This is a genomic window from Paenibacillus sp. RC73 (genome assembly GCF_044908085.1).
Classification (GTDB): domain Bacteria; phylum Bacillota; class Bacilli; order Paenibacillales; family Paenibacillaceae; genus Paenibacillus; species Paenibacillus terrae_A.
Map to the genome: position 1 here is coordinate 57,672 of NZ_JBIYCV010000009.1, position 115,343 is coordinate 173,014.

Here is a 115,343-nt window from a genome sequence, read left to right on the forward strand (position 1 = left end):
AACATATAAAAGCCCGACCGTGTGAGGTGGTGCTTTTGTCTATGCGATTGTATAACTCTATTTTGCATGCTCATCTGGCTGATGAATACCAAAAATATTCCCTTCTGTGTCCATGTAATACCCTTGCCATGCCATTCCAGGCAGTGCATGCTTGGGCAGTGCAAGTTTGCCTCCAAGATTAAGAATTTTTGCTTCAGTAGAATCGTAATCTTCCACTCCCATAGTACATGCATAACCATTCATAGCCTGGCCGGGTTGGGGGGAAGCACCTTGACGTTGCATCAAGGCTCCGTTGATTCCGGGTTCATTTGCATCGCCTGTCACAGCTCCAAAATAAGGCGTTCCAGCATAATCACTCCAATCCTCAAATGTCCATCCAAATACCTCGCCATAAAACTTCTTAGCACGTTTCATGTCATCTACATGAATTTCGAAATGAACTAGTCGGCCCATGATTTCCTCCTATGTTTTGACTTCCTACATTTTTCTATTATTATACTTTCCTATTTCGCTAAATATATAAAATTCAATTGAAAATTTTTCGTGACTCAGGTGAGATGAAAAGTGTGACTACTTGTAGCTTAAAGATGACTTCTACGTTTTCCATGTAGACGATCACCTTTTCTACATAGCTGTCGATGAACTTCTTGATCTCAGGAAGGTTGCGGCTGGGGATGTGGCCCTGAAAGCCAGAAAGCAGTTGTCGCAGAGCATCCTCTGTGATGGCTGGCTTTTCTTTTTCTCTGTAAGCAGCCCAAGGGATGATCTTCTATTCTTTTGAATAAGTATTGACACGAATAAAAAAATGTTATATCTTTATATCAAGATAAATAAATTAAAGATATAACTGATCAAAACAATTAAATATGGAGGTATAGATATGATTACAATTTTAAAAAGAATTAATCAGCTTGCAAAAAAAGAAAAAGAAGTCGGGTTAACTGAAATTGAAAAAATTGAACAAACTGATCTTCGCAAAGAATACCTTCAAATATTTCGGGGTTCTATAAAAAGCATTCTCCTGAATGCTACTATTTATGATCCGCATGGAGACGATATTACTCCTGAAAAACTAAAAAAAGAACAGGCTCAAATAGTGCAGCAATGAACTTAATTTTATCCAATATCTTTAATTAAATAATCTTAAAATAAATATGATATGGAGAGTGATTTTTATGTTGGCAAGTGGATTGTTACTGGTACGTTTGGTAGTTGGATTGTTGTTGGTCGGGCACGGAGCTCAGAAACTTTTTGGCTGGTTTGGCGGCTATGGTCCAAAAGGGACCGGCGCTTGGATGGAATCGGTCGGAATTAAGCCGGGAGTATTCATGGCAGTGTTTGCTGGGGGGATGGAATTGCTGGGAGGAGCTCTATTTGCTTTGGGACTACTCACTCCATTGGCTGCATTGTTCATTACGGTGACTATGCTCGGGGCGATTTTCAAAGTACACGGCCAAAACGGGATTTGGGCAACAGCTAATGGCTATGAGTATCCGTTGGTTCTGATTGCAGTCGTCATCGGTATCGCATTGACAGGGGCAGGCTCATATTCCATCGATGCAATACTTAAATAAAAGATTATGAACCTTTATAACACAACATCCCCTATTCGTCATGTGTATCTTTAACTACTTAGACGAATAGGGGGTAACTTTTTGTTGTATGGTTATTCTGTCGAAGTTTTTTTTCGTGCGTCTCCATTCGTTTCTTTCTCAGTGAAAAAGTAAAGCAAAGCTAACAGCGGCAGGGCAACTCCAATGAGAGAACTCAAATTCCAACCTCCTTGCGCATAAGACCAACCGCCTAACGATGATCCAATGGCACCACCTACGAAAAAAATAGACATGAAGAGTCCGTTCAGACGCCCCCTCGCTTCACTTCCCAAGGAGTAAATCACACGCTGCCCAAGTACAAGATTTCCTGATACAGCCATATCCAGTGTAATCGCTGAAAGAAAGAGCAGTATAAGAGCAACTGTCGAATGGTTTTGAAAAAGATAGATTAGCAAAAAAGACAAGGCGGCAATGATCATGGCTAGCCCGGTTAAGAATTTGCTCCAGCCTTTATCGGCCAATCTTCCGGCTATCGGAGCTGCTACTGCACCGCCCACGCCTACTAAAGCAAACAATGCAATACCTTGCTGGGACATTCCGAAATCATCCGCTAATCGTAGAGGAACGACAGTCCAGAATAGGCTGAAGGCTCCAAATAGACAGGCTTGATATAGGGCACGGCGGCGCAATACGGGTGTTTGTTTTAAAAGAGTGCCCAGAGAGAAAATTAATTTGCTGTAAGCTACCGTAGGCGCAGGCTTGCGTTCAGGAAGAGCTCGCGAGAGCAGAATCGTCAACAGTGTCACGACAATCGCTGACAAAATAAATATGGCTTGCCATCCCCAGACGCTGGTTATAAAGCTTGCCACTGGTCGTGCGAACATAATGCCTAGCAACAGTCCACTCATTACATTCCCGACAACGCGGCCACGCTGCTCTTCAGATGCTAAGTACGTGGCATATGGCACCAGTATTTGGGCTACCACCGATCCAATTCCAATGAACAGAGATGCGGTCAGGAACAACGGCGCATTGGGGGCGAATGCGGCTGCGAGCAATGCACCGACTGTAATCACTAACGATACGACCATGAGGCGTCGATTTTCAATAATGTCACTGAGCGGTACGATAAACAGCAATCCCACAACATAACCGACTTGAGTTAAAGTGACAATGAAGCCCGCTGCTGTGGAAGAAAGGCCCATAGCAACATGGATAGGCCCTACAAGGGTCTGAGCATAATAAAGATTGGCGACGATAAGGCCGCATGCGGCCGCCAACAGAAACATCATCCAATTTGAAATACGGTTACTTTCTATGGCTTGTTGTTCTCTTTGCATGATAATCCTCCTCGTAATTGTTTAGGGAAAAATAAATACTGAACGTATAGTTCATTAATTCGATAATCAAATAATATACTGAACGTTTGGTTTTGTAAATAGGTAAATTCGTTTTATTTTTACTTGATATTTGATATACTGAACGTACAGTTTATTTTTTTGTATTTACTTACATCTAAGAGGAAGGGGGGGTTCCAGTGCAGAGTAAACGAGGACGTCCGCGTAATGTCGAGACGCAGAATTCTATCCTTACCGCTTCCTATGATCTACTGTTGGAGCATGGCTTTGGAGCGGTTACGGTGGAAAAAATTGCTGAACGAGCCAAAGTTAGCAAAGCGACCATTTATAAATGGTGGCCTAACAAGGCTGCCGTGGTGATGGATGGTTTTCTGTCAGCTTCCATAGCAAGATTGCCCGTACCCGACACGGGTTCTGTATTAGATGATATTCTCATTCATGCTACGAATTTAGTTCGGTTCTTGACAAGTCGGGAGGGTAAAATCATTACGGAGTTAATAGGTGAAGGGCAGCTTGATTCAGGATTATCGGAGGCATACCGGACGCGGTATTTCCATCCTCGGCGGCTCGAGGCCAGGCTTCTTATGGAGCGGGGGATTGAGCGTGGGGAATTGAAGAAAAATCTCGATATTGAATTAAGCACAGATCTCATTTATGGACCGATTTTTTATCGATTGTTGGTAACTGGTGATCCATTAGACGATTCCTATGTGCAGCAATTAGTAATGAATGCGTTCGAAGGAATTCGCTTGGACTGAATCAAGACTAGAGAAACAAAGAGGATATTCTAATCAAGTGCCCTTCTAAATGTTTCAGGTAGAAAAGTGACGGTACCGACTTTGGCGCAGGGTGACGCTTTCGTCGGTGTCGTCGCTCTTTGGGGTTGAAAGGGGATGACTATCTGCCCTTAAAGAGAGAAAGGATCATACTCTGCATGAACATGATGCATTGCAGTGGTATGATGTATGTGCAATCATGGTATTATGCATAGAGATGTATAGTAAAAGCAAGCTATCAGATGAAGGCTCACTCTACATACGTAAACAAACATGAGATGGAAAGAACAAGTTATGGTAAACTATATGAAGTTATAGAAGACCTGGAAGAGGAGTACGATATGACACAATTTGTCTATAAGCAAATTATTGACGATCTTAAGATGAAAATCTTTGCTGGTAAGTTTGCAGATATGAGATTACCAGATGAACGTAGTCTTAGCGAGACGTACCAGGTGAGTCGTAGTTCCATTAAACGTGCTCTGACTAAAATGGAGAATGTAGGAATTATTTTCAAGAAGCGCGGTTCTGGGACATTTATTAATCCATTATACATAAGGAATGAATCTATCTTTAACTACGAAGGCTCTAATCTAGGGGTCACTGATAATTTTCAAATGCATGGTAAAAAGCCTAAAATCAAAGTATTGAGTTTTGAGGTCATTCCACCAACAGAAGAATTACAACGCGATTTATTCTTGGAGACTCATGATTTTGTTTACAAAATTGTTCGCTTACGTTTGTTTGATGATGATCCTTTTATGATTGAAACGGGCTATATCCCTATTAAAATTGTCCAAAATTTAAATCAGACGATTATCGAGGGGTCGATTTTTAATTATTTGGAAGACTCGCGGAACCTGGCCGTCACTAAATCTTTTTTATCCATTTTTGCAGAGCCGTCCCAAGCAGACGATCAAGAACTACTGCATTTGAAGGAAAATGAGCCCGTAGGCATCATGGAAGGTGTTTTCTTTTTAGATAATGGCACGCCATTTGAATTTTCTCATATGCGATTCCATTACAAATATTTGAAATTCAACACCTTCGTATCGGTTCATTAACGATGAGACTGGAAAAATTTCCAGTCTTTTTTTTATGCTTTTGAAAAAAAATCTGATCATACTATGGATAGATTGTAATAAAAAAACGCGGTTAAAATTTCCATTTATTTTAATGTAAGAGCTTTTTTACTGTCTTTTTAATTATATTTCATACTATGTTCAAAATTTCACAAAATTGGACCGTATCATTTGTTGAAAAGGTTGAATTTAATCGACGCAGCGTTATGATGTACATGTGGATGAAATTTCCGGAATAAATTACAAACAAAATTGTTTAGGGAGTGGACATCATGTCATTATCACCTGTAATAGTAGATTACTCATCTAAAGCATATTTGGAAAAACTTGATGCATATTGGCGTGCAACGAACTACATTTCGGTAGGCCAACTTTATTTAAAAGATAATCCTTTGTTAAAAGAACCATTAAAAGATTCGGACGTAAAGATTAAGCCTATTGGACACTGGGGCACCATTCCTGGCCAAAACTTTATTTATGCACATCTAAATCGTGTTATTAATAAATATGATTTGAGCATGCTTTACATTGAAGGCCCTGGTCACGGCGGCCAGGTTATGGTTTCAAATTCATATCTCGATGGAAGCTACACTGAAATCTATCCGCAAATTACACAAGATATCCCGGGTATGAAGAAATTATTCAAACAATTCTCGTTCCCTGGCGGTATTGCTTCACATGCCGCTCCTGAAACACCTGGATCTATCCATGAGGGTGGAGAATTAGGTTACTCCCTTTCTCATGGGGTGGGTGCCATTTTAGATCATCCCGATTTGATTTCTGCTGTTGTTATTGGTGATGGCGAAGCTGAAACTGGCCCATTAGCCGCTTCGTGGTTCTCTAACAGATTTATCAACCCCATTACTGACGGTGCAGTGCTGCCAATCTTACACTTGAATGGCTTCAAGATTAGTAACCCAACGATTATGTCTCGTCAATCGAAAGAAGAATTGACCTCATATTTCAAAGGCTTGGGTTGGGAACCATTTTTTGTTGAAGGTGAGCATCCTGATCAAATGCATCCAGAAATGGCAAAAGTATTGGATACCGTAATCGAAAAAATTGAAGCTATTCAAAAGAATGCGCGTGAAAACAATGACCTTACTCGCCCAGCATGGCCGATGCTTGTCTTCCGTACACCTAAGGGCTGGACGGGTCCAAAAGAATGGGATAACGTACCTAATGAAAATTCATTCCGTGCCCATCAAGTTCCAATTCCTGTTGACCAAAAAAATATGCAGCACGCACCTGCTTTATTAGAATGGCTGAATAGCTATAGACCAGAGGAATTGTTCGACGAAAATGGCCGTTTAAAACCTGAGATTGCCGAAATTCTACCTACAGGCGATAAACGAATGGGGATGAACCCTGTTACGAATGCGGGTAACCTTATTAAAGACTTGCATTTACCAGATTTCCGTAACTATACACTGGATAACTCTGTTCCTGGTAAAGTCATTGCACAGGATATGTCGGTTTTAGGGAAATACGTTAAAGATGTGGTTCTTTTAAATGAAGAAAATCGTAATTTCAGAATCTTCGGACCTGATGAAACGATGTCTAACCGCTTAGCTCCTGTTTTTGAAGTAACCAAACGCCAATGGATGGACCAAATTATTGAACCTAATGACGAATTTTTGTCTTCTTATGGTCGTGTTATTGATTCCCAATTATCCGAACATCAAGCAGAGGGCTTGCTGGAAGGTTATGTGTTGACTGGTCGTCATGGTTTCTTTGCAAGTTATGAAGCCTTCCTGCGTGTGGTTGATTCAATGATTACTCAACACTTCAAGTGGTTACGTAAAGCAACGGATCAAGGATGGCGTGCAGATATCCCATCATTGAATGTCGTAGCAACTTCAACGGTGTTCCAACAGGATCATAATGGGTATACACACCAAGATCCAGGTTTGTTAGGTCACTTGGCTGATAAAAAACCGGAATTTATTCGGGAGTATCTGCCAGCTGATGCCAACTCCTTACTGGCTGTCTTTGATACCATTTTAAACGACCGTCAAAAGATCAATTTGATCGTTTCGTCTAAACACCCACGTCCACAATGGTTTACTGCTGATGAAGCGAAAGAATTGGTGGATAAAGGGTTGAAGATCATTGACTGGGCAAGTACAGATCAAGGTGGAGAACCTGATCTTGTCATTGCTTCTGCCGGTACAGAACCAACGATTGAAAGCTTAGCTGCGATCTCCATTTTGCATGAGAAATTGCCTGAGCTGAAGATTCGATTTATCAACGTGGTAGATTTATTGAGATTGAGAAGTCAAAAAATAGATCCTCGTGGATTATCTGACGCAGAGTTTGATCATTATTTCACAAAGGAAAAGCCAGTTGTTTTCGCTTTCCATGGCTATGAAGGTCTAATCAAAGATCTGTTCTTTGATCGTCACAATCATAACTTGTATGTGCATGGTTACCGTGAAAATGGTGATATTACGACCCCATTTGATATGCGTGTATTGAATCAAATGGACCGTTTTGACTTAGTGAAGGAAGCTGTTCTAAACTTACCTGACGCCGGGAAGTACACAAGCATTGTGGCTGAAATGGATGCTATGGTTAAGAAACATAATCAATACATTCGTGAAGAAGGCATCGACTTACCAGAAGTAGAAAACTGGGTATGGAAAAGCTTGAAATAAAAAATAAAGTCCACTTTAACATTATACAGGACAAGCAAGTGTGAAGTGGAATATATGATTAGTTACTGCGGTGCAAGTGCCTGCCCCCCGTGTCTTAAAGTATGATTTCCACGGGGATCAGGTACTTTTTTTGATTTGGTTAGCTGTACTTTTGCCTATGCAGCGGCGAGGTGTTATCTTATATGAAAATAGTAAAGGAGGCTGTTCATATGAACTGGAAAATTTAGGAAAAGGTATTGAATGATGGCGTTAAAGTGCCTGTTATTGGATTTGGAAAGGGAAATGAACCCTTTTTTCCGAATTTGATGTATTATATGGTAGGAATGCAGTCTTTTCGAAGGGAGACCATGATGGGGATTCTGTCGAGATTTAGGGATATTATGAAAATGAATGTTAACGCCTTATTAGACAAGGTGGAAGATCCGGAGAAGACAATTGAGGATTACATGCAGAACCTGAACATCGACCTGGGCAGAGTGAAAGCGGAAACCGCTTCGGTGTTGGCGGATGAGAGAAGAGCGAAAAGAGCTTTGGATGAATGCAGAGCGGAGATCAAAAAGCTTCAGAATTATGCTATGAAGGCAGTGGAGGCTGGCAAGGATGAGAACGCTCGAAAGTTTCTGGAGAGAAAGGCAACGCAGGTGGAGAAACGGGGACAATTCGAAACCGCTTATGACTTGGCTTCATCAAACGCCGCAAGTATGAAACAAATGCAGGATAAACTGGTGTCTGATATGGGCCAGTTGGAAGCACGGCGCATCAAGCTAAAAGGGAAAATGGCGGTTGCCAAAGTACAGCAATCATTGAACGCCATGGGCGGCCAGGATTCCGTATTCGAAGCTATGGAAGAGAAGGTTAATCGGGCATATGATGAAGCAATGGCTATAGCCGAGCTTAGAGCAGGGACGCAGGACGATCTGGATGATTTATTCGCACAAGTTGAGAAAAGCACGAACGCAGAAGATGAATTGGCTGCGATCAAAGAAAAAATGAAAGATCAGAAATAACAGTTCTTTATGATAGAGGTGAGCAGATGCCGGTTATCGAATACAAATGCCCAAACTGCGGCAGTGGCATGGTCTTTGACAGTGAAACAGGAATGTTATCCTGTCATAGTTGCGGAAGAAAGGACAATATCGAGTATTTTCCAGATCCTCTGACGAATCACATTTTTTCAGAAGACGAGGCTCAGGAGTATCATTGCACCAGCTGCGGAGCAGTCATTATGACTGAAGTGGAGACAAGCGCGACGGTTTGCAGCTTTTGCGGATCAGCGGTTGTGCTTGGCGAACGACTGACAGGGGAGCTGGCCCCGGCGCAGGTCATTCCTTTTTCGATCAGTAAGGAAGAAGCTATGCAAGCTTTCCGAAAATGGTGCAAGAATGGCCGTCTGACGCCGAATCGGTTCATGACAGCAGATCGAATCAAGGGAATCACCGGGATGTATGTGCCTTTCTGGTTATATGAATTACATAATAAAATTGAGGTTCAGGGTCAGGGCAAAAAAGTGAGAACCTATACAAGCGGGGACTACGAGTATACGGAAACGCAGCATTTTGATGTATACCGGAAAATTCGTCTGAATTACGTGAAGGTTCCGATTGATGCCGCGGAGAAAATGAACGACGAGCTGATGGATAAATTGGAGCCTTTTCCTTACGATCAGCTAAAAAGCTTTAAAACCCCGTATCTCGCCGGCTACATTGCGGAGAAATACAGTTATAACGACGAGGAGCTCTTCCCGCGAGTAAAAGAAAAAGTGAAGGAATATATTGATGCTTATATTCAGTCTTCGGTGTCGGAATATACTGCTGTGGACTATACGGATAAGCAAATAGACACAACACGAAAAAATGCCGACTATGTCCTGCTCCCGGTATGGGTAATACACTATGACTATAATAGGTTGGAGCATACGTTTGCCATGAACGGTCAGACAGGCAAGGTAGTCGGCAAGCCTCCGATTAGCAAGGTCAAAGTGACTGCCTGGTTTGCAGGCATTTTCGGTGTCTCTTTCCTTTCATTGAAGCTAATCACTTGGGTGATCATGGGGGGGATGTTTTAATGAAAAGGGTTGGACTGATCCTGGCAATCTTGTTTTTCTTCACTGCTTTTCTAGTCGTTCCTGTGGAAATGAAGGCCGAGGCGGCTACAACGGAATGGAAGTCCTTGATTTATGATGAAGCGGGTCTGCTTAATCAGGAAGAGTATGATGAATTGAACACGATGGCTAATCAATACGGGGCCGAAAGAGAAACGGACATTATTATTTTTACCTCCAGCAATTCCGACAATATGGATGTTATGAAAATGACGCAGGACTTTTATGATGATCAGGGACCTGGATATGACAGGACTCATGGAAATGCGGTTATTTTAACGCTGGATATGAGAAATAGAGAGATTTATTTGGCCGGATTTTACAAAGCGGAGCGGTATCTGGATGACGACAGACTGGATAAAATACGTGACGAGATTAGCCCGTACCTGACGAGCGGTAACTATGAGCTTGCATTCCAAAAATATATTTTAAGTGCGCACAGGTATTTGGGAATCCGACCAGGGGTGAACCCGGACAGTATATTTTATAGTATTGCGTTTCAATTGGTGGTTTCACTGGTATTGGCGGGGATTATCGTGGGTAAGATGGTTTCCAATTCTGGCGGCCGCGTTACGGTAAATCGGCAGACCTACGAGGATGCAAGCACTTCAGGGATTTTGGCTCATCGGGATCAATACCTCCACACAACAACAACGAAACGGAAGATCGAAAAGAGTAGCAGTAGCAGCGGTTCAGGCGGAGGCGGAACCACCAGTGGCGGTCATTCGCATAGCGGCAGCAGAGGTTCATTTTAACTGAGGGGATGGGAACAGAATGTCGTTCTTTAGAAACCAATTTGCGAACGTTGTAGAGTGGGAAGAATTTAGAGATGATATGATTTTTTGGAAATGGAGCAATCGGGAGATTAAAAAAGGAAGCAAGTTAATGATCCGCTCTGGTCAAGACGCGATTTTCGTAAATAACGGCAAGATTGAAGGGATTTTCGAGAATGAAGGATCTTACAATATAGATTCTGAGATTATCCCGTTTCTGTCCACGTTAAAAGGATTTAAATTTGGCTTTAACAGTGGCATGAGGGTGGAAGTTTTATTCGTCAATACGAAGGAGTTTACCGTGAAATGGGGGACGCAGAATCCGGTATTGATCCCGACTCCCCAGCTTCCAGGCGGTATGCCTATCCGTGCCAACGGCACGTTTAATTTTAAGGTGGACGATTATGTTACGCTCATAGATAAGGTTGCCGGGATGAAAGACAGCTATCTGGTGGAGGATGTTAAAATCCGGATTACTTCTGTGCTGGATCAGTTGTTAATGAAGTGGATCAGCAGAGAAGGGAAAGACATGTTCAATCTGCAAGCGAATGCTTCCGATATTTCCAAAGGCATTCAAGAAGATCTGGATATGCAAGTGATGGACAACGGGATGACGATTACAGGCTTTCACGTGATGAGCTTCAATTATCCTCAAGAAATTCAGGATATGATTACGAAGACGGCTTCTCATGAAATGATCGGTAATTTGCAAAAGTATCAACAGGTCACGATGACGGACGGTATTGCATCTGGCAACGTAAAAGGCGGCGGCGCTGCTTCGGATATGGCGAGTATGATGATGGGGATGAATATAGCAAACGAAATGATGAAAAATTTGAATCCCAACCAAAATCCTCCGGCCGAGCCTCAACCTGAATCTGCCGCTCCTTCTCCTTCTGGAGACCATAAAAAGCCCAATTTCTGTCCTAACTGCGGTGTGAAAAACGAAGGAGCTAACTTCTGTCCGAATTGTGGTCAGAAACTCTGAACGTGTAACCCATGAGGTCGGTTTATTTACGAGTTGAAAATAAATTTGTTTGATATTGAATAAGTGGTTAGTCCCAAGGAGTGAATATTGACTAAATCTTTGGGGCAAAAAGTTGTTTCCAATAGAGAATTAAAGCAGTTCATCAATGGAGTGAGAAATTTACCCTAACAAGGATGGTATATCTGAAAAACCGCTCATTGAGCGGTTTTTTTGTCACTATAAAGGATTGAAAAATGTGGGCAGGATAAGGTACTATAGCTATATAGTATATATTTATATTAATTAATTAGTTTTTACATTAACAAAATATATGTATAGGAGCAACGAAGATGACCAAATTCCAAGATCAAATCATTGCGCGGTACAAGTTTGAGGATGCTGGGAACGTAGGCAAAGATAGCTCAGGGCAAGGTAATGACGGGGTTGCTTCTGGCACAGTAGCACCGACAATCTCCAATGCCAGCGGCAGAATGGCTTTAACGCTTGAGGGAGGTCCTAATGGTACATCGTATATACAGCTTCCTTCCGATCTGCTTAAAGATGTAAGCGATAACACGGGTGCCACGGTGACTGCTTGGGTCAACTTCGGTAGATTCACGGATATGTGGGAACGTGTTTTTGACTTTGGCAAAGCCCATACAGGGCCTTATATGTTCATGACACGGAATCTGCGCGGGACTCTTTTCGCCGAGGCAGATCTGGCTGTAGATCCGGGGAGAGGTTTTGTCCGGGATGAGTGGATGCACATAGCCATGTCCGTGATCGGCACAAAAGGCGGCACATTAAGCAGTGCGGGTCCGGTTGTGTATGTGAACGGCGAAGTCGTAGCGGACGGCTCCATCAGCCAAACCTCCAGCGGCAACTATGCCAAGCTGCGCAAATGGTTTGAAACGTTTACAGACTCGTCCAACTACAGCAACAATTTTATCGGTCGTTCCCAGCATGCAGCGGATGTGGATTTTTCCGGTTCCCTATCGGACTTCCGAGTTTATAAAGCAGGCTTGTCAGCGGATGAAGTCATTGAAGTCATGTGCGATTCGTTGACAGACGAAGAGGTTGTGAAGCTCGCTCGTGATAAGTATTTGTCCTTCCCAACGACGATTGTAACCAAGGACTTGTCCCTGCCAACGGTCCTCATGGGCGGTAGAGTAGAAGTGACCTGGAAATCCAGCCACCCTGAGATACTCTCTGACAACGGTCAGGTCCAGACAATTACCTCCTCACAGGGGGTAACTGTGACAGCCTTCTTGACGAAGGGCCAAAGCTGTATTGAAAAAAGTTTTGAAGTATCCGTACTTCCAGAACAGCTACCTCCTTACACTTTGACCATTCATGGAAATAGGGAAGTCATGGATATCAGCGAAGTGATGTACGGCTTGTTCTACGAAGATATCAATAACGCAGCGGATGGCGGAATTTATGCGGAGCTTGTTCAGAATCGTTCCTTCGAGTCCTTCGTGTTCGATACCTATTCCCATGCTTCCGGCGAATGCGGCTGCTCTACGGGGCGTAACCGTAATCCTTTGTTTGCCTGGTCTGGTGATACGGACAAGATGAATCCGCAAAATAGCGGCGGATTAAATGAATTTCTAGGCGCTAAAGACAAAGATGTGAACTCATATTATGTGACGGTAGCGGATGGTGCAACTATTCGGAATAAGGGCTTTTCGGATTCTAACCAGAATTGCGCCATGTCTATCCAAGCGGGTGACAAGTATGATTTCACCATCTGGGCGAAGGCTGAGTCGGCGGGCACAATCACGCTACAACTGCAAGACGCAAATGAGAAGGGGATTAGTGAGTCGTTAACCGTACAGGTGGAGGGCGGCAACACGTGGAAGAAGTACGGTATAGATTCCAAACTGGTGCTGACAGGATCGGCTACGGTTCTGGGGCAACTGGCGCTGACGTTTGACGGTGAGATTTCGATAGATATGGTTTCCTTGTTTCCACAGGATGTGTGGGGTGCAGGGGAGGAAGCCCGATCCCCATCGGCACACGCCAACTTCCAAGGGAATCCCAACTATAGACTGAGAAAAGATCTGGTGAACGCGCTGTTCGATATGCATCCGAAGTTCCTGCGTTTTCCGGGCGGTTGTATCTCTGAGGGTTCGTTTATATGGGAAAATGTATACGACTGGAAGGAATCTATTGGCGATATTGAGCTGCGCAAGGAAAATTTTAATGTATGGGGCTATATGATGACCATGGGCCTTGGTTATATGGAGTATTTCCAGTTGGCCGAAGATCTGAATGCGGCTCCGCTTCCGGTTATGGCCTGCGGCGTTCTCTGCCAAGCTCGTTCCGATTACGCTCATCCGGCTGGTGGCGCATTAAGAGAGTATTATATCAAGAACTTTACGGATCTGATCGACTTTGCGATTAATGTGGATTTCGAGAACAATGAATGGGCCGCCATGCGTAAAAAAATGGGCCATGCAGCTCCGTTCGATCTGCACTATCTGGGTGTAGGGAACGAAAATTGGGGCGTCGAGTTCTTTGCCAACTTTGAAGTGTTCAAAACGTCTATTGATGCGTACATGGAGGAAAACTATCCAGGCTATGAGCTGCATATCATCTCCACGGTTGGCGCTCAAGCAGACGACGATGCATATCAGCAGGGCTGGAAGTTCCTGAGTGGAAATATCACCGGTTCGGCTAAGGTCGCTTTTGCAGATGGTGCCCAAGTGACCGAAGAAACCGTGACCTGGTATGAGAAGCAAAAAAATTACATGGACACCATTGCAGATGAGCACTACTACCGTTCCAACGAGTACCTGCTTCATAACGCGGACCGATATAATTATTACTATAGAGCGTATAACGCAGACGGCAGCATAGACTGGAAGGAAACGTCCAAGGTGTTCGTGGGTGAGTATGCGTCTACGGATAAAAATACATTGGCAGGCGCAGTAGCAGAGGCAGCGGTGATGACGGGCTTCGAAAATAATGCCGATGTCGTTCTGTTGGCTGCCTATGCGCCGCTGTTCAACAAGGTGCTGACGGACGGAACCTATAGATGGACCCCGGACTGCATCTGGTTCGATGACGAAACGGTGTGGTTTACGCCAAACTACTATGTACAGCAAATGTATGCTAAATATTTAGGCAATAAAGTATTGGCGACCTCTTTTTCCACTTACAAAAACGGCAAGCCGATAGACCTCATTCCTCAGGGTGGAATTGAGATCGCGACAGGCAACGCCGAAGTGATTGTCAAGCGTGTGACTGTCACTTCCAACAAGGACGGCTGCGTGCTGCTGGATCAGGATTTTACCCAGGAATGGAATCCGGCTTGGCAGGTCATTCCGGGCTCCGTGGGATCTACGGTGGAGGCAGGCAAGGGGCTTGTCCTCAAAGCTCAAGCCAGCGGTCTGAACGGCCTGTACATTTTGGACGACCAATGGACGAATTATAAGGTGGAGGTTGTGGCTTCCCGTATTTCTGGCACGGACGGTTTTTATGTGGGCGCAGGTCTTACGGATATTTCCGCAGAGAAAAAGGACGTGGTCGAATATGCCGTTGGCTATGGCGGCAAGGCAACGGGCGTGAAGGTTTACAAGCAAGGGGTGGAAGGCTATACCTTAGGTGACTACTCTTCCAGTACTGCGGCAGGCAACCTGAGAGCGGCCAGCTATGAAGAGCTTGCTGACAACACGGATTACACCATCACGGTGAATTACGGCGGTGAAACGGGCAACAGCCTGATCTGCTCTTACACCGACGGAGTGACAAGCAGCAAAGTGCTGGACTACAAGCTGGAAGCTTACAACAGAGACGTGTTCAACTCGGTGACCAAAGATGCTGAGCATGTATATGTGAAGCTTGTGAATGCCGACAACGTGGATAAGGCAATGCAGTTGAACCTTCAGGAATTGAGTGTGGAGTCCAGTGCCAAGCTGATTACATTAACTGGCGATGCTTCTCTGGTTCATGTACCTAATGTGAATAAAAAGAATGATGAGAAGGTTCTACCTACCGAGCAGCAGGTTTCGCTCAGTAATAACGCGATCCTTCTGCAATTACCCGCTAACTCGGTGAATGTACTGATGTTGGATCTTAAAGCATAGGCAAACTGAGGCACGCAATCATGGTAGAAAATTTGAAAAACCCGCTCACTGAGCGGGTTTTCTTTGGATGAAACTAGTGTTAAAAAAGTCCTAGACTCCCGTAGTTTTAACGATGTAATCGAACGAGTTCATTATTCTAACAGACGCTATATCCAAATATCATTGGCTGCTGTTAATTCGGACTCAGTCCCGCCAGTGTTAACTAAACCTCTAGGCTCCACCAGCATGATATGGCATTCCTTTTCGGCGAAAGGTTTGTGCTCGACTCCCCTTGGGACAATAAACATCTCGCCCTGGGAGATTTTCACCTGACCATCGCGGAAATCAATGAACATCTCCCCTTCGAGCACGATAAACACCTCGTCAGTATCTTGATGATCGTGCCATACAAAATCCCTAACAATCTTGACGAGCTTAAATTGATAGTCATTCATTTCGCCAATAACTTTCGGAGACCAATGATCGTTGAACTTAGATAATTTCTCATTCAGGTTAATAGCTTGGTAATGGATACTAATCCCTCCGATTCCTTTACCTCCATTATACCATTAACGAGGTTTAGGTATTATGAAGATAATACAGTCAGAATGTTGTCAGAAGAAAATAAAGTATTAGACTGTCGCTGTTTTATTGAACTAACGTTCCCCGTTAATTTAATAACTCTATCTGCAATTTCCCTTACTGTCCATCATGTATTATGATTCTATAAAAAGGGAAGGGACTCTTCTGCCCATGGAATTATCGAGGTCTCAGCAATTAGCTCAAGAGTATATAACAAATTACGCAAGAAGCCGCAAAAATGAGGTGGAGCAAACAATTAGGGAAATCCTTCAAATGTCCAGCATCGAGCTGAAGACATTTGAAGATGCTATCACTAAACTAAAATCTCATGCAAGTATTGCGCTACACTTTCACCCAGATAGATTAGATCCGACCATGAAAAGCGTTGCTGAAGCACTACTTGAGCAGGGAATTTATAAAAGCCAGTTTGAGACTTTCCTATCGAATGGAAGTGTATCAGCATTTTCAGGTGGTGAACGTGACGTTTGGGAGAATAAAATGTTTGGCGGAGCGTACCAAATAAATGGCTCAACCAATAGCGAACGGCCCAAGTATGGGGCACTCAATGTCATGTTACATCCCGATGGACCTGCTCCACGTTTTGGATCATGCTATTTCCTTTTATCCACTGAGGTCTCTCATCGTTGCACTTATACTTATTTGGATTCTCACCAAGACCCCAAGGAAAAGGGGACGTATGAGGAATTTGACCTCATTTTGGCTGCTCTCATGAGGGATGCGTTCTATAGTGATTTTGCCATTGGTGAAAGAAATCTGACGGTTCGAAAGTTAATCGACCATATGCTCGTCAATCTTGAGAAACCATTCCAAAATCCATCAAACAAAGAGCCCAACCGAAATCTTAACCACTATATCGAAGCTCAGGTTCATGGTGACATTTTTCTTAAAGAAGACGTAAAGATGCTTGTTGCCGATCCATCATTTAAGGGCACCCATACAGGACGAATCTTAGAACAGATATGTTTAAAGTATTCAGTTGATCTTTACTGGCATATGGGCTTTACACTTTTGGTTGATGAGGTTCCTATGAATTTTAGAGGTCCTTCGATGCCTTCACTAGCCAAAAGAATTGCGCAAAGTGATTTTATTGATGTAAATATGATTGGCTCTGCAGCTATGGACTTGAAACGAAATCCAAGTAATTGGAGCGATAGAGGAACCTACAAAGAAGTTCTGCAAGAATTAAAATTACTCTGGCATGTTTTAGTGAGATATGGAAAGCCAATGGAAAAGTGAACAATTTTCCGTGAAGATGGAGCAATTCTGTACCCTTCTCCTTCAGTCACTAACCTGCCAGTTAGCGTAATAGGAGGTTACCAGTCTAATACTTTATTTTCTTTTAACAGATGTTGAACGTAACTTTCTGACAGGCATTACTTCGTGCTTCTGTTCACCAATTCACGCGGGTTGATGCCATCGTCTATCATTAGCGGGATGCGTGCGCCCTTGGCGATCTGCTCCCAAGGCACCATTTTAAAATTCTGATTCAGCTTTTTGCCGTTTTGAAGATTTTCATCATCTTGTACAACGAAGATACCGTGCGGGAAGTTCTTGCCTAATCCATAGCCAAGAACATCAATACCGTCTGTAACAGAGGTACCGTCGACTGTAGGGCTGGCACTAATCGTAAAGTTGCTTATATAAGCATTGTCGCTTTGTCGTTCATAGATCGCATAGCTGCTGTTTCCTTGGCTGGAGGCGATAAGATACCCCTTGCCATCTTTGCCGTAATACAATGTAAGTCCCTCTATATCATCCTGAAGTCTGCGCCCGTCTGCAACATCAACACGTCGTAGCGGCTCGGAGGAACCGTCTGGCTCGGCATCATATTTCCAAATGGCGTGATCCTCTTCAGCGATGTAGACCGTGCCATATTCATCATCAGCCACCATGCCCTCGGATTGCGTAGCGAGCTTGAACTGGCGGACCAGATTACCAGCTATTTTGCCATTTCCGTTGTCCGTCAGCTCATATTGTTCAAATTCACCCTCTTTGCCCAAAACGAGTGCGTAAAACTTATCTGTCTTGAGGCTATGGTACAAGCTGAATCCGTACACTTCTTTCATAGATGATTTAATAGGCTGGTCAACCACGTTTGTTAACGTTCCTGATATCCCGTCAATGGCAAAGATATCAACGGTGTTGTTGGTGCGATTGGTTGCTCCTGCAATATCAATCTTTTTACCGCCCAGTGTAAAACCGTACCGGATATCCACATTGTTCATTTTGCCGACCTTATAGTTTTGTAATTGCTTGCCTTGCAGATCATAGACCAGAATTCCGCCGCCTTTATTGGTCGCTACAAGTCTGCTTTTCTCCGGGTCCGCCGGATTGAGCCAGATAGCAGGGTCGTCGGCCGCGTCATCTCCATCCTCCACTGCTTCTGTCTCAGCAGTAGGGGTAACCTTGTAGGTAGGAACTGCGTCTTTGGGATCAGCATATTTGCTGTTTTCTGTCTCAAGCGTGGCAAGCAGCTTTGCCGGAAGATATAAATTCCCGCCGATCATCTTGATTTCACGATCTGCTTCTCCGGTTTGGCCTGCCAGACGATAGGTCTTCTCACCGACGGTAAAGGTGCCGACAATGCCGTTTTTCAGCTTGACCGCAGCAGACTTGTCGTCACTGTCCCATGTAATGACTGCTCCCATTTTTTCCGCCTGTGTTCGCAGCGGTGCATACCCGGATGACTGAACGTCTGCCGCCTTGGTTATTTCAGCAGGTGATACCAAAGCCCCGGCCAAGACTGTCAACAGGGCTAGTTTAGTTGTCTTCATATGTATACCCCTTTTCACGATGTAAAATCTATAGCTGACTCAGTATAAAGGGGCAATATAACGGGAGTATGTTAAAAATGTAAAGGAGATGTAGTGCCTGTACATTTTTCGATTCAATGAGCCGGCTTCCAGTATTGTTGTCTATAGTTTTTCGGGGACATCCCGAATTTTTGTTTAAAGCATTTGGAGAAATAGCTGGCTTGGGAGAACCCCGTTTCCTCTGTAATTTGTTGCACAGACCAGTCGGTTTGCAGCAAAAGACTGCGCCCCTGATCCAATCGGTAATCCATTAAATATTCAAGCGGCGTACGCTGAAAATCGACCTTCATGCATCTGGCGAGATAGTTTTGATGTACGTGAAAATGAGCCTCCAGGTCTTTATTGGTGATCGTATTTTTGTAATTCTGTTTTAAGTATATTTCGATTTGTTCTGCTAACTTGGAGGAACTGCTTTTATAATTCTCATCATATTCCAAACTCTGAAAAATATTCACAAACGTCTGTTGGGCCTCCCATAGGGCCAGCTTTCTAGGTTTTAAGGTAGAGGCTAGTAAGTAGTCTAATTTAGAAAACAGCTCATGGGGATTGATTAGTTTTTGAAATTTGGGTAAATGGATTGTTGTGTGTTCGGAATGAAAATGCAACTCGGGTATGGGTGAGCTTGGTGTGATCAGATTGGGTGAAGCTTGCGCGCACCATGTGCTATTGGTCTGAAAATGGAACCAGTAAAAGGAGGTTTGTTCTGTACATGCCTCAATGGGAAAATGGTGTTTATCCGGTTCGAGAATTAAAGCGGAATTTTGGGTAACCTTCCATGCTTCATCTTCCTCGCCTATGTGCAGCAGTCCTTCTTTGATGATAATAACGTCAAAATAGCCCAAGTTATAACGATTCGGGTGCCAGTCCCCTTTTTGGTATGTAGTAAAATTCCCCTCAATGAAATAAGGCAATGGAGGGACAAGGAAAGATAGAAAGTTTGTTTTGCTCATGGAAGTCAGCTCCTTTATGTGTGTGAAATCGTATAACTTTTAGTTAAAGATCGCGATTTTTTTTATAAGTTCAGGTTGATAAAATAAGGACTGTAGCAAGGGAACCCCAGGTTAGCTTGGCCGGGTATTTATCATTACTTTATCCTTATTTTTTCAAAAATGAAAGCGTTCTATTTTCGGGAAGGGATGTTTATCCAATGAAAACAGCTAAGCCAGTAAAACATGTCGTCGTTGAGGATTCATTTTGGAAAAAGTATAAGCAGGTTGTGGCAGAAGAGGTCATTCCTTATCAGTGGAAAGCATTAAATGATGAGTTACCAGATACAGAACCCAGTCATGCGATTGAAAACTTTAAAATTGCGGCTGGTGAATCCAGCGGGGAGTATTATGGAACCGTTTTCCAAGATAGTGATATTGCAAAATGGCTGGAAACGGTGGCGTTTAGTTTAAGGGATCATCCGAACCCTGCGCTTGAAGAACGGGCGGATGAAGTGATTGCGTTGTTGGGAAGAGCTCAAGCTGAAGATGGCTATTTGAATACGTATTATTTGCTGAAAGAGCCCAACAATCGTTGGACCAACTTACGCGATAACCATGAGCTATATTGTGCGGGACATTTTATAGAAGCGGCGGTTGCTTATTACGAAACGACAGGCAAAACGAAGTTCCTTCACATTATGGAGAAATACGTGGACCTGATTCAGCAGGTTTTTGGTACGGAAGCGGGGAAACGAAAAGGCTATCCTGGGCATGAAGAAATCGAGCTGGCTTTGATCAAATTATACGACGTAACTGCAAAGAATCAATATCTCAAATTAGCGCAATATTTTATTGAACAGCGGGGGCAGCACCCGATTTACTTTGAAGAGGAACGAGAAAACAGAAAACAAATTCAAACAGAGCCCACCTGGAATGATGATAACAACATTAATTTTGGCTTAGGCTTCGAATACCAGCAGGCACACAAGCCTGTCCGGAAACAAACGGAGGCTGTTGGTCATGCCGTAAGAGCGGTGTACTTGTATATTGCAATGGCAGACTTGGCTGCGAAGACAGGAGATGCCTCCCTTTTAAAAGCCTGTGAAGCCCTGTGGGACGATGTTACGAACCGAAAAATGTATATTACCGCTGGCATCGGATCTTCTGTAAATGCAGAAGCGTTCACTTGCAATCATGATCTCCCGAATGACAGCATGTACTGCGAAACCTGTGCCTCTGTAGGGCTGGCCTTTTGGGCCAATCGTATGCTGCGCTTAGCACCAGACCGGAAATATGCCGATGTGCTGGAACGTGCGCTGTACAATGGAACAATTAGTGGGATGGATCTGGATGGAAAACGATTTTTCTACGTCAATCCACTGGAAGTTAATCCTTTTCAAAAATCCAGAAAAGATCAGGAGCACGTAAAAACAGAACGGCAAAAATGGTTCTTCTGTGCGTGCTGTCCGCCCAATTTGGCCCGCATGATCGCATCGGTCGAAGACAATATGTACACCCAAACCGAGGATACGTTGTATACACATCTGTATATTGCAAGCAAGGTAAACATGGTTTTATCCGGTCAAGAGGTGGAAATTACACAGACTCATCATTATCCATGGGATGCGGATCTGACCTTTTCGATTCATGTAGCAGAGCCGACTTCGTTTACATGGGCTTTGCGGATTCCGGGGTGGTGCAAGCAGGCAGAGGTGAAGGTGAATGGCGAAACCATTTCATTACATCATCTGAAAAAAGGCTATGCAGAGATTCAGCGCACCTGGAATGATGGTGATGTGGTAACCCTGCATTTGGCTATGCCGGTGGAACGGATTCGGAGCAATACTCTTGTCTCCATGAATCAGCAGCAGGTCGCTCTCCAACGTGGTCCAATCGTGTTTTGTCTGGAAGAAGTGGATAACGGGGAGAACCTGGCGGGATTAAGATTGCCGAAGGACAGTCTCATTACCGAAGAGTTTAGCGAAAACCTGCTTGGTGGCATTGTAAAGCTGACCACGGAGGGGTATCGGGTGAAAGGTTCACCGACATTATATAGCTCGGAGCCCCCTGAATTGGTTTCTCAACAAATCACAGCTATTCCTTACTACGCCTGGTGCAACCGGGATAAAGGAGAAATGCGTGTGTGGGTTTATGAATCATAATTCATTCTTATGGGGAGAGAAGAGATCATGAGCACGAGAATTGTGAGTACGGAACCACCCGAGAAAGCAGACAGTACTGTTCCTTTTCATCGTAAAATCAGCTATTCATTAACGGATACAGCAGGCAATCTTTTATACTGTGTCATTTCCAGCTATTTATTATATTTTTATACAGATGTGTTCGGTCTTTCTATTGGAATTGCCGGGACCTTACTATTTATCACCCGCTTCATTGATGCCATTGATGCCCCGATTTGGGGCATCCTGATTGACCGGACCAAGTCAAAATACGGGCAGAGTAGACCTTATTTTCTATGGTTATGTATCCCGTTTGCGGTGTTCATGGTTCTTACGTTCACAACACCCAACTGGAGTGAGTCTGGAAAGATTGCGTACGCGGCGATCACTTATATCATAGCCGGTATCCTGTATACAGGAATCAGTACGCCAATTACGTCCATTCTGCCTAACCTGAGCACGAACTCTAACGAGCGCGTCGTATTGAACTCCTTCCGTATGGTCGGGGGGAATGTGGGCTTCTTCATAGCTACGACGTTTACATTGCCTCTGGTTGCCTTCTTTGGACAGGGGAATGATCAAAAAGGTTTTTCCTTAACGCTCGTTTTATTTGGAATCATGGCCGTTATTATGTTTTTGATAGCGTTTGCCGATTTGCGAGAAAATGCAGCGGTTAAAACGAAATCCGTTCCGATTGCTAAAAGTTTTACAGCCATCAAACGAAACTGGCCCTGGATGCTCGTCGTAGCTGCTAATTTGTGCTACTGGATTGGCTTGAATATCCGTTCAGCGACGCTTATCTTTTATCTGCAATACAATCTGGATAGCAAGGACTTGGTACCTTTAATCAACGGACTGACCTCTTTACAATTGATCTCGATGGTCCTGATTCCGTTTTTCGCCAGAAAATTAAGTAAAAATTCGATCATGATTATTGGATTGATCCTGGCTGCATTGGGTCAGGTTGTGATTTTAATGGGAAGTACGGACTTAACCCTCATTATAATTGGTTGGATTATTGGTGCGTTAGGATCAGGCTTTGCATGTTCTATGCCGTTTGCGATGTTATCAGATACAGTTGATTACGGGGAATGGAAAAATGGTATTCGGGCAAGTGGATTCCTGACCTCCATTGGAAGCGCATTCTGTATTAAAGCGGGTAGCGGAATCGGCGGATTATTGCCGGCATGGATCATGGGCAGCACCGGTTACATCGCCGGGAAGGTCCAAACGCCTACTGCGTTGTCTGGAATTCAGTTCAGCTTTATCTGGCTACCGTTTATCGTCTTCCTGATCGGTATCATTCCTATGTTCTTGTATAAAAAATTCGAAAAGAACGAAGCTTCCATTCAACAGGATTTAATTGCGAGAAGATAATTTTAATTCGTCTAACAAGGATTTAATCATATCGTAAAAACATTAATGCCACTTCAAAACCTGTTCACTGAACTGAGCAGGTTTTTGTGTTTTTTTCTATTTTTAAATGTGAGCAAAACCATTGACAGGATTTTCTTTTGGAGTGATACTTCTATGTAGAGAAAAGTGTACGAAATCAAGAACTAGGTACATCTAGCCTTGCAACTCTATACATTTTCCCGCCATGGAAGCTCTTCTGTTGAAGGGTTTTTTTCAATTTGATAAAAAGAATGTGATGATATGAGTCAACTGAGTGTAAGAATAAGAACACATGGCTTTCTGAATAGGCATTTTTCGGGAGCGTCTATTGATTATCGACAGATTATTGCTCTGTTTATCCCGCTTCTAATTGATCAGGCTTTTATTGTGGGTCTTAATTTGGTGAATACGGCAATGATCAGCTCATCGGGTATGGCGGCGGTCAGCGCGGTGAATATGATTGATTCCCTGAATATTTTCTTGATTAATGTGTTTGTTGCTGTATCCACCGGGGGTACGGTTGTCGTTGCGCAGTATAAGGGTAGCGGTAACGACCTGATGGTCTCCAAAGCCGCATCGGGTACCATTTCCTCCGTTTCTTTGCTGGCCTTAGCTATCAGTCTGTTTATGATCTTGCTGTACAATCCGATCTTAAGTGTTCTGTTTGGCTCCGCCTCGGCTGATGTATTAGCTAACGGTAAGGTGTATCTGCTGGGAAGCTGTATGTCTTTCGTGGGGATTGCGATCGTTGAGGCGGTGTGTGGAGCGCTGAGGGGGATCGGGAAGACGAGGGCATCGCTGGCTCTTTCTCTCATCATGAACCTCTCGTACGTGCTTCTAAATGTAGTATTCATTAATGTATTGGATATGGGTGTGCTGGGCATGACGATTGCCGTAAACGTGTCCAGATATGCAGGGGCAGTCTGCGCGTTGATCTATTTGGTCAGGGTAGATGACGATTTGCGTGTTCAGCTTAGAGATATGCTTTATTTTAATCTAGCCATGCTTAAAAAGATTCTGTTCATCGGACTTCCTTTTGCAGCAGAGCAGATGTTTTTCAATGGGGGTAAAATTTTAACCCAAATTTTCATTGTGAGCCTGGGAACAAATGCGTTGGCGACGAATGCCATATGCTCATCACTGGCTAACGTGTTCCAAATTCCTGCGAATGCCTTGGCTCTTACGATTGTGACTGTAGTTGGTCAATGTATGGGTCGTCGAAATGTCGAGGATGCCCGCAAGTTTACCAAATCATTTATTTGGCTATCGTCTTTTTCTTTTATTGTAATGGGATTAATCCTGATGCCTTTGTTCAAGCCGATGGTGGGGCTATTTCATCCGCCTGCTGAAATCGTAGATGACATTTTCATTGTCATACTGATTAATACGTTGGCCCAGATCCCGCTCTGGTCCATCGCCTTTATTACACCCTCTGCGCTTAGAGCAGCAGGTGATTCGAAATTTACATCCCTCACCTCGATGCTGTCCATGTGGTTGTGCCGGGTGGTGCTGGGGTATATTTTGGGCATTGTGTTCAATCTGGGGATTGTTGGTGTCTGGCTGGCTATGGATATTGAATGGGGCGTGCGGGGGATTGTTTTCCTTTGGCGCTTCCGCGGCAACAAATGGGTCCAGCATCGTTTGATCGACTGAGTAGGTCCACTACCATAAAATTGACTTCTGGATGAAGGCATTTTATAGTAGTAGATTTTTTTCTTCCTGTACTTCGTTCAGGCTCTTACTTCATCCTGATCCCTATATTACCTAACTGTGCTCCCTGCTGCATACGGTGGAAGGCTTGTGCCGTGTCTTGTAAAGGGAATACGCTATCTATAATTGGATGGAGTGCATGGCGCTCCATGAATTGAAGCATATCTGCGAATTCCTCGCTGCTGCCCATGGAGGTGCCGATGATGCTGATTTGAGGGAAAAATATAGACCGCAGCGGAATCTCTATTCGATCTCCTGAGCTTGCGCCAAATGTAACGATTCGACCATTCGGTTTGAGGATTTCCAGGTATTTGTCGAACGTAGCAGGGCCGATACTGTCAAGGATCAGATCCACGGAGTCTCCGTTCATACTTTCTTTCCAATCGTCATGGCTGTCAAATGCTTGATTAGCGCCATGGGCGAGGGCAGCTTGTCTTTTCGCTTCGCTACGTGATGTGACGCTGACCCGTGCGCCCGCCGCTAAAGCCATAAGCATGGCATACGTGGCTACGCCGCCGCCAATGCCGGGAATGAGGACGTGCTCACCCTGCTGTAATTGGCCTCTGGTAAAGAGAGCGCGGTAAGCGGTTAAAGCAGACAAAGGTAGCACCCCTGCTTCGTCCCAAGATAGGTAAGTTGGCTTGCTGACGGCATTTTGGACGGGGATGATAACCGATTCAGCGAATGTCCCGTCTGAAGGTCCGCCCAGAATGGCTGGGACCAAAGGGACGTGGTGCGTATTCTCCCATCCGATACATGGATTGATGATTACATCAGTACCTACGAGCGAGGTTGGGACGCCATCGCCCACAGCCTCGATCACACCTGCGCCATCCGACCCGAGAATGAGTGGAGTATCGTTGGCTGTTCGATCCGCTATGAGGAACAGATCCCGATGGTTCAAGCCTGCGGCTTGGAGTCTTACCTTCACTTCGTCGTGCCCGGGTTGTCTATCGGTAACGTCTTTATACATTAGGCCTTCAAGGCCGTTTTTGCTGGCATGTATCATAGCTTTCATTGTAAAACCTCCCGTGGTTCGAATTGAGATGCATTTGCATGTATATTGAATTGTACAGAGCGATAAGCATCCGGTAAAATGAACAAAATCGAACGTGAGTATCATAAATGATCATACCAAGCAGGTGACGTATATATGGAAAGCAGTGATTTGAAAATATTTCAGGCTGTTGCTCGCGAGGGCAGTATCACGAAGGCTGCGCAGGTTTTGAACTATGTACAGTCCAATGTGACCTCCCGGATTCAGCAGCTTGAGGCACAATTGAACGTACCGCTTTTTCGTCGATCTAATCGCGGAATGACGCTAACGCCGGCAGGAGAGAATCTGTTGGGGTATGCGGATACAATCCTGACCTTGCTGGACGAGGCTGTAAAGTCCACTCAATATTCGGACCATCCTACGGGACCTTTGCGATTGGGCTCGATTGAGACAGCGGCGGTCACGCATTTGACTTCATTATTGGCGGAATACCACTCACAATACCCGGATGTCCAACTATCCCTTTTGACAGGCGGCACGCATGATCTCGTACAAAAGGTATTGAATTATGAATTAGATGGAGCCTTCGTCTATGGGCCTGTCGATGATCCGCATATAGAGCATGTTGCGGCCTATGAAGAGGAATTGGTGCTTATCTCGGAACCTGGGAACAAGAACATGGGCGAGCTGCTTGCCAAGCCTATGCTGTTTTTCGACGTGGGCTGCACACATCGGGCAAGAGCGGAAAGGTTTTTGAGCGAAACAGGTATTAATGCCTATCAGATTATGGAATTTGGAACATTGGAAGTTATTCTGGGTGGTGTAGCTTCTGGTCTGGGAGTGTCCATGCTGCCACAATCCTCGATTGCGAAGGCGGAGGAAACGGGAAGTATTGCTTCACATCGTCTGCCTGAAAAATATCGGAAATTGGAGGTGTGGTTTGTTCATCGGCGGGATTCCGTTTGCTCCAGTGCGCTGTCAGGCTTGCTTCACTGGATGAAAAGGAATGCTATACTGAATGAGGATTTAATTTGACATTAGAGGTGTATGATTTGGAAGAACAAGATTTAATGAAACATCCATCCACCGTAGTATCGGGTGAGCATGTAGTCAATGGGAGCTATATTCGACCCAAGCCGGACAGGATGGCTGTGTTATCAGCAACATACGGAGCCTCTATTTTTTTCAGAAGATGGGCTGCCTGGATGATTGACTTCATCCTTATCGTTTTTGGATATGGAGGACTGGTTTATTTTGCAGCGAAAAAGTTAGCTGCTGCCGAAAGTCCCAATATCGTTATGGTTGTGGGTATCTTCCTGATCGGCTCCTTCTGCTATTATCTCTTACTGGAAGGACTTACAGGCTACACGCTGGGCAAATATCTTCTTCGTATCCAAGTTGTGAATGGGGAAGGAAGCTCGCCGGGCATGGTTAAATCGTTGATCCGCACCGCCATACATCTGGTGGATACGAATCCGCTGCTTTTCTGGGGGTTACCTGCAGGTATATGTGTGCTGGCGACACCCAAAAAACAACGGCTGGGTGATATGGCTGCGGGTACATATGTTGTAAAGGTACGGGATCTGAGAGCTGTGGGAAGAAAGAAAACCGGGATTTTTGCAGGGGCAATCATCCTGATGACGATCATTTCGGCCATCTTTGCTGTATCCCTTATTTCTTCTCTCATCACACAAGTAACCAAGCCCGACGTTTTTGTCAGTAAGGACGATCAGTTTGAAGTTACGGCTCCGTGGAGCTGGTCACGGGATTATACGATTAATGAGGATGCGGATATCTCCATTAAAAATGAATTTACAGAAAGATACTTGATTGTATTATCTGAACCGAAAAGCGATTTCGACAGCAGTATGACTCTTCAAGAGTATAAACAGATCATTCAGGGCCATATAGAATCAGGGCTTACAACCCCTGAATCGGGAAAGGTTTCCAACATCGTTGTAAACGGCTATCCTGCTATTGAATTTACCCTAAAAGGAGAAGTGGAGGAAGTTCCGATCATGTATAACGTGACTACGATTGAAACTCCTTCGCATTATCATCAAGTGCTTGCCTGGACGTACGCCTCCCGATATGGTCGATCACAGCAAGAATTGCGCGAGATTAGAAACAGCTTCCGTGAAGTTAAACATTAGGCTTTACCTATGATGTTAAGCAATACAGCGCGCAGTAAGCAGAAAAAGCAGACGGCTCACAGGAGCGTCTGCTTTTCTTGTATATAAGTCATTTTATCCCGCATTAGAATGTCGAATTACCCGCAATCCCGCGACCTTCGCAACCTTGCCTAGTGGATGGGCTTTGAACTGGATCGTAACTTCATCCTTTTGAGCCGTCACGGACAGAGGAAGCTCATAGACGAAGGTCTCGAATTTGTTCATTTCCTCCGACTCCAGCTTGCCTTCTTCTAAAATCTGTCCATCTGCGATGATATCAAAGTCACGATGAGAGCGGTCAGCATCCTTGAGATAAGTCACCGCTAAGTGGACCGGCTCATCCGGAAGAATCTTCATGACAAAAGAAAACCAGCCCCCAGGCCAGGTATCACGATATTTACGGTTATAGATAGAGCCCAGACTCACATGTTCGCCTGCAAAGGCATGATCCCGTTCAGGCTGCATTTCGGCAGGCTGCACAACATCCACCGTAAGTTGTTCGAGCTGCAACTGATAGGCTAACGCAGTACGGTATTCCGCCTCTGTGGACGTCCATTCTTCCTTGGAAAAGAGGTCCCAGTAAACAGTATAAGAACGATCATACATCTGATAAAATGGGCGAAGCTCCAAGTCTCTGACATACCCTAAATCGTTCATCCGGAACACATTTGGCTTGTTCCCGTCAGGAACCAGCTTCGAGGTCAACGAATCAGTTGCTCCGACCAGAACAGACGCAAGCAGATGCTCTTCATTGGACTCCTGTTCTACGGGTCCAAGGTCTCCAGCCAGCACAAGCGGCCCATACATAAAAGCAATCCGGCGCGGATTATCCGGCATTCCCTCGACTCTCACCGTCATGGGAATGTCATACTCGACCGTATCCCCATCGTTCCATTCCCGTTCGATTACAACATAGCTGGTAGGGCAAGCCTCCGCGGCAAACTCTTCCCTGTTGATTTTGATGATCATACCTTGTTCCGCCCAATGCGGGCATCTCAGCTTGATTGTGAAGAATTTTGACTCCTTGCTGATGACGCGCAGCGTTCCCCGACCATTTTGCGGAAAGAGAGTCTCTTGTTTGAGCTGTACGCCCATCTCATCCCAAGTCACGGTAGAAGGGACATACTGATTGACATAGATCGTTTTTGGTGTGTGAAAGTAGATTGCAGTACCGTACATGGAGTGGCTTTCCATACCGGAACCGACACAGCATGTAAAATCCTCATATTGAGAATTGAAGGACTTGTGCCCGCCCATTTCCAGCGATACAAAGTAGCATACACGTCCATCGACGGGCTGCTGTGAAGCCAGAATATGATTGAACATTGCCCGTTCATAGTAGTCTGCGTACGCTGCATATGCGTCCCATTCGAACATATGCCTCGTTAATTTCAGCATGTTATAGGTGTTACAGGTCTCACAGGTGCCTTCGCCCAGGCGGTCATTCAGCTTCCCCGGCTCCCCAAAATGCTCATTATAGCTATTGCCGCCAATGACATAGGAATGCTTGTGAACAACCCGATCCCAGAAAAAGCGGGATAGATCCGCATATTGCGGTTTCCCGGTCATTTCATATTGCCGTGCAGCGCCAATGATTTTGGGAATTTGGGTATTGGCATGCCGTCCTGCCAGCGTATCGAGGTTTTCTGCCAGATCGTTCAGCACTTCCCCATGATAAAAGCGTTCTGCCAGCTTCAAGAAGCGCTCTTCCCCGGAATGTTCGGCCAGATCCGTCAGCACCTCGTTCATGCCGCCAAACTCGCAATGCAGCACCTGCTGCACCTGATCATCGTTCAGTTCTTGGAATACGTCCTCCAGCCAGTTGCCAAGTTTGATTTCCATCGCCAGAGCCTTGGGATGATGCGCGAGCAGATAGGCATCCCGTAAACCAGCGAAGAGCTTATGCATGGTGTATAGCGGCACCCAGCCTCCGTTCAGATCAAAGCCCTGCGAGCGTATATCGCCAGCCTTCACTTCCTCGAAAAGCTCTTTCCCACGCGGAATACCGGAAATGTATCCGTTTCCATGATTATTTTGACATATTTCCAGCTCGTCGATGACATAATGTACTCGTTCAAGCAGCTTTTCGTCACCCGTTGAGGCAAACATCAGCGAGCAGCCGGACAGATAGTGACCGAGGGTATGCCCGCTGATGTCGCGGGATTCCCAGCCTTCATAGTGAGCCGCTTTGGGCTCCAGTCCTGCATATTCACGAAAGCGCGATAATAAACGGTCGGGTTCCAAACTCAGCAGATAAGCTGCGTTCAGTTCCATAGCATGGTAAAGTGGGCCGGAATCAATGCTTACGTTATGCAAGTCAAAAGCTTCTGCTTTCAAAATCATCGCTCCTTAGCTAAGATGAAAGTGTATATTTCTCCACTACATTAGCATTGCCATCGCGGTATGTCAGTAGCTTAACCATACAATGGGTGGACAAATCCGAACATGAAGCTAAAGAGGCGATAACATGACCTATCTGAAAGTCAATGTAGATGCTCCCATTCAACTAATCTCGGCAGGCGAGTTTGTTTCCGAGGTGCCCTGGAAGCATATGAGCCGTTCCATTGAGAACTTTGAGTTGATCCTTGGTGTGCGGGAGACGGTATATATACGGGAGGAACAGGAGCATTTTGAGGTAGGAGAAGGGGATATTCTATTGCTTTATCCCGGTTGTACGCATGGAGGATACCAGGAATCGGTGCCGGGAGTTACATTTTACTGGTTTCACTTCGATGTTCCTACGACCCCAAATGTATTATCCCATGAAGAAATGAAGCAGGAGACCCGCGTTATGGATGCTCATTTGCAGCGCCATGGTTTTGTACGGGATATCTATCTACCGCAATGCGTGCGCGCGGACAATGGAGACCGGATTCATATTATCGTCAATCAGATTCTGCACGTAGCCAATTCGCACTATCTTACGTATCACAGTGTAAATTATCTGTTCACCTCGCTGCTGATCGAGATATCTGAGCTGGCCCTCAGCCGCTTGACCTCCAGTCCCGCCAGCCCACAGGGGAATGTGAGCTTTAACAAAATTATCGAGTGGACCCGTATTCATGCCGAAGAACCGATGACAGTGACGGATTTAGCCCGAAAATTCAATTACAACAAGGATTATATATCCCGTTTGTTCAAGCAAAATACAGGTATGCGCCCCTTGGAGTTCATTCACAGCATCCGTATCAATAAAGCCAAGGAGCTGATTTCCCGTACCGATATGAGCATTAGGCAGGTTGCGGAAGAAGCGGGATATACGGATGAGAAGTACTTTATGCGTATGTTTAAAAAAATAGTGAATATGACCCCTTCGCAGTACCGGAATGCCTATCATAAAACATTTATGAACAAAGTCTAATGAGAAGCTAAAGCGCCTTGTGCGCTTTTTTTATTGTCTAGGAAATTATACAGTCTTAAAAAATTTGGTTATGAAGGACCACTTTTATAGATTCAAGGAGATGCACAGTCATCATCTACCTGAGGCTCTTCACACTTCGATTACGGAGACGGTGAATAAAGCGATTCGGTGTGGAACTTATTCACCAGTTAGGGTGATTTCGTTCTTCTAACCCAAAAGGGTAAAAGAAAAATCGAAGACATTATATATGTCTATTCATTCTTAAAAAATTAACATTTGATGTTTTAAATAGATTTTTATGTTTACAAATAGGGAAAAAGTAGTAGGATTATCTCGTGTAATATTTTCAAAAATTTTCTATTTTGGAGGGTACAAATGGGAGGGGAATTGTAATACATAAACCGGATGATGTATCTAGTGCCCGAATTAATGAACTTGTAAACCGTTTTAAGAAGGGAATCGAAGAGGACAGAGCTAGTAACCAAAAGATAAGCTTGAATCAAAATGTGTCGGAAAGTGTCTATGATAATGCCATTTATGATTACACTAATGATAGTCTCAGCATTAATAGCGTCGATCAATGGAAGCTTCTATCAACTGTTGTTTCGACTGGAGACAGAGGGAGAAATAAAGCTATCTATTCAAGTATTAAAGTAGACGGTGCATCAGTTCCAAGCAGTGCCTTTAATGCGCCGCTTACTGATTATGCTAGTATCACACGCGATGGTAATAACACTGTTACCATTACTGCGTCAGGAAAAAATTAATAAAGGGTGATTATTAATGAAAAGAAATCTTGTCATATTTTTTTTGATGCTATTCATAACAGCAAGTTTCTCTGGAGTGATTTATGCTGATATTGCCCAACCTACAGTTTATATTGATAACGAAAAAATTGACTTTGAAGCTTTTATTTCCTATGGTGGGACAGCAATGGTTCCGTTTCGTGAAATCTTCGCCAGATATGGGATGGAAGTTAAATGGGATAACGCTCAAAAAACAGTAACCGCCTCAAGTAAGGACGGTTCCACTGTAATAAAATTGACTAATGGTAGTAACGATGGTTATGTGAATAATATAAAGTATAACCTGACGCAATCCCCGGCTTTAGTTAATGGAGTTTTTTACGTGAACCTTAGGTTCATTAGTGAATCCATAGGTGCGAAAGTGAATTATGATAAACCATCACTTTCTATACACATAACTCTCCCTAAAGCTGCAAAAGAATAGAAACTTAACCCCGGAAATATTCCGGGGTTATTTTTTTGGTCGAAATGTTTGTATTTCGAGAGATCAACAGTTACAAACAAATAGCTGGACATTGAGTGTTTGAGATTGGACGCGATGTTGGTCTGTGAACAAGTTTCTTTGCCGCATGATGATACCCTTAATCAAGAAATTTTTATAAACAATCCAAAAAGGTATCTTAAGTAAATATCTGAGAAGTATATGATTTTGTACCAAAAGATGGTACAATCAAGAGCGATAAAAACAAATCTATTATACTACTTGTTTCTTAATTACATAATTTATTTAACTATGCATCATATGACGATTTTATGCTGAAAGGGTGGCTTATCCATGAAAATCACACCCACGATACGCGCAGAAATTCAAACCTATCTGAGACGGAAAGGATTGAGTATGACCAAGTTTGGACACATCGCTGGCATGAATCCGGGTACAGTGAGCGGTATTGTAACGGGCAATCGTACCATTTCGATGCATCAATTAGATAGAATTACGATGGGCATGAATTTATCACCGGATTATTTTTATGAAAGATACGTTGAAGAAAATGTGATAGATGCACCGCTGAACTGGAAAAGAATCAGCCCGTTCTTGTATCGCTGTGTGCAGTTTCGGCGCGTAGACTGTTTGCAAAAAGTAGTAAGTGTCCTGCTGGATAAACCGAATTATCTCCATTATCTCTTTGAATTAGCCGAGGATTGTTATGAACAAGGTTATAATGAAGCAGCGGCTTACCTATACGAGAACATCGCTGAGGGTGAGAAGCAGCAGCATTCAGAGCGATTGGCAGTTTGCCAGTATCGTTTGTTCACAATTCAGGTTGGTGATGATCAGAATCGTAATCTTAGGGCAGCTACGATATTTGAAGCCTTTGTTGAGAGACTAGATGAAATAGACCAGCTTGACGCATTGAAGGATTTGGCTAATGTGTATAGGTCTTTGCGTATATGGGACAAGGTTGATGAAACAGCTAAAAAAATGAAGATGAAGGCGGAAATCCAATATACTTTAAAACATAAACAGGACAGCCGAGAACACACCGACTCTACTGATAAGCTAAGTCGTCCCTTGTTTGTGTACATCACCTATGCTGACCTATTGTGTGCAGGTGTTAGTGAAGCCCAAGGCGATTATCAACAAGCTCTACAATATACATACGCCTATGCTGATTTAAGTTGGGTCAAAGAGACGGACGAAGATGCACTATATTGGATAAAACTGTATCAACATTGGGCGCAAGCTAATGTACTTGCAAATAAGCTTTTATCTGGAGATGTAAGTGTGCTACATGAATATCTAAACTATATTGATGCATCGTCAGATACAATTCAAGAAGATAGGGTCACTCAACTACTTAACATTATGATAGCAGCTAACCTTTATAAGTTAGATGTAAATGATGTACTCAAACGATTTGAAACGGAGATTGCGTCTTTTTCACAGCAACCATCATCAGATGATATGTATACCCAGCAAGTGATACCAGACTACTCGGCGTGGTGTGGTTACGAATTGGCTTACTATTATTTAAATCAGGGGATGTACAGTGATGGTTTTAATCAATTGCTATGTGCGATGGTAAAAGCACATATACTAAACAATGAGACATATTTTATAAATTGTATAGGTTTGTTTGTGCGTTTCAAAGCCCATGCGGTTCCTGAAACCAAAACAGAGTTTTTCACTCTTATTGAAAAGGTGTGGTGGTTAAATAATGTTGAAAAAAGTGGTAATGCTGATCGTAGCGAGTAGTTTTTTGTTTACCTTAATTATGCCCATTCATCTGGACAGTCATAATGAGGTATTTCAAACTTTTGCACAGCATGGAGGTTCTTAAACGTGTAACAAATTGAATTTCAAAAATACACTCCCTAAAAAGAATCTAGTTACGAACCAGCAGGTCACCACGGGGGAATTTAATCATTCTTAATATGGATCAATGGGGAACAAGGCAGAACACTAAATCACATAAAATTTAAGAGAAGGTTAGATGGGATTATCCGTCTAGCCATTTTTTTATTCCCAAAAATTAACTCTAATGCATTTCCGCTTGGATAGGGAAATTTTATAGGTAAAACATTAGAGGAGAGTCGGCTAGAATGAACTTGTAAGCGTTTCACTTATAGATAGAAGGGAGGAGAGACATCCACCATGATTACTAGAGAACAGATTTATCTGGATGAGAAGCTGGAGACAAAATCGGCTGTATTTGAATTTATTGCCCAAGAGGCTGAGAAGCTGGGTGTCACCGTCCATAGAGAACAGCTGGTGCAGGATTTGTGGGAAAGGGAGAAGGTATATTCGACGGGCCTTCAGGATCAGTTTGCCATACCTCATACGCAGAGCGAAGCAGTCACAAGACCAGCAGTTCTGGTTATCCGATTGCAAGATAGTATTGATTGGGCATCTCATGACGGTAAGCCTGTCCAGTATATTTTCAGTATTTTGGTGCCAAAAGGTTCCGTGGATGTATCCCATTTGCAAATTATATCCTCACTCGCAACCCTTCTATTGGAGGATTCCTTCAAAGAGGCAGTAGCGGGTGCCAAGAGCGGCGACGATGTGTATCATTTGCTCGAACAATATACAGAAGGGTTGGTGTCATAATGAAAATCGTAAGCGTTACATCGTGTATAGCAGGTTTGGCTCATACCCCCATGGCGGCAAAAGCACTGGAAAAAGCAGCAGCACAGCTCGGTCACAACATTAAAGTGGAACAGCAGGGTGCGCTAGGCCAGGTGAACAAGCTTACGGAGGAAGAGATTGCAGCAGCGGACTTTGTACTGATTGCCTCGGACCAGACAGTAAAGGAAGCGGAGCGTTTTGAGGATAAACGAATCGTTCGTGTCAAAATCGGTCATGCGGTCAACAATGCGGAAGCGGTTCTCACCAAAGCGGTAGAAGCCATCTCGGCTCAAAAATAAGGCTAAGACTGGGGAACAGCAACATGTAGTAAAAAAGAAAAGCAGCAGCGTAGCTGCCTTGAATAACAACCGATTAGCCTTTGGATAACAGTAGTATTCAAGATAGGAGAGAACATGATGAAAAAATGGCTGAGTGAAGCTAGAAAGCATCTAATGACAGGCATTTCCTACCTCCTGCCAGTTATTATTGCAGGTTCCCTGATTGTTGCGGTGTGTAAGATTATTGGACTGACGATGGGGGTCACGGACTTCGGCCCCTATGCCGATAAAAGCGGATTTCTTCATATTTTATACTTGATCGAAAATGTAGGCTGGCGCGGAATTGGGCTACTGAACATGGTGCTGGCCGGATATATCGCCTACTCGATTGCCGACAAGCCTGCGCTTGCTGCGGGGCTGATCGGCGGTGTACTGGCACAGGAAACGAACGCCGGATTTCTGGGTGCCCTCGTTGCCGGGTTCTTTGCCGGATACATCACCTTATGGGTGAAAAACAAAGTGAAAATCACTGGCCCGGCCGCAGGTTCTGTTCCACTGATTATTCTGCCGCTTATTACGGTGGGCTTAACGGGGATTCTCATGTCCGTCATTCTGGGTGGACCGCTCAGTGCGATTAACGAAGGACTGGTTAACTGGATCAAGCATATGAGTGAAAGCGGAACCAGTACTCTGGTGCTTGCCCTGATTTTGGGAGCCATGATTGGATTCGACCTTGGCGGACCTGTCAATAAAGCAGCCTGGATGGCGGGAAATGCGTTATTCCTGTCAGGTGTATATTTGCCTAATATTTTCGTAAACATTGCCATCTGTATTCCACCATTGGGCTATGGACTTGCGACTCTGATTCTGAAGCATCGTTTTTCCAAAACGTATCGGGAAGCTGGAAAAGGCTCCGTGATCATGGGTGTTATCGGAATCACCGAAGGGGCTATTCCCTTTACGCTGCGCAACCCTGCCAAGCTGATTCCACTGAACATGATTGCCTGTGCAGCAGGTGCGGCATTGACAGCTTTGCTGGGCGCACATGTCATCATGCCTCCAATCGGCGGCCTGTATGGTGCGATATCCGTAGGTGCTCCATTTGCTTATCTCGCAGGAGGGATTACGGGAGCTTTAATCATTGTAGCGGGTACCCTGCTCGTCAACTTCCGTGAGGAAGAAAAGCTGCAGGCAGATACGAAGGAAGCATCCGTCAAGAAAAATGGAGAAGACATTGAACTGGTATTTGACTAAATTATTCCTGAACTTCACTAGATAAGTTGAATTCAAAAAATGCACATTAAAACGAAGTAGACGGAATGGTGCTGTACAAGCGAAGCGGTCGCTTTTGTCCCCGGATTTCTACTCTGATTATAGGCTTTATTCCAGAAATCCGGGGGCGGTGGCGATGGGAAGCATCATCCGACTGCGCAGTGGCACAATATGAAACTTTTAAGTTCAGCTTATATAAATAGAAGATAGACAACACAGAGGGAGATAGAGATATGAACCGTACGAAAGTGCATGTCATTCCACATACTCACTGGGATCGGGAGTGGTACTTTACCACTTCCAGATCCAAAGTTTACTTGGTAAAGCATGTGAAAGAAGTGCTGGATGCGTTAGAAAATAGGGATGGTTTTAAATATTATCTTTTGGATGCCCAAGGGTCCCTGTTGGATGATTACATCAAATGGTGCCCCGAAGATGAGGAACGCATTCGCCGTCTTGTGACGGACAAGCGCCTGATGACCGGGCCGTGGTATACGCAGACGGATCAGCTAGTCATTTCCGGTGAATCCATGGTCCGCAATCTGTACTACGGTATGGAGACGGCGCAGAAATATGGTCATGCGATGAAGGTTGGTTATGTGCCAGATGCTTTCGGTCAATCGGCGCAGATGCCGCAAATTTATCAGGAGTTCGGCATTCGCCATTTTCTGTTCTGGCGCGGTGTAGCAGACAATACGAACCCGAAAACTGAATTTTTGTGGAAGGGCTCGGATGGGAGTCAGGTGTTTGCAGTTCAAATACCGTTCGGGTACTACTATGGCGGTAATATTCCGGAGGAACCCGGAGAACTTGAAGCATATCTGGACAGCCAAATCGGTGCACTGGAGGAAAAAGCGTCCACTCGCCATATTTATTTTCCGAACGGCTTCGACCAAGCGCCTGTCCGCTTGAACCTGCCGGAGCTGATCCGCAAGTTCAACGAGCTTGACCCGGAACGGGAATATGTGATGAATGAGCCGGAGCGTTTCCTTGAAGAAATTGAAAAGGACAGCAGCGATCTTCCTGTGCTGGAAGGAGAGCTAATGGAAGCGAAGCATATGCGTATCCATAAGTCGATCTTTTCTACGCGGGCTGACCTCAAGCAGCAAAATAACTATATTGAAAATTTAATTGTAAATACGCTGGAGCCTGTACTGTCGATCAGTCATGCACTGGGACATGACTACCCGCATTACATCGTGAAGGATATCTGGAAGCTGATGTTTGAAAATGCTGCCCATGACAGCATCGGTGGCTGCAACAGTGACACGACGAACCGGGATGTGGCTTTTCGCTACAAGCAAGCGCGGGATATCGCAGAAAATCTACTGGATCTGCATAAGCGCCTGATTGCTTCAAAGATTAAACAGGAGGAGACCTTTGCCTTCACCATCTTTAACACATTGCCTTATCCCCGTAAGGGCGTTACAGAGATTGATGCTTATTTACCGGAAGGAAGCTTTGTAATTCGGGATACGAACGGACAGCAGCTTCCGTATACGATTACCGAAAAAGTGGAACAGACAGACTATGTGCTTGGTCAGCATATTTACCTGAATCCGAGCAAAAAAGTGTATCTGCCTGAACGTGTATTCCGTGCGAAGCTGCTGGTAGAGCTTCAGGAAGTACCTGCTATGGGATATACGCAGATTGTATTTGATTTCAGTTCGACCGGGGATGCCACGGAAGAACGCAGTAACGGAAACTGTATTGAAAACGAATTTTATAGCGTAGCTGTACAAGAGAACGGGGCATTAAGCATTACGGATAAAATCTCGGGACGTGTGTACGCGGATCAGATGGTGTTTGAGGAAAATGGGGATGATGGAGATTCCTATAACTATTCTCCGCCGGAACGTGACCTCACGGTTTCTTCGCTCGGTGCTGATGTGGAGACTGTGACATCTAAAAGTCCGGTAGCCGAGGAGCTGTCCCTCCGTATGAAGCTAAAGGTTCCGTACGATTTGAATGAACGCGCCGCTGCTTTGCCTTCTGCCGTGTTACCACTACAGGCATCGGTTTCCCTGCGGAAAGGTGAACGCCTGATACGCTTCTCGGTGGATGTGGACAATCAGGTGCTGAGTCACCGTTTGCGGGTGCTATTTGACACCGGGATTGCTTCCAGGCTTTCTATTGCGGATCAACCGTTCGGGGTCATTGCCCGTCCAACAACGCTGGAAGAAGTAGAGGTGTGGGAACGGGAGCAGTGGACGGAAAAACCGATCACAATTGAGGCTCTGCAAAGCTATGCTGCGCTGAACGATGGTTCCCGTGGAGTAGCGGTGCTGACCGGAGGAGTACGAGAATATGAGGTCATTGGCAAAGAACATGATACAATAGCGCTGACGTTATTCCGTACTTTTGGGTTTATGGGCAAGGAAAATCTGTTGTATCGCCCGGGACGCGCTTCGGGAGAAAAGATCGTAGAAACGCCGGATGCACAGCTCATTGGCGAGCTTTCATTCACTTTTGCCCTGCATGTGCATGAGTCCGGTTTTGATGAAGCAGATGTAGCTAAAGCGGCCAAGGAATATTTAACACCATTGACCAGCTACCAGTTGTCTGACTTCCTGAATGGTCGTTTAATTTTCGCCTTCCGTGACGAAGAAAGAATATTCGAGCAAAGCTACAGCCTGCTATCCTTTAGCGAGGATTCGAATGTGATCCTGAGTGCATTCAAGAAAGCAGAGCATAATGATGGATATATTGTGCGTGTATTTAATCCTTATTTGGAGAAGAATGCAGTCGGACGCATCGCATTCGGTGAATCGGCCCACTATGAGCTGGCTTCCCTGGATGAGCGCTCCAAGGGAGAAACGTTGGCCTCATCGGATGCCCAAGGCGCACCATTGCCGGAGTTGGGGCATTGCAAGCTGTTAACGGTACTGGTTACACCTGAATCGAAGTAACACGGAAACAAAACATGGTTTATCGGAAAGGAGGTCTTGAATCTACATGAATTTTCCCTACAAACGCTTGAAAAAGCTGTACCAGCTCGTCAGTGGAAACGATCAGGGCTGGTCTTGGACCACCAAAGCACTGTCTGAGCGGCTGGAGGTCACAGAGCGGACGATCCGCGATGATCTCAAAAAACTGGGCGGTATTCTGAATGAATATGGAGCACGTCTGGAATCCAAGAGGGGCAGCGGCTATACAATCATGGTCGTTGATCCCGAAAGATACCGTTTTTTCGCTGAGGAAGGTCAGGAAGAAACGGAGGTAAGCGGGCGGTTACCGGGAGCACCGGAAGAACGCATAAGGTATGAGCTGTTCAAGCTGCTGAATACGGGAGAATACGTGAAGATGGAAGACCTCGCCGACGAGCTGTATATTAGCCGGGCGACCATGAATAATGATTTTAAAATCATTCGGCGGATTCTGGATGATTATGCTCTCACCCTGCGCACTAAGCCGGGATATGGCGTGAAGGTGGTTGGGGAAGAGAAAAGTATCCGTTACTGTCTCGCTGAGTATGCCGATGTACGCGATGAAGAAGGACAACGCAGCGGTATGCCTTTGGAACAGCAACAGCTGTTTCAGGGGCTGGATTTACCGCGAATCCGTGCAATTATTTTGAATCATCTGCGGCCCAACGGCATCAAGATAGCGGATTTGGCACTGAAGGATCTGATCACTCATCTGGCGGTTATGGTACTGCGAGTGAAGGAAGGGCATGGATTGGAGCGCTTTGAAAAGGTGGCAGGCGGTCAGCGGGATATTGAACTGGCTACTACCATTCTGAGTGAGATGGAAGAGGCTTTTGGCATCACCTGTCCTTTAGGGGAGCTGGATTATGTCCTGCTGCATATCGTCAGCAAAAAGATGGCCGAAACCGAGTGGGAGCGTCTCCAGTCTGACCGTCTCTTTCTGGCTGTGCGCGAGATGCTGACATTTGTCTACGAGCGCTTCACCTATGATTTGCGTGACGATGAACGGCTGTCCCGGGATTTGTTTGTGCATCTGAAACCGATGCTGACCCGGCTGGAGCATGGCATGAACATGCGTAATCCGTTGCTTGGGCATATCCGCAAGTATTACCCGCTCGCCTATGAAATCACGGTCGGTGCAGTAAAAGAACTGCAAAAAGCATTTCCGTATGACATCAACGATAACGAAATCGGTTATTTGGCGCTTCATATCGGAGCCGCCTTGGAACGCAAATACAATATCCCACATCGGCGTCGTAAAACTGTGTTGCTGGTGTGCGGCTCCGGCTACGGAACCGCCCGGATTTTGGAATCCAGGTTGCGTTCGCTGTTCGCTGAGCTGGATGTATCCCGAGTGGTTTCACTTCGGGAATACGAGGAAATGCTCACTGTGGACGAGGACCTAATTGTATCCACGATCCACTTACAGCAGCGTAAGGATAAACCATCGGCGGTAATTAGTCCGATTCCTTCGGAACGGGATATGGAGACGATCACACGGATGGTGCGTGCCAGCGATGAGGAGCAGGAAATTTCACTGCTGCGGTATTTTGACCAGGACTTGTTTATGACCCGATCCGATCGGCCGAATAAAGATGCTCTGATTGAAGAAATGAGCGGTATTTTGAGGCAAAAAGGAGTTGTGACTGACAAGTTCCTGCCAGCAGTCATGGAGAGAGAGAAGCTGGGATCTACGGCTCTGGATCGAGGTATGGCGATTCCCCATCCTTTGGAGCTTAGCTCTAACCGGACGGTCGTAAGCGTGTGTCTGCTGGAAAAGCCGATTCAATGGGATGCCAACCATGAGGTCCATGTTGTATTCCTGCTTTCGATCTGTAAAGAGGATTACGAGCAGGCGATGGGGATTTACGATCTGTTCGTAGAACTGATCCGTCAGGAAGAAACGCTAGAACGATTAAAGCATTGCCATTCCTTTGATGCCTTTATGCTAATAGCCCGTCAGGTGCTTGCAGTCAAGAGCAATGATTTTCATTGAGGGCTGACCAGCCTATATTGCCAATATATCCAGCAGAAAAGGGACTCTTTAGGGTCTCTTTTCTGCTTTTTTAATGAACATTAGATGAGTGGGATTGGCGAATATTACCCAGCATTCTTAATAAACTTAATTTGAAGAATTTTTTTGATATTTGACCGGCTACCGATTAATACACCACAAAAACAAAAGTGGTCAACCAGTAAAAACTGGCTGACCTCATAATATGATTGAGAACACCATCCAAGGCCATCGTCTCCGAAGCTACGGTTATGGTCTATTTGCGTGAATCCATTTTTCTCCTGTTCGCTCGCAATCCTCAACTATCCATAACGAAAATAATCCAATCCAAGCAGGAAATGTCTGTTTTCAATCTACATACCATCTTTTTTCATAGCATATACAATTCTGCAATGATTTATATAATCTGCATCTGATTTAACTTCACTAGCTTGATTGAGACCGTATGGCCAAAAATGATTTCTGTCTCCATGTATTTCGTCAGTATTCTTCCCTGTAATCGATCTTAGCTCGGCAGTTGCATTGGCGCCTTGCCAAATTCTAGTCGACATTAACGAAGCATAAACGCTGTTCTGTCCCACTCCCATTGTGTGACCCGTTTCATGCATAGCTGTGGCGGGAACCATAAACCCTCTGTTCGTGCCAAAGCTAATTGTGCCGTTGAAGCTTCCTTCAGCTGTAGGTACTCCTGGTCTATAGTATATAGTAAGATGCTTAGAAAAATCAGTGAAATTATTATAGTATTTTACTGTAGTATCCATAGCTCGGGTGATTCTTTCGTATGCATCCAATTGATCGGCTGTAGGGTTAGCTGACTTCACGAGGGTGTATGTTACATTCCCTTTAATCTCTCGCGCGATGTACCACTGTTGGTTAGAGGCATTGGTATCGTTATACGCTATGATTTTAGCACCATCGGCAGTACTATTTTGAAGTACATCCAAGACCTTGCCGCTATCACGGTTGACTATTTTGAAATAACCTCCAACAGCATTAACTAAACCCCAATTCTGGCTATTGCTTCCTGAATCATCTGCCAGTATAATTCCATCAGCAGATACATCCATAACCTTGTTGCTGCTACTGTTAACAATTTTATAATACCCATCGCTTACAGCAACAAAATTCCACTTTTCGCTTGTTACCTTATTAAGGCCCATTTGTACAACAGTTGAACTAGTTGATGGATCAAGAAGCTTTCCGCTCGTTCGGCCTACAATCCTATAATTTACACCTTCTACAACAGCACTGCCTTGCACTTCATTATCAGCAGCGGAGACAACAGATGCCAGACTGGAAAGAGAGCCTAATAAAGCAAACACACCTAAAAGAACGATAAACCTCTTAAAATTTTTTAGTTTCAATATAAACTCCTCCTCATAATGATTTCACATACTGTTTTTATGGTGGATGCACAAAATTTATGGAACAATTTGTAAAGTGGTGAAAATTGTATTCTACTTTGGTTCTCTTGAGCCTCCTTAAGGAAACTGGTGAGTTTTACATCATTAATCCAAATATTTTTGGTTCAACAAGTTTTTCATATTTCGCCCTCCTTTTGTTAATGGTCGATTCATTTTTCTTGCCTTCTGTTTTTAGATTAAGATCGATTTTTGATATATTTAGGAAGCTCTGATATATTATCGGAAGAAATTTGTCGAAAATTAATAGACTTTGTCAAAATAGTATTTCGTATGATCAAATAGCATTTAATTATTCCTACCTTGTTTGGAACCGCTGAAAATGCTGTGTATGTAACTACATTGAAAAGGGGCGAGCGAGATGCCTTTTTCGCCATATGAGGGAATTCCTAATCAGGGAATGCTTTAAATCTTGATTTCAGGAAGACGTATGTCAATCTTGCGACTAGCTAATAGATAGGCGGTCATATTTGAACTTTAAAAGCCCTTCCAGCTTCTTATAAAGGAAGCAACGGAAGGGCTTAGCTTTTGTTTAATAATACTTATCTATGCGGTGAACTTATTTATACCCTTTGCACGGTAAACTCAAATTCCAACTTCTGATCGGCTGCAATTTGGTATTCCTCGTGTACGGGAGCGCCCCAGCTATCGTCGCCGCCGACACCCATTTGCTTGCCAGCCACCGTGACGACAGTGTAGTAGACGTTGGGCAGCTCATACTGATGGTATGCACTTTCCAGCTCAAACGCTGTGTATGGTGAAATGTTGCATTCCACAGGCGCGGTTGCAGGTGCAGTAATGCGAATACCTCGCTGAGAATCGTCGGTAATATCGACACGACGTACGCCTGTACGGTTACCGGATTCCTGTGGCACGGCATAACCGGATACGTTGTCCGCTGCTTCGTTGTGGAATACGCCGAGTCTTGCTCCGAAGGCCCGGTCGATATAGTTTTCCTCTGGTCCCATGGCGTACCAGTCCAAATGGCGGTAGTCTGCTGGAACCTTGAAAGAAAGAGCAAAGATCGGCAGGTTAGGCAACCCGGATACGCCTTCATAAGTGGATTTCACTTTCAGGCTGCCATCGGCAAAGACGGTATATGTCACTGCTACCTGTACGTCTGCATGAATGCTTAGTGTATAACGGAACGTAACCGTTACGTGATCAGTTTGCTCCTCCGTGACTTCAATCCCCACGCATCTGCGTGTTAGACTCGCAGCAAACCAACCGCCCGCTTCAAACCCAAGCGCTACACCTCTGTCATTGTCCGTGGTTGCACGCCAGAACAATGGGGCAGGAGGAATGGCGATCATCTCGCGTCCAGCGTAGCGCAGCGAAGTCAGGCTGCCTGCTCCTTTGGAGAACATGATACTAAAATCTGCACCGTGAACGCCGATGTTTACATCGCCATGCACGACTCGAATGCTGCCAGCAGGAACAGTCTGTGGACGTGTATCTTCCACGATGAAAATATGCTGTCCAAAGGCTACTTCATATCCAGCCTCCGCCCAGAGCGCAGCTTCTTTCAAGACCAGAGACGTGTGAATAATATATTCACCAGGCGCGTCTACTCCGACCGTATTTACCAGCGTCAACGGAATATGAGCTTCTGTTTGTGCCGCTACATCCACATGAATCACGTTCCGTGCGATTTCGTGGCCTTCATGAAGCAGGCTGTATACCAGCTCGTAGTCATCCGTTCCCTCGAACAGATTTTCATTGCGAATCGTCACACCGCCCCGATCCGGGGTCAGCTTCAGATTTTGGTACAGGAATTTGACCTCCTGCATCTTCGGTGAAACCTTCCGGTCAGCATAGACAATTCCGTCCGTACAGAATCCATAGTCTGTGGCCCGGTCGTCAAAGTCGCCGCCGATAGCGAGGTACTCGCGTCCATAGCGATCTTTTTTCATGACCGCCTGATCAATGTAATCCCAAATAAAGCCGCCCTGATAGAGCTCGTATTTGTTCTCCAGCTCTGTATACTTGTGCATACCGCCTACGGAATTACCCATCGCATGCATGTATTCGCAACTGATATACGGCTTTTGCGGATTGTCGTTCAAATACTGCTCGATATCTGCGGGCTTGGCGTACATCCGGCTCTCCATATCGCTGGCATCATCGTACGTGCGGTTGTGGAATACACCTTCGTAATGTACCAGACGGCTCGGGTCGGTGGCTCGGAAATAGTTGGCTACATTCCGCAGCACTTCACCCGCATAGGACTCATTACCGCAGGACCAGATCAGGATGGACGCATGGTTTTTGTCTCGTTCCAGCATGGAAATGGCGCGGTCCATAACGATATCCTGCCACTCAGGCAGATTGCCGGGAATGTTCCACGAAGGCTCGACTGCGCCAAGCTTTTGCCAGGAGCCGTGTGTTTCCAGGTTCATTTCGTCGATCACATACACCCCGTACTCATCACACAGCTCATACCACAGGGTCTGATTCGGATAGTGAGAGGTGCGAACCGCGTTCATATTGTTTTGCTTGAGCGTACGAATATCCCATAGCATATCTTCACGAGAAATCGCACGTCCAGTGCGGGCGTTGAATTCATGGCGGTTCACGCCTTTGAAGACGATCCGCTTGCCGTTCAGATGCATCACCTTGTTGATCAGCTCAAACTTGCGGAAGCCAATCTTCTGCGCAATGACCTCCACCAGTGTCCCGTCCGGCTCGTGAATTTGGATGAACAACGTATACAAGTAGGGCTTTTCGGCGCTCCAGCGCTGGACTTGATCCAGTGTTGCCGACAGCGAAGCCTTGCCATCTGTAAAATCCGCCTTCAAAGAAGCTACAATCTGGCCCGCAGCATCTTTGACATCGACGGCTGCATAGGCTGCTACTGCTTTTTCCAAGGTCAGCTCAAGCCCCAGAAGACCCTGCGTGTACGTGGCATCCAGATCGGCCTTGGCATGCAGATCACGTACGTGAACAGACGGGATGGTGTACAGATATACGTCTCTGAAAATACCGGAAAAACGCCAGAAATCCTGATCCTCCAGCCATGCTCCCGTACTTCTTTGATATACCTCAACCGCCAGCTTGTTTTCGCCAGCTTGCAGGAACGGTGTCAGTTCAAAATCGGACGGTGTAAAGCTGTCCTCGCTGTACCCGACAAATTGCCCATTCAACCACACATAGAAAGCCGACTCGACGCCCTGAAAAGAAATGAACACAGGCTGACCGTCAGAAGCCATATGTTTCGGCAAAACAAAGCTTTTGATATAGCTCCCGACCGGGTTGTGATCTTCTGGAATATGTGGCGGGCGAACGTCCGAATGTCCGTCCCACGGATACATCGTATTCACGTACTGCATTTGGCCGAAGCCTTGCGTCTGAATATGACCCGGTACCTGAATGTCGCTCCAGCCGCCATATTCGAAATCAGGGGCATGGAACTCAACCGGACGGCTGGCCGGGTTCGTAGCATAGTTGAACTTCCAGCTACCGTTCAGACTATGACGCCAAGCCATATCGGCATGACGCTCCGCTTCCTGAAGTGTAGCGTAATATTTATGATCGGAATAGGCAGGCAGCCGATGTACTGCAAACTTGGTTACGTCGGTTAGCCAATCCAGGCTGGGGGTGTGGATGGTCAAGGCGAACACTCCTTATTTTTAAAATGAAATGAAGGGATTTCACAACAGCGAATCCGTTATTTTACCGAGCCTACCATACCCGCTACAAAATGCTTCTGCATCAGGAAAAATACCAGTGCAGTCGGCAACGTGGACAGGACGATAGCGATCATAATCACACCATAATCTGGTGCATAGCCGGAGCCGAGGTTCGAAATCAACAACGGAATCGTTTGATTTTCAGGCGTTTGCAACACGATCAGAGGCCAGAGATAGTTATTCCAACTCGACATGAACGTGATGATAGCGGCAGCGGCATAGGTTGTTTTCATCGTAGGCATATACACCCGGAAGAACAGACCCAGCTCGGACAATCCGTCCATACGACCAGCTTCCAGCAAGTCCTTCGGAAACATCTTGGTGCTTTGACGGAAAAAGAAGATCAGAAACGCCGTAGTCACCGTCGGAATGACGACAGACGAAAGTGTATCAATACCGATCCAAGGCAGTGTATTGGAGATACTGCCGAACATCCGATAGAGCGGGATCATGATCGCCGCAAACGGAATCATCATAGACATCAGCAGGATATTGAAGACAATATCCTTGGCTTTACTTCTGTAAATTTCAAAGCCATAGCCTGCCAGAGAGGCAATCAGCATCGCCAGCAGTGTCGTGGAAATCGAGATTTTCGCCGAATTGCTCAGCGCAGTGACGATGTCCACCTTATCCATCAGATTGTGGATGTTATCCATCAGATGGGAGCCGGGCAGGAGTCTGCCCTTCGTAACATCGACCGACAGGTTCGTGGAGCTGGATAGCATCCACAGGAACGGGAAAATCGAAACGAACGACACAATGATCAGAAAGGCATACGTAAATATTCTTTTCGTTTTCATCATTTTTTCTCACCTGCCACTTTGAACTGGATGATCGACAAGATAATGATCATAATGACGATGGAGTAGGATACGGTCGCCGCATAACCAAAGTCGGATGAATACTTGAAGGACAGGTTGTAGATATATTGCGAAATAGAAGATGTCGCGTTCCCCGGTCCACCTTTGGTAATATTCATGATTTCATCAAAGAGCTGGAGTGTACCAATCGTCGATGTAATCGAGGTGAATAGGATAATCGGCTTAAGCAGTGGAACTGTAATGTTGAAAAACTGTCGAATAGGGGAAGCACCGTCAATACGGGCCGCTTCATAGATGGAGCTGTCAATATTCTGGAGACCGGACAAGTAAAAGATCATATTGTAGCCGGTCCAGCGCCATGTGATCGCAATAATAATCGTAACCTTGGCCCAGAAAGGGTCTGTAATCCATTGGATCGGCGTGCCAATCACATGTAGATTCAGCAATAAGGAGTTTACCAGACCGTCAGCCGAGAACAAATACTTGAACACAACGGAATAGGCTACCAGCGATGTAATACAAGGCAAGAAGATGGCTGTGCGGAAAAAGCCCTTGAATTTAAGATTTTTATCATTTAGCAATACCGAAATGAACAGAGCCAGAATCACCATCAATGGCACCTGGAAAATCAAATAGATAAACGTGTTCTTCACGGCGGTTATAAACATGCTATCTGTGAACAGACGCTTGTAGTTATCAATGCCGTTGAAGGTCAGATTAGACCCCGTGCCTGTCTTGAAGGACAAGATAAGCGCCTGGATCATCGGGTAGAAATAAAAGGCTGCAATCATGATCACTGCGATGGATATGAACAACCATCCTGTCATACCTGCCTTGAAACGCGATGTCGTCATTTTGGGTGTGGCTGTCTTCATAACCATATCAACTCCCTATGCAGCATTAAAACCTTGAACTCGCAAGCCCAAGGTTTTAAGTGCTTATCGTTTTATTGTTTAGCCTTGGCTAGATGGACTGTCTTATTTAAGCTGTGCTTCTGCTTGTCCTTGAGCATCTTTCAGAACTGTGTCTACATCTTTGCCGTTCAGGTAGTTTTGAATTTCAACGGTCATGATGTCCTCAATGGCATAAGTGTGCATGCCATAATTGACTTTTGGAACTTGTTTGGTCCATTCTGCGAATTTCTTGTAGACTTTGTCGCCACCGAAGTACGGATCTGTCTCGTCATAAGCTTTACCGCTGGAAGCTGCGTTTAATGAACCGACAATTCCAATTTTGCTCAGCATATCTTGATATAGATCTTGATCTGAACCGAATGTTTCTCTCAGGAAATCAGCAGCGGTATCTTGACCGTCTGTGTTCAGGACATACCAGGAGCTGCCGCCGAGGCTGGAAGCATTCACGGATTCAGGTACATTTTTCAATTTAGGGAAAGGAACAACGGCCCATTTACCCGATTGCGAAGCTTCTGCTTTGATTGAAGGCGTAATCCAGTTACCTGTTGGTACGGAAGCAACTGCACCGCTATTAAAGGCTGCCAGGAATTGACTCCAGTCGGCATTCATTTTAACAATGTTCGCATCGAACAAGGATTTGTACGTCAAGAGCGCTTCTTTCAGAGCTGTATTACCTGCCAGGTTTGGTGTTTTACCGTCTTCTTTCAGGTACCATGAACCTGCGGATTGGATCATACCACGGATCAGACCGAGGTCGTTTGGATCTTGAGTCAGCATATCTTTACCTGTTTTTTGTTTTACGGCTTTACCGATTTCAATGAATTTGTCCCAATCAATGTTGGTCAGGTCAGCTACTTTGTAGCCAGCTTGTTCCAAATAATCCGTTCTTACATACAGACCCATAACACCGGAGTCGAATGGAACACCGTATTGCTTGCCGTTGTAGCTGGTCGGTCCAATTTTATAATCGGCGAAGTCGGATGCTTTGATCGAGTTGCTCATATCATGGAAGGAATCAGGATAGGCTTGCAGGAAGTTTTGTGCCCGGTAATCCTCAATCAGAACCACGTTAGGCAATCCTTTGGTAGAACCGGAGTTAAGACCGGCATTCATTTTTTGCACGATATCATTTTGAGCATATTCAACAATGTTTACGTTTACATCAGGATGTTTGGCGACGTAACGATCTTTCGCCAGCTTTAGGGCCGCGATATTGAAGTTCGGGTCCCAAGCCCAGACCGTGATTTCTTTCTTACCGGAATCCGTCGTGGTCGCGGCTTTCTCGGAATTGCTGGAACATGCAGATAGCAGGATCAAGCTTGCGATCAGCAGAAGGAAAGTCATTTTTTTCATTTCGTTCAACCCCTACTCTTTTTTTATAATCATTTAAAACTTATTGAAAGCGGTTACCTTGTTTATGAATCTAGTTTATCATCCTTGCTTTGCTGGCAGTTAGGAATATCTTTATACGGATTTGTCTTATTATTATGATTTGTCAAAAAAGGTACCGCTTACATTTGTGCTTTTTTTAGATTTAGGTAATTTTTTTAGATTGAACTAAATTTGTACACGAAGCGCCACTGCGCGGTCGGATGGTGCTTCCCATCGCTGTTGTATCCAGATTTCTTTATTCAAATTATATAAGGTTGATATCCGGATACAAAGGCGACCGCTACGCTTGTACAGCACCATTCCGCCCACTCCGTTCTTGTTCCACCTTCTTTGTCTTTAGTTCAGCCTATATTTTTATTAGATAGGAGAGGCGGGTTTTACGATCAATGGCAGTGTCATTTTCACTTTGGTGCCTTCGCCTTTTTTGCTGGAGATGGTCACGCCATACTCTTCTCCATAAAGAAGGGTAATGCGGTTGTGTACATTCTGGATGCCGATACCAGTGAACAGTTGGCGCTTGCTTTTAGGATTGGGCAGTCCGTCCTTTGCCGTATGCCCGTCCAAATCCATACCGTCTCCGTCATCGACCACCTCGCAGATTAATGTATCGTCCGTTTTGGACACCAGTATATAGATGTGACCCGCGGTTTTCTCATTAAATGCATGGAAAAACGAGTTCTCGATAAAAGGCTGAATAATCAGCTTGGGCACATGGTACTCCAGACAATCCGGCGATACAAAATAATTCACCTGTACTCGCTGACCGTAGCGAACATGGTTAATGAACACATAATTTTGCATGTTGGCCATTTCCTGCTCGATGGTGATCGTTTCGCTCACATTGCTGATTGTATTTTGCAGTAGGGAAATGAGCGCATTGATCGTCTCAGCGGCGGTCTCCTTGTTTCCTTTGAGCACCAGCATTTTGATCGAAGCCAGTGTATTGTACAGAAAATGCGGATTGATCTGCCGTTGCAGTGCAGCCAGCTCTGCATTCCGTTGTCCTTTTTGCGTCTCCAGCAGCTTACGAATATAGTCATTCAGTTCATCCAGCATGTAATTGTAGGCATGACTCAACTGCCTGACCTCATAGCTGCCCGTTACCGGGAGATAGTTATCAAAATTTTTCTCGCGGACAGTCGACATTTGCTTAACCAGCCGAGTCAAAGAACGAATCAAACGCCGGGAAATCAGAAAAACGATCAACAAAGCAATCAGCACGATGCCAATGCAGATCAATACAACAGATTTAACGTCAATAATTTGTCCGATTGCGGTTTGCCTGTCAATCATGTTAACCAGGTAAAAATCATACGAAGGAATATAGTTGGAAAGGAGGATACTTTCCTTGTTCATCACGTTCGCATTAATGTAATTTAGTCCTTGCTCATTGATTTTTGTCGCATAGCCCAGCAGCTCACGGGAGTGTTGTCCGATCAAGTCCTGACGGTTGCTCGACACAATGAGTCCCGATTTGTCCAAAATAAGTACATCATTGCCGTTGCTTGTGAAGTTGTTATAGAAGCGGCGGAATTCGGGCTCGCGAATGGCAATGTAGATCATGCCATACAACGTACCGCTAGTTCGCTCCATGAATGCCCTGGAGGCGATAATATAGGGTGTGGGTTTCTGTCCGGTATTATTCATTTGCTGACGAAGTAGATCCGTATCCAGCTGATACATGAGCCGTGTCGGCTGTGCCGCGCTTCGGGCTGTAATCAAATTGTTCCTGAGCTCCTCTGCAGTTACCGGCCAGTAGGACGAGTCGGAATAGAAGCTTCGGCCGTTCATGCCCGTGATGGCGACACTGACATCATAGGCGTCGACATTTGATTTAATCTGCTTCATCTGCTGTGCCATACCGAAGTAGATGCGTGCCGAGTTAATGGAATCGGATTGGCCGCCTGTCAGATAGTTTTTGACCGTCCCGTTTTCCGAGGCATGGGTTACGGCATTCACAATTGAGTCATTGAAGGACTCAAAGCTGGACTGAATTTGGCTGAGTACCTTGGCATTCGTAATACTGAATGTCTCGGCAAAGAGTCGTTCAGACATTCGAATCGTCACCAAAGAGGTCAGCAAGGACACCGCGGTGATGCTGACCACCATAACGACAAATATTTTAAAGAACAGACCTTGATATTTGATTTTATGCATATACCTTTTCATATTCAATCTCTTTTCTGCTGGCAGATATGCGTTTGCTCTCTAATGGAGATGCTCCCGGCGGTATTGACTGGGGGAGTAACCCGTCACCTTTTTGAACACTTTGGTAAAATAGCTGGGGTCCGAATAGCCGACGGTGCTGCTAATATCCGAAATGGACATCGTACCCGACCGCAGCAGCTCCGCAGCTTTTTCAACCCGAATTTTGTTCAAATACTCGCTGAAGCCCTCTGTATGATGTGCTGTAAAATAGCTCGACAAATAGGAGGGATTAAAATGAAAATATTGACCGAGTGTCGTCAAATTGAGCGTCTCAGCGTGATGCTCCTCGATATATTCCAGCAGCTTCTTCATGCTCGCACTGCTTCCTTGCTGCGTTTTAGCCAAAATCTGCATGTTCGCTTCATCTAAAAAGGTCTCCAGCAATCGCACAGCTTCATGTACATGAGGTGCATCATTTATGGCTTTGAAATAGGAGTATTTTGCCGCATCCAGCTCTTTCATATCATACCCCTGATTCCCGAGCAAAGTCGTAATGTTAAACACGATGTTTCCGAGAAGAGATTTGAATTCAAAAGCGGTGGAGGTATAGTTGCGGGACATGGCAGCTACATAAGACCTTAAGTCCTGAAAGGCTGTATCAAAATGCTCGCGCTTCATCTCTTCTGTGAACTGCTTTAAGTTAAACGAGCTGTTTACCTGAACAGGCTTGGGAAGTTCGTCTTCCATCAGGAGCGCAGTTCCCGGGAAGTAAAAGCGATAGCTGAGCAGTTTTGGCAGTTCATCCTGATAGACCTCGCTAATCTGATTAAAATCATCAAATAGACGGCTAACCGCCCAGCCCGTCTGTGGCTCGACTTGCTTCGTCTCCTGAGCTACTTCCCTGATTGCAGGCATCCAGGAGTGTAATTCACGCGGCTCAAGATTGGCTAAAAAAACAGCCGCATTTGCATCAGACGGCAGTCGCCGCAACACGATTTGTTCACAGGCAGATGTCACTCGATCAGTGAGCCTGGAAAATAGGTCCGAGGCAGGGTGGGACTGGCCTTTCCCCTGTGGTTCCGCCTGTTCCACGCCTATGAGTGCAAAACGGGCATACGGAAAATCCTGTTTCAGCAGTTCCATATCGTAGTCGATGCTATAGCCGGAAATGAGCTTTTCTATCACATGATCCATCGTAATTTGATTATCCCCGGCATCTGCTTGATACTGAATAGACGGAATTTTGCGGGCCGTTCTCTGGAGCACTTGCAGCAGCTCATCCGTGTCCAGCTTGGGCTTCAAAATATAGTCAGCAACACCTTGCTGGAAGGTGGATCGCACGTAATTAAACTCGCCGTAGCTACTGAGCACAATGACCTCAATATCAGGATAGTTCTGTCTGACAATGCGCGTCAGTTCCTCGCCATCCATGATAGGCATCACGATATCCGTAATGACAATATGCGGGCGCAAAGTTTCAATCAGCTCTAACGCTTCTTTTCCATTAGAAGCCTCGCCTACAATGCGAAATCCATACTGTTCCCACGATAAATGATGCTTGATCCCTTGCCGTACCAATATCTCATCATCTACAATCAAAATATTGCATAGCTCTTTCATGGCAGCACTCTCCGTAATTATACCTATTCAAAAAAAGACCTCCATTAAAGCGGACGTCACATCATTTGAGGCACATAATTGATAACGCTTCCAAATTGGCTCGAATATAAAGTATCCAATCTTTACATGCTAACATAAATCGGATGGGAATCCAAAAATAAATTAGTTCAAATGGCATATAAAACGACAAAAAAGGCCATCGAGAAGATCTCGACAGCCTGAACAAACCGGGATTACCCTAAACCGTACCCCATGTCCGATCTCCTGCCAAATATTTTTCAGTCAAAATAGACAGCAGTTGAATGCCAACCTCATTGTGGCCTCCCTCAGGAAGGATCAGGTCCGCGTATTTCTTGGAGGGCTCAATAAATGCTTCGTGCATAGGCTTGACCGTACTCAAATAGTGATCGTGGATCGACTGAATGGTGCGGCCGCGCTCCTCAATATCCCGAAGTACCCGGCGAAGAATACGCACATCCGGATCCGTGTCGACAAATACCTTGATGTCGAGCAGTTGACGAAGCTTTTCGTCAGACAGCACGTGCAGACCCTCCAACATAACAATATGATTCGGCAGAAGCTCTACCGTCTCGTCTGTAGAACGCGCATGAACCGTGAAGTCATACACTGGCGCGTGGGTCGCTTGTCCTTCTTTCAGACAATGAAGATGCTCAATAAGCAATTCATTGTCAAAGGCAAACGGATGATCATAATTGACCAAAGCACGATCATCATAACTCAGATGTGAATGGTCTTTATAGTAGTTATCCTGAGATATGAAAGTCACTTTGTTTGATCCCAGACGTTCAACGACAGCGCGTGCTACCGTTGATTTACCGGAACCCGTACCGCCGGCAATACCAATAATAAGCATGGCGTTTCACTTACCCTTCCCTGAATATATCCCGATACAACTCAAGTATTGTAGCACAACATGCACTTTTTTTCATCAATGCAGAGCATTGTATTTCTTCCATTTTCGTATCTTGGCTCTGAATGTTTTAAACGGTGCCACTGAGTTGATGTGAATCCATCTAGCCATGGGCCACTTCGGATTACTGCCTGTCCACTTGTGAACGCCCTGCGTAAAGAGTTCTTCATGACTTAGCGTGTCAATCCAATCCAGCCACTTTTGCTCTGTCAGCTTGAATAGTTGGCGTAATTCACGTAAAGAGTGGTGGGTGTAGGTTTTGTAAAAGGATTGGTAAAGCTCGCCTAGCCTATTCCATTTATAATTTGGTGCAGGCATGATGACGGGTTTTCCTTCCTTTTCGCCCTTGTCCCATGACATGACAAGATGAAGCCATCCAAGCTGGTAGGCAATGATTTCTGCGGGTGTTTTGTCTACTTCGGAGATACGGATATCCTTTTGGTTCTCGTCAACCTCCTTGTATTCACTGTCTAACAGTAAGTAGGAGGCATGAATCGCTTCTTTTAACTCGGCTTTGGAAGCATAGTGATAGCTGGGCATCTAATCACTCCTATAGGTTCTTTTCATTATGTCGACCTCTTTAAATGTATCACTTTAAACATGACAACCTTATGCCTTATTCAAAAAAAGGTTTTTTGTGGTTTTATGAAAGGGTATTTGGTATATTCACGAAAAAGGATGCAAAATTAATAGAGAATTTAAACCAAAAGATAAGTAATTCGACATATTTTAATATTATTTTATAAGTCTATAATTATTAGTGTATTGCGCTAGCATATATTGTTTGGAAAGGCCGTGTGGCACAAACAGCTATACAGTTATGTTGGTTGGTTCTTATCAATTTATCTAAAAAGGAGACTGTTACATGAAGTCGAGTTTGTTGAAAAAATGTGCAAGTGTAATGTTGAGCAGTACGATGGTTCTGTCTTTATCGTTACCGTTACTAGGTCATGCGCATGCGGATGGGAATTTACAGGTAAGTGATGATTTTGAACAAGGGGAAGCTCAAGGCTGGACAGCAGGTTCAGGGAACTGGTCTGTTGTCGCGGACGGGAATGGCTCTACATACCAGCAATCTAGTCGAAGCGAAAGCCATTCTGTTAAAGGTAATGCATCATGGACGAACTATAGCGTACAAGCGGATGTATATGTAGATGATTTTAATGGCTCCAATCGGGTATATGTTGCAGGCAGATACACAGATTCCAACAACTTTTATGCTGCATCCTTGTACAACAAGAAGGGTGGAGCACTTGAAATTCGCAAAAAGGTAAACGGTTCTATGAAGACACTGGCTACCAATAACAAATACAAACTGGACACCAATACCTGGTACAAAGTGAAGCTGGAGCTGTCCGGTTCGGAGATTAAGATGTATGTCAATGATCAGCTGGAGCTGACCGCAACAGATTCCAGCCTTGCTTCCGGAGCTATTGGTTTGGTAACCTCCAAGGCGGTTGCCCAGTTCGATAATGTTATCGTATCTGGCGCTTCAACTGAAGCAGATCCAGGTACAACACCTGTGAATCCAACACCAGGTACAGATAAACCAACTCCTGGGGTAGATAAAAACGCAACCTCAAATATTAACTATAATCTGGCCGGTTTCTCCTATGGTAATACAGGTGGCGGGGAAATTAAGGAAACCGATGCCAATTACAAAAAGGTTTACAACGCTGTAGATCTCAACGAGGCACTTAAAAAAGGTACTAAAGTCAAAGTTATTGAGATCATGAATGATCTTGATTTGGGATGGAACGAAATGCCTGATGCTGCGAAGGTCATGCCTTTTAGTGCAAACAACCCTGTGCTGACAAATCCTGTTTTGAAGAAAACAGGTGTGAGCAAAATCTATATAGAAAACTTGAATGGAATCACGATTTTCTCGGCAAATGGCGCTAAAATCAAACATGCTGGCTTTGTTATCAAAAGAAGCTCTAATTTGATTTTCCGTAACCTCGAATTTGACGAACTTTGGGAGTGGGATGAAGCAACCAAAGGGAACTATGACAAGAATGACTGGGATTATATCACGGTTGAAGGCCAAAGCTCCAAAGTATGGATTGACCATTGTACATTCAACAAAGCATATGATGGCTTGGTAGATGTGAAAAAAGGCAGTAACGGAGTTACCATTTCCTGGTCCTTGTTCAAAGGAGATGACCGCAGCTCCAATAGCTGGGTAACTCAACAAATTAACGCTATGGAAGCAGACAAAGCTTCCTACCCTATGTATGCTTATCTGAGAAGCAGTGCAGTAGGCTTGAGTAAAGAAGATATCATTGATATCGCAGCAGGACAAAAGAAAGCGCATCTGATCGGTGCTACTGAGATGGCCGCTGATAATGCAGATTTGGCAGTAACATTGCACCATAACTACTACAAGGATATTCAAGACCGTATGCCGCGTTTGCGTGCTGGTAATGCCCATGCCTATAACATCGTTATGGACGATGCCGGATTGGCTAGAGCCAAGAACAGAATTACATCCGACATGGCTAAAGCGATTGCTGCCAAAGGATACCATTTTGACGTCGTAGGTAATGGTGCGATTTCAACTGAAAATGGCGCGGTATTACTTGAAAAATCATATTTAATTGATGTATTTTCTCCAGTTCGTAATAATCAAAAAGACCCTAAAAAAGATGACTACACAGGTAAGATCAAAGCAGAAGATGTTATCTTCTCTGACAACGGTAAAGTATTCAGAGGGGGCAGCGAAGATGCAAATAGCCCGTTAGCCCCTTATCCTGTAAAAGGTAAGAACTTCTCCTGGAATGGATTCACAACGTTGCCTTACAGCTACACAGCCGAAGATCCTGAGAACCTGGTTGCTCAATTGCAAGCTAAGGACGGAGCAGGTGCAGGCAAGCTGAACTGGTCGAGTGAAAACTGGCTTAAAACAGCATACAAAGCAGTCGCTTCGAAAGCTACAGAAACGGTGGAAGATTCCGAATAAATATATTGGAAAATAGCTTTGGAATAAGAAGCAGCCAGGACAGATGTACTCTGTTCCTGGCTGCTTCTTTTCGTATACATTTTCAGACTGCGTTCGGCAAGCACTTAACCGATAACGACATACGAGGACACACCAGCAGGTACCGATCTGACCCGGAACAGCGTTCCGTCGTCTCTAAAGGTACGTAGAATATAAGGCTGGTTCGTAGGTGTACGCACATTGTTGAATCGGACTGTGCCGAAACTGTCGAAATTGGCAGCTTGCACAAAGCTTTCATCTGTACGGCGGAGGACTGCAAAAAATCCCGTTGTAATAAAAGGTACTCCATCATTACGAGCCCAAATGACCGTAAACCGGCTAAAGGTTTGCGTAGGACTCACATTACGATATTTCGTAACAGGAACCTTTCTGCCCGTAGACTTTAAGGTTTGAGGAGGACGAATGGCCATTACCTATCAACTCCTTTGTTGTGATGTGATAGTAGATGCACACAAAGGAGTTTCGAACCGTGCGATAAACTACTTCTTCAAAAATAGGTTTATAGACCTCATCACGCCCAGTCGCGACGTAGTGTAAAGAGTTCTTTTAATGCGTCTGTCGACAGCTCGGTAATCCAGCCCTCGGTGCTGGAAATGATTTGGTCGCTAAGCTGCTGCTTGCTCTCCAGCATTTCGTCAATACGTTCCTCCAGCGTGCCCAGCGAGATGAACTTGTGCACCTGTACGTCCTTCGTTTGTCCCATCCGGTAGGCGCGGTCTGTGGCCTGATTTTCAACAGCCGGATTCCACCAGCGGTCGAAGTGAAAGACGTGGTTGGCAGCTGTCAGATTCAGACCCACGCCCCCGGCCTTGAGCGACAAAATAAATACGGACGGCTGCTCGTCTGACGGCAGTGTGTGAGCTTGGAACTGATCAATCATCCGGTCACGGGCGGTTTTGGACGTGCTACCGTTGAGGTAGAGCACCGGCTCTTGCAGCTCTTGAGCGAGCACCTGCTGGAGCATACGTCCCATGCCAATATACTGTGTGAAAATAAGGCAGCGCTCGCCTTCCTCCCGCAGCTCCTTGACCATGGCCAAAATACGCTCCAGCTTGGATGAACGGCTGATAACTGCTTCGAAATCGGGCTGACTATAGCCGGAAGCCGTGGCATCCGGGGCTGCCTCCTTGGTTAAGAGCGCAGGATGATCGCAAAGCTGCTTCAACTGGGTAAGGGCAGATAATATAGCACCTTTTCGCTCAATCCCCTCCAGCTTGTGCATCCGTTCCATGAGCTCTTTAACAATTTGGTCATAGAGCGCTCCCTGCTCGGAGGTGAGGTGAATATACGTTTTCATCTCATTTTTCTCGGGCAAATCAAGCTGTATAGCCGGGTCTTTCTTCTTGCGTCGCAGCATGAAGGGCTGAACTAGTTTTTGCAGGTCTATCGTTCGTTGTTCGTTATGTTCCTTCTCGATAGCATTGATGAACCGATTGCTGAAGGAGCGTGCGCTGCCCAGATAACCGGGATTGATAAAATCATAAATCGACCATAGCTCGGACAGCCGATTTTCAATAGGCGTCCCGGTTAGCGCTATACGATGCCGGGCAGGGAAGCTGCGGACGGCACTGGATTGCTTGGTTTGCGAATTTTTAATGTTCTGCGCTTCATCCAGGCAAACCGAGTCCCAGGTTATGCTTTGCAGCTGCTCTTGATCAAGGGTCGCTGTTGCAAAGGAGGTCAGGATGACATCGGCTTGCTCGACTTCTTCGCGGAACAAGTCTCCCTGATCCCGCTTGCTTCCATAGTGGAGCATGACCTTCAATGAAGGGGCGAATCGGCTAAGTTCCTTCTGCCAGTTGCCCAGTACCGAAGTTGGACAAATCAGCAGCGAGCTGGAGCGGACGCTCGTCTCTGCTGCGATGTCCTGTAGATGTAGCAAATAGGCAATAAACTGCACCGTTTTGCCAAGCCCCATATCGTCGGCAAGGCAGGCGCCCAGTCCAAAGCGCCGTAAAAAGGCAAGCCACGCGTATCCGTCCCGCTGATACGTCCGCAGCTCGGCTTGCAGTCCATCCGGCACCTCCAGTGCGGGCCATTCCGACTGTCGCCCAAGCTGGCTGATCAGCTTCAGCAGATGCCCGTTCAGCTCGACCTCCAGCCGGAAGCGTGCCGCATCCTCCGGCTGTTCTCCCGTAGCGTCGCTCTCCGCCTCATCAGCGTTGCCGAGCAGGTGTAGCTGCAGGATGTCCTGAAACGACAATCCCTGAGTGCTGTCGATCCCGGCCATGGCCCGACGGATTTGCGCCAGCAGCGCGGGATCGAGTGCGATCCATTGCCCGCGGAAGCGCACCAGCCGCTCGTTGCGGGCCACCAGCTCGGCGAACTCGGACTCGCTCAGATCGGCATCGCCAATGGCAACACGCCAATCGAACTGGACAATCGAGTCCAGTCCGAACAGCGAGCCGCCCTTCGCTCGCTCGCTCCCGCCTTCGCCAGGGCGGACCTTGGCCCGCAGCTTCGGCTTCTTGCGGGTGGCTGCTTCCCACCAAGCGGGCAGCAGTACCTGCCAACCGCCTTCCAGCAAGCGATGGCTGTCGGTCGTCAGGAATTGCCACGCCGCCTCGTCGGAGAGCGGGCGATCCAGCACGTCATCGCGGCTTCCGGTCCGCTGCCCGGCGGGCAAAATCGCGGTCAAGCGCTCCAGCCATCCGGCTGAGCGCTCACGCACATGGGCTGTCCACGCATCGGGCCACGGGCCGGATGCGTATCCATCGTCGGCTAGCCGTACAGGCACCAGCAGTGCCGGGTCCTGCTTGTCCTGCAACACAAGCTTGAGCTGCCACGACGGATCGTCGTCCTCCAGCTCTGGCTCCAGCAGTTGCAGGAGCGGGCGGAAGGGCGCGGTATCGGCCTTCCAGCCGATAGCGATAAGCCATGCCCGCGCGTCCAGACCAGCCGCGGCCGGGCGGTTTTGGGCGAAGAGAATTGGATATTCTCTTCGCAAATCGGCGGCTTCCGCTTCGGTGCCGTACCAGCGTTGAAACACGGTGGCCGAGAACGCCGCAGCCAGCCCTTCGCGCTCGTCCTTCTCCAGGCTGTCAAGCAGAGCAAGCTCTGCCGGTTTGGTGCTTTCCAGCGTTTTCCCCGATTCTAACGCCTCTCGCGCCTCCGCCGCCTCCAGTGCTTCCGTATCCCAAATCCATTGCAGCTTCCCTGTCTGAAATGCTGTGAAGCTGGGCACGTAGGCTTTCGCTTCAATGCAATGGGCAAGTAGAGGGATCAATCGAAGCCACGGGGCATTGTCCTCGTCCCAGATCCATTCGATATGCTCCAGCCATTTGCGCTCCGTCAGAAAGGGAATCACCTGCTCCGAGGGGAGGAGGATAATATCCGTGTCCTGAACGTGCTGAATCTCCAGCTCGGTGCCATAGAAAGAAGCCTCATGCCAAGCAAATAAACGCTGCTTCAGGATTTGGCCGGAAATGCTGTAGTTCATAGACGAATCGCCATAAATAAGCGCGTCTCCATAGGTGGTTAACTGGATGTGTACCGTAATCGTCTCCGTATATTGGCTCATGATAACAATTTCCCTTTCCGCAATTCCTCCTGTAGCGCCCGCAGGCGGCTATGGCGGCTGGTGAAGGTCGCGAAGAACAGCTCCCAGCGCGGCTCTTGCTTCATTTTTTTGTATAGCTTGAACAGCCGCTTCAACAGCTTGACCGCCGCTTTGTAGCTGGATCTGTTTTTTTCCAGCACATATCGTTCCACCGCCTGATGGTAGAAGGGCAGCAGCAGCTCCGGTGCGTTCTTTTCAATGGGCTGCAACACGCTCACCCGAAAACTCAAAGGCTCGCTGCGTATACTTAACTGGTAGTCGATCCATTGCCGCCATTTGTCGTGGGCAAGCAGTGCTTCTTCATACATTCCCCCGGCAAAAGGAAGCATTCCGACCAGTGTATCCCACATTTCCTGTTCTGCTTCTGGAAGATGCTGCAAAACCGTATCCCAATCGTTCATATAATCGTGCAAATGATCGTCCCGATGGCTGTGGAGCAAGGGGCCGATATGCCGTAGTCCGTCCTTGAGGCGCGACCATTCCTCGGCTTCACGTAAGGCATGTAAGAACAAAAGCAGTTGACTGGAAGAGATTTTTAGCGGAAAAGCCTTTTCGGCCTTCTCAAGCAGTGACCAGGCTTGATCATCCTGAGACTGGTAAAAATACATCCAGCTTTGGGCCAGCATCCAGGGAAGCCGGGCCAAAGCTGTACCAAGCTCATCCTCAGCCGCCCGTAAATGCTGTAATTCCTCCGCATATATGCTGGAAGTGGAATCTTTCTGTTTGGGACGCATCCAATTTAGCCAAAATCGGTAGTACGCGTCTGAAAAATAAGTGCCGTTACGCGATTCTGCCAGCATTTTTCGGCGTAAATAGGCCAAGGTCTCTGCCATGCGTGCTTCTTGCATCGGTTCATTGGTTAGGGCAGGTGTTAGGACAAGCTGGCTCTCAAAATCACGCTCGATAGCTTCTTTAAGCTCATCGGCGGCGATTTGCGTGTAATATCCCATATAGGAATGGGTGGGATAGCCTGGCATAGGTGACTGAGGCACCAGCTTTTCCAGCACACGCAGATGAGCGTGCAATTCATACAACTGTTCCATGCCGGGTGAAAGCGGCGGCTTCACAGCATATATTGAGGCCAGCGCGCTTTGTGCATATTGGGAATTTTGCGTATTCATGTGGATAAGGGCGATGCACTGATCGAACAAGTCATGCCATTCCGAGATGGGCAAATTCAGTATGCGGCTTGCTGTTTTGCTGAGCGTGTTTCTGGCAGCCTGCTTGCGATCCGGTGAAGGAGTGGACCGGGAAGCAGGCGCGGTGGTGCGCGCGTCAGATTTGGTGGCCAACCGGGTGAAGCCCGCTGAATGGGCGTTCACCAACGCATGTACGGAACGCTCCTGCATATTCGCATATTTCAGCAGTGCGGCGATCATGTGCTTGCAGTTCTTATGAACCGGACATGTACATCGGCTGGCAGCAAAAGCGCTCAAGTGGAGATCGACCTCGTAAAGCTCGCTTCCATCTACGACAGCCGCGATATGGTCGGCGTCAGGCAATGTAAATTCTTTTACCTTTCCTTGCTTGAAATATTGAAAGCCGCGTTTAATCGTCACGTCATTAAAATGGTCAGCCACGTTCTGGATAAGCTGCTGCCACTGTATATCATCCATAAGATAGGTTGGTTTCATATGCATTAGTCTCCTAAGAGAGAATAGTCAATCTGATGACAGCTTAACACTTCCATTATATCAGTTCATGAACGAGTATTTGTATTAATCCAGAGAGCGGTTTTTATTCGGCAATATAATAGATCGGAATGATTCTGTCCGTCTATATATTGTACCTGCGAGCGAATGGAAACGAATAATGTAAAATGCTGGGACGTAAATTGAGGTGGAGGGAGCAGATGGAAAGTGTCCATGTTTACACTGCACGGTAAAGGCTCCAATGAACAAGACATGTACGGAGTTACGCTGGGTAACCAATTGAAGGGAATCGTGGCGTTGAACGGCTATGTGCCTGACTTTGTGAAAACGGAATACGCGCTGCAAAGCACGGAGGACGTATCCGTATTTATTTCCTACGGCGGATACGATTCCGTATTTCCAATGAAGATCGGTCATGAGACCGCAGCGTATTTCCAGACCCGGACATCTCACTGCACGTTCAAAACGTACCCGACAGACCACGGTGTCTCACCCGACAACCAACGGGACGTGCTCCAGTGGCTGCGTGAGGATGCGGGAATCTCGTATTGATGGCAGTACGTATGTATAGTAATATAATTTCAGAGGGTGTAGTAAGCACTCCGGAAAGGAGAACCTAAGACGATGGGGACCGCGATTGTACTTCTACTCACGGCACTGGTTAATCTCGCAGCCGCTTGGATGAACTTCCAAACAGCCAAGAAAAATAACCGCCGGGTAAAGTAAAAAGCCCCTTACGCTGCAACGTAAGAAGGCTTGAATCATCAGCAAGGTTGGGGAGCAATCCCCTTCCTGCACCCTATCATCTTATGCTTATCTTACCCTCTTCATTCTCTGTTGTAAATTATATTTTACAAATTCGAGAAACCATAAAGGAGGCATCAGTATGCAAACTGTTACCCTTATCATCGCTTTGGTCGGTCTGGTTATTTCACTGGCTGCTTTATCACAAGCTATTAAGAATAGGAGGTAATCGCTTTGGCAAGGAATGCGCTATCTTTTAGATTTCCGGAAGAGTTCGCTACAATGCTGCGTACCTGGTCATTTGTTACCGAAAAGGATCAAAGAACCATTTTGCAAGAAGCCTTCACAGAATATGCGAATAATCACCCAGATACCAAAGAGAAAGTCCTTCAAGTCATAAACACACTAAAATGACCTGTCACAGAGACAGGTCATTTTTTTATATTCTTTCCCTTCTTCATCCCCTGAAAAAATGCTCCTCCAACATCCTCAAAGACAACTCGGCGGTAGTAGCCACCACGATATCGGCACCTTGCATTTGCGAGGGCGTGCCCACACCGACCGCGAACATTCCTGCACTCTTGATCGCCTGGATTCCGGCCTGAGCGTCCTCTATACCGATACAGCCGGCAGGCTGAACACCCAGATTCACGGCTCCGGTGAGGAAGATTTCCGGGTCAGGCTTGCCATGCCGAATGGCTGTGACATCCACCACACTGTCAAAATAGTGTGTCAGCTCCAGCCTATCCAGTATAAACGCTGCGTTTTTGCTCGCAGAGGCCAGCGCAATTCCGATCCTGGCGTCGCGTAACTCCATTAGAAGTGCATGGATGCCCGGTAGTACGTCTGCCGGGGTCAAAGCCGAGATGAGCCGCTGGTACTCCATATTTTTCCGTGCAGCCAGCTCCAGCTTATCCTCGGCAGTATGTGCGTCCGCTTCACCCCGCGCCAATATTTTGTCGAGTGATTCCGTTCGGCTGATCCCTTTTAGCTGCTCATTAAATTCTCGATCAAAAGGAATGCCCAACGCCGCCGCCAAGCTGTCCCATGCCTGAAAATGGTATTCGGCGGTATCTGTAATCACGCCGTCCAAGTCAAAAATCACTGCCTTCATTCGCTTCTCCCCCTTGTCTGCCCGTATTTATGAAACACTGCTCGTCATTAACGGTTGCCCATTGGTTATATGTGTCGGCTGTCCATACAGCTCCAGCGTCAAGGGTTCTCCGTCCAACAGCGTAATGATTACTTCATTTTCCTGTACGAGAATACTTAGCAAGCGACCGCGATAGTTGATTTTAAACGTATATTTGCTCCAGCCCTGAGGCAGGAAGGGGGAGAAGCTCAATGTTTCGTTATACGTTCTCATTCCGGCAAAGCCCTGCACAATCGCCAGCCAGCTTCCCGTCATGGAGGTAATATGCAGACCGTCCTCGGTATCGTTATTATAATTATCCAGATCCAGACGAGCCGTCCGTTGATACATCTGGACTGCTTTTTCCTCCATTTTGAGCTCAGCGGCCAGCACGGCGTGAATGGATGGGGACAGACTGGATTCATGAACGGTCATCGGCTCATAAAATGCAAAATTGCGCACTTTTTCCTCCAGCGTGAACTGATCTCCGAAGAAATACAGACCCTGTAGCACATCCGCCTGCTTGATGAAGCAGGAACGGAGGATTTTATCCCATGACCATTTCTGATTTAGCGGCAGATGACTTGGATCAAGGGAGGATACAGGCTGCAAATCCTTATCCAGAAAGGTATCATGCTGTACGAATATGCCCCGTTCCTCATCGTAGGGATAGTACATACGGTTGATGATATCCTGCCAATGCGCAAGCTCATCCTCGGTAACAGCCAGCCTCTCCGATTTCTCTGAAGAAGTTTGAGACAAGACCGATAACGTATATTTTAAAACCCATGCAGCCAGTGTATTGGTATACCAGTTGTTATTGACGTTGTTTTCGTATTCGTTCGGCCCGGTAACCCCGTGGATCATATACTGCTGATGGCGATGGGAAAAATGAACACGATCCGCCCAGAAGCGGCTAATTTCGACCAGTACATCTATTCCATATTCCCGTAAATAGGCCAAGTCGCCCGTGTAGTTGGTGTAATTGTAAATGGCATAGGCAATGGCCCCGTTACGGTGAATTTCCTCGAAGGTAATTTCCCATTCGTTATGGCATTCCACACCCGTAAAGGTGACCATAGGATACAGTGCGCCCTGCAGTCCTTGCTGTGCCGCATTATGCTTGGCACCCTCCAATTGATGGTAGCGGTATAGCAGCAGGTTTTTAGTCACATCAGGATCTGCCAGCGCCAAATACATCGGCACAGCGTACGCCTCCGTATCCCAATACGTGGCACCGCCATATTTTTCACCCGTAAAGCCCTTGGGGCCAATGTTCAGGCGGGCGTCTTCACCGTAGTACGTAGAGAATAGCTGGAAAATGTTAAAACGTATTCCCTGCTGGGCCTCTGTATCCCCTTCGATTTCAACATCTGCTTTCTCCCAACGTCCGTCCCAAGCGGCGATATGCTCCTGCTTAAGCAGTGTGTATCCTTTGTTCACGGCTTCCACGGCGAGACGTTCAGCTTGTGGAATCAACGCATCCCTTTCTATGTCACGTGAGGTGGTGACAGCCACGATTTTTTGCAGATGAGCACTGTCACCTGGAGCAACGGTATATTGATAGTGGCGTGCAGCATACAAAAAGCCCTCTTCCGTCGTTTGCTGATCCTGTCCTGCGGTCACAATACCCATGGTAGCGTTTACGGTAAAACGCGGAATACCAAACGAATTGTCTATCGTCGTTGTGGATAGGCTGATGAATTGTTCCTGAACCTCGCGCGCTTCCTCCAGCCAGAACACCTCATCATAGTTGGTGTCCTCATTTCTCGTATTACCGTCCAAATAAGGAACAAGCTCAATCGTTAGAGGCTGCTCGCTTATATTGGTTGCCTGGTAATCAATCAGGCATAGTTCACGAGTGGTGATGCTTAGAAAACGTTCCGTAGTGATACGAACCTGACCGTTCACGGTACAGGCACGCCGCAGAATACCTTGCTTCATGTCCAGTTCCTGCACAAAATCACTGATGTGGGCCGTAAATAAGTCCACTTCCTGCTGGTTCACGATCAGACCGATGCCGATAAAATTCATGGCGTTGATGACCTTGCCAAAATACTCGGGATAGCCGTTTTTCCACCAGCCGACCTTTGTTTTGTCGGGGAACCAGACACCGGAGATATAAGTTCCTTGATGATGATCACCTGAATAGGCTTCTTCAAAATTGCCGCGCATGCCCATATAACCGTTGCCTATGGACATTATGCTTTCTTGTAATCGCATGTGTGTTGTATGTAGAGTGTGGGTTGTCAGTTTCCAGTTATCTACGTCAAATAATCGGTTATAAACCATGATTGCGTACCCCTCTCGGAAAATGAATTCGTTGTTTTAACGAAACCAGTATATGAGCGAGTTCAGTATATAGTGCAACCGATTGCCCTGTCAACGCAAAAAAACTGATTTTATGGATGTCCACAAAATCAGTTTTTTGTTCATTCCTCGGAGTACGGTAGCTTCTGACTGGATTCGCGTTCTACAATCCGGTGGGGAACGATGATATGTTTGGTCAGTTCCTTGGGGTCTTCGATTTTTTCGATCAGACTTTTGGCCGCCTGATAACCAAGGGTGAAGATATCAATATCTACGGAAGAAAGAGGGGGATTCATCAGCTCAGCCAGCATCAGATTGTTAAAGCTCACCATGGAAAGCTGTTCTGGCATGGATACGCCCAGTTGGGACAGAAATTTCTGTACAGCCATCGCTACAAGGTCGTCATTGACGATCATAGCGGTAGGCGGCGGGGAAACCTGCAATAGCGTCCGTATGTCCTCCAGGGTAAAAGGCTCCCTGACAACGTACTCGTCCGGTAGAGGCAAATGGGCCTCCCGCAGCGCATCCTGATAGCCCCTGAGTCTTTCGGTATTCACAGTGCGTTCATGATCTCCGCCAACATAAGCAATACGCTGATGATTCAGACGGATCAAATAAGTGACCACGTCCTTGGCGGCCTGATAGTTATCGTTGTCCACATGAGTGGTTTCACTGATAAATTGCTGAGGCTTGCCGATTACAGTGTAAGGTATTTTTTCTTTATGAAAATACTCCACGATTTTATCCTCTTGCTTGGAATACAAGACAATATAGCCGTCAACACGTCCGGTTCGCGTCATCAGCTTCACGCGGGATAGCAATTCATCGCTCGTTTTTCCTGTGACAATCGACAGTGTATAGTTATGCTCATTTACCCATTCGCTGATCCCGCGAAGGCTTTCCGGAAAGAACGGGTTTTGAAAGATCGCCACATCCGATTCAGGCATAATAATGCCAATCGACTGTGTGACACGGTTAGCCAGACTTTGGGCTGAATAATTGGGCTCATAGCCAAGCGCCTTCATTTCTTTGCGGACACGTGCCTTGGTGGCCTCGCTAATTTTTGGGCTGTCTTGAATGACACGGGACACGGTGGAAGTAGCAACATTGGCACGCTTTGCGACATCTTTGATGGTTACTGCCATCGTCTTCTTCTCCTTTTGCTATCTCAAGCAGGAAATATTATGTTCTATCATACGATATTGCTCGAAAATCAACAAATTCGCGACTTTTTTCGAGCTTTTACATCGTCATTAACCAAGATGTTTACAATCAGGGTATTGCCAATAGAAAGCGATATCATTATAATAATTGTGCAACCGATTGCATTTATTTACGAGGTAACAAACAACGCTATACATACTATATGGATGGAGATTGATGGAGAAATGAAAAAACTTCTATCATTTGATTTTTGGCAAAAGCTTGGGAAAGCACTGCTTGTGGTTGTCGCTGTCATGCCAGCGGCCGGAATTATGATTTCGCTCGGTAAAGTGGTGGCAATGCTGGCTGGTGATGTTCATGTCTGGTTGACCGTCGGTGGGGTCATGGAAAATTTGGGTTGGGGCATCATTAACAATTTACACATTCTGTTTGCGGTGGCAATCGGCGGTTCCTGGGCCAAGGAACGGGCTGGCGGGGCTTTTGCCGCCTTAATTGCTTTTATTCTTATTAATATTTCAACAGGAACGATTTTGGGCGTATCCTCGAAGATGCTAACGCAGGAGGGGGCAACCACCCATACTCTCTTTGGTGCATCTATTCCGGTCAGTGGCTATTTTACTTCTGTCTTAGGGGCACCTGCACTCAATATGGGCGTGTTTGTCGGTATCATCTCCGGGTTCGTCGGGGCAGTGGTATTTAACAAATACTACAATTACCGCAAGCTGCCGGACGCTTTAGCCTTTTTTAACGGTAAACGTTTTGTTCCTTTTGTCGTGATTTTATGGTCTGTCATCGTTAGTTTGATCATGTCTGCCATCTGGCCATTTATCCAGGGAGGGATTAACCAGTTTGGTGTTTGGTTGGCGACCTCTGGGGAATCGGCTCCTTTTGTAGCGCCATTTGTCTATGGTACACTGGAAAGACTGTTAATTCCCTTCGGGCTTCACCATATGCTGACGGTTCCTATTAACTATACTCAACTTGGTGGCGTTTACACGACGCTTACGGGTTCCGGGGCGGGCAGCGTCGTTGCTGGACAGGACCCGCTGTGGCTGGCTTGGGCAAGCGACCTGAGTGCGCTTCGTGGTACCGATCCGACAGCCTACAATAGCTTGTTGGAAGGCGTGACGCCTGCCCGCTTTAAGGTAGGGCAAATGATCGGCGGAGCGGGAATCCTTATGGGACTGGCGGTGGCTATGTATCGCCGTGTAGACAAGGATAAGCGAAGCAAGTACAAGTCGATGATTTTTTCAGCCGCCGCTGCTGTCTTTTTGACAGGGGTAACGGAGCCGCTGGAATTTATGTTTATGTTCGTAGCGCCTGTACTGTACGTGGTTTATGCTATTCTTACCGGAATTGCGTTCGGAATGGCGGACATCATACATTTGCGTTTACATTCGTTTGGTATGATTGAGTTGCTGACTCGATTACCGTTGTCTATAAATGCGGGTTTGGTGCAGGACATTATCAATTTCGTGCTGACTTGTGTTGTATTTGCGGTGGTGACTTACTTTATCGCTTATTTTATGATCGGCAAATTCCAAATGGCTACGCCGGGAAGACTGGGGAACTATACGGATGAGGAGCCTCAGGAGGCTGGAGGGACTGGCAGCGCGGATTTGGATACAGGTCATGTAGCGGCCGTTTCCCCTCAGAATCAATTGGCGGCAGATATCATCAAAACGCTTGGGGGTGAGCAGAACATTGTCGAGGTCGATGCCTGCATGACCCGTCTGCGTGTGACGGTGAAGGATACAGATGCCGTCGGGGACGAAAAGACATGGAAAGCGTTGGGCGCTCTGGGCTTAATTAAAGTAGATAATGGGGTACAGGCGGTTTACGGACCGAAGGCCGATGTGCTCAAATCAGATATACAAGACATACTCAACAGGTGATTACTTTGAAATTGTTAACCTTAAATGTACATGCTTGGATGGAAGAAAATCAGCTCGAAAAGCTAAAACAACTGGCCGCTTTTATTCATGAGCAGCAGTTCGATATCATTGCTTTGCAGGAAGTGAACCAGTCTATGGACGAGGCTCCTTTATCGCCGGACGATTTGGGCGCTTACTATAGCGCTGATCCTGAGGTGGTCATTAAGCGCGATAATTACGCTTATGTGCTGAATGGGTTATTGTCCGATACCTATTATTGGACGTGGGCCCCCGCACATATTGGCTTTGCCAAATACGATGAGGGCTTGGCGATTTTGTCCAAAACACCGATTACAGGCACGGTGAACGAATATGTTTCCTCGCTACGGGACTATGACAACTACCGATCCCGTAAAATTGTGGGCGTGCAAACTGCGGTGGATGGAGTATCGGCTTGGTTTGTGAGCGGGCACTACAACTGGTGGAATGATGAGGAATCCTTCCGTGGACTATGGGACCGTACAACGGAGGTATTGAATCCTTTTGCGCCGACGCCTGTTTTTATGATGGGGGATTTCAACAATGCGGCTGAAGTGCGCGGGGAAGGGTATGACTATGTGCTGCAATCCGGCTGGTCGGACACCTATCCGAACGCAACGGTACGTGATGAAGGCCATACGGTCATCAAAGCCATTGCAGGCTGGGAAAGTAACGCCGAACCGCTGCGGATTGACTATATTTTTTCCAACAAACCCGTACAGGTTCAATCTTCAACTGTCGTGTTGAACGGAAAAACGGGATTAGTCGTATCCGATCATTTCGGGGTTGCAGTTGAATTGGAGCTGTAATTATAGGTCAAGGAACAGGCTGCCTGCTTATGCAAGTGGCCTTTTTCTTGAGGATTTCAACTTTAACCGAATGAAGTATTGGATAACAATAGCCATAAGCACCAAAAGCATATTGTAATAAAAAGGGGCATTTATGTTAAAACGTTCAATGAGTACGCCTGCGATGATTGGAGAGACAATGGCCCCTAATTCCGAAAATGATACGACGTTGCCGATAAATGAACTTCTATTTTCCTCAGGAATGACATCCCCCAGTTGGGAGTAAAAAGAATCCAGATAACTGGCTCCGCCAATGCCTCCGATGAACATCCCCAAGTATACAATCCATGGTTCCTTGAACCAAAGAAACAAGGCTATTTCCACCATGATCAGCAACAGGCCAATAATACTGAGGATTAAGCGATCTTTGAGCAGATCGGATACTTTGCCAATAAAGGGTGCTGATACAAACGTCGATACCCCGATGATTGTAAAAGCCAAGCTGATTTCTACAGGGCCCCAATGGAGCTTGTAGGTTGCATACACAGAGAAGTACGTTAAAAATATGGCGAATGCACTCATTTCAAGGAAATGAACGGTGGAATAGAGCAGTAGCTGTTTCGTTAGCATGGTTTTTCTTTTCGATTCATGAAGGGGTTCTTGCTGCTGCTGAGGTTTGGAAGAGAGACGGGGGAATGTCATTCTGGAGACGGCAACGAAGGATATACAGGAAAAAATAGCGACGAAATAGAACGGGACAGCTAAAGTAAAATAGGAAACAATGATTCCACTCATGATAGGTCCCAAAATCGTACCTGCACCTTCGCTGCTGCTGATATATCCATTGAGGATACCTCTATTCTCCGTGGTACTGATCTGGTTAATGGTGACTCTTACAAAGACGGTTAATCCTATCGCCACCAAGCCTTGAAGGAGTCTAAGGATGGATAGAATGAAGAAGCTTTCTGCAACCGGGAACAAGAGCATACAAATGATTTCAGCGAAGAGTAAGCTCAGCCCCAAGCGCTTTGCGCCAATCTTTTCATAAATTCGTCCTGCCAAGCCTCCACCCAGAAATCTTCCCACATAAAATAGAGAAAATAAAATACTCATATTGAGTGCGGATATGCCGAACTGTTCTACATAAATAGCAAAGAGCGGGAGGATCATACTCCCGCTCATATTAGCAATAAGGCTAATGACAATCATACAGATGATATTATGGCTTAAATGTATACGCCTCTTCATATCCTCGAAACCTCTCTTTGATTATGCATAATGGGGGACCATTTTTCTGATTGCTCCTGATGACGCATAAAGGGCTCCAAATCAAGGTAGGATGAGTATAAGTAAGCAGGGCACAAGGGGAGTAATTCTCCCTAGGATACGCAGGTGTGCTCCTCATTGTGCCTGATTTCCCGAGGGCACAGTTTTCCCTTTAAGCGGGAAAGCCCCCTCCAGGCGGCGGCCAAGCTCCATAAATACGGCGCAGCAGCACGATTTCGCCCAAATGATATGAGTTGTGGGAAGCGATATTCCGCAGCAGTCCCGCTTTCGTTTCACCGGGGAAATGGGCCAGCGAATCATCCAGCTGTGCGGTTTCGGCAATCTTTACAGCCTGATCTACGCCATGCAAAAATTCCTTAATAACTGCCTGCCATGCTTCTTCACTTTGCGGTCCGGTTTCTTCGGGCCAGCTTTCCATCACATTGCCCGGAAGTTGGGGCTTCCGACCTTCCAAATGCTCCAGCATAAATTGCTGCCAGTAGCTCATATGCTTCAACAGTTGATAAATGCTGTAGGGCATTTCTACATTTTTTTTACCTGCCAGTTCAGCGTCGATATCCGGCAAAGCCCGAGCCACTCGAATATGTCCACGTTCACCGACCAGCGATTTAACCAGTGCTTGACCGAATAATTGGTTTGCATCCGACATGTAAGATCATCCCTTTCATAAGAGCTTGTCTCATTTTACGATTATACAATTAAATTTTTGGAAATGAAAATTAAAGCATGGTTTGCGAGAGAGAAGAATTTTCTGAAAAAAGTAGTTGATAATTATTCTCAATATAATTACAATAAAATTGTTTCATGAGAAACGAAAAATCATGAATCAGTATGATTTTTATTTAGATGCGAAAATGTTAAAGGGGAGCTTTTCGTATCTTATATTGTTTCTTTTGAAACAAATTTAAGCTATAATGAACGGAGGGATACGCCAAAGGAGTGACTATCGGTTTGTATGGAAAAAGCCACAATCATTCAGCACGTCTATGACCTGCTTATCAAAACTAACCATCAGCTGGAGCAGTATCAGCAGAGAGAGAGTATGTCTTTTCTCGAAGAAGTCCACGAGCATTTTGATGGGAATGCTTCGCTCAAACTGACTGATGTTCACGTCATTGACTGTATCGGGAGGCATGAGCCGATTAATGTTACGACATTAGCGGATCGGATTGAGCTGAGCAAAGGTACGGTTTCGAAAGTCAGCACCAAACTGCTCAAGGAAGGCTGGATTCGCAGAACCCAGCTTAACGACAACAAAAAAGAAATTTATTTTCGTCTAACCCCGTTGGGTAAAAAGCTCTTTCTTGTGCATGAGCGGCTTCACAATAAAGTACAGCATCAGTTGCTTCAATTTTTAGATCGTTACAGTACGGAGGAATTAAATGTCTTGAAACGATTGTTGTCCGATGGTGTCGGTTTTTTGGGTGCAATGGAACGCCAGGACAAGAGTGTGGAACCAAAAGACTAGAAGATGATCAGCATTTTTTAACCAAATGGCATCTGCGTAACCCTTCTCATGTGGTGGCACATTAGGGGGTAAGCAGGTGCTTTTTTAATGTAGCAGCCTTTTGGCCTCCATATAGAACACCTGTACAAATTTTTTTGTATTGATCCGGGCTTGAGACAGCGAGGGCTCCACATTGTTTTGCAGTTCCAGCATTTTTTTGCGGATTTCTGTAAAATCAAAAAATTTGGACGCATAATTTTCAAATTTAGGGTGGGTGTAATCCGTCAATCCGAGCGACACGATATGGCTTAGTGTCTGGAAAATAGCGCGGCGGACGCGCTGCTCAGATGCTTTGATTTCCTTACTCAGCTCTGTCGCAGAAGCCGAGCTTCCCAGCCGTTTCAAGGCTACATTCGCGAAGATATCCTTCAACGGTGGGAACAGATAGGGGGATAGGTTACCCGTATCTTCCTCATACTGGTCCAGATATTCCAGCATGTCCAGCAAATCCATACTGCCTGCTTCGCCGATCATTCCCATTTCGGAGAGCAGAAACTGCCCGGAAGTTGTGATGCTTTTGGTCGGTTCTACTGTTGTCGATGGTCCTCTCGATGTGAACATCGAGAGTCCCTGTAGCGTGCGCTGGATATCCGTGATCGATTGCTGCATGCGCAAACGCTCGGACACCTTATGAATCACTGCAATAATCTCCAGTCGATTCAAGGGCTTGGCAATGTAGTATTCAATACCGAGTGAGTAGGCCTCGCCGATCATATTTTTGGATTCAATGCGGGAAATCATAATGATTTTGCCGCTGAAATGATCACCGAGCGCGCGTACCGTCTGAATGCCATCACGAATCGGCATCAGCAGGTCAATGAGTAATATATCAATCCGGTTAAGCTCCAGTAGATCGCTGTTCACATAGGAACCGTCCTCTGCTTCCCCGATAACCTCACCTAAACCTTCATCTTCAATAATGTCTGCCAGCATAGAACGAATTCCCTGATCGTCATCCACAATATAAAAATGCATCCGGGCTATCTTCCTTTCTCCGTCAGTTTCCGTAAAGGCAATGTGACTGTAAAAGTGGTCCGTACCCTGTCTGTGTGTTCTTCTTCCTGTTGCAGCACAATCGTTCCTCCGAGGCTCTCCGCGACCTCACGCACATAAAACAATCCCATGCCAGTCGAAGGCTGTCCTTCCTCATCATACTTGGTTGTATACCCCGGTGTGAAGACCATTTCCCGTTTGCGCTGAGGAATCCCCGGGCCGTTGTCCGTGACGCTAAAGGTTACGGTGTCCTCTTTTCCCGGTAGAAACCGAATGGAAACGTCAATACTTCCGTTGTCCTTCATCGCTTCAACCGCATTGGCTGTCAGATTATTAATGAGTGTCAAAACCGTATAAACATGCAACTTGGGCAGTAAAGAGTCAACATGCAGGGTGAAATGAATGGACTTGTCCAGCGCTTGGGCATATTTGCGGTTCGTTCGGACGATCAGCTCCCCAAGCTCCCGAGAAGGCATGTAATGCACTCCGCTTTCCGCATCAATCAGCTTGGACAGCCCGGCAAAAATCCGCTGACTGTCTTTTTTGATCTCATGAACCTGTCCGGAAATACGGAGTGCCTGTCTGGCGTAACGGTCCCTGTCTTCCAGAGATTCAGCCTGCTGCAACTCCCGATATAGCTCGTAGCTTTCACGGGTGATCTGCTCTGTATGCGACAGGGTTTTGCCGAGCTGGACGGACTCCTCGTACAGATCCGATACCAGAAGCAGAATCCGTTCGGTCTGCTGTCTTTGGGCCTCTTCATGCTGAACGGACTGCTTCAGGCGAATGATATTGTAGAACCCGAGCACGAAGAAGCTGCGGATCATGGCCATGAGAGCCACTTTGCTGATCTTGACGATGTCCCAGAATTCCCCGTCAATGCTCCGCCGGACGCTAAGTTCCGCCACGCTTGCCGCAACCTCTATACCCACGGAGAGAATGCCTACCCGGAGAGCGCGGTAAGGCTCGGCATTAATGTTAAGGACCTGAAAGAGCAGGCCGTAGACCATGTAATAAAAAAAGGTAGGCCCGTGCAGGGTCACCAGCTCTTCGAAGGAAGGGCCGGGGTGAGTGAAATAACTGAGTGAGATGCGAAAGGCCACCACGGCTATGCCTGCAAGCAGTCCTGATAATGCAGGCAGAATATGACGAATAGATAGCAGAAAGAAAAAAAATACAGGCGTGCCGAAGCTGAGACGAAATGTATTAGAGAAAGGGTGAATATTCAGCTCGCCCGCCAGTGGTACGACCACAAGCATAAGCAGGAAAAGGAGGATATTCAGCTTCATAATTATTCACCTCCTGTGTTATTAGAAAGGCAATGTGAGATAAATTCACAATTCAACATTAAAATGGTGAATTTATTGAAAAAAAACAAATACAGGTGTAGATAATTGTCGGTTTTTATAGATCAGACTGTAGTATAAATAACACCATTTGAATATTAAGAACAGCATACTGCAAAAATATACAAATCAGCCAGGGGGGACACGAAGTGAAAAAGATTAATTTGACAATGCAAATCTTTATCGGTCTGGCTTTAGGTATTATTATTGGTGCCTTATTTTACGGCAATTCAGGGGTGGAAGTCTACTTAAAGCCGATCGGCGATATTTTTATCCGGTTGATTAAGATGATTGTCGTGCCTATTGTGATCTCAACTCTTATTATAGGCGTAGCCGGCGTCGGAGATATTAAAAAGCTGGGCAAGCTCGGCGGAAAGTCTATTGTGTACTTTGAAATTGTGACGACCATTGCCATCCTTTTCGGATTGCTGGTTGCGAATCTGGTTCGTCCCGGAGACGGTGTAGACATGTCCCACCTGGCCAAGAGTGATATCCATAGCTACGTGGAGACGGCTGAAAAGTCAGGCCACAGCTTTATGGATACGATTGTCCATATTGTTCCTACTAATATTTTTCAAGCGCTGGGCGAAGGGGATATGCTGGCTATTATCTTTTTCTCCGTCTTGTTCGGACTAGGGGTAGCGGCGATTGGTAACAAGGGCAAGCCTGTGCTGAATTTCTTCGAAGGCGTAGCCGACGCTATGTTCTGGGTAACCAATCAGGTGATGCGCTTGGCTCCGTTCGGTGTATTTGCACTGATTGGAACGACAGTAGCCAAGTTTGGGCTGGCATCATTGTGGCCGTTATTGAAGCTTGTTTTGTCGGTGTACGGCTCCATGCTGCTATTCATTGTGATTGTTTTTGGAATTATCGCCAAGCTCTGCGGTACTCGTCTCTGGACTATGGTCAAAATTTTGAAAAGTGAGCTGCTACTTGCCTACTCAACGGCCAGCTCGGAAAGTGTCCTGCCTAAGATCATGGAGAAAATGGAGAAGTTCGGATGTCCGAAAGGAATTACTTCCTTTGTCATTCCGATAGGATATTCCTTTAATCAGGACGGTTCCACCTTGTATCAGGCGCTGGCTGCGATCTTCATCGCCCAGATGTATGGTATTGATCTGCCGGTCACTACACAGATCACGCTGATGCTAGTGCTGATTATTTCTTCCAAAGGTATGGCAGGTGTGCCGGGCGCTTCCTTTGTAGTTTTGCTCGCTACACTGGGATCAGTTAACCTTCCACTGGAGGGCTTGGCCTTTATCGCTGGTATTGACCGTATTCTGGATATGGCCCGTACAGTAGTAAATGTATTGGGCAACTCGCTTGCCGCCGTAGTCATGTCCAAATGGGAAGGGGAATACGATAAGGAAAAAGGCGAGGAATATGCTGCTTCTTTGAAATAAAATCGAATAAACCGAATATTTGCCGAAAAGAACACTCTTGCAGAGTAAGTGCGAGGGTGTTCTTTTCGTTTCCAGACCTGTGAGGTTCCTCCCTAATTCGACATTTTTCGATATTTTATCTATGAATATTTGGGCATATGGTCTTAAAAAATGGTTCTTTTTACCTAATTAATTTCAATTTTATTTATAATGATTATTGATAATATTCCGATATAAAATATACCGTTTCAAACATTGGTTCAGAAGGGAAGATCATATCATGTTTCTCAAAAAAAACGAGGCTCAATCACTTGCTCCTTTAGTGGAAGAAAGCCGCAAATTGTCGCAAAAAATACAGCAGAGAGACTACTCTGCCGCAATACAACTATCCTCTGCATCTTCTGAGGTTCAGGAAATCGCAAACAATGTCAACCAAGCGCTTGAATCCATCAAAAATGAGGCTCGACACACCGACATTCGTCTGAAGCTCGTCACCAAGGCGATTGAAGTCGGCTTATGGGATATGGAGGTCATTGCAGGTGATCCTGTGAATCCAAACAATACGTTCACATGGACAGATGAATTCCGCTCCATGCTGGGGTATCAGAGCGAAAAGGATTTCCCAAATGTATTGGATAGCTGGGCATCCCGGTTACATCCGGAGGATTATGACTGGGTATTGGCAGCGTTGGCGGATCATTTGCTGGATCATACCGGAAAAACTCCTTATGACATTCAGTATCGCTTAAAGCTGAAGCATGGCGAATACCGTTGGTTCCGTGCGACTGGAACGACAATTCGAGATCAGCAAGGAGTGCCACTGCGAATCGCAGGCGCTTTGCTGGATGTGAATGACCAGAAAATCAAGTCTGAGGAATTGGAAGCAATGGTTACAAGGTATGACCTTGTTAACCGTGTATTAATCGAAGCTCCATACGACATCATCCTGGTTGACGGAGATGTAGAGAATCCAAATAGTGAATTTTGGTGGTCACCGCAATTTCGCAAAACGCTGGGTTTTAGTGATGAGAAAGACTTTCCGAGTGCGCTTAGCAGCTGGGGTTCACGCTTGCATCCAGATGACGTTGAAATAGCGTTTAAAGCGTTGAACGACCATTTGAATGATTTTTCAGATCGCACTCCCTATGAAGTAACTTGCCGCTTGCAGAATAAAAATGGCGAATACCGCTGGTATTATAATAGTGGGGGAAGCATACGTGACAGTAAGGGAGTGCCAATTCGCATGGCAGGTACTATCCGTGATGTAACGTTGGAAAAACAAAAGCAGTCCGTTGCGGACGAGCTCACGCTCAAAATACAGCATCTCTCCGATTCCATTACGGAAATGGTGAATGGTGTCAACTCGGTTAGTAATCAGGCGCAGGAGCTGGCTACGGCTCAAGAGCAATCGACTGAGGCGGCTAATCAGGCCAAAGTCAGCGCGGAAGAGACACAAAACATTTCCAACTTCATTAAAGAGATTGCCAATCAAACGAATCTGCTTGGGCTGAATGCGGCGATCGAGGCATCCCGTGCGGGTGAACAGGGACGCGGCTTTGCCGTAGTTGCGGATGAAGTAAGGAAGCTTGCCATTCACAGCGCCGATGCGACCGGAAATATTGAAACCAGTCTGGACGAAATGAAGACACTCATCGAGCGGATTTTGCATAACATCGGCAACATGTCTACATTGACGCAGACACAGGCCGCGCTCACGCAGCAGGTGAATGCATCTACGGACGAGATTAACAGCATGTCCAAAGCATTGCTGGATTTTGCGAGAACCATGTAAGTAACATTCTTCTAAGCGCTATGCAAGAATTAGACTGGGCTTAGTCCCGGTCTCTTTACTGATTTTGGAAAATGGATTATAATCCTCAAGAGTGAATCCGAAAGTTACAACTTACAACGATTTTGCGTGGAGAAGAGGAATATACTTGAGCTTGATCAGTTCAATATTGGTTGGGATTGTTGCTCTGGAGCACGTGTACATTTTAATATTGGAAATGTTTTTGTGGACGACTCCACGGGCGATTCGCACGTTCGGCACCTCCAAGGAGCTGGCGGGAGTGACCAAGTCACTGGCTGCGAATCAAGGGCTGTACAACGGGTTTCTGGCTGCCGGGCTGGTATGGGGGCTGCTGTACCCGGATGCTGCGGTAGGGCAACAGATTCAGCTGTTCTTTGTGATTTGTGTTCTGGTGGCTGCGATTTATGGTGCATTGACGGCCAATAAATCCATTTTACTGAAACAAGGATTACCCGCCATCCTGGCATTAATCAGTTTGCTGGTCTTCTAAAAGACACCCTAATCGGGTGTTTTTTTGCTAATTTCGATCACATAATGTCTGAACTTCTAATGAAAAGGGGAATAGGTAGTTTTTAATTGATTGTAAATCCGATTATTCCGATTTATAATATTTTTTATTACACACTTAGAGAACTCGGAGGCTAGAGACATGCGTCGTAATTGGACTGGTGTATTTGTATTGATCATATTAATGTTGGTGGTAAGTGCCTGCTCTGGCGGGAATTCCGGTTCTTCGTCTGCGACAAACGAAAGTGCAGCGAATACGAATGCTACAACAGCTGATAACGGGCAACCCAAGGATGGCGGCAATCTGATCATCGGTGTACAAGCCGATCCGGTGGTGCTGAACCCGAACTATGCGGGTGACCGGGTGAGTCTGACGATAGATCAGGCGATATTCGCACCTTTGTTTCAGGTGAACAACGGCAAGAAGACATTCTATCTGGCAGATAGCCTGACTCCTTCGGCAGACAAGCTGACGTACACGCTGAAGCTGAAAAAGAATCTGACTTGGCATGATGGCGAGAAGCTGACAGCTGACGATGTGGTTTTCACGATTAATAAAATTTTGGACGAGAAGCAGCATAGCTTTTTGAGAAGTAATTTCATGATTAACGGCAAGCCGGTTCAGGTGAGCAAGGTTGATGATACAACAGTGGATTTCAAGCTTCCGCAGGCAGCTCCTGCTTTTGAAGCGGCGCTGGTACAGGTATCCCCGATTCCGAAGCATATTTTCGAGAACGAAGCGGATATTGAGAAAAGCACGAAAAACAACACTCCAGTCGGTTCCGGCCCGTTCAAGTTTAAAGAATACAAAACTGGTGAGTACGTGACACTGGAACGGTTCGATAACTATTTTGGTGGCAAGCCGCATCTGGACTCTGTAACGTACCGAGTTGTGAAGGATTCGAATGCTGCGAGCTTGGCGCTCCAGAATGGCGAGATTAACGTCAACTATGTAGACCCGCAAAACGTGGATACGATTAAAGCAACCGATAAGTTCGATATTTACCCTTACAGTGAAGGCCGCTTGGCTTACCTGATGTTTAATGAAAACAGCGACACAAAGCAGTTGAACAAAAAAGAAGTGCGTCAGGCGCTCTCATACGCATTGAATCAGGATGAGTTGATTCAGGTATCTTATGGCTCCAAGGATTATGCTGATACTGCGAAGTCTGCTTTGACACAGGACGTGCTGTATCACACGAACGATGTTCCATTTTTCAATAATGATGTGAACAAGGCGAAAGAACTGCTGAAATCGGCTGGAGCTGAAGGACTGAAGCTGCGCATTATTATTCCGGGCGGTAATAAGGTGCAAGAGGCACAAGCGCTGTACATTCAGCAGAAGTTGAAGGATATCGGCGTTCAGTTGGATGTAAACAGTATGGATTCCTCGGCTTGGTCGCAAAAATTCGTCGATACGAATGCCAAGGACTTCGATCTGGCGATCAGCGGCTATATCATGGGTTATGACCCGGATGCGTACCGTATCTTGTACAGCACCGGATCGTCCTCCAACTATTCGCGTTATTCCAACAAAGAAGTGGATAAGTTGATGGAAGAAGGCGCAGCGGAGTCGGATACGACCAAACGTGGAGAAATCTACAAAAAGGTACAAGAGATTTTGGCTGATGATGCAGTTATCTACCCGATTGCTTATACCAAAACGATTGTAGCATTCGACAAGCAGTATGGCGGCATTGATCAGGCTGTGCTGAAACCGGTCGTAATTTTCGAAGATTTGTCCAAAATTTATCACAAATAAGACAGGGTTTTCAAAAAATAAGCTGGGAGAACCAGCTTATTTTTTTCGAGAACAGCAAGGGGAAGAGAAACGTATGAGACAACTCATCGCCAGAAGATTGCTGCAAGTTATACCGATGCTATTTTTCGTATCCATCGTCTGCTTCGGCTTGATCAAGCTGGCTCCAGGTGATCCGGTTCTCTCTTTTGTTACACCGAATATGCATCTGGAAGATATCGAACGTATGAGGCACAGCTTGGGGCTGGATCAGCCTGCTTATGTGCAGTACATGTTATGGCTCAAAAAAAGTCTCACAGGTGATCTGGGTTACTCGCTGATTAATCACCAGCCTGTACTGGATCAAATTCTGGATCGCCTCCCGGCTACCGCCGGATTAATGGGCGCATCCATAATACTGGCTGTCCTGATTGCCATTCCACTCGGCTTGACGGCTGCGGGCAATCGGAACCGCTGGATCGACAAGCTGATTAACCTGATGTCGTACATCGGGATTTCTGTACCGCTGTTTTGGCTCGGCATTTTACTTATTTATTTGTTTGCTATTTATCTGCATTGGCTTCCAAGTACGGGGATGCGGACCATTGGAACGGACTCGGCGCTTGATGTGATCAAGCATGGGATTTTACCGTGTTTTGTACTGGCCTTCGGATTTTTATCTGTGTATGTGAGGTATATCCGTTCCAGTACAATAACGCAGCTCAAGGAAGAATACGTGCAGATTCAATATGCGTTCGGGTCTGGAAAACGACTGGTTTTATTTCGGCATGTGCTCAAGCATGTACTACTGCCTATCATTACGCTGCTCGGTATGTCGGTTGCGGATCTGGTAGCCGGAGCCATCGTGACCGAGACGGTATTTTCCTGGCCGGGCATTGGCTCGCTGGGTATGACGGCGGTAAAAGGGATGGATTATCCCGTTATCATGGGCATTACACTGTTTTCCGCCCTGCTGCTGATCATAGGCAATCTGCTAGCGGATATTTTATACAGCATCGCGGACCCGAGAATTAAATCAACGAGGTGAACTCATGAATCGGAGCAAATGGCGCAACATCGGGATCGAGCTGATGACGAGCAAAACGGGCGCCGCCGCCCTCATACTATTGATCGTATTCTCGCTGGGGGCAATCTTCGCTTTTTTGTCACCGCAGGACCCGAACAAGCTGAACGTGCTGGAGCGTCTTCAACCGCCGGGAGCGGCACACTGGTTTGGAACGGATGACTACGGCCGAGACTATTTTACAAGGGCGCTGTACGGCGGTCGTGTATCTTTGCTGGTGGGCTTCGCGTCCATGATTATTGCGACCAGTATTGGCGCAGTAGTAGGCATTGTAAGCGGCTATTTCGGCGGATGGATCGATAATTTGCTCATGCGGATTTTGGAGCTGATCATGTCGATTCCGTCTTTTTTGGTTATTTTGCTGTTGAGCGTGTTTTTGAAGCCGGGCGTCGGCAATATTATTGTCATTATCGCCCTGCTGATGTGGATGAATATTGCCCGGGTGGTCCGGGCGGAGACGATGACGTTGCGGGAACGGGAATATGTGCTGTATGCCAAAGCTTCGGGACAAAGCACATTCGGGATCATTCTGAAGCATATCGTCCCGAACCTGATTCCGGTGATTATCGTGGGGGCGACGAACAATATCGCTTCAGCGATTATGATGGAATCGTCGCTGAGCTTCCTTGGTTTTGGTGTGCAACTGCCGAACGCTACATGGGGAAGCATGCTAAATAATGCCCAAGGATATATTGCACAGGCTCCATATATGGCGTTATTTCCGGGGCTGCTTATTTTACTGACCGTGCTGAGCTTTAATGTTTTGGGGGACGTGCTGCGTGTAGGCTTTGAACCCAAGCTGGTGAAACGATGATTCACAGCTACAAGACCCATGACCAATGGCTCCAGGAGCGACAGAAAGGAGCGAAAACACTATGACTGAACATCTGCTGTCCGTCGAACAGTTGGAGGTTTCCTTTTTCACACGTGAGGGGGAGAATCAGGCGGTTCGAGGGGTTAGCTTTCATATTGATGCTGGAGAAACGGTAGGAATCGTAGGAGAATCCGGTAGCGGTAAAAGCGTTACAGCCAAAGCCATCATGTCTATGATTGCCCCGCCGGGCAAGCGGCTGAATGGCGATATTCGTTACCGGGGAGAAAGTCTGACGGCTCTGACGGAAAAGCAATGGCGCAAAATACGCGGGAACCAGATTGCGATGGTCTTTCAGGACCCGATGACCTCGCTGAACCCGGTCAAGAAGGTCGGCTATCATCTAGTGGAGGTGATTCGCAGACACCGGGGACTGAGCAAGGAGGCGGCTACGAAAGCCGCTGTGGAGCTGCTGCGACAGGTGGGGATTACCGAGCCGGAGCGCCGTATGAACCAATACCCGCATCAATTCAGCGGGGGGATGCGTCAGCGGGTAATGATCGCGATGGCGCTCTCGTGCAGCCCGGAGCTGTTGATTGCTGACGAGCCGACCACAGCGCTGGACGTGACGATCCAGGCGCAAATTCTGGAGCTGCTCAAGACGTTGAAGCAGCAATCCGACATGGCGATTGCCCTGATCACCCATGATCTGGGTGTCGTCGCCCAGGTGTGCAGCCGTGTCATCGTGATGTACGGCGGCATGGTAATGGAGGAGGGGCGCGTGGACGATATCTTTTATCGTCCGGCCCACCCGTATACGCAGGGCCTGCTGCGCTCTGTGCCGCAGCGCACGAACGGCTTCCGCGAGCGGCTGGTGCCGATCGAGGGCACGCCGCCGGACCTGCTGGACCCGCCGTCGGGCTGTCCGTTCATGGAACGGTGCCCGCACGCGTTTGCCCGCTGTGTAGAGCGGCCGCCGATGGTGGAGCTTCGCCCGGATCAGCGGGCGGCCTGCTGGCTGAACGAGCCGGACGCTGTGCCTGCCGGAGTCTACGAGACGCCCGAAGCGGGCCATGTGGAAGGGAGGGTTTAACGTGAGTGAAGTGAGCAATGCAATGGGCGAAAGTCAGCCCCTGGTGGAGGTACACCAGCTTAAGAAGCATTTTGTAACAGCCAAGGATCTGTTGGGACGCAGCTCGGAGGTGCTCAAGGCGGTTGACGGCGTGAGCTTCCAGATCAAGCGTGGTGAGACGTTCGGATTGGTCGGCGAGTCGGGCAGCGGTAAATCGACGGTTGGACGCTGCCTGACGCGGTTATACGATTATACGGAAGGAACGGTGCGCTTTGACGGTCAGGATATTTCCAAACTGAACGATAAGCAGCTCAAGCCGCTGCGTCGGCGCATTCAGAGCATTTTTCAGGACCCGTATTCCTCGCTTAACCCGGGTATGAACGTGCTCGACCTGATTGGCGAGCCGATGGATATTCACAGATTGCATCAGGGCAGTGAGCGTAAGGATGCCGTCGTGGCTTTACTTGAAAAGGTCGGACTGAAGCGGGAGCACTTGTACCGCTACTCCCATGAATTCAGCGGCGGACAACGCCAGCGGATTTCTATCGCGCGTGCTTTATCCGTGAAACCGGAGTTTATCGTATGCGACGAACCGATTTCGGCGCTGGACGTGTCTATTCAGGCACAGGTCATTAACACGCTGGAGGATCTCCAGCAGGAATTCGGGCTGACGTATCTGTTCATCGCCCATGATTTGTCGATGGTGCGGCATATTTCAGACCGGATCGGTGTGATGTACCATGGACGATTGGTGGAGGTAGCCGATGCAGATGAGCTGTATGAGCAGCCAGCCCATCCATATACACAGGCGCTGCTGTCCTCTATCCCGGTGCCTGATCCGAGAGCAGCCGGAGAGCGGGACGGTTTTGGGGCGGGGTTTGCCCAACCAGACGGTTCTTTGGCATGGGACAAGGACGGTGAGAGTGCCGCTGAGCTGCGTGAAATCAGTCCTGGCCATTATGTAGCGTACCCGGTTAACCGTTAGGTTAAGGCTGGTGTACGATGTGCGTGATCAACAAGGAGGCGAGAAACAATGACTGAATCGACGAAAAGAGTACGTATTTCCCAATGGGACGCGCTCATGCTGGAATCTTTACGCGCATTAGGCTGGTCTGATGAGGAGCTAATCCGTCGGGTGCAGCACAATGAACTGCCGTCGGACGGACAGTCCGATTTTGATTATGCAGAGCTTGCCACCGGGCTGGCGTCCAAAGAGCCGGAGATTTTTGCAAGCGCCGTAGCTGACGGATATCAGATTAAGTACAACACGATACGGGGAATCCGTTCATGGATTGCCGCTGCATTTGGGCGGGAGCCTGAGCTGTCACTGGAGGAAGGAAGCGAAGCCGTTACATCCGAGCTGACGAAGGTTGAGTATGCTCGGCTGGAGCAGGTGCTGTCGTTCGGCTGGTCGATACAGGAAGATCGGCCCGCGACTGGTGATGTTGCGGGATTGTACCGAATTGTGCCTGCTGTGCAGACGGTGTAAATCATGGGTTCTGTTCTGAGTAAGACACTTTACCGGAATTGTAACGAGCTGACCAATGAGGCCAGCTCGTTTTTTAATACAACCCTGTTCAAGTGTGGGAGGGCTCTTGGGAACCAGTTGCATTCGTGGGATGATCCATTTGTGGCACCGACACCTGTATTTCATTAGTAGTCTTTCGTGGTTCAGCTTCTGAATAGCTACCGTTTTCATCTTTTTCATACAGCACAACCAGACTATTGTGAATGATCCGTGTTATGAAGTAAAAGACAATCATTCTGGCAGGCTGCATGATGGCTTCGAACATCATAATCGTCGATTCCATATGAGGTAATTGACTGAGGAAAACCCGCTCCACGATCCCTCCGGCAAACCAGACGAAATACAGCGGAATGATCAAGTGTCGGATGTAAGATGCTTTACGTTCTAGCCCTGAATGGCGGGATAAGTAGCTGTGGATAGTGGAAAAAGTGTTTTTGATTCCCCAAAGGTTGAAAATCGGAATCATACGGACAACCGCCCCGAAGGCTCGAATCGGATAATCGGCATGCTTTTGTCGGATGGCTTTATGTACTTGGACTAGCCAGATCAGATAAATCACAATACATATGTAGTAAAGAACAAAGCTAAAGACGGTAACTTTCTGCTCCAACTCGTATAGGTTCTCATAATAAGTCTCATTTGCAAAAACATAAACCACCGTAAAAATAAGAATATGCAATTCGCATATAACACCCACCGCTAACAAGGCTTGCAGCGCAATGCCAACCGTTTTCGATGGAAATGCTTTGGATTGTAAATCATTCAAGATACAGTTCCCCCTAGTCTAGTTGCTTCAAATACGCGATAGCTTCCTCCAGCGTCTCCACGGGGATAATGCGCAGCTTGAGTCCATGTTCCTTTTGAACACGGGCAGCTTCTGCTTCGTTGCCTTCCTCACCGAGCCAATCATAATCTGCGGGTACGAAAAACAGATCAACCTTCGCGGCCTCTGCCCCCAGCAGCTTTTGTTCCAGTCCACCGACCGACCCGACATACCCGTACTCTTCCATCGTGCCGGAGCCTGCGATTTTGTGACGTCCGCCATCCGAGAAGTCGATAGCATTGGTTTCCTCATACAGTCCGATGCCTGTCATCAGGCCCAAGGAGTTCCCCGAAAGTCCCCCCAAATGATTCAATAGCTCTGCATAGCGAGCATCTTCAAAACGGCTCAGATCGGATAAAGCTTCGGATTCCTCATTTGTTTCTGTGTCTGTACTTAATTCCGCCGCTGCATGAACAGCCTGCATGGCTGAATATTTTAGCGTATCCGTCTCTGTGAGGTCCTTTTGATAAGTATCCACCTCATCAGGGGGAAGGGGCTCAAACTTAATACCTCCCCCGGTTACCTTTTCACTGGAATAGATATTCCAACGCTCCACGAGATTGTTAGCTATCCCCGCTTGAACGGACGCAAAAAACACACTTCCCTGAACGCCCAGCTCTTGGACCGAATGCATTTCTCCCTGCAAAATATACTGTGCGGGCATAGGCCGTGTCGCAACAAAGGCAGCGATAGCAGGGATTAACAATAGGGTGAAGATAAGTATACGTTCTTTGGTCATGCCGAATGACACTTCATTCACAACCTTTCCATCTTTTCTCATACGGTATATCATCGGTTGGAATAGTTAGAATGGTTACATTTTCCACCATAAATGAACCATGAAAGTATAAAATCAAACTCTCTTTTTTTATGATATAGTTTTCATACATACTGACATAAGAGAGTTGAGGTGCAGCATGGCAACACTACAAATTGCCGATCCATTCGTCAATCCGGAATTACGCGCGTTTCTGGCAGGCGCAGAGGATCAGGAGCAGGTGCAGGAGTTAATTTTACAGACTGCCAGATGGCTGCACAGCAAGGGTTCCACTCAATGGGGCAAGTTATTGAAAGGGAAGGATGATCATAATCTGGGAGGCGCTATTTCGCGCGGAGAGGTGATCATTTTTCGAACATCAGAGGGGCATACCTTGGCTGGCTCCATGATTCTGCAACAGCAGCCCAGTGCATGGGATCGTAAGTTGTGGGGGCTAGATGATGCTGATTCCGACGGAGGAGCCTCAGTATATTTGCATCGCCTGGTTGTGGATCGGGATAGAACCGGGAAGGGACTAGGCCGCGAACTGGTGCAATGGGTTGAAAAGGGAATCCGTTTCACAGGCAAGGACCGAATCCGATTAGACTGTATTGCGGGGAATGACAAGCTTAGCCAGTTTTACAGACAATGCGGCTACACTTATATAGGTGAAACGGATGGCTTTAATATTTTTGAAAAGATGCTATCGAATTGAGCAAAAGGACGTCTGTACAAACAGACGTTTTTTTGTTTTTGGAACCCGTCCTGAATTGCAGGATGGACAGGTAGGTTGGGATAGAATCACTCTATCCCAATATACGGCTAACCACGAATTAAAGTGTTTTATAAATGAGGTTTATCAATATTTAAAACGTCATAAACAAATATAATAAATATATATTACGTATTATATATTGAAATAACCACTTATTTTGTGTTACAACTTTAAGTAAACCTATAGATCAGTTCAGGCATGTATCTCGATAAGTGGAGGGAATGAATTCAATGTTGAAAAGAGTGTACTCATTTAACGAAGGTAAGTTGGGGATGAAAGCGCTACTAGGAGGAAAAGGCGCCAATCTAGCGGAAATGACGACACTGGGTCTCCCGATCCCTCCCGGCTTTACGGTGACTACCGAGGCGTGTCGAGCCTACTTTACTTCCGGCGGCAAGCTCCCGGAGGGTTTGTTGGGAGAAATCGTCATTGCCCTGCACGACGTTGAGGAAGCCCAGTCGGCTATATTCGGAGATACGGAGCGGCCTTTGCTGGTATCTGTCCGCTCAGGCTCGGTAGCCTCAATGCCCGGTATGATGGACACGATACTGAATCTGGGTCTGAATGATGAAACCGTGCGTGGATTGGCAGAGCAGACGGGAAATGAAACCTTCGCCTATGACTGTTACCGCAGATTTATTCAAATGTTTGGCGAAGTGGTGCTGGGTATCGAATCCAATTATTTTGACCAGCTTCAGGAGCAGAGCAAGCAGACCCATGGGCGTGGCACTGACCAGGAGGTTAGCGCGGAAGAATGGAAGGAACTGATCGCACATTATAAAGAGCTTGTCGCGCAGCAGAGCGGACAGCCGTTCCCACAGGATGTGTATAAACAGCTGCAGCTGGCAGTAGAGGCTGTATTCCGCAGCTGGAACAATATGCGTGCCAAGGTGTACCGGAAGGCTTACGGCATTCCAGATGAACAAGGAACAGCAGTGAACATTCAGGCGATGGTGTTTGGCAATCTCGGCAATGACAGTGGAACAGGTGTGTTATTTACCCGCAACCCATCCACAGGTGTGAATGAACTGTATGGTGAGTATATGGTAAATGCTCAGGGAGAGGACGTCGTGGCAGGGATAAGAACGCCCAACCCTATTCCTCAACTTTTGGAAGAGCAGCCGTTAGTCTATGGTCGTCTGGAAGAGCTGGCTTCCTTGTTAGAACGCCATTACCGGGATATGCAGGATATCGAATTTACGATTGAAAAAGGAAATCTGTATCTGCTACAGACGCGTAGCGGCAAAAGAACAGCGCAGGCGGCTGTAAAAATAGCTGTAGATCTGGTAGAGGAAGGGATTATCAGCCAAGAGGAGGCTATCCAACGGATCGAACCGTCCCACATGGAACAACTGCTACATCGCTCCATTGATGCTTCCACATCGCTGGTTGCGATTGCCCAAGGTCTGCCTGCATCGCCCGGCGCAGCAAGTGGACGGATTGTATTCGACGCAGATACGGCAGAGAACTGGACGAAGGATGGGCAGAAAGTCATCCTTGTCAGTGTAGAGACCTCACCCGACGATGTTCACGGAATTATCGCCGCCGAAGGCGTGCTGACGAGTCGAGGGGGAATGACCAGCCATGCCGCTGTGGTTGCGAGAGGCATGGGTAAACCCTGCATTTGCGGCTGCGACGCGTTGAGCATTGACCTGTACAGTCGGAGCGTTAGTATCGGTAACCTGACCTTTCAGGAAGGGGAAAATATTTCGATCGATTCGACCTCTGGGCAGGTGTACCAAGGCAGTTTGTTGCTCAACGAGCCAGTCATTACACCGGAGCTGCTGAAGCTGCTGGAGATTGCGGATGAAATTCGGACGTTGAAGGTCTACACCAATGCGGATACGCCACTCGACGCCGCCAAAGCTCGGGAATTTGGAGCTGAGGGCATCGGGCTGTGCCGGACAGAGCATATGTTTTTCTCGGGCCAACGGCTGCCTATCGTTCAGGCGATGATTTTGGCCGAGGATCAGGAGGAGCGGGTTCTGCATTTGAATCGTATACTCCAAATGCAACAATCCGACTTTGAGGCTATGTTCAGTGCGATGGACGGTTTACCGATGACGATTCGCCTGCTGGACCCGCCATTACATGAGTTCCTGCCGAACCTGGAGCAGCTTCAGGAGCAACAGCGGGAGCTTGAGCTTTCCGGCGGCCATGTGGAGGAGCTTCAACGTCTTAAAAGCACCATCTCCAAGGTGCACGACCTGCGGGAGATTAACCCTATGCTGGGATTGCGCGGTGTTCGGCTGGGCATTCTGTTTCCGGAGATATACGATATGCAGGTTGAAGCGATCTTTAAGGCCGCGGAAGCAGCACTGCGCAGGGGCGTGGATGTGAGACCAGGGATTATGATTCCGCTGGTCGGTCATTCGAATGAACTCAAGCAGATGAGAGAACTGGTCGATGAGGTGGCAGCTCAGGTGCTTAGCGAAGAGTTTAAGTGGTTCAGGTATCGGGTGGGCACCATGATTGAGGTTCCAAGAGCCGCCCTGCTGGCAGACAGCGTGGCCCAGTACGCCGACTTTTTCTCCTTTGGAACCAATGATCTGACACAAATGACCTTTGGTTACAGTCGGGATGATGCCGAAGGTAAATTCCTCGGCTCCTATATGGAAAAGAATATTCTGGATACGAACCCTTTTCAGGTGTTGGATCAGGATGGCGTAGGCAAATTGATCGAATGGGCTGTTATCAAGGGTAAGGAGAAAAAGCCTTTTCTGGAGACAGGTATCTGTGGGGAGCATGGCGGGGATAGTGAGTCTATTCTCTTTTGTCACCGCAGCGGATTGGACTATGTCAGCTGCTCACCGTACCGGGTGCCATTTGCCCGCATTGCCGCCGCCCAAGCAGCTTTGCTTGTCAGAGCAGAGCAGCCTGAGGGAGCGTTGTCCGTTTTGTAGCTGAAAGTAGTCTCTACATTTCAATAACACATTTAAGGCGGCCTTGATCCAAAGGCTGCCTTCTTCGTTTTACACTATATAGGGGAAAGTTCCGTCAGGAAGTGAAAATTTTAGTTATACATGAAAAATGGGTATATCGCGTCTCCCTCTTTTACATATGATGATAAGAGAAGTTTTTGTAAGCGCTTCAAACCAGGGTGACATACAACTATGCGAAGCTACAGGAGGCGGTTAAGATGGACAATTACATGAGCTGGATAAAAATTGGTTTTTTTCTCAGTGTTCTGTTTTTACTTGCAGCGGCTTGCACTACCTCTCCCAAGCTGGAAAACACGGAAGGGAAAAAAGTCCGGCTGACCATGCAAGTCTGGGGGAATCCTGCGGAGGTGAAGGTGTACCAGCGGGCACTGGATGCCTTTGAGAAGGAAAACCCGAATATTGAGGTTAAGCTGGTGCCTGTACCGGGAGACCAATATGAGCAAAAGCTGCTGACCCAACTTCAGGGAAGCCGCGGGCCGGACGTGTTTTATTCGTATGAGCCGACCATTGCGCGTTTGATTGGGGCGAAGCAGGTACAGCCTTTGGGTGAATTTTTAAAAAGTGATGCCAGTGATGTAAAAGCCGAGGATTTTCCAGAAGGATTGTGGGGTCCGGCGAAGCGTGATGGGGAAATCTACGGGGTCACTCCCGACTCGAATCCGATGGTGATGTATTACAACAAAAAGGTCTTTAAGGATGCCGGTGTGAAGACACCGCAGCAATATTATGACGAGGGCAAGTGGAACTGGGACGCTTTTGAGGAAGTCACATCGAAGCTGAAAGCTGCCGGAAAGCAGGGCTATATTGCAGAAAACTGGTGGGCTCACTGGTATTCATGGGTGTGGTCGAATGGTGGCCGGATTTTTGATGAACAAGGCAAGTATGTACTGGATCACAATGAAAAGGGCAAGGAAGCCTTCCGCTTCATGTACGATATGGTGAACAAGGGAAATGCGGTATATCTCGGTTCGCTTCCCAAGGGGCAGGGAGCAGATGCGATGTTCATGTCCAACCAGGTCGGTATGCTGGCGGCGGGAAGATGGCTGGAGCCCTTGTTCAGTCAAAATAAAAGTCTCGACTTTGATTATATTTACTGGCCTTCCAATACGGGCAAAAATGAACCTGTCGCCATTCCGGTTGCTTACGTAGCCGTAAACAAAAACAGTCCGCATCTGCAAGAGGCCATGAAGTTGGCCGCATTCTACGTCTCGGTGAAGGGGCAGGAGGCGCGACTGGTTGAAGGTGGGAATGCCATGGGTACGCTTGCCGCAGCAGATGAGAGCATTATGAAAAAGGCGATGATTGAGCATTCAAGCTATTTGACCGAAGGACGTGACAAAGGGAATGCGCATGGTTCCGCATTAGCCTACGACGCTCAGGTACCGGGATTAAACTCGGATATCACGGAGACGATTGACCTGATGTTCCTCGGCAAGCAGGATGCGACGGCAACGATTGAGAAGCTGAATCAGATCATATCCAAGGCGGTCAAGTAGGCACGGAATAAGGCCGTGACCGGGGAGGAAGGTGACAAGATGCAGAAAAAGCATCAAGCGCTGTGGGGCTATCTATTCATTAGCCCCCAGTTTCTGGGTCTGTTATGTTTTTCGCTATTGCCGCTGCTGTATGCGCTTTACTTAAGCTTTGTAAACTGGGATGGTTTTGGCATTACGGTGATCGTTGTGACAGCTATGCTGATTAGCGCGTTTATGACGGCGTATGCTTTTGCTAAAATCCGTTTTCCAGGTTCTGATTAGTTACCCCTTAAAAAGTCAGAATTTTGCCTTAAAAACAAGCAAGGAATTCGAGTCGTCCATGTAGAAGTTGTTGTTGTCGAGGCGACAAAAGCTTCATCGAGGCGCTCTGAATTCCTTAAATGTAACAATTCTACAAGGTACTTCGAAATCCTATTCTGAGGTGTCAAAGCACCGCAGGCTGTAGCGACCGTGGATTTTCAACACTTGTATCTTAACTGTACAAATGAAGGAGTGGTATGCCGTGAAAGTCGTAATTTGTGAAGACGAATGTTATTGGGGCGATGCGTTAAAAGCGTCTATATCTCAGTGGGCTTTAAATAAAAATATAGAGCTGAAATGTGCTGATTTTTATTCGTCCCAGAAATTAATTCAATATCTTAATGCTCACATAGATATAGACGTAGTTTTGCTCGATACTTCGCTAAGTAGTGAAGAAGATATTGATGGGATGACTACAGCAAAGCATATCCGGAAAATGGGGAATCAGGTACCTATCATTTTTGTTACAGTTGATTCTGCTCGTGCTATTGACGGATATTTAGTTGAAGCAATGGGCTTCTTGAAAATACCTATTGACGAGAAGCGACTTTCGCTATTTTTGGATAGGGTAGTGAAGCGAAAAAAACCGGAACGAGTATTTACTATTATATCAGAGTCCACGATAAATATTGTTCGTCAAAGTGATATAGTTTTTGTGGAAGTGAATAATCATACAATAATCTATCATACAACAAAAGAGGCAATCTATCTTAGAGGAACATTAAATAAAGTTATGCAGTTATTAGGCTGTGAGAATTTCATCCAGATACATAGGTCATATGTGATTGCAAAATCTAAAATCTACAGAGTAAAAATAACTTATCCATATTCCGTCGATATTTTCAATGGTCATGAGATTACCCATCTTCCCGTGAGCAGAAATTATATTAATAACCTGCTTGAGGTATACTCAGATGATGTATTGCAGTGAATATTATGAATACAGTATGCCTTCTTGTAAAACGGAAATTTACTCGTATTTCATGCTGTTTACGTCATCAACATACTATCTACGCCAGTCCATTGAAATTTCTTCTGTACTGTTTGATAATCTAGACACAACAGAAGAAACGATTGACTCATATTCAAAACTACGAAAGGAGAATGCGAGTGAAATAGACTTTTACGTTATGCATTTTAGAGATTATCATGCTTCGTGGCTTGCCCAGAACGATGCTTATATGGCGGCAATTTTGAAAAATAAAGTATCTAAATCGTGAAAGGAGTACAATATGAAATTTGTCAAAAAAAGCGTTAGTTATATTTTGGCAGTACTGCTCATGTACGGTGTTTTAGTAGTTCCCTCTTTCGCGGCAAGTGAAACAACACCGCAAGTGGCTAAGGAAGAGGCGAAGAATACAGAAATTCAATCCATGCCCTCGATACCGTATTCTGCAATGGATACTCAAAAATTTGATAATCTAGATGAAATATCTCCGAACGAAGCGAAAAAGATTTCCACAGATTCTACCCAGAGCAGAACCGTTAAACCGCAAAGCGCATGGGGTATCTCCGAACCTGTATTTGTAGGAGATGGCACTCTCAGTGAATCATTTGATAGTTATGTGGTTTCTCTCACTGCAAAGCAGCTTTCATTTCTAAAGCTGGATTCCAGCAATACAAATTTGTTGGCTATTCTGTACAATGTCAATGCCAACGGCTCATTAGGCAGTTCTACTGGATGGGGTGTTAAAGCAAACGGAGGTCACTCATACGTTAATATCCCGGCAGGTAAATATGCGATTGTAATTGGTTCTGCAACAGGTGAAGAAAGAGGTAACTATAAATTGATGTGGAATGCTTCAAATCCATCGGGTGCTTCTGCCATTATCAATTGTACAGCGGACCTTTCCAGAGTCGTCTTGTATTATAATCTTTCAACAATCCGCAGTAACGGAGATAATATCTTGACAGGACTCAAATGGGAAAATTCCGAAACATGGTATACCCCGAATGGGTATTCCGCTAGAGATATGAGCATGTCAGTAGCTGAAGTAAAGGGTGTATATTTGGGGTCATTCTCCAGTAGTGTACCCTATTCCGCTCCAAATGCCTTACTGATTGATATCAGTAAGGGATCATGGCTCTATATGAACAGCTATTATCGTAATGTAGAGGGAGATGTAACGCACATTATGGATTACTTCGATCTTTCTGGTCTTAAAACTCCGAGAACCTTTGGAACAGAGCATACCGATTTTTCGTATGGTCCTAATTACATCGTTATTAATTTGGACACATTCCAAGTTTGTGAGTTCTTAAGTCCATTTAATTATCATTATACTTCAGACGGTGGCCGCACTTATTCGCTTACCAAGCTACAAAAAATTTCTTAAAGCGAAAATAACCTACTGCTTATCTATCTCAATACACCGGAGAAATTCACGGTTCCGGTGCTGCTCGTCTATATGATTGCTCAAAAACAAATTATCGAAGGCATTACCTTGACAGGTATCAAGGGGTAGGGGCGTTTCCCTGCTCCTTTTTCTGTTCTTTTCGATACTGTAACGGGGTATGTCCAGTTAATTGCTTGAACACACGACCAAAGTGAGCGATGCTGTCAAAGCCCGTTTTTTCAGCAATGGCGGTCACCTTCCAGCTCGTTTCTCTCAGATACGCTCGTGCTTGCTGAACCCGGACATCCTGAAGATACTCTACTAAGGTAAAGCCTGTGGTCTGCTTGAAAATACGGCACAAATACGTACTGCTGATATAAAAATGCCGTGCCAGTTGATCCAGGGTCAGCCTCTCCGCATAATGGGCATGCAGGTATTCGATGACCGCATACACTCGCTGCTGCTTCTCGCTGCGTTCTGGCGCAATGGTGTCGGGGGTGGAGGATTGTATGCGGCCGATTCGGATAAGCAGCTGGAGCAGCAAGCTTTGGAGATACATATGGCGGTATGCATGGTCTTGATGATACTCATCCAGCATTTGCTGGAACAGATGCTCCAGCTCGCGCTGTTCCTCCGCCGAAGGGCGAAGCAGAAAGCTTTTCTCCGGCAGGAGGGGCTGCTTCTGATCGCTGGACGGGGCGTCAGGCATCGACGTGGCAACAAACGCTTCATCAAAATTGATCAGAATCCGTTCATGGCTACCGTTGCCCTTGTTGCTCGTGCGATGAAAATCGTGTTTGCTGATCCAGATCAGATCGCCCTTCTGTAGAGCGTATACCCGCTGATTAATGTAATAGTAGCGCTCTCCTGCCAGCAGATAATAGATTTCATGTGCTTGGTGAACATGGTCAGCGGACATGCTGAACGGCTCTGTCCGTAGCGCTTGCTCGATGGCAAAACGGGGTGTGGCGATCACATCAACGGTCTCCTTTACGAGAAAATTCAAATGGATAATATATGTATACTTTAAGGACGAATTCACAATAAATGCGAAGAATTCGCTCTTTCTTATACTATAAAATAAAAGTAATTCATGCAAAGGGTGTGTGCCAATTGGCTAAAATCAAATATGCACTTGTGGGTACTGGAGGAAGAGCCGAATTTTTTTACGGTGAAGTTGTTACCGTTTTCAAGGATACCTCGGAGCTGATCGCGTTCTGTGACGTCAATCAGACGAGAATGGACTATGCCAATCGGCTGTTGCAGGAGAAATATGAGCACGAGCCGATTCAGACCTATAAAGCCCATGAATTTGAACGAATGATTGCAGAAACGAAGCCGGATATCGTGATCGTCACGACCATTGACCGTGTGCATCATCAGTATATTATCCGGGCGATGGAGCTGGGCTGTGATGTTATTTCCGAGAAGCCGATGACGGTGGATGAGGATAAATGCCAGGATATTTTGGACGCCATAGATCGCACGGGACGCAAGCTACGCGTCACCTTTAACTACCGCTATGCGCCGCATAATACGAAAATCCGCGAGATTATTATGGACGGGACGCTTGGTGATATCTTGTCGGTCAATTTCGAATGGCTGCTGAACACACAGCATGGTGCGGATTATTTCCGTCGCTGGCACCGGGATAAGCGCAATAGCGGCGGTCTGCTGGTGCATAAATCGACGCATCATTTCGATCTAATGAACTTTTGGCTCGGCTCAAAGCCGGAGACCGTGTATGCGATGGGCGATCTGAAATTTTATGGCCGGGAAAATGCGGAACAACGTGGTGTGACTGAGTTCTATCAACGGGCTTACGGCAGCAAGGCGGCAGAAGATGATCCTTTTGCGTTGCATCTGGACCGTAACGAGCACCTGAAAAGCATGTATCTGGATGCCGAGCATGAGGATGGCTATGTGCGGGATCAAAGCGTATTTGGCGACAATATTAGCATTGAGGACACGCTTAGTGTCATGGTGAAGTACAAGAACAAGACAGTCATGAACTACTCGCTGAATGCTTACATGCCTTGGGAGGGCTTTATCATCGTGTTCAACGGCACCAAGGGACGAATGGAGGTTCGGGTATCCGAGCAATCCTACGTTAATTCCGGGGGCAGTAAGGCAGACGAGGGGGCGTTAAAAGAAAAAACCATTACGATCTATCCCCACTTTGCAGCACCTTATGAGGTGGAGGTAGAGGAAGGCGTGGGTGGTCATGGCGGTGGTGATCCGGTCATGCTGCGGGATATTTTTGATAAGCCAGCAGATGATCGGTTTCATCGCGCAGCCTCACATATCGACGGTGCATGGTCCATTTTGACCGGTATTGCCGCCAACCGTTCTATTCGTACAGGTCAGCCAGTAAAGGTGGAGGAACTGGTTCATTTGTAAAGACTGGCAACCACTAAAATAACCAAGAAGCCCCCCTGTTTATCTTATGGACAGAGGGGCTTCTTGGTATTTTACTGTCAGCGGCGGCAGAGTTTCTGTTAGTTGTCGTAGGGTACTTATTTCATTATTTATCGGCAGTCAGTTCACGGGCTCCCAGTTGTTGTACAGGACGATGGTTATCGGGAAAAAGGGTGGCGAACTGACTGATTTGGTCGGCCGACATTTCAATGGGTTGTTCCAGCACTGTCCAGTTCACATGCTCTGTGCAAGGCGGAGTGGTCAGAGATCCGTTATAGCGAATCGAGTGCAGGTCCTTCGGCAGAAGAGTAGCGAGATTCAGTTCTCCCTCCAGAGCCTCTTCCTGGGAAACATCTTTTGGCAGTTTGGACCAAATACGGCTGAAAGCCTCATTCTCCTTGCCGCCTTGAATGAGTACGCCTAAGACGGCGGTGCTGCCGTTGTCACCCTGATGAACAAAATGAAGCTCCATATCGGCATTTTTACCATCTATTTGGTGTTCACTGGGATGATGGAAGTGAAACTGCTTTAAAGTGAATTTAGTACCGTCCAGTACAATATTATTACCGGGGCTGGCTGCATTGATTTGAACGGTGTGTCCATTATTCAGAATGGATACTTTCGTATTGGTGTAGTGAACCTGTATCGGCTGCTGCGTTTGCGAAGCTTCCATTCGAGTATGTTCTATGTTGACAGGGGATTGTTCGTGGCCGCTACCACAAGCGGCGAAATCCTTTTCCAGCTCTCCCCAATGCTCCGGTCCCTCATCTCCCTCATAGGACCAGTGTGGATTTTTCTGAACAACCGCATGGGCGTCGCTAGTCGGTGAAGACGAAGTGTTCGTAGATTTGGAAGTGGCGGGCTGAGCATTACATCCGGTTGCCGACACAACCAGGAAAATAGCAAACATGCTGGACAAGCAAACTCTCCAGTTTTTTTTCATTGTGCATGATCCTTCTTCCCAAAGTAGAGTATGTGAAACTTTTTACATTGTAAATTATTGTACAAAGCTTCATCAAGGGTACAAGGACTTAGGAAGAAGGAAAGGGTGTACTCTTTTTTACAGCTTGTTAAGAATGTTATCCTCCAGTACAGCGGATTTATCCCCGTACTCTTTAATAATATGCTTTTCTCCCCAGGCGCACAGAGAATCCAAAATGCCCTTCAGACTACATCCGTATTCACTAAGCTCGTACTCCACTTTGGGAGGCACCTGATTGTAGCTAATTCGATTGACGATGCCGTCTTCCTCTAATTCCCGGAGCTGCTGCGTCAGCATTTTTTGTGTAATCGAAGGCATGATGCGTTTCAATTCGCTTGTCCGCATTTTCCCATGTGTCAAATGACACAGGATTACACACTTCCATTTCCCACCGATAACCTCTAAAGTCGCCTCAACCGAGATATTGTATTTTTTCTGACCCAATGTCGATCCCTCCGTGTGTTTCACCTTTTGTTTAGGGTACTTTTTGGTACCTATATCACTAAAAAGTACGTACTGTTCATACTTGCCTGAATAACTCATAATAACATCTGCTGGTCGAAGATTTCTACAGGCAGAAATAAAGATAGGAGTGAAAGACATGTCGTCAGACTCAAAACGAAGTATTTGGCCATTACTGGCTTTAGCCGTAAGCGCCTTTGCCATTGGGACAACCGAGTTCATCAGCGTGGGACTGCTTCCCCTGATCGCTGAGGACTTGCACATATCCGTAACCATGTCCGCCTTAACCGTCACGTTGTATGCCTTAGGGGTAACCATCGGGGCTCCCGTTTTGACCTCGTTAACATCAAGTGTTCCCCGTAAAACGCTGCTGCTGTGGATCATGATTGTATTTATTGCAGGCAACAGCCTCGCAGCGTTCTCCGGTGGAATTGTCATGCTGCTGATTGCGCGCGTGGTCTCGGCGTTCTCCCACGGGGTGTTCATGTCCATTGGCTCCACCATCGCAGCCGATCTTGTACCCAATGACCGCCGAGCCAGTGCCATTTCCATTATGTTCTCCGGGCTGACCGTAGCCACGGTCACGGGTGTACCCTTGGGAACCTTTATCGGGCAGCAATGGGGCTGGCGAGCGGCCTTCATGGCGATTGTGATCGTCGGTGTGGTGGCACTCATTGCGAATCTGATTTTGCTGCCATCCACTCTGCGAAAGGGGAACAGAACCCCTTTCCGCGAGCAAGTCAAACTGGTTACCAATGGCCGCTTGCTGCTTGCATTTATCATTACAGCCTTGGGGTATGGAGGCACGTTTGTGGTGTTTACTTATTTATCTCCATTGCTTCACGACATAACCGGATTTAAGCAGAGTACGGTAACGTTTATTCTTTTGCTGTATGGAATTGCGATTGCTATTGGGAATGTTATGGGTGGAAAAGCTGCAAACCGCAAGCCGCTTTCAGCTTTATTTTACATGTTCCTGATTCAAGCAATTGTCCTGCTCGTTCTGTTGTTCACAGCTCCTTTTAAAACCGCTGGACTGATTACGATCTTTTTTATGGGATTGCTTGCGTTCATGAACGTGCCCGGCCTACAGGTATATGTGGTGATGTTGGCTGAACGTTTTGCCCCCAAAGCCGTAGATGTCGCTTCCGCCGTCAATATTGCAGCCTTCAACGCCGGGATAGCCATTGGAGCATACGTGGGTGGAAGGGTGACTGATTCCTTGGGTCTTATTCATACGACCTGGATCGGGGCGATTATGGTTTTCGCTGCGGTTCTTCTCACAGGCTGGAGTCGCACGCTAGAAAAAAGGGATACGGCTGCTGCTTAAATGGAATATTTATGAAAGATACAGAGGATATAAGTTGAACTGGAAAAATGAAACACAAAAACGGAGTAGTCGGAATGGTGGCTGTACAAGCGAAGCGATCGCTTTTGTCCCCGGATTTCTACCTTAAACCTAGGCTTCATTTAAGAAATCCGGGGGCGGTGGCGATGGGAAGCACCATCCGACTGCGTAGTGGCACGATAAGAAACTTTTAGTTCAGCTTATATAGTAGATAATTTAGGAAGGAAGATAAACAATGACTCAAAACTTACAAAGCACAACAACATTGCACAACGGAGTTCACATGCCTTGGTTCGGAATCGGGGTATTTAAGGTGGAGGAAGGCTCAGAGCTGGTCGATGCCATCAAGGCGGCTGTGAAGCATGGTTATCGCAGTATAGATACAGCCGCAGCCTATGCTAACGAAAGTAGTGTAGGACAAGCCATCCGGGAAGCTCTTCGGGAAAATAACCTGTCCAGAGAAGACCTTTTCGTAACGTCCAAAGTGTGGAATGCCGATCTGGGGTATGAAGAGACACGGGCAGCCTATGAAGCAAGCCTGGACAAGCTGGGTCTGGACTATCTGGATCTGTATCTGATTCATTGGCCGGTTCAAGGGAAGTATAAAGAAGCCTGGAGAGCTTTAGAGTCCTTATATAAAGAAGGGCGGATCAAGGCTATCGGAGTCAGCAACTTCCAGATTCATCATTTGGAAGACCTTATGAAGGATGCTGAAATCACGCCAACTGTGAATCAGGTGGAATTTCATCCACAATTAACACAAACCGAGCTACTGCAATTCTGTCAAAAGAACAATATTCAAATGGAAGCCTGGTCCCCGTTAATGCAAGGCCAATTGCTTGATCATGCGGTACTGCAAGACATAGCGACCAAGTATGGAAAATCGGTGGCGCAAGTGATTTTGCGCTGGGATGTGCAGCAGGGAGTTGTCACCATTCCCAAGTCTACCAAGGCGCATCGGATTGTCGAAAATGCCGACATTTTTGATTTTGAATTGACGCAAGAGGATATGGACCGAATTCAGGCGTTAAATGCGAATCATCGTGTAGGTCCCGATCCGGATAACTTTGATTTTTAAACTCTATTTCCAAGATACGCCGTTCCTTTCTTTAATGAAAGGAGCGGTGTTTTTTGTCCTTGATGGGTCTGGAGCCACAGCATTCCAACCCCGCCATATGGTATTATAGGGTATGATAAAAGAGACGTTTTGGAAGCTTGTGAAAATGAAGACAATCCGGGGGACCTCATGAATAAGACGATTGCAGATATAGCCCAAATGGCTGGCGTGGCCAAGAGCACGGTATCCCGTTTTTTGAACGGCGGGGCTGTCAGCGTGGATACGAGACGTAAAATTGAAAAGGTGGTCAAGGCCACGGGTTATGTGCCTAATACCTTTGCCCAGAGCCTGAAAGCAAAGCGAACTAACATTATCGGAACCGTTGTGCCGCGTCTGGATTCCTTTGCCACATCCCATACGCTGATGGGTATAGATGAAGAACTTCGGGCCCAGCATTATCAGATGCTGATCTCGAATACGAGCCAGGATGTGAAACGTGAAATCGAAGCCATTTACGAGTTGGGTCGGCAAAAGATTTCCGGCATTATTTTACTGGCTGCTGAAATTACTGACGAGCATCTGACCGCGATCCGCGACATTGCGATTCCGGTTTTGCTGGTGGGGCAGCAGCACACGCAGCTTCACAGCCTTATCCATGATGACTACCGGGCGGGATATGATATCGGCGCATATGTTCTGTCACAGGGCCACCGTGAAATTGCCTACGTCGGCGTTACGGAAAAGGATGTCGCTGTCGGTGTGCGGCGCAAGGAGGGCTTTAAGCAGGCTGTTCGGGATGCATTGCCCAATCAAGCTCATAGGGACGATGTGAAGCAACTGGAGCGATCCGCCGGGTACGATATCAGATACTATGAAACCGGTTTTAAAATGTCCGATGCACGGGTGGCTGCGTCTGCGATTTTAGATGGATTTAAGCCGTCGTTAATGGTGTGTGCTACGGATAATATTGCGCTTGGCGTGATCAACGCGGCATATTCCAGAGGGATTGCCATTCCGTCGGAATTGTCGGTGACTGGCTTCGGGGGATACGATATTACGGAGGTGATTCATCCTGCGCTAACAACCGTGCAATATCCTTACATGGAAGCAGGACGCGTAGCGGCGCAAAATATTGTACGGCTGGTAGAACACAAACCGGTAGAGAAAGTGACTGTTATGAATTATTCTCTTATAGAGAGAGAAAGCGTTGACAAACGCTGAACAGGTGGATTATAATTTCTACGAAACCGGTTCCATAGCCTCGGGCACAAGTGGAATCGGTTGCAAATCCATGGATGAGTATATTTTTTTAATCGTACAGGAACCGGTTCCTATACATTATTTTTTTCATCAAATTGGAACCGGTTCCCGAGACGGAAGTTTTAATAAGAATGAGGTACACCTATGAAAATGACAAAAGAACAAAAGTATCGACTGATTGAGCAGGCAGAGCCCGGTGAAATAGCCAGCTTGGAGAAAAAGGTGGAGCAATGTCACTGGCGGCAGGAGTTTCATATTCAGCCATCGACAGGCTTGCTCAATGATCCCAATGGCTTTTCTTATTATCAGGGTGAATACCATTTGTTCTATCAGTGGTTCCCGTTTGGAACCGATCATGGAATGAAATACTGGTATCATTTGAAGTCCAGAGATTTGGTCACATGGGACGACGCAGGCATCGGTATCGCACCGGGAGATTATTTTGATTCACATGGTGCTTATTCAGGTAGCGCGATGGAGCATGAGGGCAAGCTGTATATGCTATATACGGGAAATACACGTGACGGGGACTGGATCAGACATCCTTATCAATGTATTGCCGTTATGGATGAGAGCGGTCTCATTACAAAATGGGAGCATCCCGTTATTCCGAATGTGCCGGAAGGATATACGGATCATTTTCGTGATCCCAAGCTGTGGAAGGACGGAGACAGCTTTTACTGTGTGATCGGTGCCCAGAGAGCGAATGCAACAGGCTGCGCCGTCCTTTATCGGTCAACCGACCTCCATACGTGGCAGTTTCAGGGGGAACTGCGTACAGGGCTGGAGACGTTTGGCTACATGTGGGAATGCCCGGATTATTTTGAACTGGACGGCTCGGGTGTATTGGTATTTTCTCCTCAGGGCCTGGAGCCTTCCGGGGATGAGTATCACAACATTTATCAGTCGGGCTATGTGATCGGCAAACCGCTGGATACCCAAACCAGAATATTGGAGCACGGCGTATTCCGCGAGCTGGACCGAGGCTTTGACTTTTATGCACCGCAGACGATGATCGACCCGCAGGGGCGGCGTATTATGGTGGCGTGGATGGGATTACCAGATATCGATTGTCCGACAGATCCGAACGGATGGGCGCATTGCCTGACGCTGCCGAGGGAGCTTACGCTTCATGAGGGCAAACTCATACAAAGGCCAATACCTGAGCTAACTACGCTTCGTAGAAAGCGTGAGGAACGGGTAGCCGACACATTAACGTCGGAGAGCAAAACCTATACGGGCTTCAAGGGTACGGCTTATGAGCTGATTTGTGAGTATGATCTTTTGAGCGCCAAGGCATGCGGTATTGAATTCCGCGCAAGTGCGACCGAGAAAACGGTGATCCGATATGATGCCGTTAGCCGCAAGCTTGTGTTGGACCGTTCGCAATCGGGTGAGCCTGTCGCTGCTTCGTATGGTGAGATAAGACAGTGCGCAGTGAATGGGGACCGTATCAAGCTTCATCTGTTCGTGGATACGTCTTCGGTTGAAATTTTCGTCAATAATGGGGAAGAGGTGTTCACCAGTCGTATTTTTCCGCACCCAGAGAGTGACGAAATACGCTTTTTTGCCGACAAGGGAGAGGCTCTCTTCCAAGCGGTAAAATGGGATTTTACATGAATATTCAAATCATCAAGTGGATCGTTAATCATCAATAACATAACGGAATGAACGAGAGGATGAACATCATGGCGGAGAACCGTGAAATAGCCAAAGAAGTGATCCAAGCAATCGGTGGGAAGGATAATATTGCGTCCTTTGCTCACTGCGCGACACGCCTGCGGATTATGGTGCATGACAAGGAGAAGATTGACCAGAAAAAGGTTGAGGAGATCGACAAGGTCAAGGGTGCTTTCTTTAATTCAGGTCAATATCAGATTATTTTTGGTACAGGGACAGTAAATCAGATTTTTGAAGAGGTTGAAAAACTTGGTGTGACCGGATCATCTAATGAAGAGGTGAAGAGTCAGGCGAAGAAGGAAGGCAACGTCTTCCAGCGCTCCATTCGTACCTTTGGCGATGTGTTTGTGCCGATCATTCCGGTGCTGGTTGCTACGGGGCTGTTCATGGGATTGCGCGGCTTGCTTACCCAGCCGCAAATTCTGGCCCTGTTCGGCATGACACCGCAGGATATTTCACCCAATTTTCTATTGTTTACCCAAGTATTGACGGATACAGCTTTTGCTTTTCTACCTGCGCTGATCGCCTGGTCAGCCTTTAGAGTATTCGGCGGCAGTCCGGTGCTGGGGATCGTTCTTGGTCTGATGCTGGTGAACCCGGCCCTGCCCAACGCTTATAGTGTTGCGGACGGCTCAGCCCAGTCCTTGACGATGTTCGGATTCATTCCGGTGGTAGGCTATCAGGGCTCGGTATTGCCAGCCTTCTTCGTGGGCCTGATCGGAGCCAAGCTGGAGCGGGCGCTGCGCAAACGGGTGCCAGAAGCGCTGGATCTGATTCTTACACCGTTTTTAACACTGTTGATCATGATTACACTCGGGCTGTTCGCCATCGGTCCGGTTTTCCATTCCTTCGAAGAGTGGGTACTGCAAGGAACGACGTTTGTACTGGATTTGCCTTTCGGTATTGCAGGGATTGTTATCGGTTTTCTGCATCAGATTATCGTAGTTACGGGTGTGCATCATATATTTAATTTTCTGGAAATTCAACTGCTTGAAAAGAATGGCGTAAACGCCTTCAATGCGATCATTACTTGCGCTATGGCTGCCCAAGGTGCGGCTTGTCTGGCGGTTGGACTGAAAACGAAGAACAGCAAGCTGAAGGCGTTAGCGCTTCCTTCCTCGTTGTCCGCTTTTCTGGGGATTACGGAGCCGGCTATTTTCGGGGTCAACCTGAGATATATGAAACCATTTGTCATGGGCCTCATCGGTGGGGCGGTCGGCGGCTTTATCGCTTCGCTCTTCCATTTGGCGGCAACAGGTATGGCTATTACGGTCATTCCGGGAACGTTGCTCTACATGAATCATCAGCTTCCGCTTTATATCTTGGCGAACGTGGCTGCTATGGCAGTAGCTTTTGTCCTGACCTGGATTTTTGGCTATAATGATAAAATGCTGGAGGAAGTCAAAACAGCAGGTTCCTCCAATTAACACCACCCTGGTGGTAGGAATAAGAAAGCACACGCCTAGGAATTAAATGTAACGGTCGTTCTACTTTGGAGCGCTCTCGCCCCTTGTTAAAAAGGGCTGCTAGAGAAAGTATCCAAGTGGGGCGGCCGTTTTTTTTTTGAAATTTAGTATTTCGTACCCGGTTACGCATCATGACTTTGATTGCCAGTCAGTTCGGAAGCGCAACGGGTTGCCAGAGTATTTACAATGACATGGACTTGGGTCGTAGAATAGTTTCCTTCCTTTAATGCGGTATTCCTTGACAAACTGTAGCGATTTTTATCAAATCCCGAAAAACAAAATTTTATGTCAATCATGTAAAAATTTCAAAAAATATATACGATGGTTATTTTGTGTGTTATCATATAAAAGTTGTTAAAATTTAGTATTTGGAGGCAATTATCTGTGAAAAAACTTCTTGTAACAATGCTAGTTATTATGTTGGTGGCCATTGGGCTGAATCCTGCAAGCTCTTATGCAGATTCATCTTCATCGGCTAAAGACGCTTCTAACCAGTCCCTATTCCCACCCTACTCCTCAATTGTTAATTCGGATACGCTCTTGAGCGGCTTGACGCTCGAGGAGTATAATGAAGCTATAGCCAATGCAGTTCCACTGGAGTCAGTAATTGTAAAAAGTGATAAAACTCAATCTATTGAAAAAATTTCCCCTATGGCTGTGCCATCTTGGTCATTTAGCCACCTAGGTCGTAACGATGGATTTTGGTCAGATAAGTTTTCAATTGGTTATGCAGGGTATGTACCTGTAAGTGTGGTGCAGTGGGGAGATGATAGTTCTTGGTCTCAACCTGATGTTGGTTATACACTCGTGAGTAGAGATTATTTGGGCAAGGTTCGCATGGTTTCTGGAAGATATACAGGCACGAATACAAAATTTGAAATCAAGGTACCAGAAGCTGGACAATACCAAATGTTAGTAAATAATTTTAATGACTACACTATTTCAGGGAACGGATTCATGGGTTATTAAATTTTGTTAATTGGATTATTTTTGGAAGGGAGGAAGTGAGTGTGAACAAGCGACTCAGACCAGTAGTTATTATTTTAAGTCTAATTGTCGTTGTCGGAGGGGCGGTGGCTGTTATCAAAAGTCAGACCTTTGCGAACAGCAGTAAGCCTCAAACCCAAACTACCAATGATCCTGACTGGCTCACACCTGAGAAAAAGAAGGAGATAAACGAGAAAGTGTTATCTTCACAAGCAGAAATTATACACTCAAAATATGGAGATTTTTTCCCTGTTGAAGTTCCGAATGAGTATCCAAGCGATCAGGTTGCAAATCGGGACAATCAAGAGGAGATAACAGCTCAGACAAAGCAAATTATCAAGAATAATTTTGTTTACGAAAAAAAAGAGTGAAAAAATTATTTTTTCTAGAACGCTCGTAAAAATGAGCGTTCTTTTTTGTGCGCCATGCATGGCGCGTAACTAGGCGGTGAAAGTCCGCTATGGGGGCTGACAGTTGCCAAGCTGGAGTGGGCGCTTTGCAAACGGGTACCCGAAGCGCTGGATCTGATTCTTACGCCATTTTTAACACTGTTGATCATGATTATACTGGGGCTGTTTGCTATCGGTCCGGTTTTCCATTCTCTTGAAGAGTGGGTACTGCAAGGAACGACGTTTGTACTGGATTTGCCTTTCGGTATTGCAGGGATTGTCATCGGCTTCCTGCATCAGATTGTCGTCGTTACGGGTGTGCATCATATATTTAATTTTCTGGAAATTCAACTGCTCGAAAAGAATGGCGTAAACGCCTTCAACGCGATCATTACTTGCGCTATGGCTGCCCAGGGTGCGGCTTGTCTGGCGGTTGGACTGAAAACGAAGAACAGCAAGCTGAAGGCGTTAGCGCTTCCTTCCTCGTTGTCCGCTTTTCTGGGGATTACGGAGCCGGCTATTTTCGGGGTCAACCTGAGATATATGAAACCATTTGTCATGGGCCTCATCGGTGGGGCGGTCGGCGGCTTTATCGCTTCGCTCTTCCATTTGGCGGCTACAGGTATGGCATCTACTGTTGGCGAAGCTCCATATGTAGCATCAACTGATGAAGTCTTTGCATGTAAGGGGAATTTATAAAAATGGAATAAACAGTAATAAAGTCCCGTCGTAAAACTCTATAAAATTCTAACTATAAGACCAATAGAACAAATAAATTGAGAACTATCATTTCTCGTAACTTAATATTTTTTTACTATTAAATATAAATATGTATAATAAAAACAAAAAAAGAAATCCACGCCGACCAGTTAAGGTTAGCGGGGATTTCTTTTGTTCCTATCCGTTTAAGCACCTCCAATGGTAACGTAAGGCTGAATACTATGGTGGTGGTTAAGTGCTTGATCCGGCACAGTGACAATAAACAAAAAGCTAGCCGCGATGATCAGCAGTACCATTTTTTTCAACATTGTTCATCCACACCTTTTCAATAAGATTTAAAAATGCTGCTTTAGTTTCTGGAACCGAATAATCCTGAAAGTGTAGAAATAGGCCCATACAATTTATAAAATAAGTCTCATTATTTAGTTTATGATAACTGATCATTGAATACATCAAATGTTTAAAGCCATCAATGTAAGAACCTCGATGTAAATCATAATAAGCTAATTCGTAACCAAACCACGCGATATAGTCCGGTATCACCTGTTGAGTATACATATCATCGGATGGAGGCTGTTCAGAAAGAGAACTAATCTCCGTTTCAAACCGTTGAAGTATATCATCCACGTCCAATTCAAATCGGTTTGCTGCAATTATAACATTCAACAATTTGGAGATTTCCTCTTGTTCATTAGAGCCTGATGTCGCTGCAATATATTCAACATAATCTTGAAGCACGCTTATATCTCCAGACAAAAGCTTATATACGTGAGTATTACCTTCCGCCCAATGTTGAAACAAACCGATCCAGTGTCGGGTATCCTCGTCCTTCTCTTCGACCCAATCTAAATTAGCGTAGGCATATGTATAATCTAGAGCTTGTTGAAAATCGCCTTGGGCTTCACAGACACTTGCACACAACAGGTCAGCATAGGTGATGTACACAAACATAGGACGACTTAGCTTTTTTTCGGACTCCTTATGCTCTCGTTTCTTCTGTTGATGTTTCATCGAATATTGAATTTCCGCTTTCACCTTCATTTTTCGAGCTATTTCATCAAGCCTATCCCATTGACGCAAAGACCTGTACACGTTAGCCAAGTCCTTCAATGCGTCAAGCTGATCTATTTCATCCAAGCGCTCAACAAAAGCTTCAAATATCGTTGCTGCCCTGAGATTTCGGTTTTGATCGTCTCCAATCTGGATCGTGAATATACGATATTGACAGACTGCCAAGCGTTCAGAATGTTGGTACTTCTCCACTTCTGCTACATTCTCATAGAGCACCAGCGCAGCAGCATGTCGTCCTTGTGCCAATAGCGCTTCTGCAATTTCAAATAGTTTAGGTGAATAGAGTAGATTGTCCATGATTTGTCCAACGATTCGACTGATCGCATCCAGCTTGTCCAGCTCTGCACAACGATATAGCAACCGCTCAATTCGACGCATATTGGGAGAGTGTTCGATGATGTAGTCATCTATGAATCGTTCGTAAAAAAAGCCTTCCGGTAAATCCATAGCCTCAGTGATTAGATCAAGCTGGTTAACAGATATAGGACTATTACCAGTTACAATGCCACTTACTATTCCTCTGTTAATGCCTGCAATATTCCCGAATTGCGTTAGGCTCAAACCCTCTTGTTTTAGGTATTTGTCTAATTCCGCCCGAATCGTAGGTGTATGCTTCAAGTCATAACCACCCTTCACATAAAAATTCCATAATTTTATATTCTTTCATTCTATTTTTCTCCAAAATTAACCATATGTCAATATATTTTTTGACTAATGTATAAAGGCGAATTTTGGCATATTAATGCATATGGAAATGGAAAGGACGAGTGATGGAAGCGGAAGTAAGAGGGTGAAAAAGCGCACTCCATAAAGAGCGCGACTTGTGAGCGAAGCGCTGGGGCATCGGTAAATGATTTCAATCCACGCACTCACATGTAGTGCGACAGCGAAAAGGCTTGAATCAAGCATTGACATTCACCCATTACAACCCATCTAAGTCCTTTTCGACAAATTTCGAGGTGTGAAGGAACCGGGGTTTTTATGTGAGATTCACATTCGCACTTTATAAAATGAGGTATTTGTTGTCTATCCAGTTGAATCCAACATACATTTAAATACGGAGTTTCGCAAACTTTTCCGCCTTCTCTTTCCACTGTACAAGACAAGCTAAACGATTGAAGACCGTTCATCCAGAAATTCGGATGGGGAGCAGCCTGTCAGCCGTTTGAATATCCGATGAAAATAGGAAACATCACTATACCCCACATACTCTGAAATTTCACGAATCGTCAGTCGGGACTCGGTCAGCATGTAGATGGCGGTTTTAATACGTTGCGTATGTACATGCTCGCTGATCGTTTGGCGTGTTACCTCGCGCAGCAGTGTGGCTGCGTAGTTGGGCGTTTTACGGATCGCGTCGCCAAGCTCCTCCTTCGTCACCTTTTCCCGATAATGATTCTGAATATACTGCTTCATATGCTCTACATGCTTCTCTTTATCGCAAGAAACGGCACCCTTGTCCCACTCCTGATTGATATAAATCATCGCTTCGGTCAGCAAGCAGTCAGCCATCATTGCATAGTAGCTCGGACGCTCCGTCCATTGGTAGTACACCGACTTGATCCGTTCATGCAGCATATCGTAGCATCCCAGCTTGATCAGCAACGGCTGGTCTGTATTCAGTAGGGGGAGTGCGTGGTTCGTACATGTTTTGCGGCAATGTATCACATACTTGGTATGAAAAAGTGTAGGAATGCTCTTGCCGTAGTAAGGCAAATGTCCGGGCAGAATCAGCGCTTCTCCCTTGCCGAGAATAAACTTGCAACCGTTCACCCAATATACACATTTTCCAAAGGTAACCAAAATGAACAGTAAGTCATCGTCGCTGCTATTCGGGCCAGCCTTTTCGTACCAGTCTATACCATGGTCCTGTCGCATGTCCGTCATTGTAATCACGAGGCCCACTCTCCGATGTCTTAAAAAATTATTGTACTGTAGTACATTCATCATACTATAGTTCATAGTCTTGGCGCACGGGTACAAGTAAAATAGAACCATAGAAGTTTAATAGATAGAGAACTGAGGATTTTGCAAAAATCCTGAAGTGAAAGTGGATAGAAACCAAACAGTAAAGACATTCAGGAGGATGACATTACTATGCTTAAAACGAAAATTATCTGTACTATGGGACCTGCCTGCGACTCCATTCATTTGTTAAAAGAAATGATCCAGGCTGGTATGACAGTAGCCCGCTTGAACATGGCTCACGGGGAGCTGGAAGATCACGTTAAACGTATTGAAAATGTGCGACAGGCTGCGAAGGAACTGAACACCTTTATTCCCGTCATGATGGATATCAAAGGACCGGAAATACGGATTGGCAAGCTGAAAGAAGCGTCCTGTCTGCTGAAGCCAGGTAGCCAGCTTATTTTGACCACGGAAGAAATTTTGGGGGACGAGCACCGCATTTCGGTCAACTACCCGGATATGCCGAAGGATATCAAAGCAGGCGACCGTATTCTCATTGATGATGGCTTGGTCGATCTGACTGTAACCTCTATTGAGGGAACCGAAATGATCTGTACCATTGTAAGCGGCGGTATTTTGAAGCCAAGAAAAGGTGTGAACCTGCCAGGGATTCATACGACCCTTCCGGGCGTGACAGAGCGCGATGTGAAGCACATCCAATTCGGGGTGGAGCAGCGCATTGAGCTTATTGCGGCTTCTTTTGTGCGTAAAGGCGACGATATTCGCGAAATTCGCGAGATTTTGAAGGGACATAACGCTGAGCATGTACAAATTTATTCTAAAATTGAAAATGCCGAAGGTATGGAAAACCTCGATGATATTATCAAGGCTTCGGACGGTATTATGGTAGCCCGTGGTGATCTGGGCGTGGAAGTGCCGATTCAGGACGTACCTGTGATGCAAAAGGAAATGATCGACAAGTGTAATCTGGTCGGCAAGCCGGTAATCGTGGCTACACACATGCTGGAGTCCATGCAGGTCAACCCGCGTCCGACGAGAGCCGAAGTTAGTGACGTGTTTAACGCCGTTATGCAAGGAGCCGATGTGGTTATGCTGTCGGGCGAATCTGCTGCGGGTAAATACCCTGTTGAATCCGTACGGACAATGGCTGCTGTAGCTGCCAGAGCTGAATCGCAATTTGATTATCAGGAGCAGTTCGATAAGCGCAGAGCACGCCAAAGCACGAACATTACCGAGGTCATCAGTCAAGGTGCGGTTAGTTCGTCCCTGGAGCTGGATGCCAAAGCAATCATTACGTCTACGGCCAGCGGCTTCACGGCCCGTATGGTGTCCAAATATCGTCCGAAGGCTCCAATTATTGCAGTTACCCCGAACAATACGGTGTTCGCTAAAATTTGTCTGTTATCCGGGGTATTCCCGGTCAAAGGCGATAAGGTAGTGACGACGGATGAAATGTTCGAATCCTCCATCCGCAACGCCCTGAATGCAGGGTATATTCAAAAAGGAGACACCGTTGTCGTGTCGGCAGGCGTTCCTGTCGCAGAGGCCGGTGCCACCAACCTGATTCGAGTACATCAAGTGTAAGCGTAGATACAGACAGCAGAAAGGCGCTGATCCCCAACGGGCTCAGCGCCTTTTTTACATACTATTGTGTTGCAGGCTTACAGTCCAAACACACTCTTGGCAACGACCTGCGTCAACTCTGCCTTATGGGCTTGGTACTGTTCAGGCGTAATGCTCTTGCTGGCCAGCCGTTGATCCAGCTGCTCTGTCAACTGAGCCACCTGCAAATCAACGACAGCCTGAGCGTCCCGTTCATTATATTGTGCAATATCTGCCAAGGTTTGACCGTTATACAACGCATCATACAATTGCTCATCCGAGGATACACCCAGTGTTTCCAGCAGCTCATCATCCTTGGAAGCCTCACTATCCTGTAGCTGAAGGGCTCTTTCTGGAGCCAGTGCAGAAGCATTGGCCCGACTTCCCCATGTAGAGGACTGCCCAATAGACAACGCCAGCAACAAGGTGCAGATAACCATGATTCGTTTTCGATTCATAAGAGTAAAGTCTCCTTTTGATTTCTTTGAAATTCTGACAAGGTGGAGCGGTATATGGATATCCAACGGGAGTAATATTCATGCTTTTAGCCCATCTGGCTTTTATGTAGTTACCAGATTCTTAAATACATCATACACGCCCAATCTTAGCGCCAGCTTAATACTCGTTTAAAATAAACTAAAAGTTCGCATTGTAAACAGGTAACAGCAAAAAAATTTCACCGATGCTTGTAGGATGGCTCGTACGATGGATGTGATCTATCCTTCGGTCCCTGTTTTTTTCTTTGACCAGATTTTTCGTATCCCATGCATACAGAGCAGCAGCAGAGGCAGAAAAAGGCCCATAGATAAGGAAAAAGGTGTCCATATTTTTGCATCCCAGGATTGCTGGTATGGGACATTTGGGTATATGATCACCGACATGACGATCAGGATCATTCCGATAGGGAAGATCAGCGGACGATCATCTTTTAGATTAAAGATTTGGCTAATGGCTATCATAATCGATTGCATATACAGAGCCAGCCTGAAAAAGAGCGAAATAAACCACATGGCAGCCATGATCGCTTCAATACGCTGAAGAAAATTTCCAATGTTTATTTTTTTGGCTAATGAATAGCTCGGATATATATTTCTTGCTGTTAAATCAGGGCCAAAAACCAAAACGGCCAATACAATGAGTACAACCAGAACCAACCCGCCAATCAGGCCTCCTGTTAAAAAAGCCCTGCGCGCTTGATCAGGCTGATCTACAAACGGAAAAATCATGAGAAAAACAATATGGGTCAGAAACGCAATACTAATAAAGGACAAGGCGGCAGACCAAATGGGTCCAACTCCCTTCTCCAGCATCGGTTGGATGTTCTCCAGCTTGATATTGGATACGATTAAAACGACAAAAGCTGTATACAGCAAAATGAACAAGGGAAACAATAGTTCAGCAGAACGGGCTACCGTTTCCAGTCCCAGGCGCACGCCCATCAATACAATGAGCGCAAAGAGGATGTTGACCGCTTGCATCGGCGTTTCTGGCATCATTTGAGTAGTCAAAAAATTCCCCAAATCATACAACACCGCAGCAGGACCCCCCAGAAAAAACATAACCATAAACAGTAGAGCAATGGATTTCCCCAACCACTTGCCCAAAAGGGTCTCCATGATTTCGATCAGGGTCATCTGCGGATACAGGATGGTGATCGTGTTGTACAGCCATATCAACAGCAGCCCGGCGCCCACTCCGACGAGTGCAGCGATCCATGCATCCTGTTTAGCTGTAGCGGCCATAACAGAAGGGATGACGAGAATTGCAGTGCCGATTGTAAATAATATCGTTAAGATCAACAATTGACGTGTGGAGATTTTGACTTGCTTATGCACCATCCTCACCTCTATTTTCACGTTTATCATCCGGCTTGTTATTCTTGTTTGTCCCCAGCCTTTTCAGGGCATGTATACTGAGCAGCAGTAAGGGTAAAAACACCCCGAACGATAGTGCATAGGGAATCCACGTCTTGGTATCATAAGCTTGTTGATAAGGCACATTGGGATATACGATGGTCGACAAGGCGACTAAAAGAATGCCGAGAGGAAGCACTAGCTGGCGGTCATTTTTCAAGCGAAAGATTTGGGCTATGGCTGTCACAATGGAGTGCATATACAACGTGATCCTGAAAAAGAGCGAAATAAACCACATCGTAGCCATGATCGCTTCGATACGTTGTAGAAAATTGCCGATGCTAATTTTTTTGGCTAACGCATAGCTTGGATATATATTTCTTGCGGTTAGATCAGGACCTAGTACCAAAATAGCCAATGAAACGACCACGACCAACATTAATCCGCCAATCAGGCTTCCTGTGAAAATAGCTTTACGGGCTTGGTCGAAACGATTGGCAGAAGCCGGGAAGATCATGAGCAGAATGATGTGAGGCAGGAACGCTGTGCTGACAAAGGACAGGGCA

90 protein-coding genes and 3 pseudogenes (1 of these 93 only partly in view) are annotated in these 115,343 nt (G+C 46.2%); 57 read left to right on the plus strand and 36 right to left on the minus strand.

What is annotated here, in order from left to right; genetic code table 11:
• Positions 1-57 precede the first annotated feature (57 nt).
• Entirely contained in the window at positions 58-453 is a 396-nt protein-coding gene (locus ABH897_RS20495; protein ID WP_192512728.1) for a VOC family protein, read from the minus strand.
• Positions 454-880: 427 nt separating this feature from the next.
• Between ABH897_RS20495 and ABH897_RS20500 the strand changes: the two genes are divergently transcribed.
• Both ABH897_RS20500 and ABH897_RS20505 read left to right on the plus strand, forming a co-directional pair.
• The gene (locus ABH897_RS20500) at positions 881-1,108 is read left to right on the plus strand and encodes a DUF896 domain-containing protein (protein ID WP_134911621.1); all 228 of its coding nucleotides are present in this window, start codon (positions 881-883) and stop codon (positions 1,106-1,108) included.
• Positions 1,109-1,175: 67 nt separating this feature from the next.
• Positions 1,176-1,574, plus strand: coding sequence for a DoxX family protein (locus ABH897_RS20505; protein WP_404592631.1), 399 nt, complete (start codon positions 1,176-1,178; stop codon positions 1,572-1,574).
• A 92-nt stretch (positions 1,575-1,666) separates the two neighbouring features.
• Here the strand turns inward: ABH897_RS20505 and ABH897_RS20510 are convergent, their stop codons facing one another.
• Positions 1,667-2,893 carry an MFS transporter gene (locus ABH897_RS20510; RefSeq protein WP_404592632.1) on the minus strand — a complete coding sequence of 409 codons (1,227 nt, stop codon included), beginning with the start codon at positions 2,891-2,893 and terminating at the stop codon, positions 1,667-1,669.
• A gap of 197 nt (positions 2,894-3,090) precedes the next feature.
• Between ABH897_RS20510 and ABH897_RS20515 the strand changes: the two genes are divergently transcribed.
• From ABH897_RS20515 to ABH897_RS20550, 8 genes are all read left to right on the plus strand, one after another.
• Positions 3,091-3,669, plus strand: a complete 579-nt coding sequence (locus tag ABH897_RS20515; protein ID WP_283654155.1) for a TetR/AcrR family transcriptional regulator — start codon at positions 3,091-3,093, stop codon at positions 3,667-3,669.
• A 359-nt stretch (positions 3,670-4,028) separates the two neighbouring features.
• Complete coding sequence (locus ABH897_RS20520; protein WP_044645014.1) at positions 4,029-4,751, plus strand: GntR family transcriptional regulator; 723 nt, start codon at positions 4,029-4,031, stop codon at positions 4,749-4,751.
• A gap of 290 nt (positions 4,752-5,041) precedes the next feature.
• Positions 5,042-7,426, plus strand: coding sequence for a phosphoketolase family protein (locus ABH897_RS20525; protein WP_404581237.1), 2,385 nt, complete (start codon positions 5,042-5,044; stop codon positions 7,424-7,426).
• Between the two features lie 350 nt (positions 7,427-7,776).
• The gene (locus ABH897_RS20530; RefSeq protein WP_283656168.1) at positions 7,777-8,433 is read left to right on the plus strand and encodes a PspA/IM30 family protein; all 657 of its coding nucleotides are present in this window, start codon (positions 7,777-7,779) and stop codon (positions 8,431-8,433) included.
• A 26-nt stretch (positions 8,434-8,459) separates the two neighbouring features.
• Positions 8,460-9,491, plus strand: a complete 1,032-nt coding sequence (locus tag ABH897_RS20535; RefSeq protein WP_283654157.1) for a TFIIB-type zinc ribbon-containing protein — start codon at positions 8,460-8,462, stop codon at positions 9,489-9,491.
• Positions 9,491-10,282: a TPM domain-containing protein gene (locus ABH897_RS20540; RefSeq protein WP_404592633.1), complete on the plus strand. Its 792-nt coding sequence runs from the start codon at positions 9,491-9,493 to the stop codon at positions 10,280-10,282. The genes ABH897_RS20535 and ABH897_RS20540 overlap by 1 nt, the downstream gene beginning before the upstream one ends.
• Before the next feature lie 19 nt (positions 10,283-10,301).
• Positions 10,302-11,288, plus strand: coding sequence for an SPFH domain-containing protein (locus ABH897_RS20545; RefSeq protein ID WP_283654159.1), 987 nt, complete (start codon positions 10,302-10,304; stop codon positions 11,286-11,288).
• A gap of 329 nt (positions 11,289-11,617) precedes the next feature.
• Positions 11,618-15,358 (plus strand): alpha-L-arabinofuranosidase C-terminal domain-containing protein, encoded by a 3,741-nt coding sequence (locus tag ABH897_RS20550; protein ID WP_404592634.1) that lies wholly within the window; start codon positions 11,618-11,620, stop codon positions 15,356-15,358.
• Between the two features lie 146 nt (positions 15,359-15,504).
• Here ABH897_RS20550 and ABH897_RS20555 read toward each other — a convergent pair whose 3' ends face one another.
• Positions 15,505-15,870, minus strand: a complete 366-nt coding sequence (locus ABH897_RS20555) for a cupin domain-containing protein (protein ID WP_404581270.1) — start codon at positions 15,868-15,870, stop codon at positions 15,505-15,507.
• A 220-nt stretch (positions 15,871-16,090) separates the two neighbouring features.
• Between ABH897_RS20555 and ABH897_RS20560 the strand changes: the two genes are divergently transcribed.
• Positions 16,091-17,176: a DUF3626 domain-containing protein gene (locus ABH897_RS20560; protein ID WP_044645007.1), complete on the plus strand. Its 1,086-nt coding sequence runs from the start codon at positions 16,091-16,093 to the stop codon at positions 17,174-17,176.
• A gap of 137 nt (positions 17,177-17,313) precedes the next feature.
• Here ABH897_RS20560 and ABH897_RS20565 read toward each other — a convergent pair whose 3' ends face one another.
• A complete protein-coding gene (locus ABH897_RS20565) occupies positions 17,314-18,714 on the minus strand; it encodes a phytase (RefSeq protein WP_404592635.1) in 1,401 nt (466 codons plus the stop codon).
• Between the two features lie 113 nt (positions 18,715-18,827).
• Positions 18,828-19,703, minus strand: a complete 876-nt coding sequence (locus ABH897_RS20570; RefSeq protein ID WP_404592636.1) for a helix-turn-helix transcriptional regulator — start codon at positions 19,701-19,703, stop codon at positions 18,828-18,830.
• Positions 19,704-19,900: 197 nt separating this feature from the next.
• Between ABH897_RS20570 and ABH897_RS20575 the strand changes: the two genes are divergently transcribed.
• The 3 genes from ABH897_RS20575 (at position 19,901) to ABH897_RS20585 (ending at position 24,910) form a co-directional block, all read left to right on the plus strand.
• Positions 19,901-21,844 (plus strand): glycoside hydrolase family 127 protein, encoded by a 1,944-nt coding sequence (locus ABH897_RS20575; RefSeq protein ID WP_404592637.1) that lies wholly within the window; start codon positions 19,901-19,903, stop codon positions 21,842-21,844.
• Positions 21,845-21,871: 27 nt separating this feature from the next.
• Complete coding sequence (locus ABH897_RS20580) at positions 21,872-23,239, plus strand: glycoside-pentoside-hexuronide (GPH):cation symporter (RefSeq protein ID WP_404520883.1); 1,368 nt, start codon at positions 21,872-21,874, stop codon at positions 23,237-23,239.
• A 279-nt stretch (positions 23,240-23,518) separates the two neighbouring features.
• Positions 23,519-24,910 carry an MATE family efflux transporter gene (locus ABH897_RS20585; protein ID WP_404520884.1) on the plus strand — a complete coding sequence of 464 codons (1,392 nt, stop codon included), beginning with the start codon at positions 23,519-23,521 and terminating at the stop codon, positions 24,908-24,910.
• An 85-nt stretch (positions 24,911-24,995) separates the two neighbouring features.
• Here the strand turns inward: ABH897_RS20585 and ABH897_RS20590 are convergent, their stop codons facing one another.
• The gene (locus tag ABH897_RS20590; protein ID WP_404520885.1) at positions 24,996-25,985 is read right to left on the minus strand and encodes a zinc-binding dehydrogenase; all 990 of its coding nucleotides are present in this window, start codon (positions 25,983-25,985) and stop codon (positions 24,996-24,998) included.
• Positions 25,986-26,120: 135 nt separating this feature from the next.
• Between ABH897_RS20590 and ABH897_RS20595 the strand changes: the two genes are divergently transcribed.
• Positions 26,121-26,999: a LysR family transcriptional regulator gene (locus tag ABH897_RS20595; RefSeq protein ID WP_404592638.1), complete on the plus strand. Its 879-nt coding sequence runs from the start codon at positions 26,121-26,123 to the stop codon at positions 26,997-26,999.
• Positions 27,000-27,034: 35 nt separating this feature from the next.
• Positions 27,035-28,117 carry an RDD family protein gene (locus ABH897_RS20600; protein ID WP_404592676.1) on the plus strand — a complete coding sequence of 361 codons (1,083 nt, stop codon included), beginning with the start codon at positions 27,035-27,037 and terminating at the stop codon, positions 28,115-28,117.
• 93 nt (positions 28,118-28,210) lie between these two features.
• On the opposite strand, the gene ABH897_RS20605 is transcribed toward ABH897_RS20600, so the two are convergent.
• Positions 28,211-30,472 (minus strand): beta-L-arabinofuranosidase domain-containing protein, encoded by a 2,262-nt coding sequence (locus tag ABH897_RS20605; RefSeq protein ID WP_404592639.1) that lies wholly within the window; start codon positions 30,470-30,472, stop codon positions 28,211-28,213.
• A 130-nt stretch (positions 30,473-30,602) separates the two neighbouring features.
• On the opposite strand from ABH897_RS20605, the gene ABH897_RS20610 reads away from it, so the two are divergent.
• The 9 genes from ABH897_RS20610 to ABH897_RS20650 all read left to right on the plus strand — a co-directional run bounded on the left by ABH897_RS20610 (position 30,603) and on the right by ABH897_RS20650 (position 41,845).
• Complete coding sequence (locus ABH897_RS20610; RefSeq protein ID WP_404592640.1) at positions 30,603-31,496, plus strand: AraC family transcriptional regulator; 894 nt, start codon at positions 30,603-30,605, stop codon at positions 31,494-31,496.
• Positions 31,497-31,858: 362 nt separating this feature from the next.
• The gene (locus ABH897_RS20615) at positions 31,859-32,263 is read left to right on the plus strand and encodes a hypothetical protein (RefSeq protein ID WP_404592641.1); all 405 of its coding nucleotides are present in this window, start codon (positions 31,859-31,861) and stop codon (positions 32,261-32,263) included.
• Positions 32,264-32,279: 16 nt separating this feature from the next.
• Positions 32,280-32,726 (plus strand): copper amine oxidase N-terminal domain-containing protein, encoded by a 447-nt coding sequence (locus ABH897_RS20620; RefSeq protein ID WP_404592642.1) that lies wholly within the window; start codon positions 32,280-32,282, stop codon positions 32,724-32,726.
• A gap of 351 nt (positions 32,727-33,077) precedes the next feature.
• Complete coding sequence (locus tag ABH897_RS20625; protein ID WP_404592643.1) at positions 33,078-34,499, plus strand: transcriptional regulator; 1,422 nt, start codon at positions 33,078-33,080, stop codon at positions 34,497-34,499.
• Positions 34,500-34,898: 399 nt separating this feature from the next.
• The gene (locus tag ABH897_RS20630; protein ID WP_014279234.1) at positions 34,899-35,354 is read left to right on the plus strand and encodes a PTS sugar transporter subunit IIA; all 456 of its coding nucleotides are present in this window, start codon (positions 34,899-34,901) and stop codon (positions 35,352-35,354) included.
• Complete coding sequence (locus tag ABH897_RS20635; RefSeq protein WP_404592644.1) at positions 35,354-35,671, plus strand: PTS fructose transporter subunit IIB; 318 nt, start codon at positions 35,354-35,356, stop codon at positions 35,669-35,671. The genes ABH897_RS20630 and ABH897_RS20635 overlap by 1 nt, the downstream gene beginning before the upstream one ends.
• Positions 35,672-35,788: 117 nt before the next feature.
• Positions 35,789-36,904, plus strand: a complete 1,116-nt coding sequence (locus ABH897_RS20640) for a PTS fructose transporter subunit IIC (protein WP_404592645.1) — start codon at positions 35,789-35,791, stop codon at positions 36,902-36,904.
• Between the two features lie 251 nt (positions 36,905-37,155).
• The gene (gene mngB, locus ABH897_RS20645; protein WP_404592646.1) at positions 37,156-39,831 is read left to right on the plus strand and encodes a mannosylglycerate hydrolase; all 2,676 of its coding nucleotides are present in this window, start codon (positions 37,156-37,158) and stop codon (positions 39,829-39,831) included.
• Between the two features lie 46 nt (positions 39,832-39,877).
• Positions 39,878-41,845 carry a BglG family transcription antiterminator gene (locus ABH897_RS20650; protein WP_404520886.1) on the plus strand — a complete coding sequence of 656 codons (1,968 nt, stop codon included), beginning with the start codon at positions 39,878-39,880 and terminating at the stop codon, positions 41,843-41,845.
• Positions 41,846-42,216: 371 nt separating this feature from the next.
• Here ABH897_RS20650 and ABH897_RS20655 read toward each other — a convergent pair whose 3' ends face one another.
• The 9 genes from ABH897_RS20655 to ABH897_RS20695 form a co-directional block, all read right to left on the minus strand.
• Positions 42,217-43,227, minus strand: a complete 1,011-nt coding sequence (locus tag ABH897_RS20655) for an RICIN domain-containing protein (RefSeq protein ID WP_283654174.1) — start codon at positions 43,225-43,227, stop codon at positions 42,217-42,219.
• 620 nt (positions 43,228-43,847) lie between these two features.
• On the minus strand, positions 43,848-46,895 hold the full coding sequence (gene lacZ, locus ABH897_RS20660) for a beta-galactosidase, LacZ type (RefSeq protein WP_404592647.1): 3,048 nt from the start codon (positions 46,893-46,895) through the stop codon (positions 43,848-43,850).
• Positions 46,896-46,951: 56 nt separating this feature from the next.
• Complete coding sequence (locus tag ABH897_RS20665) at positions 46,952-47,776, minus strand: carbohydrate ABC transporter permease (protein ID WP_283654176.1); 825 nt, start codon at positions 47,774-47,776, stop codon at positions 46,952-46,954.
• A complete protein-coding gene (locus ABH897_RS20670; RefSeq protein ID WP_044644990.1) occupies positions 47,773-48,669 on the minus strand; it encodes a carbohydrate ABC transporter permease in 897 nt (298 codons plus the stop codon). Before ABH897_RS20670 ends, ABH897_RS20665 begins: the two co-directional genes overlap by 4 nt.
• Positions 48,670-48,771: 102 nt before the next feature.
• A complete protein-coding gene (locus ABH897_RS20675) occupies positions 48,772-50,061 on the minus strand; it encodes an ABC transporter substrate-binding protein (RefSeq protein WP_404592648.1) in 1,290 nt (429 codons plus the stop codon).
• A gap of 396 nt (positions 50,062-50,457) precedes the next feature.
• A complete protein-coding gene (locus ABH897_RS20680; RefSeq protein WP_404520887.1) occupies positions 50,458-52,269 on the minus strand; it encodes a cache domain-containing sensor histidine kinase in 1,812 nt (603 codons plus the stop codon).
• Between the two features lie 39 nt (positions 52,270-52,308).
• Complete coding sequence (locus tag ABH897_RS20685) at positions 52,309-53,868, minus strand: response regulator transcription factor (protein WP_283654178.1); 1,560 nt, start codon at positions 53,866-53,868, stop codon at positions 52,309-52,311.
• 238 nt (positions 53,869-54,106) lie between these two features.
• Positions 54,107-54,742, minus strand: coding sequence for a uridine kinase (gene udk / locus ABH897_RS20690; RefSeq protein WP_044644986.1), 636 nt, complete (start codon positions 54,740-54,742; stop codon positions 54,107-54,109).
• A gap of 75 nt (positions 54,743-54,817) precedes the next feature.
• The gene (locus tag ABH897_RS20695) at positions 54,818-55,339 is read right to left on the minus strand and encodes a ClbS/DfsB family four-helix bundle protein (protein WP_283654179.1); all 522 of its coding nucleotides are present in this window, start codon (positions 55,337-55,339) and stop codon (positions 54,818-54,820) included.
• Positions 55,340-55,664: 325 nt separating this feature from the next.
• Between ABH897_RS20695 and ABH897_RS20700 the strand changes: the two genes are divergently transcribed.
• Positions 55,665-57,758, plus strand: coding sequence for a pectate lyase family protein (locus ABH897_RS20700; protein ID WP_283654180.1), 2,094 nt, complete (start codon positions 55,665-55,667; stop codon positions 57,756-57,758).
• Positions 57,759-57,862: 104 nt separating this feature from the next.
• Here ABH897_RS20700 and ABH897_RS20705 read toward each other — a convergent pair whose 3' ends face one another.
• The 3 genes from ABH897_RS20705 to ABH897_RS20715 all read right to left on the minus strand — a co-directional run bounded on the left by ABH897_RS20705 (position 57,863) and on the right by ABH897_RS20715 (position 62,990).
• Complete coding sequence (locus ABH897_RS20705) at positions 57,863-58,207, minus strand: hypothetical protein (RefSeq protein WP_283654181.1); 345 nt, start codon at positions 58,205-58,207, stop codon at positions 57,863-57,865.
• Between the two features lie 101 nt (positions 58,208-58,308).
• A complete protein-coding gene (locus ABH897_RS20710; RefSeq protein ID WP_404592649.1) occupies positions 58,309-61,317 on the minus strand; it encodes a DEAD/DEAH box helicase in 3,009 nt (1,002 codons plus the stop codon).
• Entirely contained in the window at positions 61,314-62,990 is a 1,677-nt protein-coding gene (locus tag ABH897_RS20715; protein WP_404592650.1) for an SWIM zinc finger family protein, read from the minus strand. The genes ABH897_RS20710 and ABH897_RS20715 overlap by 4 nt, the downstream gene beginning before the upstream one ends.
• Before the next feature lie 231 nt (positions 62,991-63,221).
• Between ABH897_RS20715 and ABH897_RS20720 the strand changes: the two genes are divergently transcribed.
• On the plus strand, positions 63,222-63,560 hold the full coding sequence (locus tag ABH897_RS20720; RefSeq protein ID WP_283656170.1) for an alpha/beta hydrolase: 339 nt from the start codon (positions 63,222-63,224) through the stop codon (positions 63,558-63,560).
• A 426-nt stretch (positions 63,561-63,986) separates the two neighbouring features.
• The gene (locus ABH897_RS20725; RefSeq protein WP_283654184.1) at positions 63,987-64,166 is read left to right on the plus strand and encodes a hypothetical protein; all 180 of its coding nucleotides are present in this window, start codon (positions 63,987-63,989) and stop codon (positions 64,164-64,166) included.
• Positions 64,167-64,209: 43 nt separating this feature from the next.
• Here ABH897_RS20725 and pgmB read toward each other — a convergent pair whose 3' ends face one another.
• From pgmB to ABH897_RS20740, 3 genes are all read right to left on the minus strand, one after another.
• Positions 64,210-64,866 carry a beta-phosphoglucomutase gene (gene pgmB, locus ABH897_RS20730; RefSeq protein ID WP_404592651.1) on the minus strand — a complete coding sequence of 219 codons (657 nt, stop codon included), beginning with the start codon at positions 64,864-64,866 and terminating at the stop codon, positions 64,210-64,212.
• 27 nt (positions 64,867-64,893) lie between these two features.
• A complete protein-coding gene (locus ABH897_RS20735) occupies positions 64,894-67,176 on the minus strand; it encodes a glycoside hydrolase family 65 protein (RefSeq protein WP_404592652.1) in 2,283 nt (760 codons plus the stop codon).
• 140 nt (positions 67,177-67,316) lie between these two features.
• Entirely contained in the window at positions 67,317-68,339 is a 1,023-nt protein-coding gene (locus tag ABH897_RS20740) for a LacI family DNA-binding transcriptional regulator (protein ID WP_283654187.1), read from the minus strand.
• Positions 68,340-68,582: 243 nt separating this feature from the next.
• Between ABH897_RS20740 and ABH897_RS20745 the strand changes: the two genes are divergently transcribed.
• Positions 68,583-70,253 carry a PTS transporter subunit IIBC gene (locus tag ABH897_RS20745; protein WP_283654188.1) on the plus strand — a complete coding sequence of 557 codons (1,671 nt, stop codon included), beginning with the start codon at positions 68,583-68,585 and terminating at the stop codon, positions 70,251-70,253.
• Positions 70,254-70,258: 5 nt separating this feature from the next.
• Positions 70,259-71,080 carry an endonuclease/exonuclease/phosphatase family protein gene (locus tag ABH897_RS20750; protein ID WP_404581250.1) on the plus strand — a complete coding sequence of 274 codons (822 nt, stop codon included), beginning with the start codon at positions 70,259-70,261 and terminating at the stop codon, positions 71,078-71,080.
• Between the two features lie 27 nt (positions 71,081-71,107).
• Here ABH897_RS20750 and ABH897_RS20755 read toward each other — a convergent pair whose 3' ends face one another.
• Both ABH897_RS20755 and ABH897_RS20760 read right to left on the minus strand, forming a co-directional pair.
• On the minus strand, positions 71,108-72,307 hold the full coding sequence (locus ABH897_RS20755; RefSeq protein ID WP_283654190.1) for an MFS transporter: 1,200 nt from the start codon (positions 72,305-72,307) through the stop codon (positions 71,108-71,110).
• 190 nt (positions 72,308-72,497) lie between these two features.
• Positions 72,498-72,995: a DinB family protein gene (locus ABH897_RS20760; protein WP_283654191.1), complete on the minus strand. Its 498-nt coding sequence runs from the start codon at positions 72,993-72,995 to the stop codon at positions 72,498-72,500.
• Between the two features lie 306 nt (positions 72,996-73,301).
• Here ABH897_RS20760 and ABH897_RS20765 point away from each other — a divergent pair, with 306 nt between their 5' ends.
• Positions 73,302-73,814: a MarR family transcriptional regulator gene (locus tag ABH897_RS20765; protein WP_283654192.1), complete on the plus strand. Its 513-nt coding sequence runs from the start codon at positions 73,302-73,304 to the stop codon at positions 73,812-73,814.
• An 84-nt stretch (positions 73,815-73,898) separates the two neighbouring features.
• On the opposite strand, the gene ABH897_RS20770 is transcribed toward ABH897_RS20765, so the two are convergent.
• Positions 73,899-74,828, minus strand: coding sequence for a response regulator (locus ABH897_RS20770; RefSeq protein ID WP_404592653.1), 930 nt, complete (start codon positions 74,826-74,828; stop codon positions 73,899-73,901).
• A 5-nt stretch (positions 74,829-74,833) separates the two neighbouring features.
• Complete coding sequence (locus ABH897_RS20775) at positions 74,834-76,135, minus strand: sensor histidine kinase (protein WP_404592654.1); 1,302 nt, start codon at positions 76,133-76,135, stop codon at positions 74,834-74,836.
• A 206-nt stretch (positions 76,136-76,341) separates the two neighbouring features.
• Between ABH897_RS20775 and ABH897_RS20780 the strand changes: the two genes are divergently transcribed.
• The 9 genes from ABH897_RS20780 (at position 76,342) to ABH897_RS20820 (ending at position 86,085) form a co-directional block, all read left to right on the plus strand.
• A complete protein-coding gene (locus ABH897_RS20780) occupies positions 76,342-77,595 on the plus strand; it encodes a cation:dicarboxylate symporter family transporter (RefSeq protein ID WP_404592655.1) in 1,254 nt (417 codons plus the stop codon).
• Positions 77,596-77,854: 259 nt separating this feature from the next.
• Positions 77,855-79,366: a methyl-accepting chemotaxis protein gene (locus ABH897_RS20785; RefSeq protein ID WP_404592656.1), complete on the plus strand. Its 1,512-nt coding sequence runs from the start codon at positions 77,855-77,857 to the stop codon at positions 79,364-79,366.
• Positions 79,367-79,511: 145 nt separating this feature from the next.
• Positions 79,512-79,874 carry a DUF1304 domain-containing protein gene (locus tag ABH897_RS20790; RefSeq protein WP_283654195.1) on the plus strand — a complete coding sequence of 121 codons (363 nt, stop codon included), beginning with the start codon at positions 79,512-79,514 and terminating at the stop codon, positions 79,872-79,874.
• 159 nt (positions 79,875-80,033) lie between these two features.
• On the plus strand, positions 80,034-81,653 hold the full coding sequence (locus ABH897_RS20795) for an ABC transporter substrate-binding protein (RefSeq protein ID WP_283654196.1): 1,620 nt from the start codon (positions 80,034-80,036) through the stop codon (positions 81,651-81,653).
• A gap of 73 nt (positions 81,654-81,726) precedes the next feature.
• Positions 81,727-82,677 carry an ABC transporter permease gene (locus ABH897_RS20800; protein ID WP_283654197.1) on the plus strand — a complete coding sequence of 317 codons (951 nt, stop codon included), beginning with the start codon at positions 81,727-81,729 and terminating at the stop codon, positions 82,675-82,677.
• A gap of 4 nt (positions 82,678-82,681) precedes the next feature.
• Complete coding sequence (locus ABH897_RS20805; protein WP_283654198.1) at positions 82,682-83,527, plus strand: ABC transporter permease; 846 nt, start codon at positions 82,682-82,684, stop codon at positions 83,525-83,527.
• Between the two features lie 61 nt (positions 83,528-83,588).
• On the plus strand, positions 83,589-84,617 hold the full coding sequence (locus tag ABH897_RS20810; protein ID WP_283654199.1) for an ABC transporter ATP-binding protein: 1,029 nt from the start codon (positions 83,589-83,591) through the stop codon (positions 84,615-84,617).
• Between the two features lie 22 nt (positions 84,618-84,639).
• On the plus strand, positions 84,640-85,581 hold the full coding sequence (locus tag ABH897_RS20815; RefSeq protein ID WP_283656171.1) for an ABC transporter ATP-binding protein: 942 nt from the start codon (positions 84,640-84,642) through the stop codon (positions 85,579-85,581).
• Positions 85,582-85,629: 48 nt separating this feature from the next.
• Positions 85,630-86,085 (plus strand): hypothetical protein, encoded by a 456-nt coding sequence (locus tag ABH897_RS20820; RefSeq protein WP_283654200.1) that lies wholly within the window; start codon positions 85,630-85,632, stop codon positions 86,083-86,085.
• Positions 86,086-86,173: 88 nt separating this feature from the next.
• Here ABH897_RS20820 and ABH897_RS20825 read toward each other — a convergent pair whose 3' ends face one another.
• Positions 86,174-86,890 carry a hypothetical protein gene (locus tag ABH897_RS20825; protein ID WP_283654201.1) on the minus strand — a complete coding sequence of 239 codons (717 nt, stop codon included), beginning with the start codon at positions 86,888-86,890 and terminating at the stop codon, positions 86,174-86,176.
• A 13-nt stretch (positions 86,891-86,903) separates the two neighbouring features.
• Positions 86,904-87,728 (minus strand): hypothetical protein, encoded by an 825-nt coding sequence (locus ABH897_RS20830; RefSeq protein WP_404581256.1) that lies wholly within the window; start codon positions 87,726-87,728, stop codon positions 86,904-86,906.
• Between the two features lie 136 nt (positions 87,729-87,864).
• On the opposite strand from ABH897_RS20830, the gene ABH897_RS20835 reads away from it, so the two are divergent.
• From ABH897_RS20835 to ABH897_RS20865, 7 genes and pseudogenes are all read left to right on the plus strand, one after another.
• Positions 87,865-88,419, plus strand: a complete 555-nt coding sequence (locus ABH897_RS20835) for a GNAT family N-acetyltransferase (RefSeq protein ID WP_283654203.1) — start codon at positions 87,865-87,867, stop codon at positions 88,417-88,419.
• Between the two features lie 290 nt (positions 88,420-88,709).
• The gene (ppdK, locus tag ABH897_RS20840) at positions 88,710-91,382 is read left to right on the plus strand and encodes a pyruvate, phosphate dikinase (protein ID WP_283654204.1); all 2,673 of its coding nucleotides are present in this window, start codon (positions 88,710-88,712) and stop codon (positions 91,380-91,382) included.
• A 236-nt stretch (positions 91,383-91,618) separates the two neighbouring features.
• A complete protein-coding gene (locus ABH897_RS20845) occupies positions 91,619-92,917 on the plus strand; it encodes an ABC transporter substrate-binding protein (RefSeq protein ID WP_404520901.1) in 1,299 nt (432 codons plus the stop codon).
• Positions 92,918-92,956: 39 nt separating this feature from the next.
• Positions 92,957-93,103 (plus strand): annotated as a pseudogene (locus tag ABH897_RS20850) (sugar ABC transporter permease); the annotation flags it as partial.
• A 316-nt stretch (positions 93,104-93,419) separates the two neighbouring features.
• Positions 93,420-94,148, plus strand: a complete 729-nt coding sequence (locus ABH897_RS20855; RefSeq protein WP_404592657.1) for a LytR/AlgR family response regulator transcription factor — start codon at positions 93,420-93,422, stop codon at positions 94,146-94,148.
• 301 nt (positions 94,149-94,449) lie between these two features.
• On the plus strand, positions 94,450-95,553 hold the full coding sequence (locus ABH897_RS20860; protein WP_283654208.1) for a hypothetical protein: 1,104 nt from the start codon (positions 94,450-94,452) through the stop codon (positions 95,551-95,553).
• A gap of 18 nt (positions 95,554-95,571) precedes the next feature.
• A pseudogene (locus tag ABH897_RS20865) lies at positions 95,572-95,682 on the plus strand (carbohydrate ABC transporter permease); the annotation flags it as partial.
• Here the strand turns inward: ABH897_RS20865 and ABH897_RS20870 are convergent.
• Entirely contained in the window at positions 95,672-96,529 is an 858-nt protein-coding gene (locus ABH897_RS20870) for a helix-turn-helix transcriptional regulator (RefSeq protein ID WP_283654209.1), read from the minus strand. The pseudogene ABH897_RS20865 and the gene ABH897_RS20870 sit on opposite strands and share 11 nt — an antisense overlap.
• A 137-nt stretch (positions 96,530-96,666) precedes the next feature.
• Between ABH897_RS20870 and ABH897_RS20875 the strand changes: the two genes are divergently transcribed.
• A complete protein-coding gene (locus tag ABH897_RS20875; RefSeq protein ID WP_044644947.1) occupies positions 96,667-97,953 on the plus strand; it encodes a Gfo/Idh/MocA family protein in 1,287 nt (428 codons plus the stop codon).
• A 124-nt stretch (positions 97,954-98,077) separates the two neighbouring features.
• Here ABH897_RS20875 and ABH897_RS20880 read toward each other — a convergent pair whose 3' ends face one another.
• Entirely contained in the window at positions 98,078-98,914 is an 837-nt protein-coding gene (locus ABH897_RS20880) for a carbonic anhydrase (RefSeq protein WP_404592658.1), read from the minus strand.
• A gap of 117 nt (positions 98,915-99,031) precedes the next feature.
• The gene (locus tag ABH897_RS20885) at positions 99,032-99,397 is read right to left on the minus strand and encodes a winged helix-turn-helix transcriptional regulator (RefSeq protein WP_014279306.1); all 366 of its coding nucleotides are present in this window, start codon (positions 99,395-99,397) and stop codon (positions 99,032-99,034) included.
• A 157-nt stretch (positions 99,398-99,554) separates the two neighbouring features.
• Between ABH897_RS20885 and ABH897_RS20890 the strand changes: the two genes are divergently transcribed.
• The 8 genes and pseudogenes from ABH897_RS20890 to ABH897_RS20925 form a co-directional block, all read left to right on the plus strand.
• Positions 99,555-100,745 carry an MFS transporter gene (locus ABH897_RS20890; RefSeq protein WP_283654211.1) on the plus strand — a complete coding sequence of 397 codons (1,191 nt, stop codon included), beginning with the start codon at positions 99,555-99,557 and terminating at the stop codon, positions 100,743-100,745.
• 253 nt (positions 100,746-100,998) lie between these two features.
• Positions 100,999-101,841: an aldo/keto reductase gene (locus ABH897_RS20895; RefSeq protein ID WP_404592659.1), complete on the plus strand. Its 843-nt coding sequence runs from the start codon at positions 100,999-101,001 to the stop codon at positions 101,839-101,841.
• 168 nt (positions 101,842-102,009) lie between these two features.
• Positions 102,010-103,041 carry a LacI family DNA-binding transcriptional regulator gene (locus ABH897_RS20900; protein WP_283654213.1) on the plus strand — a complete coding sequence of 344 codons (1,032 nt, stop codon included), beginning with the start codon at positions 102,010-102,012 and terminating at the stop codon, positions 103,039-103,041.
• Between the two features lie 183 nt (positions 103,042-103,224).
• Positions 103,225-104,700, plus strand: coding sequence for a glycoside hydrolase family 32 protein (locus ABH897_RS20905; protein ID WP_404592660.1), 1,476 nt, complete (start codon positions 103,225-103,227; stop codon positions 104,698-104,700).
• A gap of 68 nt (positions 104,701-104,768) precedes the next feature.
• On the plus strand, positions 104,769-106,187 hold the full coding sequence (locus ABH897_RS20910) for a sucrose-specific PTS transporter subunit IIBC (protein WP_404592661.1): 1,419 nt from the start codon (positions 104,769-104,771) through the stop codon (positions 106,185-106,187).
• Positions 106,188-106,610: 423 nt separating this feature from the next.
• A complete protein-coding gene (locus tag ABH897_RS20915; protein WP_283654216.1) occupies positions 106,611-107,195 on the plus strand; it encodes a hypothetical protein in 585 nt (194 codons plus the stop codon).
• 41 nt (positions 107,196-107,236) lie between these two features.
• Complete coding sequence (locus ABH897_RS20920) at positions 107,237-107,584, plus strand: hypothetical protein (RefSeq protein ID WP_283654217.1); 348 nt, start codon at positions 107,237-107,239, stop codon at positions 107,582-107,584.
• 93 nt (positions 107,585-107,677) lie between these two features.
• A pseudogene (locus ABH897_RS20925) lies at positions 107,678-108,241 on the plus strand (PTS transporter subunit EIIC); the annotation flags it as partial.
• Positions 108,242-108,592: 351 nt separating this feature from the next.
• On the opposite strand, the gene ABH897_RS20930 reads toward ABH897_RS20925, so the two are convergent.
• Both ABH897_RS20930 and ABH897_RS20935 read right to left on the minus strand, forming a co-directional pair.
• Complete coding sequence (locus ABH897_RS20930) at positions 108,593-110,011, minus strand: helix-turn-helix domain-containing protein (protein WP_283654218.1); 1,419 nt, start codon at positions 110,009-110,011, stop codon at positions 108,593-108,595.
• A 489-nt stretch (positions 110,012-110,500) separates the two neighbouring features.
• Positions 110,501-111,289, minus strand: a complete 789-nt coding sequence (locus ABH897_RS20935) for a helix-turn-helix transcriptional regulator (RefSeq protein ID WP_283657528.1) — start codon at positions 111,287-111,289, stop codon at positions 110,501-110,503.
• Positions 111,290-111,490: 201 nt separating this feature from the next.
• On the opposite strand from ABH897_RS20935, the gene pyk reads away from it, so the two are divergent.
• Positions 111,491-112,906 (plus strand): pyruvate kinase, encoded by a 1,416-nt coding sequence (gene pyk, locus ABH897_RS20940; RefSeq protein WP_283654221.1) that lies wholly within the window; start codon positions 111,491-111,493, stop codon positions 112,904-112,906.
• A 77-nt stretch (positions 112,907-112,983) separates the two neighbouring features.
• Here pyk and ABH897_RS20945 read toward each other — a convergent pair whose 3' ends face one another.
• The 3 genes from ABH897_RS20945 to ABH897_RS20955 form a co-directional block, all read right to left on the minus strand.
• The gene (locus ABH897_RS20945) at positions 112,984-113,382 is read right to left on the minus strand and encodes a hypothetical protein (RefSeq protein WP_044646453.1); all 399 of its coding nucleotides are present in this window, start codon (positions 113,380-113,382) and stop codon (positions 112,984-112,986) included.
• Positions 113,383-113,640: 258 nt separating this feature from the next.
• Complete coding sequence (locus ABH897_RS20950; protein ID WP_283654222.1) at positions 113,641-114,762, minus strand: GerAB/ArcD/ProY family transporter; 1,122 nt, start codon at positions 114,760-114,762, stop codon at positions 113,641-113,643.
• Positions 114,752-115,343 carry the 3' portion of a GerAB/ArcD/ProY family transporter gene (locus ABH897_RS20955; protein WP_404592662.1) on the minus strand. The gene runs 560 nt beyond the window's last position, so only the last 592 of its 1,152 coding nucleotides appear in the window; the start codon falls outside the window, past its right edge; its stop codon occupies positions 114,752-114,754. Before ABH897_RS20955 ends, ABH897_RS20950 begins: the two co-directional genes overlap by 11 nt.

What these genes read in the sequence shown, in the direction of transcription:
- ABH897_RS20495 (WP_192512728.1), bottom strand. Translation starts at nt 453, where the DNA reads ATGGGCCGACTAGTTCATTTCGAAATTCATGTAGATGACATGAAACGT.
- ABH897_RS20500 (WP_134911621.1), top strand. Translation starts at nt 881, where the DNA reads ATGATTACAATTTTAAAAAGAATTAATCAGCTTGCAAAAAAAGAAAAA.
- ABH897_RS20505 (WP_404592631.1), top strand. Translation starts at nt 1,176, where the DNA reads ATGTTGGCAAGTGGATTGTTACTGGTACGTTTGGTAGTTGGATTGTTG.
- ABH897_RS20510 (WP_404592632.1), bottom strand. Translation starts at nt 2,893, where the DNA reads ATGCAAAGAGAACAACAAGCCATAGAAAGTAACCGTATTTCAAATTGG.
- ABH897_RS20520 (WP_044645014.1), top strand. Translation starts at nt 4,029, where the DNA reads ATGACACAATTTGTCTATAAGCAAATTATTGACGATCTTAAGATGAAA.
- ABH897_RS20525 (WP_404581237.1), top strand. Translation starts at nt 5,042, where the DNA reads ATGTCATTATCACCTGTAATAGTAGATTACTCATCTAAAGCATATTTG.
- ABH897_RS20530 (WP_283656168.1), top strand. Translation starts at nt 7,777, where the DNA reads ATGGGGATTCTGTCGAGATTTAGGGATATTATGAAAATGAATGTTAAC.
- ABH897_RS20535 (WP_283654157.1), top strand. Translation starts at nt 8,460, where the DNA reads ATGCCGGTTATCGAATACAAATGCCCAAACTGCGGCAGTGGCATGGTC.
- ABH897_RS20540 (WP_404592633.1), top strand. Translation starts at nt 9,491, where the DNA reads ATGAAAAGGGTTGGACTGATCCTGGCAATCTTGTTTTTCTTCACTGCT.
- ABH897_RS20545 (WP_283654159.1), top strand. Translation starts at nt 10,302, where the DNA reads ATGTCGTTCTTTAGAAACCAATTTGCGAACGTTGTAGAGTGGGAAGAA.
- ABH897_RS20550 (WP_404592634.1), top strand. Translation starts at nt 11,618, where the DNA reads ATGACCAAATTCCAAGATCAAATCATTGCGCGGTACAAGTTTGAGGAT.
- ABH897_RS20560 (WP_044645007.1), top strand. Translation starts at nt 16,091, where the DNA reads ATGGAATTATCGAGGTCTCAGCAATTAGCTCAAGAGTATATAACAAAT.
- ABH897_RS20565 (WP_404592635.1), bottom strand. Translation starts at nt 18,714, where the DNA reads ATGAAGACAACTAAACTAGCCCTGTTGACAGTCTTGGCCGGGGCTTTG.
- ABH897_RS20570 (WP_404592636.1), bottom strand. Translation starts at nt 19,703, where the DNA reads ATGAGCAAAACAAACTTTCTATCTTTCCTTGTCCCTCCATTGCCTTAT.
- ABH897_RS20575 (WP_404592637.1), top strand. Translation starts at nt 19,901, where the DNA reads ATGAAAACAGCTAAGCCAGTAAAACATGTCGTCGTTGAGGATTCATTT.
- ABH897_RS20580 (WP_404520883.1), top strand. Translation starts at nt 21,872, where the DNA reads ATGAGCACGAGAATTGTGAGTACGGAACCACCCGAGAAAGCAGACAGT.
- ABH897_RS20585 (WP_404520884.1), top strand. Translation starts at nt 23,519, where the DNA reads ATGAGTCAACTGAGTGTAAGAATAAGAACACATGGCTTTCTGAATAGG.
- ABH897_RS20590 (WP_404520885.1), bottom strand. Translation starts at nt 25,985, where the DNA reads ATGAAAGCTATGATACATGCCAGCAAAAACGGCCTTGAAGGCCTAATG.
- ABH897_RS20595 (WP_404592638.1), top strand. Translation starts at nt 26,121, where the DNA reads ATGGAAAGCAGTGATTTGAAAATATTTCAGGCTGTTGCTCGCGAGGGC.
- ABH897_RS20600 (WP_404592676.1), top strand. Translation starts at nt 27,035, where the DNA reads ATGAAACATCCATCCACCGTAGTATCGGGTGAGCATGTAGTCAATGGG.
- ABH897_RS20610 (WP_404592640.1), top strand. Translation starts at nt 30,603, where the DNA reads ATGACCTATCTGAAAGTCAATGTAGATGCTCCCATTCAACTAATCTCG.
- ABH897_RS20620 (WP_404592642.1), top strand. Translation starts at nt 32,280, where the DNA reads ATGAAAAGAAATCTTGTCATATTTTTTTTGATGCTATTCATAACAGCA.
- ABH897_RS20625 (WP_404592643.1), top strand. Translation starts at nt 33,078, where the DNA reads ATGAAAATCACACCCACGATACGCGCAGAAATTCAAACCTATCTGAGA.
- ABH897_RS20630 (WP_014279234.1), top strand. Translation starts at nt 34,899, where the DNA reads ATGATTACTAGAGAACAGATTTATCTGGATGAGAAGCTGGAGACAAAA.
- ABH897_RS20635 (WP_404592644.1), top strand. Translation starts at nt 35,354, where the DNA reads ATGAAAATCGTAAGCGTTACATCGTGTATAGCAGGTTTGGCTCATACC.
- ABH897_RS20640 (WP_404592645.1), top strand. Translation starts at nt 35,789, where the DNA reads ATGAAAAAATGGCTGAGTGAAGCTAGAAAGCATCTAATGACAGGCATT.
- mngB (WP_404592646.1), top strand. Translation starts at nt 37,156, where the DNA reads ATGAACCGTACGAAAGTGCATGTCATTCCACATACTCACTGGGATCGG.
- ABH897_RS20650 (WP_404520886.1), top strand. Translation starts at nt 39,878, where the DNA reads ATGAATTTTCCCTACAAACGCTTGAAAAAGCTGTACCAGCTCGTCAGT.
- ABH897_RS20665 (WP_283654176.1), bottom strand. Translation starts at nt 47,776, where the DNA reads ATGATGAAAACGAAAAGAATATTTACGTATGCCTTTCTGATCATTGTG.
- ABH897_RS20670 (WP_044644990.1), bottom strand. Translation starts at nt 48,669, where the DNA reads ATGAAGACAGCCACACCCAAAATGACGACATCGCGTTTCAAGGCAGGT.
- ABH897_RS20675 (WP_404592648.1), bottom strand. Translation starts at nt 50,061, where the DNA reads ATGAAAAAAATGACTTTCCTTCTGCTGATCGCAAGCTTGATCCTGCTA.
- ABH897_RS20680 (WP_404520887.1), bottom strand. Translation starts at nt 52,269, where the DNA reads ATGAAAAGGTATATGCATAAAATCAAATATCAAGGTCTGTTCTTTAAA.
- ABH897_RS20685 (WP_283654178.1), bottom strand. Translation starts at nt 53,868, where the DNA reads ATGAAAGAGCTATGCAATATTTTGATTGTAGATGATGAGATATTGGTA.
- udk (WP_044644986.1), bottom strand. Translation starts at nt 54,742, where the DNA reads ATGCTTATTATTGGTATTGCCGGCGGTACGGGTTCCGGTAAATCAACG.
- ABH897_RS20695 (WP_283654179.1), bottom strand. Translation starts at nt 55,339, where the DNA reads ATGCCCAGCTATCACTATGCTTCCAAAGCCGAGTTAAAAGAAGCGATT.
- ABH897_RS20700 (WP_283654180.1), top strand. Translation starts at nt 55,665, where the DNA reads ATGAAGTCGAGTTTGTTGAAAAAATGTGCAAGTGTAATGTTGAGCAGT.
- ABH897_RS20705 (WP_283654181.1), bottom strand. Translation starts at nt 58,207, where the DNA reads ATGGCCATTCGTCCTCCTCAAACCTTAAAGTCTACGGGCAGAAAGGTT.
- ABH897_RS20710 (WP_404592649.1), bottom strand. Translation starts at nt 61,317, where the DNA reads ATGAGCCAATATACGGAGACGATTACGGTACACATCCAGTTAACCACC.
- ABH897_RS20715 (WP_404592650.1), bottom strand. Translation starts at nt 62,990, where the DNA reads ATGAAACCAACCTATCTTATGGATGATATACAGTGGCAGCAGCTTATC.
- ABH897_RS20720 (WP_283656170.1), top strand. Translation starts at nt 63,222, where the DNA reads ATGTTTACACTGCACGGTAAAGGCTCCAATGAACAAGACATGTACGGA.
- pgmB (WP_404592651.1), bottom strand. Translation starts at nt 64,866, where the DNA reads ATGAAGGCAGTGATTTTTGACTTGGACGGCGTGATTACAGATACCGCC.
- ABH897_RS20735 (WP_404592652.1), bottom strand. Translation starts at nt 67,176, where the DNA reads ATGGTTTATAACCGATTATTTGACGTAGATAACTGGAAACTGACAACC.
- ABH897_RS20740 (WP_283654187.1), bottom strand. Translation starts at nt 68,339, where the DNA reads ATGGCAGTAACCATCAAAGATGTCGCAAAGCGTGCCAATGTTGCTACT.
- ABH897_RS20745 (WP_283654188.1), top strand. Translation starts at nt 68,583, where the DNA reads ATGAAAAAACTTCTATCATTTGATTTTTGGCAAAAGCTTGGGAAAGCA.
- ABH897_RS20755 (WP_283654190.1), bottom strand. Translation starts at nt 72,307, where the DNA reads ATGAAGAGGCGTATACATTTAAGCCATAATATCATCTGTATGATTGTC.
- ABH897_RS20760 (WP_283654191.1), bottom strand. Translation starts at nt 72,995, where the DNA reads ATGTCGGATGCAAACCAATTATTCGGTCAAGCACTGGTTAAATCGCTG.
- ABH897_RS20765 (WP_283654192.1), top strand. Translation starts at nt 73,302, where the DNA reads ATGGAAAAAGCCACAATCATTCAGCACGTCTATGACCTGCTTATCAAA.
- ABH897_RS20770 (WP_404592653.1), bottom strand. Translation starts at nt 74,828, where the DNA reads ATGCATTTTTATATTGTGGATGACGATCAGGGAATTCGTTCTATGCTG.
- ABH897_RS20775 (WP_404592654.1), bottom strand. Translation starts at nt 76,135, where the DNA reads ATGAAGCTGAATATCCTCCTTTTCCTGCTTATGCTTGTGGTCGTACCA.
- ABH897_RS20785 (WP_404592656.1), top strand. Translation starts at nt 77,855, where the DNA reads ATGTTTCTCAAAAAAAACGAGGCTCAATCACTTGCTCCTTTAGTGGAA.
- ABH897_RS20795 (WP_283654196.1), top strand. Translation starts at nt 80,034, where the DNA reads ATGCGTCGTAATTGGACTGGTGTATTTGTATTGATCATATTAATGTTG.
- ABH897_RS20800 (WP_283654197.1), top strand. Translation starts at nt 81,727, where the DNA reads ATGAGACAACTCATCGCCAGAAGATTGCTGCAAGTTATACCGATGCTA.
- ABH897_RS20805 (WP_283654198.1), top strand. Translation starts at nt 82,682, where the DNA reads ATGAATCGGAGCAAATGGCGCAACATCGGGATCGAGCTGATGACGAGC.
- ABH897_RS20810 (WP_283654199.1), top strand. Translation starts at nt 83,589, where the DNA reads ATGACTGAACATCTGCTGTCCGTCGAACAGTTGGAGGTTTCCTTTTTC.
- ABH897_RS20815 (WP_283656171.1), top strand. Translation starts at nt 84,640, where the DNA reads ATGGGCGAAAGTCAGCCCCTGGTGGAGGTACACCAGCTTAAGAAGCAT.
- ABH897_RS20820 (WP_283654200.1), top strand. Translation starts at nt 85,630, where the DNA reads ATGACTGAATCGACGAAAAGAGTACGTATTTCCCAATGGGACGCGCTC.
- ABH897_RS20830 (WP_404581256.1), bottom strand. Translation starts at nt 87,728, where the DNA reads ATGAGAAAAGATGGAAAGGTTGTGAATGAAGTGTCATTCGGCATGACC.
- ABH897_RS20835 (WP_283654203.1), top strand. Translation starts at nt 87,865, where the DNA reads ATGGCAACACTACAAATTGCCGATCCATTCGTCAATCCGGAATTACGC.
- ppdK (WP_283654204.1), top strand. Translation starts at nt 88,710, where the DNA reads ATGTTGAAAAGAGTGTACTCATTTAACGAAGGTAAGTTGGGGATGAAA.
- ABH897_RS20845 (WP_404520901.1), top strand. Translation starts at nt 91,619, where the DNA reads ATGGACAATTACATGAGCTGGATAAAAATTGGTTTTTTTCTCAGTGTT.
- ABH897_RS20860 (WP_283654208.1), top strand. Translation starts at nt 94,450, where the DNA reads ATGAAATTTGTCAAAAAAAGCGTTAGTTATATTTTGGCAGTACTGCTC.
- ABH897_RS20880 (WP_404592658.1), bottom strand. Translation starts at nt 98,914, where the DNA reads ATGAAAAAAAACTGGAGAGTTTGCTTGTCCAGCATGTTTGCTATTTTC.
- ABH897_RS20890 (WP_283654211.1), top strand. Translation starts at nt 99,555, where the DNA reads ATGTCGTCAGACTCAAAACGAAGTATTTGGCCATTACTGGCTTTAGCC.
- ABH897_RS20895 (WP_404592659.1), top strand. Translation starts at nt 100,999, where the DNA reads ATGACTCAAAACTTACAAAGCACAACAACATTGCACAACGGAGTTCAC.
- ABH897_RS20900 (WP_283654213.1), top strand. Translation starts at nt 102,010, where the DNA reads ATGAATAAGACGATTGCAGATATAGCCCAAATGGCTGGCGTGGCCAAG.
- ABH897_RS20905 (WP_404592660.1), top strand. Translation starts at nt 103,225, where the DNA reads ATGAAAATGACAAAAGAACAAAAGTATCGACTGATTGAGCAGGCAGAG.
- ABH897_RS20910 (WP_404592661.1), top strand. Translation starts at nt 104,769, where the DNA reads ATGGCGGAGAACCGTGAAATAGCCAAAGAAGTGATCCAAGCAATCGGT.
- pyk (WP_283654221.1), top strand. Translation starts at nt 111,491, where the DNA reads ATGCTTAAAACGAAAATTATCTGTACTATGGGACCTGCCTGCGACTCC.
- ABH897_RS20945 (WP_044646453.1), bottom strand. Translation starts at nt 113,382, where the DNA reads ATGAATCGAAAACGAATCATGGTTATCTGCACCTTGTTGCTGGCGTTG.
- ABH897_RS20950 (WP_283654222.1), bottom strand. Translation starts at nt 114,762, where the DNA reads ATGGTGCATAAGCAAGTCAAAATCTCCACACGTCAATTGTTGATCTTA.